This window comes from Qipengyuania aurantiaca (assembly GCF_019711375.1).
Lineage (GTDB): Bacteria > Pseudomonadota > Alphaproteobacteria > Sphingomonadales > Sphingomonadaceae > Qipengyuania > Qipengyuania aurantiaca.
In genome coordinates, this window is record NZ_CP081295.1 from 165,745 (window position 1) to 274,984 (window position 109,240).

The 109,240-nt window shown below is 64.2% G+C and carries 115 protein-coding genes, 1 other RNA gene and 2 pseudogenes (2 of these 118 running past the window's edge); 56 read left to right on the plus strand and 62 right to left on the minus strand.

Translation table 11 applies throughout. The features are described from left to right. The 3 genes from K3148_RS00825 to K3148_RS00830 all read left to right on the plus strand — a co-directional run. Window positions 1-337 carry the 3' portion of a DUF1489 family protein gene (locus K3148_RS00825; protein ID WP_006833620.1) on the plus strand. Its footprint begins 53 nt before the window's first position, so 337 of the gene's 390 nt are visible here — the last part of the coding sequence; its start codon lies off the left edge, out of view; its stop codon occupies window positions 335-337. Between the two features lie 102 nt (window positions 338-439). Further along, window positions 440-571, plus strand: coding sequence for a hypothetical protein (locus tag K3148_RS13930; protein ID WP_282099591.1), 132 nt, complete (start codon window positions 440-442; stop codon window positions 569-571). Between the two features lie 153 nt (window positions 572-724). Further along, window positions 725-970 carry a hypothetical protein gene (locus K3148_RS00830; RefSeq protein ID WP_221425469.1) on the plus strand — a complete coding sequence of 82 codons (246 nt, stop codon included), beginning with the start codon at window positions 725-727 and terminating at the stop codon, window positions 968-970. A gap of 117 nt (window positions 971-1,087) precedes the next feature. Here K3148_RS00830 and K3148_RS00835 read toward each other — a convergent pair whose 3' ends face one another. The 4 genes from K3148_RS00835 to K3148_RS00850 all read right to left on the minus strand — a co-directional run bounded on the left by K3148_RS00835 (window position 1,088) and on the right by K3148_RS00850 (window position 4,248). After that, complete coding sequence (locus K3148_RS00835; protein WP_221425470.1) at window positions 1,088-1,321, minus strand: hypothetical protein; 234 nt, start codon at window positions 1,319-1,321, stop codon at window positions 1,088-1,090. A 59-nt stretch (window positions 1,322-1,380) separates the two neighbouring features. Further along, a complete protein-coding gene (locus tag K3148_RS00840; RefSeq protein ID WP_221425471.1) occupies window positions 1,381-2,064 on the minus strand; it encodes a DsbA family oxidoreductase in 684 nt (227 codons plus the stop codon). Next, window positions 2,061-2,861, minus strand: a complete 801-nt coding sequence (gene nudC / locus K3148_RS00845; protein WP_247711697.1) for an NAD(+) diphosphatase — start codon at window positions 2,859-2,861, stop codon at window positions 2,061-2,063. The genes K3148_RS00840 and nudC overlap by 4 nt, the downstream gene beginning before the upstream one ends. Before the next feature lie 82 nt (window positions 2,862-2,943). Next, window positions 2,944-4,248 carry a serine hydrolase domain-containing protein gene (locus tag K3148_RS00850; RefSeq protein ID WP_221425472.1) on the minus strand — a complete coding sequence of 435 codons (1,305 nt, stop codon included), beginning with the start codon at window positions 4,246-4,248 and terminating at the stop codon, window positions 2,944-2,946. 118 nt (window positions 4,249-4,366) lie between these two features. Here K3148_RS00850 and K3148_RS00855 point away from each other — a divergent pair, with 118 nt between their 5' ends. After that, window positions 4,367-4,588, plus strand: a complete 222-nt coding sequence (locus K3148_RS00855) for a hypothetical protein (RefSeq protein WP_221425473.1) — start codon at window positions 4,367-4,369, stop codon at window positions 4,586-4,588. On the opposite strand, the gene mutY is transcribed toward K3148_RS00855, so the two are convergent. Beyond that, a complete protein-coding gene (gene mutY, locus K3148_RS00860; RefSeq protein WP_221425474.1) occupies window positions 4,585-5,607 on the minus strand; it encodes an A/G-specific adenine glycosylase in 1,023 nt (340 codons plus the stop codon). The two genes, K3148_RS00855 and mutY, sit on opposite strands and share 4 nt — an antisense overlap. A gap of 14 nt (window positions 5,608-5,621) precedes the next feature. Here mutY and K3148_RS00865 point away from each other — a divergent pair, with 14 nt between their 5' ends. The 4 genes from K3148_RS00865 to K3148_RS00880 all read left to right on the plus strand — a co-directional run bounded on the left by K3148_RS00865 (window position 5,622) and on the right by K3148_RS00880 (window position 11,273). Then, window positions 5,622-6,224, plus strand: coding sequence for a DUF721 domain-containing protein (locus tag K3148_RS00865; RefSeq protein WP_221425475.1), 603 nt, complete (start codon window positions 5,622-5,624; stop codon window positions 6,222-6,224). A gap of 34 nt (window positions 6,225-6,258) precedes the next feature. Beyond that, window positions 6,259-6,942, plus strand: a complete 684-nt coding sequence (locus K3148_RS00870; RefSeq protein WP_221425476.1) for a thioredoxin domain-containing protein — start codon at window positions 6,259-6,261, stop codon at window positions 6,940-6,942. Window positions 6,943-7,078: 136 nt separating this feature from the next. Continuing rightward, window positions 7,079-7,825 (plus strand): thioredoxin domain-containing protein, encoded by a 747-nt coding sequence (locus tag K3148_RS00875; protein WP_221425477.1) that lies wholly within the window; start codon window positions 7,079-7,081, stop codon window positions 7,823-7,825. A gap of 25 nt (window positions 7,826-7,850) precedes the next feature. Continuing rightward, complete coding sequence (locus K3148_RS00880) at window positions 7,851-11,273, plus strand: chromosome segregation SMC family protein (RefSeq protein ID WP_221425478.1); 3,423 nt, start codon at window positions 7,851-7,853, stop codon at window positions 11,271-11,273. On the opposite strand, the gene K3148_RS00885 is transcribed toward K3148_RS00880, so the two are convergent. After that, window positions 11,274-12,236 carry a S41 family peptidase gene (locus K3148_RS00885; RefSeq protein WP_221425479.1) on the minus strand — a complete coding sequence of 321 codons (963 nt, stop codon included), beginning with the start codon at window positions 12,234-12,236 and terminating at the stop codon, window positions 11,274-11,276. A gap of 62 nt (window positions 12,237-12,298) precedes the next feature. Here K3148_RS00885 and K3148_RS00890 point away from each other — a divergent pair, with 62 nt between their 5' ends. After that, the gene (locus K3148_RS00890) at window positions 12,299-12,793 is read left to right on the plus strand and encodes a MarR family winged helix-turn-helix transcriptional regulator (protein ID WP_221425480.1); all 495 of its coding nucleotides are present in this window, start codon (window positions 12,299-12,301) and stop codon (window positions 12,791-12,793) included. Here the strand turns inward: K3148_RS00890 and K3148_RS00895 are convergent, their stop codons facing one another. From K3148_RS00895 to rpmF, 5 genes are all read right to left on the minus strand, one after another. Further along, window positions 12,794-13,168, minus strand: coding sequence for a MerR family transcriptional regulator (locus tag K3148_RS00895; RefSeq protein ID WP_221425481.1), 375 nt, complete (start codon window positions 13,166-13,168; stop codon window positions 12,794-12,796). It lies immediately after the preceding gene. A 38-nt stretch (window positions 13,169-13,206) separates the two neighbouring features. Continuing rightward, window positions 13,207-13,506, minus strand: coding sequence for an integration host factor subunit alpha (locus tag K3148_RS00900; protein WP_221426567.1), 300 nt, complete (start codon window positions 13,504-13,506; stop codon window positions 13,207-13,209). A 108-nt stretch (window positions 13,507-13,614) separates the two neighbouring features. Beyond that, complete coding sequence (locus tag K3148_RS00905; protein ID WP_221425482.1) at window positions 13,615-14,580, minus strand: beta-ketoacyl-ACP synthase III; 966 nt, start codon at window positions 14,578-14,580, stop codon at window positions 13,615-13,617. Continuing rightward, window positions 14,577-15,614, minus strand: a complete 1,038-nt coding sequence (plsX, locus tag K3148_RS00910) for a phosphate acyltransferase PlsX (protein ID WP_221425483.1) — start codon at window positions 15,612-15,614, stop codon at window positions 14,577-14,579. The genes K3148_RS00905 and plsX overlap by 4 nt, the downstream gene beginning before the upstream one ends. Window positions 15,615-15,647: 33 nt before the next feature. Then, window positions 15,648-15,830, minus strand: coding sequence for a 50S ribosomal protein L32 (rpmF, locus tag K3148_RS00915; RefSeq protein WP_040965823.1), 183 nt, complete (start codon window positions 15,828-15,830; stop codon window positions 15,648-15,650). A 240-nt stretch (window positions 15,831-16,070) separates the two neighbouring features. Between rpmF and K3148_RS00920 the strand changes: the two genes are divergently transcribed. Beyond that, window positions 16,071-16,472 carry an MAPEG family protein gene (locus tag K3148_RS00920; RefSeq protein WP_221425484.1) on the plus strand — a complete coding sequence of 134 codons (402 nt, stop codon included), beginning with the start codon at window positions 16,071-16,073 and terminating at the stop codon, window positions 16,470-16,472. 183 nt (window positions 16,473-16,655) lie between these two features. Here K3148_RS00920 and K3148_RS13810 read toward each other — a convergent pair whose 3' ends face one another. The 3 genes and pseudogenes from K3148_RS13810 to K3148_RS00930 form a co-directional block, all read right to left on the minus strand. Beyond that, entirely contained in the window at window positions 16,656-16,982 is a 327-nt protein-coding gene (locus tag K3148_RS13810) for a hypothetical protein (RefSeq protein WP_247711602.1), read from the minus strand. Between the two features lie 63 nt (window positions 16,983-17,045). Next, window positions 17,046-17,363: pseudogene (locus tag K3148_RS14005) on the minus strand (DUF5818 domain-containing protein); the annotation flags it as partial. A gap of 166 nt (window positions 17,364-17,529) precedes the next feature. Continuing rightward, window positions 17,530-17,742 carry a hypothetical protein gene (locus K3148_RS00930; RefSeq protein WP_221425486.1) on the minus strand — a complete coding sequence of 71 codons (213 nt, stop codon included), beginning with the start codon at window positions 17,740-17,742 and terminating at the stop codon, window positions 17,530-17,532. Window positions 17,743-17,954: 212 nt separating this feature from the next. On the opposite strand from K3148_RS00930, the gene K3148_RS00935 reads away from it, so the two are divergent. Further along, window positions 17,955-18,332, plus strand: coding sequence for a CBS domain-containing protein (locus K3148_RS00935; protein WP_221425487.1), 378 nt, complete (start codon window positions 17,955-17,957; stop codon window positions 18,330-18,332). Between the two features lie 105 nt (window positions 18,333-18,437). On the opposite strand, the gene K3148_RS00940 is transcribed toward K3148_RS00935, so the two are convergent. The 3 genes from K3148_RS00940 to K3148_RS00950 all read right to left on the minus strand — a co-directional run bounded on the left by K3148_RS00940 (window position 18,438) and on the right by K3148_RS00950 (window position 20,635). Continuing rightward, entirely contained in the window at window positions 18,438-19,079 is a 642-nt protein-coding gene (locus tag K3148_RS00940; protein WP_006833642.1) for an MBL fold metallo-hydrolase, read from the minus strand. Between the two features lie 496 nt (window positions 19,080-19,575). Continuing rightward, entirely contained in the window at window positions 19,576-19,905 is a 330-nt protein-coding gene (locus K3148_RS00945; RefSeq protein ID WP_221425488.1) for a hypothetical protein, read from the minus strand. Window positions 19,906-19,996: 91 nt separating this feature from the next. Beyond that, window positions 19,997-20,635 (minus strand): S24 family peptidase, encoded by a 639-nt coding sequence (locus tag K3148_RS00950; protein WP_221425489.1) that lies wholly within the window; start codon window positions 20,633-20,635, stop codon window positions 19,997-19,999. Between the two features lie 178 nt (window positions 20,636-20,813). Here K3148_RS00950 and K3148_RS00955 point away from each other — a divergent pair, with 178 nt between their 5' ends. Then, window positions 20,814-21,026 (plus strand): hypothetical protein, encoded by a 213-nt coding sequence (locus K3148_RS00955; RefSeq protein WP_221425490.1) that lies wholly within the window; start codon window positions 20,814-20,816, stop codon window positions 21,024-21,026. Beyond that, window positions 21,016-21,369, plus strand: a complete 354-nt coding sequence (locus K3148_RS00960; protein ID WP_247711603.1) for a hypothetical protein — start codon at window positions 21,016-21,018, stop codon at window positions 21,367-21,369. The genes K3148_RS00955 and K3148_RS00960 overlap by 11 nt, the downstream gene beginning before the upstream one ends. A gap of 114 nt (window positions 21,370-21,483) precedes the next feature. Here K3148_RS00960 and K3148_RS00965 read toward each other — a convergent pair whose 3' ends face one another. The 6 genes from K3148_RS00965 to K3148_RS00990 form a co-directional block, all read right to left on the minus strand. Continuing rightward, window positions 21,484-22,422: a D-2-hydroxyacid dehydrogenase gene (locus K3148_RS00965; protein WP_221425491.1), complete on the minus strand. Its 939-nt coding sequence runs from the start codon at window positions 22,420-22,422 to the stop codon at window positions 21,484-21,486. A 122-nt stretch (window positions 22,423-22,544) separates the two neighbouring features. Further along, on the minus strand, window positions 22,545-24,023 hold the full coding sequence (gene cysS / locus K3148_RS00970) for a cysteine--tRNA ligase (RefSeq protein WP_221425492.1): 1,479 nt from the start codon (window positions 24,021-24,023) through the stop codon (window positions 22,545-22,547). 116 nt (window positions 24,024-24,139) lie between these two features. Continuing rightward, window positions 24,140-24,811 (minus strand): nitroreductase, encoded by a 672-nt coding sequence (locus K3148_RS00975; protein WP_221425493.1) that lies wholly within the window; start codon window positions 24,809-24,811, stop codon window positions 24,140-24,142. Window positions 24,812-24,981: 170 nt separating this feature from the next. Next, entirely contained in the window at window positions 24,982-26,808 is a 1,827-nt protein-coding gene (cobT, locus tag K3148_RS00980; RefSeq protein WP_221425494.1) for a cobaltochelatase subunit CobT, read from the minus strand. 10 nt (window positions 26,809-26,818) lie between these two features. Next, window positions 26,819-27,478 carry a fructose-6-phosphate aldolase gene (gene fsa / locus K3148_RS00985; RefSeq protein WP_221425495.1) on the minus strand — a complete coding sequence of 220 codons (660 nt, stop codon included), beginning with the start codon at window positions 27,476-27,478 and terminating at the stop codon, window positions 26,819-26,821. A gap of 65 nt (window positions 27,479-27,543) precedes the next feature. Next, window positions 27,544-28,239, minus strand: a complete 696-nt coding sequence (locus K3148_RS00990; RefSeq protein ID WP_221425496.1) for a DUF4197 domain-containing protein — start codon at window positions 28,237-28,239, stop codon at window positions 27,544-27,546. Between the two features lie 66 nt (window positions 28,240-28,305). Here K3148_RS00990 and K3148_RS00995 point away from each other — a divergent pair, with 66 nt between their 5' ends. Together K3148_RS00995 and K3148_RS01000 are read left to right on the plus strand one after the other, a co-directional pair. Next, window positions 28,306-30,471, plus strand: coding sequence for a primosomal protein N' (locus K3148_RS00995; protein WP_221426569.1), 2,166 nt, complete (start codon window positions 28,306-28,308; stop codon window positions 30,469-30,471). Between the two features lie 35 nt (window positions 30,472-30,506). Next, window positions 30,507-32,072 (plus strand): cryptochrome/photolyase family protein, encoded by a 1,566-nt coding sequence (locus K3148_RS01000; RefSeq protein WP_221425497.1) that lies wholly within the window; start codon window positions 30,507-30,509, stop codon window positions 32,070-32,072. On the opposite strand, the gene K3148_RS01005 is transcribed toward K3148_RS01000, so the two are convergent. Beyond that, window positions 32,069-32,407 carry a hypothetical protein gene (locus K3148_RS01005; RefSeq protein WP_221425498.1) on the minus strand — a complete coding sequence of 113 codons (339 nt, stop codon included), beginning with the start codon at window positions 32,405-32,407 and terminating at the stop codon, window positions 32,069-32,071. The genes K3148_RS01000 and K3148_RS01005 overlap by 4 nt on opposite strands. 188 nt (window positions 32,408-32,595) lie before the next feature. Between K3148_RS01005 and K3148_RS01010 the strand changes: the two genes are divergently transcribed. After that, complete coding sequence (locus K3148_RS01010; RefSeq protein WP_221425499.1) at window positions 32,596-33,972, plus strand: NAD-dependent succinate-semialdehyde dehydrogenase; 1,377 nt, start codon at window positions 32,596-32,598, stop codon at window positions 33,970-33,972. 6 nt (window positions 33,973-33,978) lie between these two features. Here K3148_RS01010 and K3148_RS01015 read toward each other — a convergent pair whose 3' ends face one another. Then, window positions 33,979-35,019: a bifunctional transcriptional activator/DNA repair enzyme AdaA gene (locus tag K3148_RS01015; protein ID WP_221425500.1), complete on the minus strand. Its 1,041-nt coding sequence runs from the start codon at window positions 35,017-35,019 to the stop codon at window positions 33,979-33,981. A gap of 118 nt (window positions 35,020-35,137) precedes the next feature. Between K3148_RS01015 and K3148_RS01020 the strand changes: the two genes are divergently transcribed. Next, on the plus strand, window positions 35,138-36,706 hold the full coding sequence (locus tag K3148_RS01020) for a trypsin-like peptidase domain-containing protein (RefSeq protein WP_247711604.1): 1,569 nt from the start codon (window positions 35,138-35,140) through the stop codon (window positions 36,704-36,706). Window positions 36,707-36,722: 16 nt separating this feature from the next. On the opposite strand, the gene K3148_RS01025 is transcribed toward K3148_RS01020, so the two are convergent. Continuing rightward, window positions 36,723-37,550: a TauD/TfdA dioxygenase family protein gene (locus K3148_RS01025; RefSeq protein ID WP_221425501.1), complete on the minus strand. Its 828-nt coding sequence runs from the start codon at window positions 37,548-37,550 to the stop codon at window positions 36,723-36,725. 421 nt (window positions 37,551-37,971) lie between these two features. Between K3148_RS01025 and K3148_RS01030 the strand changes: the two genes are divergently transcribed. From K3148_RS01030 to K3148_RS01060, 7 genes are all read left to right on the plus strand, one after another. Then, window positions 37,972-38,526, plus strand: coding sequence for a F0F1 ATP synthase subunit delta (locus K3148_RS01030; protein WP_221426571.1), 555 nt, complete (start codon window positions 37,972-37,974; stop codon window positions 38,524-38,526). A gap of 12 nt (window positions 38,527-38,538) precedes the next feature. Then, window positions 38,539-40,068 carry a F0F1 ATP synthase subunit alpha gene (gene atpA, locus K3148_RS01035; RefSeq protein WP_221425502.1) on the plus strand — a complete coding sequence of 510 codons (1,530 nt, stop codon included), beginning with the start codon at window positions 38,539-38,541 and terminating at the stop codon, window positions 40,066-40,068. A 27-nt stretch (window positions 40,069-40,095) separates the two neighbouring features. Then, window positions 40,096-40,968 (plus strand): F0F1 ATP synthase subunit gamma, encoded by an 873-nt coding sequence (locus K3148_RS01040; RefSeq protein WP_221425503.1) that lies wholly within the window; start codon window positions 40,096-40,098, stop codon window positions 40,966-40,968. A 14-nt stretch (window positions 40,969-40,982) separates the two neighbouring features. Beyond that, on the plus strand, window positions 40,983-41,345 hold the full coding sequence (locus K3148_RS01045; protein WP_221425504.1) for a hypothetical protein: 363 nt from the start codon (window positions 40,983-40,985) through the stop codon (window positions 41,343-41,345). A gap of 19 nt (window positions 41,346-41,364) precedes the next feature. Then, window positions 41,365-42,822 carry a F0F1 ATP synthase subunit beta gene (gene atpD / locus K3148_RS01050; protein ID WP_221425505.1) on the plus strand — a complete coding sequence of 486 codons (1,458 nt, stop codon included), beginning with the start codon at window positions 41,365-41,367 and terminating at the stop codon, window positions 42,820-42,822. A gap of 4 nt (window positions 42,823-42,826) precedes the next feature. Next, window positions 42,827-43,084 carry an ATP synthase F1 subunit epsilon gene (locus K3148_RS01055; protein ID WP_221425506.1) on the plus strand — a complete coding sequence of 86 codons (258 nt, stop codon included), beginning with the start codon at window positions 42,827-42,829 and terminating at the stop codon, window positions 43,082-43,084. Between the two features lie 153 nt (window positions 43,085-43,237). After that, a complete protein-coding gene (locus K3148_RS01060) occupies window positions 43,238-45,373 on the plus strand; it encodes a prolyl oligopeptidase family serine peptidase (protein WP_221425507.1) in 2,136 nt (711 codons plus the stop codon). 61 nt (window positions 45,374-45,434) lie between these two features. Here K3148_RS01060 and K3148_RS01065 read toward each other — a convergent pair whose 3' ends face one another. The 3 genes from K3148_RS01065 to glmU form a co-directional block, all read right to left on the minus strand. Next, the gene (locus tag K3148_RS01065; RefSeq protein WP_221425508.1) at window positions 45,435-46,064 is read right to left on the minus strand and encodes an SOUL family heme-binding protein; all 630 of its coding nucleotides are present in this window, start codon (window positions 46,062-46,064) and stop codon (window positions 45,435-45,437) included. Window positions 46,065-46,126: 62 nt separating this feature from the next. After that, on the minus strand, window positions 46,127-46,396 hold the full coding sequence (locus tag K3148_RS01070) for an HNH endonuclease (RefSeq protein WP_221426572.1): 270 nt from the start codon (window positions 46,394-46,396) through the stop codon (window positions 46,127-46,129). Then, on the minus strand, window positions 46,393-47,760 hold the full coding sequence (glmU, locus tag K3148_RS01075) for a bifunctional UDP-N-acetylglucosamine diphosphorylase/glucosamine-1-phosphate N-acetyltransferase GlmU (protein WP_221425509.1): 1,368 nt from the start codon (window positions 47,758-47,760) through the stop codon (window positions 46,393-46,395). Before glmU ends, K3148_RS01070 begins: the two co-directional genes overlap by 4 nt. Window positions 47,761-47,821: 61 nt before the next feature. Here glmU and K3148_RS01080 point away from each other — a divergent pair, with 61 nt between their 5' ends. The 4 genes from K3148_RS01080 to K3148_RS01095 all read left to right on the plus strand — a co-directional run bounded on the left by K3148_RS01080 (window position 47,822) and on the right by K3148_RS01095 (window position 51,602). Continuing rightward, the gene (locus tag K3148_RS01080) at window positions 47,822-48,505 is read left to right on the plus strand and encodes an HAD-IA family hydrolase (RefSeq protein WP_221425510.1); all 684 of its coding nucleotides are present in this window, start codon (window positions 47,822-47,824) and stop codon (window positions 48,503-48,505) included. Between the two features lie 132 nt (window positions 48,506-48,637). Continuing rightward, window positions 48,638-49,567, plus strand: coding sequence for an SDR family NAD(P)-dependent oxidoreductase (locus K3148_RS01085; protein ID WP_221425511.1), 930 nt, complete (start codon window positions 48,638-48,640; stop codon window positions 49,565-49,567). A 73-nt stretch (window positions 49,568-49,640) separates the two neighbouring features. Next, a complete protein-coding gene (locus K3148_RS01090; protein ID WP_221425512.1) occupies window positions 49,641-50,468 on the plus strand; it encodes a DUF4328 domain-containing protein in 828 nt (275 codons plus the stop codon). A gap of 72 nt (window positions 50,469-50,540) precedes the next feature. Continuing rightward, window positions 50,541-51,602 carry a hypothetical protein gene (locus K3148_RS01095; protein ID WP_221425513.1) on the plus strand — a complete coding sequence of 354 codons (1,062 nt, stop codon included), beginning with the start codon at window positions 50,541-50,543 and terminating at the stop codon, window positions 51,600-51,602. Window positions 51,603-51,676: 74 nt separating this feature from the next. Here K3148_RS01095 and K3148_RS01100 read toward each other — a convergent pair whose 3' ends face one another. The 4 genes from K3148_RS01100 to K3148_RS01115 are packed head-to-tail and all read right to left on the minus strand — an operon-like array spanning window position 51,677 to window position 54,654. Further along, window positions 51,677-52,030: a DUF2794 domain-containing protein gene (locus tag K3148_RS01100; RefSeq protein WP_221425514.1), complete on the minus strand. Its 354-nt coding sequence runs from the start codon at window positions 52,028-52,030 to the stop codon at window positions 51,677-51,679. Further along, on the minus strand, window positions 52,030-52,719 hold the full coding sequence (gene epsC / locus K3148_RS01105; RefSeq protein ID WP_221425515.1) for a serine O-acetyltransferase EpsC: 690 nt from the start codon (window positions 52,717-52,719) through the stop codon (window positions 52,030-52,032). Before epsC ends, K3148_RS01100 begins: the two co-directional genes overlap by 1 nt. Window positions 52,720-52,746: 27 nt before the next feature. Beyond that, window positions 52,747-53,358 carry an HdaA/DnaA family protein gene (locus K3148_RS01110; RefSeq protein WP_221425516.1) on the minus strand — a complete coding sequence of 204 codons (612 nt, stop codon included), beginning with the start codon at window positions 53,356-53,358 and terminating at the stop codon, window positions 52,747-52,749. 24 nt (window positions 53,359-53,382) lie between these two features. Beyond that, the gene (locus K3148_RS01115; RefSeq protein ID WP_221425517.1) at window positions 53,383-54,654 is read right to left on the minus strand and encodes a heavy-metal-associated domain-containing protein; all 1,272 of its coding nucleotides are present in this window, start codon (window positions 54,652-54,654) and stop codon (window positions 53,383-53,385) included. A 90-nt stretch (window positions 54,655-54,744) separates the two neighbouring features. Between K3148_RS01115 and purM the strand changes: the two genes are divergently transcribed. From purM to K3148_RS01135, 4 genes and pseudogenes are all read left to right on the plus strand, one after another. Then, on the plus strand, window positions 54,745-55,842 hold the full coding sequence (purM, locus tag K3148_RS01120) for a phosphoribosylformylglycinamidine cyclo-ligase (protein WP_221425518.1): 1,098 nt from the start codon (window positions 54,745-54,747) through the stop codon (window positions 55,840-55,842). Then, a pseudogene (purN, locus tag K3148_RS01125) lies at window positions 55,835-56,404 on the plus strand (phosphoribosylglycinamide formyltransferase); the annotation flags it as partial. The gene purM and the pseudogene purN, both read left to right, overlap by 8 nt. A gap of 5 nt (window positions 56,405-56,409) precedes the next feature. Further along, on the plus strand, window positions 56,410-56,619 hold the full coding sequence (locus K3148_RS01130) for a hypothetical protein (protein WP_221425519.1): 210 nt from the start codon (window positions 56,410-56,412) through the stop codon (window positions 56,617-56,619). Further along, the gene (locus tag K3148_RS01135; protein ID WP_221425520.1) at window positions 56,616-57,809 is read left to right on the plus strand and encodes a sulfotransferase; all 1,194 of its coding nucleotides are present in this window, start codon (window positions 56,616-56,618) and stop codon (window positions 57,807-57,809) included. The genes K3148_RS01130 and K3148_RS01135 overlap by 4 nt, the downstream gene beginning before the upstream one ends. On the opposite strand, the gene K3148_RS01140 is transcribed toward K3148_RS01135, so the two are convergent. The 6 genes from K3148_RS01140 to K3148_RS01165 form a co-directional block, all read right to left on the minus strand. Then, window positions 57,793-58,242 carry a nuclear transport factor 2 family protein gene (locus K3148_RS01140; protein WP_221425521.1) on the minus strand — a complete coding sequence of 150 codons (450 nt, stop codon included), beginning with the start codon at window positions 58,240-58,242 and terminating at the stop codon, window positions 57,793-57,795. The genes K3148_RS01135 and K3148_RS01140 overlap by 17 nt on opposite strands. Before the next feature lie 46 nt (window positions 58,243-58,288). Continuing rightward, on the minus strand, window positions 58,289-58,711 hold the full coding sequence (gene ndk, locus K3148_RS01145; RefSeq protein WP_221425522.1) for a nucleoside-diphosphate kinase: 423 nt from the start codon (window positions 58,709-58,711) through the stop codon (window positions 58,289-58,291). An 83-nt stretch (window positions 58,712-58,794) separates the two neighbouring features. Beyond that, entirely contained in the window at window positions 58,795-59,313 is a 519-nt protein-coding gene (locus K3148_RS01150) for a hypothetical protein (protein WP_221425523.1), read from the minus strand. Between the two features lie 40 nt (window positions 59,314-59,353). Then, window positions 59,354-59,794 carry a DNA polymerase III subunit chi gene (locus K3148_RS01155; protein ID WP_221426573.1) on the minus strand — a complete coding sequence of 147 codons (441 nt, stop codon included), beginning with the start codon at window positions 59,792-59,794 and terminating at the stop codon, window positions 59,354-59,356. A gap of 15 nt (window positions 59,795-59,809) precedes the next feature. Next, entirely contained in the window at window positions 59,810-59,965 is a 156-nt protein-coding gene (locus K3148_RS01160) for a DUF2256 domain-containing protein (RefSeq protein ID WP_221425524.1), read from the minus strand. A gap of 15 nt (window positions 59,966-59,980) precedes the next feature. After that, window positions 59,981-61,438 (minus strand): leucyl aminopeptidase, encoded by a 1,458-nt coding sequence (locus K3148_RS01165; protein ID WP_221425525.1) that lies wholly within the window; start codon window positions 61,436-61,438, stop codon window positions 59,981-59,983. 100 nt (window positions 61,439-61,538) lie between these two features. Between K3148_RS01165 and K3148_RS01170 the strand changes: the two genes are divergently transcribed. The 5 genes from K3148_RS01170 to K3148_RS01190 all read left to right on the plus strand — a co-directional run bounded on the left by K3148_RS01170 (window position 61,539) and on the right by K3148_RS01190 (window position 67,668). After that, window positions 61,539-63,911, plus strand: a complete 2,373-nt coding sequence (locus K3148_RS01170; RefSeq protein WP_221425526.1) for an LPS-assembly protein LptD — start codon at window positions 61,539-61,541, stop codon at window positions 63,909-63,911. A gap of 127 nt (window positions 63,912-64,038) precedes the next feature. Then, window positions 64,039-65,385, plus strand: a complete 1,347-nt coding sequence (locus K3148_RS01175; protein ID WP_221425527.1) for a peptidylprolyl isomerase — start codon at window positions 64,039-64,041, stop codon at window positions 65,383-65,385. After that, complete coding sequence (gene pdxA / locus K3148_RS01180) at window positions 65,382-66,392, plus strand: 4-hydroxythreonine-4-phosphate dehydrogenase PdxA (protein ID WP_221425528.1); 1,011 nt, start codon at window positions 65,382-65,384, stop codon at window positions 66,390-66,392. The genes K3148_RS01175 and pdxA overlap by 4 nt, the downstream gene beginning before the upstream one ends. After that, on the plus strand, window positions 66,385-67,209 hold the full coding sequence (gene rsmA / locus K3148_RS01185) for a 16S rRNA (adenine(1518)-N(6)/adenine(1519)-N(6))-dimethyltransferase RsmA (protein ID WP_221425529.1): 825 nt from the start codon (window positions 66,385-66,387) through the stop codon (window positions 67,207-67,209). The genes pdxA and rsmA overlap by 8 nt, the downstream gene beginning before the upstream one ends. Before the next feature lie 87 nt (window positions 67,210-67,296). Beyond that, window positions 67,297-67,668: a hypothetical protein gene (locus K3148_RS01190; RefSeq protein WP_221425530.1), complete on the plus strand. Its 372-nt coding sequence runs from the start codon at window positions 67,297-67,299 to the stop codon at window positions 67,666-67,668. A 47-nt stretch (window positions 67,669-67,715) separates the two neighbouring features. On the opposite strand, the gene K3148_RS01195 is transcribed toward K3148_RS01190, so the two are convergent. Further along, the gene (locus tag K3148_RS01195) at window positions 67,716-68,252 is read right to left on the minus strand and encodes a PilZ domain-containing protein (protein ID WP_221425531.1); all 537 of its coding nucleotides are present in this window, start codon (window positions 68,250-68,252) and stop codon (window positions 67,716-67,718) included. An 82-nt stretch (window positions 68,253-68,334) separates the two neighbouring features. After that, window positions 68,335-70,431: a malate synthase G gene (locus K3148_RS01200; RefSeq protein WP_221425532.1), complete on the minus strand. Its 2,097-nt coding sequence runs from the start codon at window positions 70,429-70,431 to the stop codon at window positions 68,335-68,337. A 133-nt stretch (window positions 70,432-70,564) separates the two neighbouring features. Here K3148_RS01200 and K3148_RS01205 point away from each other — a divergent pair, with 133 nt between their 5' ends. The 4 genes from K3148_RS01205 to K3148_RS01220 all read left to right on the plus strand — a co-directional run bounded on the left by K3148_RS01205 (window position 70,565) and on the right by K3148_RS01220 (window position 74,431). After that, a complete protein-coding gene (locus tag K3148_RS01205; RefSeq protein WP_221425533.1) occupies window positions 70,565-71,773 on the plus strand; it encodes a hydrolase in 1,209 nt (402 codons plus the stop codon). Then, window positions 71,770-72,786: an arginine N-succinyltransferase gene (locus K3148_RS01210; protein ID WP_221425534.1), complete on the plus strand. Its 1,017-nt coding sequence runs from the start codon at window positions 71,770-71,772 to the stop codon at window positions 72,784-72,786. The genes K3148_RS01205 and K3148_RS01210 overlap by 4 nt, the downstream gene beginning before the upstream one ends. After that, window positions 72,783-74,033, plus strand: coding sequence for an N-succinylarginine dihydrolase (locus K3148_RS01215; protein ID WP_221425535.1), 1,251 nt, complete (start codon window positions 72,783-72,785; stop codon window positions 74,031-74,033). Before K3148_RS01210 ends, K3148_RS01215 begins: the two co-directional genes overlap by 4 nt. A 143-nt stretch (window positions 74,034-74,176) precedes the next feature. Then, window positions 74,177-74,431: a hypothetical protein gene (locus K3148_RS01220; RefSeq protein WP_221425536.1), complete on the plus strand. Its 255-nt coding sequence runs from the start codon at window positions 74,177-74,179 to the stop codon at window positions 74,429-74,431. Window positions 74,432-74,579: 148 nt separating this feature from the next. Here K3148_RS01220 and ssrA read toward each other — a convergent pair. Then, window positions 74,580-74,924: a transfer-messenger RNA gene (ssrA, locus tag K3148_RS01225) on the minus strand. Between the two features lie 30 nt (window positions 74,925-74,954). Then, window positions 74,955-75,422, minus strand: coding sequence for a large conductance mechanosensitive channel protein MscL (gene mscL, locus K3148_RS01230; protein WP_221425537.1), 468 nt, complete (start codon window positions 75,420-75,422; stop codon window positions 74,955-74,957). Window positions 75,423-75,574: 152 nt separating this feature from the next. Between mscL and K3148_RS01235 the strand changes: the two genes are divergently transcribed. From K3148_RS01235 to K3148_RS01255, 5 genes are read left to right on the plus strand one after another with little or no spacing between them, the layout of a single operon-like run. After that, window positions 75,575-76,195, plus strand: a complete 621-nt coding sequence (locus K3148_RS01235; RefSeq protein WP_221425538.1) for a LemA family protein — start codon at window positions 75,575-75,577, stop codon at window positions 76,193-76,195. Between the two features lie 8 nt (window positions 76,196-76,203). Continuing rightward, a complete protein-coding gene (locus K3148_RS01240; protein ID WP_221425539.1) occupies window positions 76,204-77,055 on the plus strand; it encodes a TPM domain-containing protein in 852 nt (283 codons plus the stop codon). Continuing rightward, window positions 77,056-77,730 carry a TPM domain-containing protein gene (locus K3148_RS01245; protein ID WP_221425540.1) on the plus strand — a complete coding sequence of 225 codons (675 nt, stop codon included), beginning with the start codon at window positions 77,056-77,058 and terminating at the stop codon, window positions 77,728-77,730. A gap of 1 nt (window position 77,731) precedes the next feature. After that, on the plus strand, window positions 77,732-78,277 hold the full coding sequence (locus tag K3148_RS01250; protein ID WP_221425541.1) for an NUDIX hydrolase: 546 nt from the start codon (window positions 77,732-77,734) through the stop codon (window positions 78,275-78,277). Window positions 78,278-78,279: 2 nt separating this feature from the next. Next, entirely contained in the window at window positions 78,280-79,074 is a 795-nt protein-coding gene (locus K3148_RS01255) for an SDR family oxidoreductase (protein WP_221425542.1), read from the plus strand. 34 nt (window positions 79,075-79,108) lie between these two features. Here the strand turns inward: K3148_RS01255 and K3148_RS01260 are convergent, their stop codons facing one another. From K3148_RS01260 to K3148_RS01270, 3 genes are read right to left on the minus strand one after another with little or no spacing between them, the layout of a single operon-like run. Beyond that, window positions 79,109-79,330 (minus strand): PspC domain-containing protein, encoded by a 222-nt coding sequence (locus tag K3148_RS01260; RefSeq protein WP_221425543.1) that lies wholly within the window; start codon window positions 79,328-79,330, stop codon window positions 79,109-79,111. After that, window positions 79,327-79,446 carry a recombination protein F gene (locus tag K3148_RS01265; RefSeq protein WP_247711606.1) on the minus strand — a complete coding sequence of 40 codons (120 nt, stop codon included), beginning with the start codon at window positions 79,444-79,446 and terminating at the stop codon, window positions 79,327-79,329. The genes K3148_RS01260 and K3148_RS01265 overlap by 4 nt, the downstream gene beginning before the upstream one ends. A gap of 37 nt (window positions 79,447-79,483) precedes the next feature. After that, window positions 79,484-79,603, minus strand: coding sequence for a recombination protein F (locus tag K3148_RS01270; RefSeq protein ID WP_221425545.1), 120 nt, complete (start codon window positions 79,601-79,603; stop codon window positions 79,484-79,486). A gap of 230 nt (window positions 79,604-79,833) precedes the next feature. Between K3148_RS01270 and recF the strand changes: the two genes are divergently transcribed. After that, window positions 79,834-80,913: a DNA replication/repair protein RecF gene (gene recF, locus K3148_RS01275; RefSeq protein WP_221425546.1), complete on the plus strand. Its 1,080-nt coding sequence runs from the start codon at window positions 79,834-79,836 to the stop codon at window positions 80,911-80,913. On the opposite strand, the gene K3148_RS01280 is transcribed toward recF, so the two are convergent. Further along, window positions 80,914-81,612, minus strand: a complete 699-nt coding sequence (locus K3148_RS01280; protein WP_247711607.1) for an arylesterase — start codon at window positions 81,610-81,612, stop codon at window positions 80,914-80,916. A 14-nt stretch (window positions 81,613-81,626) separates the two neighbouring features. Between K3148_RS01280 and K3148_RS01285 the strand changes: the two genes are divergently transcribed. Next, window positions 81,627-82,361, plus strand: a complete 735-nt coding sequence (locus K3148_RS01285; RefSeq protein ID WP_425594645.1) for an ABC transporter ATP-binding protein — start codon at window positions 81,627-81,629, stop codon at window positions 82,359-82,361. Next, the gene (locus K3148_RS01290) at window positions 82,358-84,865 is read left to right on the plus strand and encodes an ABC transporter permease (protein ID WP_221425547.1); all 2,508 of its coding nucleotides are present in this window, start codon (window positions 82,358-82,360) and stop codon (window positions 84,863-84,865) included. Before K3148_RS01285 ends, K3148_RS01290 begins: the two co-directional genes overlap by 4 nt. 175 nt (window positions 84,866-85,040) lie before the next feature. On the opposite strand, the gene K3148_RS01295 is transcribed toward K3148_RS01290, so the two are convergent. After that, window positions 85,041-87,749 carry a TonB-dependent receptor gene (locus tag K3148_RS01295; protein WP_221425548.1) on the minus strand — a complete coding sequence of 903 codons (2,709 nt, stop codon included), beginning with the start codon at window positions 87,747-87,749 and terminating at the stop codon, window positions 85,041-85,043. 270 nt (window positions 87,750-88,019) lie between these two features. On the opposite strand from K3148_RS01295, the gene typA reads away from it, so the two are divergent. After that, on the plus strand, window positions 88,020-89,840 hold the full coding sequence (gene typA / locus K3148_RS01300) for a translational GTPase TypA (RefSeq protein ID WP_221425549.1): 1,821 nt from the start codon (window positions 88,020-88,022) through the stop codon (window positions 89,838-89,840). Between the two features lie 16 nt (window positions 89,841-89,856). Here typA and K3148_RS01305 read toward each other — a convergent pair whose 3' ends face one another. After that, entirely contained in the window at window positions 89,857-90,612 is a 756-nt protein-coding gene (locus tag K3148_RS01305; protein ID WP_221425550.1) for a hypothetical protein, read from the minus strand. A gap of 116 nt (window positions 90,613-90,728) precedes the next feature. Here K3148_RS01305 and K3148_RS01310 point away from each other — a divergent pair, with 116 nt between their 5' ends. After that, window positions 90,729-91,115, plus strand: a complete 387-nt coding sequence (locus K3148_RS01310; RefSeq protein ID WP_221425551.1) for a response regulator — start codon at window positions 90,729-90,731, stop codon at window positions 91,113-91,115. Here K3148_RS01310 and K3148_RS01315 read toward each other — a convergent pair. Together K3148_RS01315 and K3148_RS01320 are read right to left on the minus strand one after the other, a co-directional pair. Beyond that, the gene (locus tag K3148_RS01315) at window positions 91,102-94,536 is read right to left on the minus strand and encodes a CheR family methyltransferase (RefSeq protein WP_247711608.1); all 3,435 of its coding nucleotides are present in this window, start codon (window positions 94,534-94,536) and stop codon (window positions 91,102-91,104) included. The genes K3148_RS01310 and K3148_RS01315 overlap by 14 nt on opposite strands. After that, window positions 94,526-95,071 carry a PAS domain-containing protein gene (locus tag K3148_RS01320; RefSeq protein ID WP_221425552.1) on the minus strand — a complete coding sequence of 182 codons (546 nt, stop codon included), beginning with the start codon at window positions 95,069-95,071 and terminating at the stop codon, window positions 94,526-94,528. Before K3148_RS01320 ends, K3148_RS01315 begins: the two co-directional genes overlap by 11 nt. A 120-nt stretch (window positions 95,072-95,191) precedes the next feature. Here K3148_RS01320 and putP point away from each other — a divergent pair, with 120 nt between their 5' ends. Next, window positions 95,192-96,676, plus strand: coding sequence for a sodium/proline symporter PutP (putP, locus tag K3148_RS01325; RefSeq protein ID WP_221425553.1), 1,485 nt, complete (start codon window positions 95,192-95,194; stop codon window positions 96,674-96,676). On the opposite strand, the gene K3148_RS01330 is transcribed toward putP, so the two are convergent. After that, the gene (locus K3148_RS01330; RefSeq protein WP_221425554.1) at window positions 96,664-97,368 is read right to left on the minus strand and encodes a sulfotransferase family 2 domain-containing protein; all 705 of its coding nucleotides are present in this window, start codon (window positions 97,366-97,368) and stop codon (window positions 96,664-96,666) included. The genes putP and K3148_RS01330 overlap by 13 nt on opposite strands. 42 nt (window positions 97,369-97,410) lie before the next feature. Here K3148_RS01330 and K3148_RS01335 point away from each other — a divergent pair, with 42 nt between their 5' ends. Next, window positions 97,411-97,782: a VOC family protein gene (locus K3148_RS01335; RefSeq protein ID WP_221425555.1), complete on the plus strand. Its 372-nt coding sequence runs from the start codon at window positions 97,411-97,413 to the stop codon at window positions 97,780-97,782. On the opposite strand, the gene K3148_RS01340 is transcribed toward K3148_RS01335, so the two are convergent. Together K3148_RS01340 and K3148_RS01345 are read right to left on the minus strand one after the other, a co-directional pair. Continuing rightward, window positions 97,779-98,441: an SdpI family protein gene (locus tag K3148_RS01340; protein ID WP_221425556.1), complete on the minus strand. Its 663-nt coding sequence runs from the start codon at window positions 98,439-98,441 to the stop codon at window positions 97,779-97,781. The two genes, K3148_RS01335 and K3148_RS01340, sit on opposite strands and share 4 nt — an antisense overlap. Further along, window positions 98,438-98,743, minus strand: coding sequence for a metalloregulator ArsR/SmtB family transcription factor (locus K3148_RS01345; protein WP_425594646.1), 306 nt, complete (start codon window positions 98,741-98,743; stop codon window positions 98,438-98,440). Before K3148_RS01345 ends, K3148_RS01340 begins: the two co-directional genes overlap by 4 nt. 86 nt (window positions 98,744-98,829) lie before the next feature. Here K3148_RS01345 and K3148_RS01350 point away from each other — a divergent pair, with 86 nt between their 5' ends. Next, window positions 98,830-99,501: an extensin family protein gene (locus K3148_RS01350; protein ID WP_221425557.1), complete on the plus strand. Its 672-nt coding sequence runs from the start codon at window positions 98,830-98,832 to the stop codon at window positions 99,499-99,501. Between the two features lie 48 nt (window positions 99,502-99,549). Here K3148_RS01350 and K3148_RS01355 read toward each other — a convergent pair whose 3' ends face one another. The 7 genes from K3148_RS01355 to K3148_RS01385 form a co-directional block, all read right to left on the minus strand. Then, entirely contained in the window at window positions 99,550-100,059 is a 510-nt protein-coding gene (locus K3148_RS01355) for a response regulator transcription factor (RefSeq protein WP_345719535.1), read from the minus strand. A gap of 279 nt (window positions 100,060-100,338) precedes the next feature. Further along, window positions 100,339-101,088: a proteasome-type protease gene (locus K3148_RS01360; protein ID WP_221425559.1), complete on the minus strand. Its 750-nt coding sequence runs from the start codon at window positions 101,086-101,088 to the stop codon at window positions 100,339-100,341. Window positions 101,089-101,101: 13 nt separating this feature from the next. Then, on the minus strand, window positions 101,102-101,920 hold the full coding sequence (locus K3148_RS01365; RefSeq protein ID WP_221425560.1) for a transglutaminase family protein: 819 nt from the start codon (window positions 101,918-101,920) through the stop codon (window positions 101,102-101,104). Continuing rightward, window positions 101,920-102,864 (minus strand): alpha-E domain-containing protein, encoded by a 945-nt coding sequence (locus K3148_RS01370; protein ID WP_221425561.1) that lies wholly within the window; start codon window positions 102,862-102,864, stop codon window positions 101,920-101,922. The genes K3148_RS01365 and K3148_RS01370 overlap by 1 nt, the downstream gene beginning before the upstream one ends. Then, complete coding sequence (locus K3148_RS01375; RefSeq protein WP_221425562.1) at window positions 102,864-104,291, minus strand: circularly permuted type 2 ATP-grasp protein; 1,428 nt, start codon at window positions 104,289-104,291, stop codon at window positions 102,864-102,866. Before K3148_RS01375 ends, K3148_RS01370 begins: the two co-directional genes overlap by 1 nt. Before the next feature lie 61 nt (window positions 104,292-104,352). After that, window positions 104,353-105,105, minus strand: a complete 753-nt coding sequence (locus K3148_RS01380; protein ID WP_221425563.1) for an esterase/lipase family protein — start codon at window positions 105,103-105,105, stop codon at window positions 104,353-104,355. Between the two features lie 65 nt (window positions 105,106-105,170). Next, window positions 105,171-105,731, minus strand: a complete 561-nt coding sequence (locus tag K3148_RS01385) for a DUF3617 domain-containing protein (RefSeq protein ID WP_221425564.1) — start codon at window positions 105,729-105,731, stop codon at window positions 105,171-105,173. A 365-nt stretch (window positions 105,732-106,096) separates the two neighbouring features. Between K3148_RS01385 and uvrB the strand changes: the two genes are divergently transcribed. Both uvrB and K3148_RS01395 read left to right on the plus strand, forming a co-directional pair. Continuing rightward, window positions 106,097-108,295: an excinuclease ABC subunit UvrB gene (gene uvrB / locus K3148_RS01390; protein ID WP_221425565.1), complete on the plus strand. Its 2,199-nt coding sequence runs from the start codon at window positions 106,097-106,099 to the stop codon at window positions 108,293-108,295. Window positions 108,296-108,354: 59 nt separating this feature from the next. Then, window positions 108,355-108,897 carry a hypothetical protein gene (locus tag K3148_RS01395; RefSeq protein WP_221425566.1) on the plus strand — a complete coding sequence of 181 codons (543 nt, stop codon included), beginning with the start codon at window positions 108,355-108,357 and terminating at the stop codon, window positions 108,895-108,897. Here the strand turns inward: K3148_RS01395 and K3148_RS01400 are convergent. Further along, window positions 108,851-109,240 carry the 3' portion of a protein-disulfide reductase DsbD family protein gene (locus tag K3148_RS01400; RefSeq protein WP_221425567.1) on the minus strand. It continues 1,674 nt past the right edge of the window, so only the last 390 of its 2,064 coding nucleotides appear in the window; the start codon falls outside the window, past its right edge; it ends in the stop codon at window positions 108,851-108,853. The genes K3148_RS01395 and K3148_RS01400 overlap by 47 nt on opposite strands.

Here is a 109,240-nt window from a genome sequence, read left to right on the forward strand (position 1 = left end):
CGAGAGCTGGTACGCGCAGCGGCGCAGCCCCAACCTCACCACCCGCTATCGCCCCACAAAATGGGAGCAATGCATCGGCGGCTCGCTCTATTGGATACACCAGCACAGCATTGTGGCGCGCAGCGAGATCCTCGGTTTCAGCGAGACCGCGACCGGGCGCTGGTCCATCGACCTGAAGCCCGAACTGGTGCGCGTCCACCCCCGCCCCAAGCGCGCCCACCAGGGCTGGCGCTACCTCAAGGGCGAGCCTCCGCGCGATCTCGAGGAAGGCGAGGATATCGGCGATGTCCTGCCCGGCAAGCTGGCCGGCAAGCTGGAGCGCCTCGGCCTCATCTGACCTTTTGCGGCGGGCACTGCGGAACTCTTTGACCCCGCTCCCGTTTTTCCGCCACCGACCCAATCGCGGGAGGTCGTCGGCCCGCACTTCAGGAGAGTGATAATGAAAAAGCTTCTCATGGTGGCCCTCGGCAGCACCGCCTTCTTCCTTTCGGCTTGCAACACGGTCGAAGGTGCGGTGGAAGATGTTGAATCGGTCGGCGATTGTGTCGACGGCGTGGAAGGCAACTGCTGACCCGCAGACCGCGTAAACACGCAGGAAAAGGGCGCCGCTCCATCATGGATCGGCGCCCTTTTTCCTTGGCCGAGGGAAGGCGGGCCTCAGCCGGGACGAACTGCGGAACGGCGCCGATGCAACATCCGTTGATTGGGCAAAGGAGATATTTTCATGCCCGAACGCCAGTCCATGCACCCCGACAACGACCTCATCGACGAGATGACCGAATACCCCACCCCGTCGCAGCAGAGCGCTTCGGGCGGCGAGGTGAACCGGCAGGTCGGTACCCGCGGCGAACTCAACCGCGCCTTCGATCCCGACAACCGCGAACCGGAAGTCGGCTCGGACAACCCCGCGCAGGACGCCATGAAGGGCGAGAAGACCCGTCAAGCGATGCAGGATGATCGCTCGAGCTAAGCTTGCTCGTCAGAACTGACCCAATCAGCCCCGCCCTCACCAGCGGGGCTTTTTTGTAGTTCGGCACTAGTCGAGCTGGAAATTTACGAACGTCCGACAATGGGTGGGAATCCGACGCTAGTAGTTACTTTCTATGAAGCCAAAAATCCTCATACAAAAAAACCGGACAATATAGGCGAAGATTGCCATCGACGGTGCAAGCCACAAGATTTGCGGATCAGCATTCCAACCCAAATCGAAAGCCCCATCCAGGGCGGCCCACAGCCAGAACATAAAAAGACCAACGACCAACAAGCCGAATAAAAAATTGACCCCATTGCGCTGCTGGGAAACGAAATCTTCTTTGCTCATGAGGCAAAAGTGACAGGTAATGTAAGCGTCCGCAATCGGGTCGTTAGCAGACATTCGCTTCAGCCTTCCGAGGCAGTCCTCTCCGCCACCCGCCGCAGCGCGTTCACATAGGCCTCGGGCGGCTGGGCACCGGGGATCATGAAGCGGCCTTCCACGATCATGGCAGGCACACCGGTGATGTTCATTTCCATCGCGGCGCGTTCTTCGACGCGGGTCTTGCGGGCGAGTTCCTCGCTGTCGAGCGCGTCTGCAGCGGCTTCGTGGTCCAGGCCCGCCTCCTCCGCCACGGCGAGCAGCACGTCGCGTTCGCCGATCCGGCGGCGCTGGTTGAAGTGCGCCTCGAACAGCGCGAGCTTGAGCCGCGTCTGCGCCTCGGCCCCGTGCTCCTCCAGCGCCCAAGTCAGCAGCTTGTGCGCGTCGAAGGTGTTCCACATCATCGCCTCGGGCGCAGGCTCCGGCCCTTCGTAATCGAGAGAGACCCCCGCCGCCTCGGCCGCTTCGCGCATCCGGCCCTGCACCTCCTTCGACTGCTCTATCGTGCGGCCGTATTTGCGCGCGATATGCGCGGTGCGCTCCTCGCCTTCTTCCGGCATGTCGGGGTTGAGTTCGAAGGCGTGCCAGCGGATGTCCGCCGCGATTTCGCCATCCAGCTGCTCCAGCGCCTGGCCGAGATTGCCCCAGCCGACGAGGCACCAGGGACACATGACGTCGGACCAGATGTCGATGGTGAGCGTGCGGGTCATCGTGCGAGCCACCAGCGCATGAGATGGGTGGCGATCGCCTGCTCCACCGGCTTGTGGAAGGGCGCGGAGGGGGCGCCGGCGAAGGCCGCCTCGATATCCTCGCGCGTGAACCAGAGGATTTCGGCCATTTCGGTTTCGTCCATCGTCACTTCCTCGTCGTCGGCATAGGCGTGGCAGCCGATCATCAACTGGCTCGGGAAGGGCCAGGGCTGGCTGGCGACATAGCTCACGTCGCGGATGCGCACGCCGCTTTCCTCGAACACTTCGCGCGCGACGCCTTCCTCGATGCTTTCGCCCGGTTCCACAAAGCCGGCAAGCGCGGAAAAGCGGCCTTCTGGCCACCCCTTGCCCCGCCCGAGCATGAGCTTGCCGTCATGTTCGACCAGCGTGATCGCGACCGGATCGGTGCGCGGGAAATGGCTCGCTCCGCAGGAGGTGCAGTCGCGCTGCCAGCCGCCCTTGGCGAGTTTCGTGTCGCCGCCGCATTCGGCGCAGAACCGGTGCCGCGCGTGCCAGTCGACGATGCTGCGCGCGCCCCCGTAGACCGCAAGATCGTCGGGCGCGAGCGTGGCCATGAGCGACCACAATTGCGGGTTCGCCATGCGCGGGGTGGCATCGCCGCGCGGGGGGACGGCGGCGAAGCAGGCTTTCTCCCCGCCGTCCGTAAGGTCGAGGCCGAGGAAGACCAGTTCCGCCTCCTCCGGCGCGTCGGCCAGCGTGCCCCAGGCGAGCCGCCCAGAATCGTCCAGCGCGGGCATCAACCCGTCGAGGCGGAGCAGCCGCGCCTTCCAGTTCATGTAGCCTGCAAGCCGCTCCGGGTCCGCGCGGACATGATCGGCGCGGTCGATCTTCGATCCGGTGAAGGAAAGGGCGATGGCTCTAGGCTCCCTGCATGGCGGCAAGATCGGCGAGCACGGCGCGCGGGAAGCCTTCGTGGATCGGATAGGCTTCGGACGGCATGTACTGCGTCATCAGCGTGGCGCGCAGGCCTGCCTTGAAGCTGACGAAGCCGACCGTGCCGGCCGCCCCGCCCCAGCCATAGGCGCCGTCCTGCACGCGGCCGCCCGCACCAAAGCCCTGGCCTTCGACCCAGGTGCCCTTGGTCGTGGCCATCTCCGGCAACAGGTTCGATGTGCCGACGCGCACCGCGTTTTCCGCCAGCACGCGCTTGCCGTCGATCATGCCGTAGCCGAGCAGCATCTTGAGGAAGCGGTCGTAATCATGCGCGCTCGAGACAAGGCCTGCCCCGCCGAAGGGGAAGGCCGGATCGTCGAGATAGACCGAGGAGGCCGCCGGATCCATCGGCAGCGGCGTGCCATTGAGGATGCCGTAATTGGTGGTGAAGCGGCCCACTTCGCTTTCCGGCACGCGGAAATAGGTGCTGTTCATGCCCGCCGGCTCGAAGATCGCGGTCCGCAAATACTCGTCGAACTTCATCCCGCTGGCGACTTCGATCACGCGGCCGAGCAGGTCGAGACCGACCGAATAGCTCCACTTGGTACCCGGCTGGAGGACCAGCGGCAGCTGCGAGAGGTTGTTGGCGAACTTGTCGAGCCCGCGGATCGCTTCCTCGCGGCCCAGGCCCGGGATCGGCAGGCGGCTGACCTGCCCCGGCACCACGCCGTATTTCACATACTGATCGCGGATCGGGCCCTTCTGAACGATGGAATAGCCAAGGCCCGCCGTGTGGGTGAGCAGGTGGCGCACGGTGATCGGGCGCTCTGCCGGCACGAGATCGGTGACCGAGCCGTCGTAGGTTTTCTGCACCATCATCTTGCCGAACAGCGGCAAATGCTCGGCGATCGGCTGGTCGAGGCCCATCTTGCCGTCCTCGATCAGCTGCATCGCGGCCATGCCGGTGACCGGCTTGGTCATGGAATAGATGCGATAGAGGCTGTCGGCCCCGGCGCGCGTCTGGCTGCCCAGCGCCAAATTGCCGCGCGCGACATAGACCGGCTTCTTGTCGCCCCAACCAAGCGCGGCGACCATGTTGGCGACCTTGCGCTCGCCCACATATTTATCGACCATCGCGCCGACATTGTCCCAGCCGCCGGGCATGCCCTGCGCCAGAGCCGCGCGGCCCATCGGCATCGCGGAAAGCGCCGCCCCGGCGGTCAGCCATGCCCCGCCTCTCAGCAGCGAGCGGCGCGAGTACTGGGGAGCGTCGAATTCACGATAGGCCATGGGCGATCCTCTTGAAGATATATGCGTTAGGGCGATTGATGCGGATTTGAAACTGAACGGTCAATTGCGAAAGGCGTTTGGGCTTGCAAGCGGCAAGTGCCTTACCCATATAGGACACATGCTGAACCTTCTCTCTTTCCTCTTCGGAATCATCTCGCTGGTTATCGTGATCCCCGCCACCATCCCCTTGCTGGGCTGGGCAAACTGGATCGCGCTGCCTCTTATCGTGATCGGCGTCATCCTCGGCCAGCTGTCGTCGAGTAATTCGGGGCGGAACTTCAACCTCGTCGTGCTGCTGATAGCCGTAATCCGCCTAAGCCTCGGCGGCGGGATCATCTAACTCGCCAGCGCCAGCCGGGCCGCCTTCGCAAACAGCGTCGGCAGCCCCGCCTCTTCCAGCCGGTCGAGCGGCCACCATTCGCCTGCTCGTTCCGGCTGTTCGGGGGCGGCACTTCGCTGCACCGTCAGTTCGAGCGCGAAATGCGAGAAGGTGTGGCGCACCATTCCAAGCGCCTCCCAATGGCCTTCAATCGGCGGTTCGCCTGTGCCGTCACCCTTGGCCGACCACCCATCGTCGGGCAGCGCGCGCATGCCGCCGAGCATCCCTGTGCCCTCGCGCCGGACCAGCCACACCGCGCCATCGCGCTCGATCCACCAGGCGCGACCTTGTCGGACCGGCTTTTCCTTTTTCGGCGCCTTGACGGGCAGCAAGGCGGGATCGCCCTCCGCCCTGCCCCGGCAATCGCGTTCCAGCGGGCAGAGCAGGCACTTTGGATCGCGCGCGGTGCAGATCGAGGAGCCCAGATCCATCATCGCCTGAGCAAAATCGCCCGCGCGGCTATCCGGCGCGATCGCATCGGTCGCCGCCCGTATCGCCTTGCGCACACCCGGCAGCGGCTCCTTCAGCGCGAAGAGCCGCGCCACCACCCGCTCGACATTGGCGTCCACCACCACCGCCCGCTGCCCGAAAGCAATCGCCGCCACCGCCGCAGCGGTATAGGCGCCCAGCCCCGGCAATTCTCGTAGGTCTTCCTCGGTGTCGGGAAAACTTCCGAGATCGGCCACCGCCCGCGCCGCCTTCACCAGATTGCGGGCGCGCGAATAATAGCCGAGTCCCGCCCAGGCGGCCATGACGTCCTCTTCCGGCGCGGCGGCCAGCGCCTCCACCGTCGGCCAGCGCGTGGTGAAGGCTTCGAAATAGGGCTTCACCGCCGCGACGGTCGTCTGCTGGAGCATGACCTCCGACAGCCACACGCGATAGGGGTCGGGCAAAGGCTCGCCCGGACGCGCGCGCCACGGCAAGTCGCGCGCATGGGCATCGTACCAGTCGAGCAAATGTTCGGAAACTATGGCGGCCACGCCCCGCCTATGGCATGAGCGCGCCCGTAATGGGAAGCGACAAGCCGACATCGAAAACAGGTAGCAAGGGCAAGGAACCGGCCTCACGCAGCGCAGCGGCAGGCCGCAAGAAAGCTCCCAAGCCTTACGAACGCCCACGTGGGGGCGCTGCAAAGGCTATTAGCGACCTCATGCCGCAGATCGGCCGCCCGGCCTTCCGGCGTTTCGGCTTCGTGCAAAGCTCCGTTCTCAGCCGCTGGCCCGAAATCGTGGGCGAAACGCACGCGCGGGTCTGCATGCCGGAAATGATCCGCTTCCCGCCCGGCGAAAAGTCGGAAGGCATCCTCGAACTCGTCGTCAAACCCGCCCATGCGCCGCTGATCCAGCAGGTGCTGCCCGAGATCATCGACCGGGTGAATCGCTTCTTCGGCTACAAGGCGGTGGCGCGGATCAAGCTCCGGCAAGGTGCGGTTAAGCCGCCGGAGGACAGGAACAGGGCGAAAGCGCCGCCTTCGCTCAAGCCAATTCCGGTGGAACTGGGCGACAGTCTGCGCGATATCGGCGATCCCGAACTCCGCACCGTGCTCGAATCGCTCGCGCGCAGCTTCGGATCGGATAGTGAAGACAGGAACGATTGACGTGTCGCGACTTGCCCGTTTGACCAGGCCCCTCATGTTTGCTGCCGCCAGCGTGCTGGCCGTCGGCGCCACCGCGCAGGACAAGCCGCCTCTTCCCGGCTCGGAGAAGAAGGGCAATTGGGGCGCCATGGTCACCGAGACCGAAGGCGGCCATCTGATCGGCAATCCCAAGGCGCAGGGCCGGCTCGTGGAATTCATGAGCTACACCTGCTCGCATTGCGCCGAATTTGCGCGCACGGGCGATGGGGCGATCAAGCTGCTCTATGTGCCGACCGGCAAGGTCTCCTACGAGATCCGCCACCTCATCCGCGACCCGATCGACCTTACCGCTGCGCTGGCCGCACAATGCGGCGCTCCGGTCAAATTCCCCGCCAATCACGAGGCTCTGATCCTCAAACATGGCGAATGGATGGCCAAGGCGCGCAAGATGACGCAGGCGCAGATGGCGCGCTGGAATTTCGGCAGCTTCGCCAGCCGTGCGCAGGCCATCGCCAGCGACCTCGATTTCTACGAGATCATGGAAACCCGGGGCTACTCGCGCACTGCGCTCGACCAGTGTCTGACCGACGAGGCCAAGGCCCGCGCCATCGCCGAACAGAGCGCCGCCGATGTGAAGACCTTCGGCCTGCGCGGCACGCCGACCTTCATCATGGGCGGCAAGACGCTGGACGCGCACGACTGGCAGACGCTCCAGCCGATTCTCGACAAATTGTTCTGAAGGGCGGGACCGCGGCGCTCCGGAAGGCACAAATCGGCGCTTTTTTCGGGGACAGCCCTGTGGACACCGCTTGTCGCCTCCTTCACCAAGGGAAGGCCTTGTCATAGCCTTTCCGGCTCAAATCAGAGGATCCTGCATGAACCGCGCTACCCGTTTCGCCCTTGCTGCCCCCCTCGCCCTGGCGCTGGCCGCCTGCAGTGGCGGTGCAGAAGACGGCGATGCCGCCAGCCTCGACGGCGAAGCCATCGCCGCCATCCCCGCCCCCGACGGCGAAAGCTGGCTGGATGTCGCCAACACCACGGTCGAAGGCGGCTTCGTGGTCGGCAATCCCGACGCCCCGCTCAAGCTGGTCGAATTCGCCAGCCACACCTGCGGCGCCTGCGCCTATTTCGCCGAGAACGGTGTCGAACCGCTGATGGAAGACTATGTCTCCACCGGCCGCGTCAGCTTTGAAATCCGTCCGCTGCTGCGCGATCCGCTCGACGTGACGATTTCGACCCTCGCCCGCTGCGGTTCGCCCGCCAGCTTCCACCCACTGGCCGACCAGGCCTGGGCTTCGCTCTCGGACTTCAGCAACACGCTGTCCTCCAACGCCGGCGCCTACGAAGCCGCGATGAGCGCGCCGGAGAACGAGCGGTTCGTGCGCCTCGCCGAGGCGGCCGGCCTGATCGACTGGTTCGCCGCGCGCGGCCTCTCCGCCGATCAGGCGCGCAGCTGTCTTTCCGATGGCGCGGCGATCACCGCGATGGCTCAAAAGTCGAGCGAGGAAGCCACCGCCGCCAATGTCACCGGCACACCCACCTTCTTCCTCAACGGACAGCGGATCGATGCCAACCAATGGGCCGCGGTCGAGCCCATCCTCCAGCGCGCCGGCGCGAGGTAAGGTTTAGGGCGGGGGGCGACAGACGATGCTCATCAAACAGCTCAGATTGAGCGGTTTCAAGAGCTTCGTCGAGCCCTCCACCTTGCGCATCGAACCGGGGCTGACGGGCGTCGTCGGCCCTAACGGCTGCGGCAAGTCCAACCTGCTCGAAGCGATCCGCTGGGTGATGGGCGAGAACTCGCCCAAATCCATGCGCTCGGGCGGGATGGAGGACGTGATCTTCGCCGGCACGGCCAGCCGCCCGCCGCGTGACTTTGCCGAAGTGGTGCTGTCCGCCGAGGACGATGACGGCGACGAGCTGGAAGTCGTCCGCCGGATCGAACGCGGGGCGGGCTCCGCCTATCGCGTCAACGGCAAGGATGTCCGCGCCAAGGACGTCGCCCTGACCTTCGCCGACGCCGCCACAGGCGCGCATAGCCCGGCGCTAGTGAGCCAGGGCAAGATCGCGCAGGTCATTGCCGCGAAGCCCGTCGAACGCCGCATGATGCTGGAAGAGGCCGCCGGGATCGCGGGTCTCCATGTCCGCCGCCGCGATGCCGAAAGCAAGCTGAGGTCGACCGAGAAGAACCTGGAGCGGCTGGAAGATTTAATGGCGGGGCTCGACAGCCAGATCGCCTCGCTCAGGCGACAGGCCAAGCAGGCCGAACGCTATCGCAAGCTGTCCGACGAGATAAAGACCGCTGAGGCCCGACTCGTATTTGCCCGCTGGCGCGATGCCGCCGCCGCGGCGGACGCGGCGAAGAAAGCCGCCGCCGCCGCCGATGCGCGGGTGGCCGAGGCGCAGAAAGGCACCGACGCGGCGCAGAAGGCGCAGCGAGAGGCGGCCGAGAAGCTCGCCGAGGCGCGCGAACAGCAGGCCGACCGCCGCGACGATGCGAGCGCCCATGGCCACCGGATGGCGGCGCTCACCAGTCAGCTCGAAGCCGCGGAGCAGCGGCTCGCCGATCTCGAACGCCAGAAGGTCCGGCTGGAGGAAGATCGCGGCGATGCCGACCGCATGACCAAGGATGCGGCCGAGGCTCTGGCGCGGCTCGAGAAAGAACTCGCCGCAAGCGAAAAGACGCTGGCCGCCGACGAGGAGCGGCGTCCCAAGCTGGTCGCGCAGAGCGAAGATGCGGAGCGCGCCAGCCGCACGGCGGAACTCGCGCTGGCCAAGGCCACGGCGGACAACGCTGGGGTGGAAGCCGAATGGCGCGTGGTCGACGCCGAAGTCGCGCAAGCGAAGGCGCGGCTCGAGCGGGTCGAGGCCGAAGGGCGCCGCATGGCCGACCAGCGCGCTGCGCTGGCGGGGGAAGACCTCGATGGCGCGGTCGATCAGGCGCAGGACGCGGCGAAAGACGCGGCCTCCGAAGTCGAAGCGAAGCGCGCCGCGATCGAGGAAATGCAGGCGCGCAAGGCGGAGCTTCAGGCGGAACGTGACGAGGCCGCCAGCGCCTATTCCGCCGCCAAGGCCGAACTCTCCGGTGTCGCGCGCGAATACGACGCCCTCAAACGCGACCGCGAAGCGCGCGAACGCGCCGCTGCCAAGCGTTCGGGCCGCCAACAGGCGATCGATGGCGTGCGCGCGGAAAAGGGTTACGAACGCGCCGTTGCCGCAGCGCTGGGCCGCGACGGCAAGGCGTTGCTCGGCCTGCCCGACGAAGGCAGCGAGGGGCGCTACTGGACTGGCGCCGATGCGCCCAAACCGGTGGCGGACAGCCTGGCCGACCATGTGGCCGAATGCCCCGCGGAATTGCGCGCCAGGCTGGCGCTGGTCCATGTGGCGAGGGCGGACGACGGCCGCGCCCTCGCGCCGGGCGAAAACCTCGTCACCCTGGACGGCAGGCTGCGCCGCTGGGATGGGCTCGTCGTGCGCGGCGAAGGCGCAGCGGAAGCAGCGCGGCTGGAAGCGGAGAACCGCTTTGCCGAACTCGACGCGCTTGTCCCCGATCTCGAAGCCGCCGTCACGCGCGCCGAAGCGACTGAGGCTGAGGCCGCCGAGGCGCTGTCCACCCTCCAGCGCGACCTCGTCGCCGCCGAACGCGCGCTCTCCTCTGCCAGCGAGGCCGAGCGTCAGGCCCTGCGCGCGCTCGACCAGGCCGAAGCCGCGCGCGAACGCGTCGCCGCCCGCCTTGCCGAACTGGCCGAGGCGGAGAAGGACCACGCGGACCTCGTCAATTCCGCCAAGTCCGACCTTGCCGCAAGCGAGGCCAAGCGCGCCGCCCTGCCCGATCCGGCCGCCGGACGGGCTTCCCTCGAAGCCGCGCGCGCAAAAAACGAGGCCGCCCGTGCCGCGCTGCAGGCCCGCGCCGCCGAACTCGCCGCGCACGACCAGTCGCTCGCCGTCGCGCGCGAACGCACCGCCGCCCAGCGCAGCGACATGGCAAACTGGCAGGCCCGCTCGGGCGAGGCCGCACGCCGCCTCTCGGACATGGCCCGTCGCTTCGAGGAAATCGAGGAACAGCGCGCCATCTTCGCCGCCAAGCCCGAAGGCCTGATGTGCGAGATCGAACAGGGCGACACGGTGCGCGACCGCCTGGGCAAGGAACTCGCCGAAGCCGAAAAGGCGCTCGCCGCCGCGAACGAGGTCGCGCAAGGGGCCGACCGTGCTTTCACCGCCGCCAACGAGGCGCTGGCCGAAGCGCGCGAAAGCCGCGCCGGCCTCTCCGCCCGAGCCGAGAACGAGGACGCCCGCCGCGCGGAAATGGCGCGCGTGTCGGGCGAGCGGTTCCAGTCCCCGCCCCCGCTCCTGCCCGGCAAGTTCGACTTCGCCGAAGACAGCGTGAAATCCGCCGAGGCCGAGAGCGAGGAAATGGACCGCCTCACCGCCAGCCGCGAGCGGATCGGTCCGGTCAATCTCGTCGCCGCCGAGGAACTGGAAAAGATCGAAAGCGAGCACGGCACCAACGCCGCCGAGCAGGAGGAACTGCGCGAAGCGGTCAACCGGCTGCGCGGGTCGATCGGCAATCTCAACCGCGAAGGGCGCGAGCGGCTGCGCGAGGCGTTCGAGCAGGTCAACGAGCACTTCAAGCGCCTGTTCTCGCGCCTGTTCGAAGGCGGCGAAGCGCATCTCGCCCTCATCGACAGCGACGATCCGCTGGAAGCCGGCCTCGAAATCTTCGCCCAGCCACCGGGCAAGCGGCTCCAGTCGCTCACCCTGCTCTCAGGCGGCGAACAGGCGCTGACCGCCACCGCGCTGATCTTCGCGCTCTTCCTCACCAATCCCGCGCCGATCTGCGTGCTCGACGAAGTCGACGCGCCGCTGGACGACGCCAATATCGACCGCTTCTGCGATCTTCTGGAAGCGATGGTGAAGGAAACCGACACCCGCTACCTTATCGTCACCCATAACGCGGTGACGATGAGCCGCATGCACCGCCTGTTCGGCGTGACCATGATCGAACGCGGCGTCAGCCGCCTCGTGAGCGTGGACCTTGGCGGCGCGGAAGAGCTGCTGGCAGCGGAGTAATCATTCCTCGAGCTTGTCGCTCAGTAATTTCCAGGCGACCATCTTCGCTTCGGCGCTTCCAGCCCAGACATCCGGTTCCACCCCGCGGCCTTCCCAGGTCGATCCGGTACGGCGGCCTTTCACGTAATACTCCGGAATGTAGAGGGTGAAGCCACCCGGCAGCTCAGCTCCGTCGAGCACGGCGTGACCGGCGCCCATCGAACGGCTTCCCACGATCGTGGCTCTTTGCTCTTCCTTCATGCCGAAAGCGAAGGCTTCCGCCGCCGAGGCGCTATTTGCGTCGATCAAAACCGCAACGGGAAGTTCGGGATCGAAGCGCTCCCAAGTGGGCTCTCCCGACACCCATTCCATCGGCTTCCCGTTACGATCATATCCCTGTTGCGACGGTGGCGCGTCTTCAGGAAAAAAGGAGCGGAGCAGCAGATTCATCGTGTGGCCGTCTCCCCCGCCGTTGCCGCTCATGTCGACGATGATCGCGCGCGATCCGCGCAGCATTTCGACCGCATGGCCAAGCGGTTCGCGCGTCCATTCGATAGGTGCCCAGCCCGCAATACGGATGTAACCGATGCCGCCCGGCAGGCGCGAGACTTCGTGAATGCCGAAATTGTCCGCCAAAGCGTCTTCGGGCGGTTGTGCGGGCACCTCTTGCGGCGCCTGGGGTCCGGCGGCGATGCGCAAGTGATCGTCGGGCAGGATGAAGCGCGCGGCCACCGTCATTTCCCGCGCGATTTGGTGCTGCGTCCCACAAACATTGGCAAATTCGCCGCGATCCGCTGCCGCACGCATCCGTTGCGCCGCTTCCTCACCTTTGGCGATCAGCGCGTAACGCTTTTCCAGAACGTCGGCGGCCTTGCGCATGGCTGCGGAAACATCGCGGCATTCGGACTTCGTCGGCCCAGCGTCCTCGGCATGAGAGGCGGTAGCCAAGGCTGCGAACGCCGCCCCCAGAATGAATTTGTACACGGCACTTTCCTTTCAATCACTATTCGCGTAGGCACTTACGTATATTGAATGGAGCGGTCAAGTTGGACGGAGAAGATTACCTGCGAAGTGTTGGAGGAGAAGCTCTGGGCGGTAGGCTACGTCGTCTCTCGGAGCGGATCGATCGCGATGCAGCCAAGGCCTATCAAGCGCTGGGCATTCGGTTCGAACAACGCTGGTTCGGATTGATCAACCAGCTGCGCCTCAACGGCCCCATGACGGTAACCGATATCGCGCAGGCCATCGGCATCAGCCACGCGTCAGTCAGCCAGGCACGCCAGTCGCTCGAGCGGTCGGGCTATGTGACCGGCTACGCTGACGAGGCGGATGGCCGACGACGCCTGATTGCGCTGACGAACCAAGGCGAGAAGCTTGTCGCACGGCTCGCTGATGTGTGGGCGGCCGATGCGCGCGCGACCCGCAAACTGGCGGACAGCATCGAAGGGTTGATGGACGCCCTAGACGCGTTGGAAGACGCGCTTGCGGAAAAGCCGCTCAGCGAAAGGGCGCAGGACGAACTGAGCGCCATGCGAAAGTGATCAGGCGGAAAGTGCGTTCTGCAATTGTGCGCGGATCGCCTTGAGTTTTGCCACGAGCTCCGCGCTGGACGCTGCAGAAGGGGAAGGCCGTTGTGCATCCTGCGCCGCCGCCTGCTGGTCCGGCACTCCGCGCAGCGCCGCCTTGGCGCCCTTGAGCGTATAGCCTTCGCGGTTGACCAGCCGGTCGATCCGCTCGACCAGCGCGACGTCTTCGGCGCGGTAATAGCGGCGGCCGCCGCTGCGCTTCAAAGGTTTCAATTGCGGGAATTGCTGTTCCCAATAGCGCAGGACATGCGTCTTGATGCCGGTCGCGCTGGCAACTTCGCCAATGGTGCGCAGGGCACCGTCTTCCTTGTGGTCGCTAAAGTCAGCCATGCGGCACCCTAGGCACCATCATGAAGTCTTGGCAATCGTCAGCCCGCCGCTATCCGCTCTTTCAAGAGCTGGCTGGCACGGAAGGTCATCACGCGGCGCGGCGTGATCGGCACTTCGACGCCGGTCTTGGGATTGCGGCCGATGCGTTCCTTCTTATCGCGCAGGACGAAGCTGCCGAAGCCGGAAATCTTCACATTTTCGCCGCGGGCGAGCGCATCGCACATCTTGCCCAGGATTTCTTCCACGAGGTCGAGCGATTCCGCGCGGCTCAGGCCCATCTTGCGGTTGATCGTTTCGGCGAGGTCCGCGCGGGTCAGCGTGCCCACGCTGCGCATCATATCCATGTTCTATCCTTCCCCAGACGCGACCCTGGGTTCCAGCGATTTGCCAACCTACTGTATTTACCCGATTCCCGCAATGCGCGTACGGCACTTTTCTATCAAAGGTTATAGCCGCGCGAGGCTGGCACCCCAGGTAAATCCGCCGCCCATTGCCTCGAACATCACGAGGTCGCCGGGCTTGATCCTGCCATCCTTGCGCGCCACATCGAAAGCGAGCGGCACAGAGGCGGCCGAAGTGTTGGCATGCTGATCTACGGTGACGACGATTTTTTCCGGCGGAAGTTCCAGCTTGCGCGCGGTTGCGTCGAGAATGCGGGCGTTGGCTTGGTGCGGCACAATCCAGTCGATGTCGGCGGCGGCGACCGAAGCCTCGTCCAGCACTTCGCCGAGGACGGTGGCGAGGTTCACGACCGCGTGGCGGAAAACCTCGCGGCCTTTCATGCGCAGCTTGCCGACCTCTCCTGTGGTCGAGGGCCCGCCGTCGACATAGAGCAGGTCCTTGTGTTCGCCATCGGCGTGCAGCTTGGTGGCAAGAATGCCCGGGCCGTCCTCGGCCACGTCCCGCGCTTCCAGCACGACTGCGCCAGCTCCGTCTCCGAAGAGGACGCAGGTGGTGCGGTCTTCCCAGTCGAGGATGCGGCTGAAGGTCTCCGCGCCGATCACCAGCGCCTTGGTCGCCATGCCGGTGCGCAGCAGCGAATCAGCCGTGCCCAGCGCGTAAAGGAACCCCGAACACACGGCCGCCACGTCGAAGGCCACGCCGCCGCGACAGCCGAGCGCCTGCTGGACCTGCGTGGCGGTGGCCGGGAAGGTGTGGTCGGGCGTCGCAGTAGCCAGCACGATCAAGCCGATCTCGCTCGCGTCCACGCCCGCATCGTCCAGCGCCTTGCGCGCGGCTTCGGTGGCCAGAGTGGAGGTGGTCTCACCCTCGCCCGCGATATAGCGCTGGCGGATGCCGGTGCGCTCGACGATCCATTCGTCGCTCGTGTCGACGCGGGCTTCGAGGTCGGCGTTGGTGACGCAGTCCCTGGGCAGCGCGCTTCCGCTGCCGGTGATGACCGCGCGGATCATTTCGCGCCCAGGCTTTCGGTGTCGATCGCGCCGAGGTCGCTCTTGATGCGGTTGGTGATATCGTCTTCCAGCAGGCGCGCGGCAACTTCCACCGCATTGGCCACGCCCTTGGCGTTGGCGCTGCCGTGGCTCTTCACCACCACGCCGTTGAGGCCGAGGAAGACGGCGCCGTTGTGGTTGTTGGGGTCGAGGTGGTGCTTCAGCAGCTCGGTCGCTGGACGCGAGACGAGGAAGCCGACCTTGGACCGGATCGAGGAGGAGAAAGCGCGCTTCAGAAGGTCGGTCACGAAGCGTGCCGCGCCCTCGATGGCCTTCAGCGCGATGTTACCGGAAAAACCGTCGCACACGACCACGTCGCATTCGCCGCGGTTGATCTTGTCGGCTTCGACATAGCCTTCGAAGTCCATCGCCAGGCCATCGGCGGCGCGCAGGCGATCGGCGGCGGCCTGGATGTCCTCGGTACCCTTGGTTTCCTCGGTGCCGATGTTCAGCAGGCGCACACGCGGACGTTCGCGCCCGGTGACAATGCGCGAATAGGCCGCGCCCATGATCGCGAACTGCACGAGGTTGCGCGCGTCGCATTCGCGGTTCGCGCCGAGGTCGAGCATGATGACGTCGTTATCGCCGAGCGTCGGCAGCAGCGCGGCCAGCGCCGGCCGGTCGAGCCCGGGCATGGTACGCAGCGCGAGCTTGCTCATGGCCATCAGCGCGCCGGTGTTGCCGGCGGACACGGCTGCGCCCGCCTCGCCGCGCTTCACCGCATCGACCGCGAGGCCCATGCTGGTGGTCTTGGCACGGCGCAGGGCGCGCGAAGGCTTCTCGTCGCCAGCGACCACATCCTCGCAATGGAGGATCTCGCTGGCTTCCGCCATTCCGGGATGCGTTTCGAGCGCCGCACGAATGCGGGTCTCGTCGCCGACCAGCAGGAACTTGAATCGATCGTGGCGCCGACGCGCAAGCGCGGCGCCCTCGATCATCGTGCGAACGCCTTCGTCCCCGCCCATCGCATCAATGGCGATACGCGGCAAACTCATGACATTCTCCGATTCAACTCGCGTGGGCGCGCTTTAGAGACCTTCGGGCGCGAGCACTTCGCGGCCGTTGTAATAACCGCAGTGCGGGCACAGGTTGTGCGGACGCTTCAGTTCGCCGCAGTTCGAGCACTCGTGATGAGCTTCGACCTTGAGCGAATCATGTGCACGACGGTTGCCGCGACGGTGGGGCGATACTTTTCTCTTGGGGACGGCCATCTCGGCACCTGTTCCTCAAACAATTTCAGTCAATTTCGGTGGCCGCCCTAGGGGAAGGTCCGGCAACGCACAAGAGCGCGGTGACGACGAACTTCCCGACCGTGACGGTGAAGGCGCGCGCTATAGCGATTTTTCCGGGGGATGCAAGCCAAGCGGAGGATAATCGCCACGGCACGATTGCCGCGCCTTCCCCCTGCCCCTAGCGCTGTTTTCAAGGGTACGCAAAGGGAGAGAATGCACATGGGTATCATCCTGCCGGTCACGCTGACCGCCGCCGCAGCCGCCGCGATCATCAACCTGTGGCTGTCAATCCGAGTCGGCCAGATGCGCCTCAAGCACAAGGTCTCCATCGGTGACGATGGCGCAGGCGGCCCGCTGACCGCCCGCATGCGCGCGCAGCTCAACTTCGTCGAGAACACCGCTTTCGTGCTGATCCTGATCGCCGCCATCGAACTCACCGGCAAGGGCGAGCCGTGGCTGGCCTGGGTGGCAGGCATCTACATGCTGGGACGCGTGGCACACGGCTTCGGCATGGACGGCGGCGCACTCGCCAAGGGCCGCAGCATCGGCGTAATCATCACCATGCTGACCCAACTCGGCCTCGCCATCGCTGCGGTGCTGATTACGCTGGGAGTGCTTTAGACATTCAGGACGCGCGAGGCCGGATTGACGAGTTCGATCGTCCGGCTTCCGGCGTGCGGCAATGGTGACGGGACGCCCCAAAGTGGATGGGAAGCGGACCTAGCTTCACCCTTGTTTTCAATACAGGAGAAGTCGGCAATCGAAGCCGCGCCGGTCACCACGAACCTCGTGCTCGCCGCTGAGTCACTGCGCGCATTTCACGAAGACAATCCCGTCGTCCTCGATTGTAGCACTTCCTATCGAGATTGGGTCGTAGGCTGCGTCCGTTGCGGGGCGAAGCACAGCCAAGCCATCAGGCCCACGCCCCTCGATAGGGAGGTCATCCATCGGCTCATCTAGGTCGATCCGCGGATATGAGTCCAAAACAACCAGAGCGCTGTTGTCATGCCGGCTGATATTGCCGTTCAAAATCGTCCCCGCAGCGCTCGTTTTGATGCGAAAATCAGGATCGCTGCAATTCGCATCCAGGCCCTTCGCCACCCAAGCGCCAGAAACGTACTTGCGATCCAACACAATCCCGCCCGAGCGTGCAGGATCGCGGTCAGCTGCAGGAGGAGCAACGGCGTCTATTCGATCGGGAAGGATTGTCCCTCGACCTTGCATGCAGAAACTAGCGTCTGCAATCTTCCCGGAAATTCGGACATAGTCTCCCGCGCCAAAATCGGCCTCCCCGAAGTTAACGGACCAGACCTGGCCATCGGGCGTACGGACAAGAGGGCACTCGGCACCATTCTCGACTCGCCCTTCCACCGTTACGAGGTCAGCATTCGCGGATAAGTGGTTTGCAGATGAACTCTCTGTCTCGGTTTGCCGTGACTCTCCCGGCGCGCTTGCGTCTCCCGAGCAGGAAGCGAGAAGGGTCGCAGTCAGAATTAGGCCGGCATGTCTCATGCCAAACCAACGGTGGGCTCAGGGGAGGTTCCGAAGGTCTCCCGAACGTGGCGACCCGCGTTCTCGCCATTTGGTCGCTAGTTGACGGTCCGTCCTTGGCACTTCGCCAACTCTATTGGAGCGTCACTGTGTTTGTGAGCTCCGATCAATGGTAACCGACGAACAGCTAACCGAAAGTGTGTTCATCAATATGCCAAATGCCTTGTCGATCTCTCATGATATCTGCAATCAAAGTGTCGCCCTCCCAGACTTTGGCGTGTCTCAATGCAAGCTCATTTTCGAGTAGAGATAGGGCGCCAGCTGGGTTCTGCGCTTTGAACTCCACTCGTTTCGGCTCACCAAAGCCATCATCTTCAAACTCTAATGTATATTGCGGCATTCTCTGCTCTTTCCGGTGGGTATGCCTTCACCTACCCCTGTGACTAATGTGTTCCGTTAGTGACGCTGCAGCATGCCATCGGGAGCAACAAATCTCAAATCTCAGGGATATCCGCAGGTTCTCGTTGGTTTGAGATTGCGGACATTTTCTAGTAATGAGAGGACGTTGAGCAGGTAGCGCATAGCCAAAGATCGAGTATGATTTCGAGTGGATTGATCGAAGAGGATTTTCCTAACGTCTCACCAATAGCGTTAGTCGAGCAAGCCGCCCGCCTGATGCGCGATAACTCCCTCCACGCTCTCCCAGTCGTGGAGGGCAAGGGGCTGAGAGGCGTCATTGCTTGTGAGGATATCGTCTATCGGGGAATTGCTGATGGCGAGGATTGGTTTTTTGCTCACGTCGAAGATTATATGACCCGCAATCCGAACGTCGCTCTGAACACCGATGACAACTCGTCACTAATCGCGCTCATGAAGGCTGGGCGGCACAAATGGTTGCCCATCATTACTGCGAATAGGGAATATCTCGGCGTGATAAAGCTAGCTGTATTGGAAAGGTTTGCGCCCGACATGGAAAGCGCATTCCCTTAGCCACACTTCGGGTCAATTTTTAGGTCTGCTATCGGGTCGTTGGCTGACGGTTCGCCTTCGGACCGTACCCTCAACTTGCCGCCCTCCGGATTTTGCCCAAGCAGCCTAGGCCAGCGCCGCGTCGCTGACGAAGGCGTTGGTCTTGCGCTCCTGGCCGAAGGTGCTGGTGGGGCCGTGGCCGGGAATGAAGGTCACGTCGTCGCCGAGCGGCCAGAGCTTCTGCGTGATCGCGTCGATCAGGTCCTGGTGGTTGCCCATCGGGAAATCGGTGCGACCGATGCTGCCCTGGAAGAGAACATCGCCGACCACGGCAAACTTGCTCGGGCGGTGGAAGAACACCACGTGGCCGGGCGTATGGCCGGGGCAGTGGATCACTTCCAGCGTCAGTTCGCCCACGGTCACCGTGTCACCATCCTCCAGCCAGCGGTCGGGTTCGAACACCTGCCCGTTCACGCCGTAGCGCGCGCCGTCCTCGTCCAGCCGGCTGATCCAGAAGCGGTCGGCCTCGTGCGGGCCCTCGATCTTCAGGCCCAGTTCCTTGGCGAGGATGCCCGCCTCGCCGCAATGGTCGATATGGCCGTGGGTGATGAGGATCTTTTCCAGCTCGACCCCGGTCTGCGCGACGGCCGCCTTGAGCTTGTCGAGATCGCCGCCCGGATCGATGAGCGCGCCCTTGTTGGTGGCGGTGCACCAGACCAGCGAGCAGTTCTGCTGGAGCGGCGTCACCGGCACGATGCCGGCTTTCATCGGTGGGCCGGCTTTCATCGGGGGCTGGGTCGAAGTCTCGGTCATGGTGCGTAGATGGCGGCTGGCGCCCGCGATTGCAACGGCGGCGCGTCAGTCGGGAAGCTGGTCGAATTCAAGCCCGCAGCCGTGACAGACTTTCGGGGCCAAGAGAGGCGGCGCGACGGGCGAATAGCCAAGCGGACGGCCGCAGCGCGGGCATTTGACGCTCATCCTCGCCCAGATCGACCAGACGACCGCCAGAACGACCAAGGTCAGGAATATCAGGACACTTGCTTCCGTTCCCAAGCCTATAAGCCAGAGCACGTAAGGAAGGAGCAAGACAATGAAGAGGCATCCACCGCAAGAGGACACGCTGCGCCGGTTGTAGCCGGATCGGGGGTCGCGATAATCACCGTCCATGCCGCCAGAGTGCCACAACCGCCCGGCGAGGCCTAACGGAAAAGGGGCGACGAAGGGCTCGTGCGCCCCTTTGTCCGGTTAAGCCTATGCCGCCGAATTACCGCGTCTGGAAATCCACGATGCGGCCGTCGCTGCGATAGACGCAGGTAAACTCGTCGCGGTTGTAATCGCGCGTGTCGATGCGACCATAAACATAGAGATAGTCGCGGTCCTGCTGGTCGACACGGGTCACTTCGGCGCGCCCGAAACGCGAGGCTTCGCGGCCGCAGGCTTCCGCCGCGCGGCGTTCCAGATCGTTTCCGCCATTATAGCCATAAGTGTCGCCGCCGCCGAGGATATCGCCGAGCAAGCCGCCATTGCCATAAGTCGCGCAGCCGCCAAGCAACACGGTTCCGGCAAGGGCGACGGGAAGAAGGGCCTTGTTCATGGTGTCTCTCCTCTTGTCCCCGCCACGCATCCTCGTGCGGGGTTTGGAGAGAATACGACGGCGGCAAGCGATTGTTCCGCAAGGCGAAACGCTAGATGCGCCCGCCCTTCCACACCACGCGGCCGATGATCTCCACTTCCTCGCGCGCGAGTTCGATGGGGGCATAGGCCTCGTTGGCGCTGATCAGCGCGATGCGGCCCGGGGCGCTGGCCTGCACCTGCTTCACATGCAGCGTGTCGCCGATGCGCACGACGTGGACGCCCTCGCCCACGCGCTTGTTGCGGTCGACGAAGATCTCGTCCCCGCTGCGCAGGGTCGGCTCCATGCTGTCCCCCTCGACACGGATGGCGGAGAGGTCCGCGCCGTCGAGGCCCATTTCGCGCAGCCACCGGCGCGAGAAACGGAAAGAATCGAAGGAAATTTCCTCCGCCGAGAACGAGCCGGGGCCTGCCGAAGCGTCGAGCGCCAGCCGTGGGACGGCGACGAAATCCTCCGATTCGCGAAGGGTCGGGCGAGCGGGAACGGCGCCCAGCTCGACCTCGTCCACGCCGAAGAATTCGGCCAGGCGGCGGCGGTCGGCCTCTTCCAGCTTGCGCGGGGACCCCTTGCGCACGAATTGCTGCAAGTAACTGGGATTGCGGCCCAACATGGATGAGAGCGAGGCAAGGCTCGTGCGGCTTTTCTCGGTCAGTTCGACCAGCCGTGCGCGTTCCGGGCTCATGTCAGCCATGCTTCGATCCTTCCTCGGGCCTGTCCCTGCCACCCGCAAATCGCGTCGCAAAAGAGGACCTGTGTGAGAAAATTCCTATAGCATAGGATTTTTCCTAGACAAGTAGGATTTCGAGTGGAACAAAAAGAGAACACGGCGAGCGATTCGCCATCCGGACATGCCATGGGGAGCCCGAACAATGCTGATCCGATCCATCGAGAAATTCCTGAGCGCGTACGATATGCCGCCGACCAAGTTCGGCCGCCTTGCCGCGCACGATCCGCGCTTCGTCCTCGACCTGCGCATGGGCCGCGAGCCGCGCAGCCAGACCGAGGCGCGCATTCGCGGCTTCATGTCGGGTTTCGAAGCGGCGCGCAGCGACAGCGCGCGGGAGATCGCCCATGTCCAGTGAAGGAAAGCCCCCGCGCCCACCCCGCAGCCGTCGTTCCACCGGCGACCGCTTGCGCACCGCGCTGATGGTGCTGTCGGAGCATCAGGGGCAGGTTATAACGCACTCGGAAAAGGCCTGGGCGAGCATCACCTTCGCAGGCACGCGCCATAGCCTCTCGCTGCTCTTTTCGGGCGAAGAGGCGGTCGAAGCGGGCGAACGCTTCATCGCCGCCCTGCCCGATCACGAATTCGCCATTCCCGGCCAGCTGGTGGCCGACGCCGGGATCGTGGAAGTCGAGCATCGCCTGTCGCCAAGCCAGCGTCTCGTGGTGCAGTGCGACCTGCTGTTGCTGGAGGATGCGTAGACACCCATAACCACGTCACCCCGGCCACCGAGCCGGGGTCCCGCTTGTTTTTAAGACGAAGCGCCAAGCCCGAAGAAAAGCGGGACCCCGGATCACGTCCGGGGTGACGAAAGTTCAGTAACCGGCTTGCAAATCCATCTGCGGGCTCACCGGTTCGCCCCTGCTCCAGCGTTCGAGGTTCTCGATGAAGCGATCGGCAGAGCGCTGGAACATCTTCGTCTGCGCGCGGCCCGACAGGTGCATGGTGACCTGCGCGTTGTCGAGGCTCCACAAGGGATGATCCTCGGGCAAAGGTTCGGGGTCGGTGACGTCGAGCAGCGCGGCCTCGATGGTCTTGGCTTCCAGCGCGGCGACGAGGTCATCCTGCTTCACCACGTCCCCGCGCGCGATGTTCACCAGCACGGCGTTGGGGCGCATGGCGGCGAGCTCTATTTCGCCAATCATGTGGCGGGTCTCGTCGGTCGAGGGCACGGCGAGGATGACCCAGTCGAACTCGCCCAGCTTCTCGCGCCATTCGCCGGGCCGAAGGGCACCTTCGCCGCCTGAACGACGCACCGGGATGACCTTCATGTCGAAGGCTTCGAGCCGGGTCTTGATGAGGCTGCCTATAGCGCCGAGGCCGAGGAGAAGCACTCGTTCACCCGCCAATTCCCGCTTGCCGGGGCTGTCGAGCAACCATTCCTTGCGCTCCTGCGCCCGCACCACCTCGCGATAGCCTTTGGCGTGCGCAAGCATCAGCATCACTACATATTCGGCGATGGTGACGGCGTTGATGCCGACGCCATTCGTGACCGTCACACCGCGCTCCGCCAGCAGGTCTAGCGGCATGAAGTCCAGCCCCGCGTAAATGGAATTGAGCCATTTGAGATTGGTCGCGGCAGTCGCGATTTCGGCCATCGGCTCTTTCTCGTTGAGGTCGAACCAGCCGATCTCCGCCTCCGGAGCGAACTCCAGCGCCTGTTCCTTGGCCATGAACCACATGGGCTCGACCCAATCGGGCAGGCGCGGCTCCACCAGCGGACGGATCAGGGCAGACATCACGGCTATGGTCATTTCGGGCGAGCCTTCCAGACAGAATTCCACGTCACCCCGGACTTGATCCGGGGTCCCGCTATTCTTCTGTTGGACGGAAAAGGCAAGCGGGACCCCGGCTCGTAGGCCGGGGTGACGGCCTGCTAGAGCTTCCACTCCCAGCCGAGCGGGTCGCCGTCCATAATCTTGATCCCATTGTCCATCAGATTGTCGCGAATGGCATCGGACAAAGCGTAGTCCTTATCTGCACGCGCTTCTTTACGTCGGACGAGTTCCGCTTCCACTTCGTCGGCGCCAAAGTGCGCATCTTTCGGCCGGACGCGCAAATCCTCTCGCGTTAAATTCATCAGGTCGAACCCGAGAACGTCGTCCATATATTCGATTAGGGAACGAAGCGCCGCAAGGTCGACCTTCTTGAGCGCCAAGGCATTTTCCAATGCGGTCAAGGCGAGTGGCGTGTTGAGGTCGTCATTGATCGCAAAATCGAAAGTCTCGCGAAAGCTCATACCGACAATCGCGTCTGTAGATCGCGACCCACTTCCGGACGGCTGATCCTTGAGCCGTTCGACCTGCATCACGATGCGCTTCAACCGGGTGAGCGCGGCCTGCAAACCGTCCCAGCTGAACTCAAGCTCGCTGCGGTAATGCGCCTGCAGACACATCATGCGGTAGGCGAGCGGGTGATAGCCCTTGTCGATCAGCAGTTGCAGGCGCAGGAATTCGCCCGCGCTCTTGCTCATCTTGCCGCTGCGCTCGACGAGGAAGTTGTTGTGCATCCAGATGCGCGCGCCGCTGTTCTCGGCCTCGCCCAGCCCACCGGTGCAGCAATACGCCTGGTTCTGCGCGATCTCGTTCGGGTGGTGGATTTCGCGGTGGTCGATCCCGCCTGTGTGGATGTCGAAAGGAAAGCCAAGCAGCTTGCCGCCCATGACCGAGCATTCGAGATGCCAGCCGGGCGCGCCCTTCCCCCAAGGCGAATCCCATTCCATCTGCCGCGTCTCGCCCGCCGGGGTCTTGCGCCAGATGGCGAAGTCTGCGGCGTTGCGCTTGCCAGAAACCTTGTCAATTCGAATGTAGGCTTCTTCGTTTTCCCGAATTTGATCGAGTTTTGTTGGACCCGCCAGTTTCGCGTAGTCTTGGATCGTCGTCACATCGAAGTAGAGACCTTCATCGATCTCGTAGCAGTGCTTGTCCGCTATGCCCTTCGCGAACTCGATCATCTCATCGATGTAATCGGTGGCGACCGACCATTTGGCAGGCTGGCGAATGTTCAGCGCCTTCACATCGGCCCAGTATGCCTCGGTATAGTGCTTCGCGATGTCCCAGATCGACTGCGCGCGTTCCGCAGCCATCTTCTCCATCTTGTCCTCGCCCTCGTCCGCATCGTCGGTCAGGTGGCCGACATCGGTGATGTTGATGATGTGGGTGAGGTCGTAGCCCTTCCAGCTCAGCGTCCGGCCCAGAACGTCCGCGAAGACATAGGCACGCATATTGCCGATATGGGGGTAATTGTAGACCGTCGGCCCGCAGGTATAGACGCGCGCCTCGCCCGGGTGGACGGGGGTAAAGGTCTCGATCTCGCGGGTGAGCGAGTTGAACAGCTTGAGCGGCGTTTCGGTCATGGTTGGCGCATAGGTTGGTGGCTGCACTTCGACAAGCTCAGTGCGAACGGATGTAGTGATTGCCTCCTAGTGCCAGACCCGTTCGGCCTGAGCCTGTCGAAGGCCAGCTCCAGGACTCACCACCCCTCCCAGCGCACGGATTCGTCCAGCCCTGCACGTTTCACATCGAACTGGTTCACCGGAGCCTCTGCATCACGATACCCGATAGCCATGCCGCAGAAGAAGATATGGTCCTCGGGAATGTCGACCATCTCGCGCACCTGCGGGCTGTAGGCGGCCCAGGCTTCCTGCGCGCAGCTATCGAGCCCTTCCTCGCGCAGCAGCAGCATGATGGTCTGCAGCCACATGCCGATATCGCTCCACTGCGGCGGACCCATGTATCTGGGCGTGTGGACCAGCATCAGCACCGGCGCACCGAAAGCGCGGAAGTTGTTGGCGAACCACATGAGGCGCTTGGCCTTGTCCTCGCGGGTGATGCCGAGCGAGGCATACATATCCTCGCCCACACCGAAGCGGCGCTCCTCGTAAACGCCGTCGAGGTCCTTGGGATAGATATCGTATTCGGGCTTCAGCGCCGCGCGCCCCTTGGGAAATTCCTGCGCCACCCGGTCGAACAGCGCCTGCATCGGCTTGCCCGTGAGGATGACGGCGTTCCACGGCTGCACATTGCCCCCCGAAGGCGAACGCTGCGCCTTTTCGAGTACACGGGTGAGTGTGTCGCGGTCGACCGGCTGGTCGGTGAAAGCGCGCACGGAGCGACGGGATTGGACGGCTTCGGTGGGGGTCATCGTAGAGCTGCCTGAAGGATCATGATCGACCCGACGACAAGACCGACATATCCCACCCAGCGGGGCAATTTCACGGCGGGCGGTGCCAACGGAGCGGGGGCAGGTTCCAAGACCTTACGTACGGACAGGATGAATATGGGAAGTCCCACGATCAGCATTCCCCAATCCATTTAACCCTCCACCTCGAACAATCCCGCAAGCTGCTCGATAATCGTCCCGCCCAGTTGCTCCACGTCCATGATCGTAACCGAGCGCTTGTAGTAGCGGGTCACGTCATGGCCGATGCCGATGGCGGCGAGCTGGACGGGGCTTTGCTTCTCGATCCACTCGATCACCTTCCTAAGGTGTCCTTCGAGATAGCCCGCCTGGTTCACGCTCAGCGTGCTGTCATCGACCGGTGCGCCGTCCGAAATCACCAACAGGATGCGGCGGTCTTCGGGGCGGGCGAGCAGGCGGGTGTGCGCCCAGAGCAGCGCCTCGCCGTCGATGTTTTCCTTCAGCAGCCCCTCGCGCATCATCAGGCCGAGATTGCGGCGCGCGCGGCGCCAGGGCTCGTCGGCCTTTTTGTAGACGATGTGGCGCAGATCGTTGAGGCGGCCCGGATCGGCGGGGCGACCATCGGCGAGCCATGCCTCGCGGCTCTGTCCGCCCTTCCACGCGCGGGTCGTAAAGCCGAGGATTTCGGTCTTCACGCCGCAACGTTCGAGCGTGCGCGCCATGATGTCGGCGCTGATCGCGGCGATGGAAATCGGCCTTCCGCGCATCGAGCCGGAATTGTCGATCAGCAGGGTGACGACCGTGTCCTTGAACTCGGTATCGCGCTCCATCTTGTAGGACAGCGCATGGCCGGGGCTGACGACCACGCGGGTCAGGCGCGCCGCATCCAGCAGCCCCTCTTCCTGGTCGAAATCCCAGCTCCGGTTCTGCTGCGCCATGAGGCGGCGCTGGAGACGGTTGGCGAGCCGGGTGACGATGCCCTGCAGGCCCGCCAGCTGGCTGTCGAGATAGGCGCGCAGCCGGTCGAGTTCCTCGTGATCGCACAGCTCGGGCGCTTCCACGATCTCGTCGAACTTGTCGGTATAGGCGCGGTAATCGAAGTCTTCGGGTAGGTCGGTCCACGGGCGGTTCGGGCGGACGGGCTGCATGCCTTCCCCGTCCTCGTCCGACGGATCGCCATCGGACATTTCCTGCTCGCCCTCGACGTCCTGCTCGGCATCGCCATCGGCCTCGCCGTCGACGACCTCGCCGCGCGCATCGCTTTCCTGCGGCTGGGCCTCGCCCTCGTCTTCCTCGTCGGAATCCTTGTCCTCTTCGGGCGCCTCGCCGTCCTCGTCCTCGCCATCGTCGCGGCCCTCGTCTTCGGGCTTGTCGGGCAGCGTAAGTTCGAGATGCCGCAGCATGTCGAGCGTGAGGTTCTGGAAGGCGCGCTGGTCGTCCAATGCGCCCGCAAGATCTTCCATGTCGCTGCCGATCCGCGCGCTGATTTCGTCGCGCACCAGGTCGACCGCCTGCCTTGCGCGCTCGGGCACGGCCTCGCCCGTCAACGCCTCGCGCAGCATGAGCGAGAGGGCCGTCGGCAGCGGCACTTCCTTCGCCTCGGTCGCGCGGGCAATCGGATCGCTCGCCGTGCGCAGTTCCACCGCCGCGTCGAGATTGCCCTTCATCCCTGAGAAATTGTTCGAGCCGAGCGCTTCGTAGCGCGTGCGCTCGATCGCGTCGTAGCAGGCGCGCGCGATGGGCTCGGGCGGCGCGGCCTTGGCGTGCATCGCCTCATTATGGTGGCGCAGCTTGAGCGCGAAACTGTCGGCAAAGCCGCGCGCCTCGCGGGCCTGGTCCTGCGGCAGGGTGCGGCCCGGCAGGGGCACGCGGAAGTTCTTGCCGCTCTGCGTCGGACTATCCGCGCTCCACGCGACCTCGACCTCCGGCTCGCGCGCGATGGCGCGGGCCGTGCCGGTCAGGGCCTGCTTGAAGAGGTCGAGAGGGGTCTGGTCTGCCATGGCTCCCTAATTAGGAAGTCGGGATGGTCTGGCCAGTCTTTTCCCAATCGGCAATGAACCCTTCGATGCCCTTGTCGGTCAGGACGTGCTTGAAGAGACCCTTGATCACGGCCGGCGGCATGGTGGCGACGTCGGCGCCGATGCGCGCGCTCTGGAGGACGTGGACCGGGTTGCGGATCGAAGCGACGAGGATTTCCGTACCGAAATCGTAATTGTCGTAGATACGGCGGATATCGGCGATGAGCTCCATGCCGTCGAAGCCGTTATCGTCATGGCGGCCCACGAAAGGCGAGACGAAGGTCGCGCCCGCCTTGGCGGCGAGCAGCGCCTGGTTGGCCGAGAAGCACAGCGTGACGTTCACCTGCGTGCCATCCGAAGTCAGCTTCTTGCAGGTCTTCAGGCCGTCGATCGTCAGCGGAACCTTGATGCAGACATTGTCCGCGATCTTCCGCAGCGTTTCGGCTTCCTTCATCATCGTCTCGTGATCGAGCGCGACGACTTCGGCGCTGACCGGACCATCGACGAGATCGCAGATTTCCTTCGTCACTTCCATGAAGTCGCGCCCCGACTTGGCGATCAGCGACGGGTTGGTGGTGACGCCGTCGAGCAGGCCGGTGTCGGCCATTTCCTTGATGTCGGCGATGTCGGCGGTGTCGACGAAGAATTTCATGTCATGAGGCTCCGGGGAAGCGGTTTCGATTCCCCGGCAGCCTTAGCGGTGATGGCAGGGCGCGGCTAGAGGCGGCTGCCGGCTCCAAACACGCCGATGATCAACGGGTCGCGGGTGGACTGCGGATCGCGGCGGATGGCGGCTTCTTCCACGCCGATCTCGCGCCAGATCGTGTCGTCGAGATTGGTGGCGAAGCGGGTGGTGGCGTTGGTGAAGTTCACGCCCGTCAGCGCGGAGACCAGCTGGCCGACCAGCGGATCGCTCGCCACGCGCATGGCGTCGCCCAGTTCGGGGACCATGGCCTCCACCAGCGTGCTGCCCATCGAATTGCGCAGGAAGCCGGTGGCCGCCGTCGGGCCGCCGTTGACGAGGTCGATGGCGTTCTGGATGCCGATAGTGCGCACCGCATCGGTCACGAGCGGCGCGGCGCGTTCGGCGCCTTCGTAAGCGATATCGCCCATCGCATCCTGCAGCCGGTTCTTGAACAGCGCCGAGGTCAGGATGGTCGACAGGACATCGCCGCGCGTGCCCAGCAGATTGTTGAGGCCGAGCGTCGCGACCTGCTGGTCCCAGAAGCCGCCCGAACTCAGCATGCGCTGGAAGGCGCGGTCGCTGGAAAGGAACAGGATGCGCTGGACGGCATCGACCATGCTGAAGCCGGGGATCCCGGCGCAGCCCGACAGGGCAAGGCCAGCAGTGCCAAGGCCTATTCCGCCGAGAAAGGCCCTGCGGCCGGTGGGTTTCACGAGAATATCGGTCATTATTGCACTCCTCACAAAGTCCCACCCTTGTTTCGTCATAGGTAGCGGCTCCATATGAGCCGCCAGATGAACCGCGTCCGCTGCCTCGTCCTCAACGCCGCTCTCGGCCCGCTCGATTACAAACTGCCGGACGGCATGGCGGTCGAGCTGGGCCAGGTGGTCGAATGTCCGCTGGGCCCGCGCACCGTCATCGGTATCGTCTGGGAGGCTGAACGGCTGCCGGGGACAGACGTTCCGGCGGAGAAACTGCGTCCGCTCAGGGGCTTGTACCCGATCCCGCCGCTGCCCGCCCCGCTGCGCCGCCTGATCGAGTGGACCGCAGACTACTATGTAGCCTCGCTCGCCAGCGTGGCGCGGATGGCGCTTTCCTCGGGCGGTGCGCTGAAAGGCCCGGCGAGCATCACCGAATATCGCCTCACCGGCGGGATGCCAGAACGCATGACCCCGCAGCGGCTGGCGGCGATGGAAGCGCTCGAGGGGGAACAGGCGACGATCCGCGAGCTGGCGGGCATCGCTGGCGCATCGGAAGGCGTGCTGCGCGGCCTCGTCAACCAGGGCGTGCTGGAACCGGTCGAGGTCGATTGCGACCGACCTTACGAAGCCGCGCGACCGGACTTTGCGCACGTCGAATTGAGCGAGCAGCAGCGCGAGGTTTCGGACATCTTCTCTGCCGCCGTGCGCAAGGGGCAATTCGCGCCTTTCCTGCTCGATGGGGTGACCGGGTCAGGCAAGACCGAAACCTATTTCGAGCCCGTCGCCGAAGCGCTGCGGATGGGGCGGCAAGTGCTCGTGCTCCTCCCCGAAATCGCGCTGACCGAGAATTTCCTCCATCGCTTCGAAGAGCGCTTCGGCGCATCGCCCGTGCTCTGGCACTCCTCGCTCAAATCGACCGAACGCCGCCGCGCGTGGCGGGCCGTGGCGAGCGGCAGCGCGCAGGTGGTGGTGGGGGCACGCTCGGCGCTGTTCCTGCCCTTTGCCAAGCTCGGCCTCATCGTCGTCGACGAGGCGCATGAGACCAGCTTCAAACAGGAAGACGGCGTGCGCTACAACGCCCGGGACGTGGCAGTCATGCGCGCCCATTTCGAACGCTTTCCGATCATCCTCGCCAGCGCTACGCCTGCGCTCGAAAGCTTGCAGATGGCCGAAAGCGGGATTTACGAGAAGGTCGATTTGCCCAGCCGCTTCGGCGGCGCGCAATTGCCTGCGATCGACACGATCGACCTCACGGAAGAGAAGCCGCCGCATGGCATGTGGCTCGCCCAGCGGCTGGTCGATGGCATTGCCGAGCGGCTGGAGCGCGGCGAGCAATCGCTGCTGTTCCTCAACCGGCGCGGTTATGCCCCGCTGACGCTCTGCCGCAATTGCGGCTTCCGCTACCAGTGCCCCAATTGCAGCGCCTGGCTGGTCGAACACCGGTTCACCCGGCGCCTTGCTTGCCACCATTGCGGCCACGAAGCGCCCAGCCCGGCCCAGTGCAAGGAATGCGGCGAGCCCGACTGCCTTGTCGCCTGCGGGCCCGGCGTGGAGCGCATCGCCGACGAGGTGGCCGAGCGCCTGCCCGAGGCGCGCGTCTTCGTGGCGACGTCCGATACGCTCAACTCGCCCGGCCGCGCGGCAGAATTCATCGCTGCGGTCGATGCAGGCGAGATCGACGTGATCGTCGGCACGCAGCTCGTCACCAAGGGCTTCCACTTTCCCGAACTCACGCTGGTCGGCGTGGTCGATGCCGATCTCGGCCTCGAAGGCGGGGATTTGCGCGCGGGCGAGCGCACCTACCAGCAGGTCGCGCAAGTTGCAGGCCGTGCGGGGCGCGGCGCGAAACCGGGCGAGGTGCTGATCCAGACCCGCCACCCCGAGGCCAGCGTCATCGCCGCTCTCGCCGCCGGGGATCGCGATGCCTTCTATACCGCCGAAACCGAGATGCGCCGCGATGCGGGTGCCCCGCCCTTCGGCCGCTGGGCCTCGATCATCGTGTCCTCCGAGGACGAGAGCGAAGCGCGCGAGGCCGCCCGCCGGATCGGCGACACCCGCCCCGACGTGGCCGACTGCATGATCCTCGGCCCCGCCCCTGCCCCCATGGCGCAATTGCGTGGCCGCTACCGCTACCGCCTGCTCATCAACGCGCGGCGCAGCGTGCAATTGCAGGACGTCATTCGCCGCTGGCTCGGGCGGCTGGACCACCCTCCCGGCGTGCGCGTGGCCGTGGATATCGACCCTTATTCCTTCGTGTGAGGCACTCTTCGCGAGCTTGGGCATTTTGAGAGGCAATGCCCGACGACCCCAGCGCGCCCGTCCTCGTTCCAATCCTCGGCGACCAGCTGACCCGCAGCCTCGCCAGCCTTCGCGGGCGAACAAAGGACGATACCGTCATCCTGATGATGGAGGTGTGGGACGAGGCGACCTACGTCAAACACCACAAGCAGAAGATCGTCCTGATTTTCTCGGCCATGCGCCATTTCGCGCTAGAACTGCGCGATGCAGGCTGGACGGTCGATTATGTGAAGCTCGATGACGAGAACAACGCGGGCAGCTTCACCGGCGAGGTGGCGCGGGCGATCGAGGACCATGACCCGCGCCTCGTCAGCGTGGTCGAAGCCGGCGAGTGGCGCGTGCGCGAGGACATGGACCAATGGGCGGACAAGTTCGCCTGCGAGGTCGAGATCCTGCGCGACGACCGCTTTATCTGCACCCAGTCCGAATTCGACGAGTGGGCGGAGGACCGCGACACGCTCCGCATGGAATATTTCTATCGCGAGATGCGCCGCAAGACCGGCTTCCTCATGGATGGCGACAAGCCCGAAGGCGGAGAGTGGAATTACGACAGCGAGAACCGCAAACCGCCCAAGGACGGCCTCTCCGCTCCCGAACGCCCGAAGTTCGAGCCGGACGAGATCACGCAAGACGTAATTGATCTCGTCGAGGACCGCTTCGACGATCACTTCGGCAGCCTCGAAAATTTCCGCTGGCCGGTCACGCGAGAGGAAGCGGAAGAAGCCGCCGACGCTTTCTTCGCCGAGCGGATCGAATGTTTCGGCCCCTACCAGGACGCGATGGTGGCGGGCGAAGACGACCTCTTTCACTCCATGCTCTCGACCAGCATCAACCTCGGCCTGCTCGACCCGCTCGAACTCTGCCAGCGCGCAGAGAAGGCCTATAAGGACGGCAAGGCACCGCTGAACTCGGTCGAGGGCTTCATCCGCCAGATCATCGGCTGGCGCGAATATGTGCGCGGCTTCTACTGGCACCAGATGCCGCATTTGCAAAAGGCCAACGCGCTCAACGCCCAGCGCGGCCTGCCCGAGTTTTACTGGACCGGCGAGACCGACATGGCCTGCCTTGCCGACTGCATCCGCTCGACCCGCGAGAACGCCCACGCCCACCATATCCAGCGGCTGATGGTGCTGGGCAATTTCGCGCTGCTGGCGGGCGTGAACCCGCGCGAGGTGCAGGACTGGTACCTCGTCGTCTACGCCGATGCCTATGAGTGGGTCGAACTGCCCAACGTCGCCGCGATGATCCTTTATGCCGACGGCGGCAAGCTCGCTTCAAAACCCTATGCTGCCTCCGGCAATTACATCAACAAGATGAGCAATTACTGCTCCGGCTGCACCTACTCACCCAACAAGAAAACCGGCGAAGGTGCTTGTCCCTTCAACCCGCTCTACTGGCTTTTCATGGATCGTCACCGCGAGCGGCTGGAGAAGAACCATCGCATCGGGCGCATCTATTCGACCTGGGACCGGATGGACGAAGAACGCCGACAGGAATATCTCGACAGCGCCGAAGCGTTTCTGGACACGCTTGAACCTGCAAGCAAAGGCTGGGCTCGCTAGGCGTCCCTAGCCGAGGACGACGCGTCGAGATCGGAATCCCACACAGCCCAGATCACCAACGCCAGCAGCGAGCCGTAAATCCCACTTGGCAGTACCGAGACGACCATTGCGAGGCCCAGAAAGCCCAGAAATCCGGCAAGGGTCGCGCCGATCACCACCCAGCCCAGCCACGAAACGGCGACGGCGCAGAGCTTGATAAGGAAGTGGGTTCGGGGACGCCCGCGGGTCAACGCCCAAGCACCGAGCCAGACCAACCCGCCTTGCAACGCCATGAGTGCCAGCGTCCCGAAATAGCCATACACTGCAAGCGTTCCGCCGAGATCAAAGGCAATCATGCCTCCCGATCCACCATGCCTTCGCCCAGTCGTCAACTCCATGTGTTTCCTAATTCCGGAGCGAGACGCGACCTGGCCGACGTAAGCTGCTTTCCGTCGCAGCACCGCGCCTGAACCGGTTGCTTTTAGGAACGCATCGCTCCTCCGCGCCCTTTTAATGGTGAACAGCAATCGAAAAAGGCGCACCCATGAGCATTACCACTGTCAATCCCGCTACCGGCGAAGACATCGAAACCTACGAAACCCTGTCGCCGGTCGATGCTTTCGCGAAGGTGGATGCCTGTCACGAAGCGTTCACCAAGTGGAAGCTGCAAAGCCTCGAAGACCGCGCCAGCGTCATCAAGGGCATCGGCAAGGCGCTGCGCGATAACAAGGAAGAGCTCGCACAGCTGATGACTCGCGAAGTCGGCAAGCTGATCGGCGACAGCCGCGACGAGGTCGAGCTATGCGCAGGCATCTGCGATTACACAGCAGCCAAGGGCCCCACCGACCTGGCCGACGAGAAACGCGATCCCAGCAACGCGGGCCGCGGCATCGTGACCTATTCGCCCATCGGGGTGATCTACGGCATCCAGCCTTGGAACTTCCCCGCCTACCAGGTTATCCGCTACGCGATCGCCAGCCTGATGGCGGGCAACGGCGTGCTGCTGAAGCATTCCTCGCTGTGCACCGGCAGCGGGCTGATGATCGAGAAGATCTTCGGGGAAGGCGGCCTTCCCGAAAACCTCTTCACCGTACTCGTCATTGATCACGACACTTCGGACGCGATCATCGAGCACGACAAGGTGCGCGGCGTGACGCTGACCGGATCGGATGGCGCGGGACGCCACGTGGCCCAGAAGGCGGCTGCTGTCATCAAGAAGACGGTGATGGAGCTCGGCTCGAACGACGCCTATCTCGTCCTGGAAGACGCCGATCTCGACGTGGCGGTGAAGGTCTGCGCGCAGGCCCGTCTCTACAACAACGGCCAGACCTGCATCAACGGCAAGCGCTTTATCGTGACCGACAAGGTCTACGACGAATTCGTCGAAAAATACGTCGCCCGGTTCGAAGGTGTGAAAACCGGCGATCCAACCGACGAAGACAGCGGCATGGGTCCGATGTCGTCCTCCGACCTGCGCGACGAACTGCACGAGCAGGTGGAGGAGTCGGTAAAGAAGGGCGCCAAGATCGCGTGCGGCGGCAGCGTTCCCGACAAGAAGGGCGCGTGGTATCCTGCAACGGTCCTCACCGATGTCGCGCCCGGCCAGCCCGCCTATGACGACGAATTGTTTGGCCCCGTCGCCAGCGTCATCCGCGCCAAGGACGACGAGGACGCGATGCGCCTCGCCAATGAGAGCCGCTATGGCCTCGGCGGCGGGATCCTGAGCGGCGATACCGACCGCGCCATCGAACTGGCATCGAAGCATTTCGACACCGGCATGGTCTATATCAATACTTATGGCGTGGCCGACCCCGCCATGCCCTTCGGCGGCGTGAAGGATTCCGGCTACGGGCGCGAACACGGCGGCTTCGGCATGAAGGAATTCGTCAACGCCAAGTCGATCTTCATCGGCGCGGCCTAAGCGCGATCATTCGCCCCGTTCGCGCCTCAGCAGTTCGGCCTTGATGTCCGTCCCGTAGGCGTAGCCTCCAAGTCCCCCGTCAGCCGCGATCACGCGGTGGCAGGGGATGAGGACGGCGATGTTGTTGGCCCCGTTGGCGCTTCCGACTGCGCGGCTGGCCTTGGGATTGCCGAGCATGGCGGCCTGTTCGCCATAGCTGCGGGTCTCTCCTGCGGGTATCCGGCGCAGCGCTTCCCAGCAGCGTTGCTGGAAGGCGGTGCCTTTCACATCGAGCGGAATATTGGACGTCGTCGCCATGGACGGATGCTCGACCACGGCAGCGACCCGGTCGAACAGGGCGCGGAAATCTTCATCTGCTTCGACCAGTTCGGCCCTCGGAAAACGAGCGCGCAAATCTTCCTCACCCTCACCGAAGGACAGGCAGCACACGCCCGTCTCCGTCGCGGCGACCAGCATGGAGCCGAGCGTCGTATCGATTTCCGCCCAATGGATCGTGCGGCCCTTCCCGCCGTCCTTCCAGTCGCTCGCGCTGATGCCGCTGTCCTTCCTGTGCTCGTAAAAGCGCGAGGGCGCGCCATACCCTCCCGTGTAGATCGCCTGAGTGACGCTGCCGCCCTCCCCCAGCGCCTGTTCGGCCCGCTCGCGTTTGAGAGCACGCTGGTAGGCGGCAGGAGAAAGGCCGACCGCGCGGGTGAAGATGCGCTGGAAGTGCGTGGGCGAATAATCGGTTAAATGGCCAAGCTGTTCCAGTGACACTGTTTCTTCCGCCTCGCGCAGCGTTCTGAGCGCCAGCATCACCGCCCCCTCTTCGCGGCTCTGCTGGTCGGGCGCGCAGCGCTTGCAGGCGCGCAGACCTGCAGCCTCGGCCGAGGCGCAGTCGGCGTAGAACCGCACATTCTCGCGTTTGGGTGCGCGCGCCGGGCAGGACGGGCGGCAATAGATTCCGGTCGAATGTACACCCGTGACGAAGACGCCGTCGAACCGCCGGTCCTTCGTCAGGGCGATCTGCCAGCGATCCTCGTCGGTCAGGGTCTGCTTGTCGGTCATCGCACCTTCCTTCTTATGCGCATCGGCCTGCTTGCAACAGGCGGAATGACAAAAGCTGCGGGAGCGCGCATCCCGAAGCTTGCGGTCAATGTCGGGCCTTCGCTAAGGAGCAAGGTGGATGGGACGTATTCTCGCAGTTTTCGCCGCGCTCATGGCGCTTGTGGCCCCCGGCATCGCGCTGGCCGACCCTGCCGATATCGACGCGGCGGCTCGCGGCGTCGTGCGCGTCGTGATTATCGGGGCTGACGACGACGAGATCTACCCCGTCAGCCACGGCACGGGCTTCGCCGTCGCGCCCGACCTCATCGTGACCAACGCCCATGTCGTGCGCGACGCGATGAGCGACGAGGATTTGCGCATCGGTATCGTGCCGAGCGGCGGCGGCAACGCCGTCTATGGCCGGCTGGTCTCCGTCAACGCGCGCACCGATCTGGCGTTGGTGCGCGTGACCGGATCGCTGCGCCTGCCCGCTCTCGCGCTCGCCGGATTGCCTGTCGAAAGCGCCGCGCAGGTGATCAGCGTGGGCTACCCGATGAATGTCGACCGCGCGCAGGGGCTGGATTTGGCCGATATCTTCCAGTCGATGTCGCCGGTCAAAAGCCTTGGCTATGTCTCGGGCGAGCGGCCGAGCCGCCAGTTCGACACGATCCTCCACACCGCCCCCATCGCGCGCGGCAATTCGGGCGGTCCGCTGCTCGATCCGTGCGGTCGCGTGGTTGGCGTGAACAGCTTCGGCGCGGATAACGAAGGCGGCGATGCGGAGTTCTTCTTCGCCGTTTCCAACCGCGAACTGGTGCCTTTCCTGCGCAGCAACGATGTGCAGCCGAACATCAACGACACCGCCTGCCGCAGCCTGCAAGACCTCGACGATGCGGAAAAGGAACGGCTCGAGCGCGAGCAGATGGAGGCGCTGCAGGCGTTGGCCCAGCGTGCCGAGGAAACGCGCGAGAAGCGCGAGCGGGCGCTGTTGAAAGCGCAGCTGAGCGTGGCGCAGGACCGCGAGGACCGCATGGCGCTCGCCTTCGTGCTGCTCCTCGCCGCTTTCGGCATCGCGCTCTGGGCCTGGAGCCGCCACGAGCGTTTCGACCCGGACGCCGAGGATGCCGAGCTGAAGCGGCGCAAGATCAACATCGCCTTCGGGATCGCGGGCTTCTTCGTGGTGGTCGCGTTGATCGCCTTCCTCACCCGCCCCGGCCTCGACGAGATCGACCGGCGCGTGGCGGCCGAGATGCAGGATGCGGTCCCCGGCACGTCGGGTGGCGGCGAGGTCTCAGGCGGCAGCGGCGATGTCGCGTTGATCTGCCGTCTTGATCCCGACCGCAGCCGCATCACCAGCGCCGAAGCGCCCGACATCGAATTCGACTGGACCGCCGAAGGCTGCGTCAACGAGCGCACCCAATACGGCTACGCCTCGGGCGACTGGAGCCGGGTCTTCGTGCCCAATCAGGAAGACGCCGTTTCGGTCAACAGCTACGATCCCGACCGCCGTATCTTCCGTTCCGAACGCTACCTCCTCTCGCGCAGCGCCATGAACGATGCGCGCGAGGCACGCGGCAAGTATTCCGCCCCCAAATGCGGCGAGGACGGCGCGGCCACCAGGCTCGGCGATCTGCAAGGCGAAGTCCTCTCGCAGCTGCCCGGCCGCCCTAACGAGCGGCTGGTCTACCGCTGCGAGGCGCGCGACTAGTTCGTCGCAAGCGGCACTAGGCCGCCAGCGCTTCTCCGCTTAGGGTGATGCGGTGCATCTCGCGCGCGTAGCCCTGGTAATCGTTCATCGCATAATGCCAGGTCGTGCGGTTGTCCCAGATCGCCACCGTGCCCGGCGCCCATTCGAGGCGGCACTGGTGCTCCGCTTTCATGGCGTGGGCGAAGAGTTCTTGCAGCAGGGGCAGGCTTTCCTCGCGGCTCATACCTGCAAAGTGGATCGTGAAGCCGGGATTGACGTAGAGCAGCTTTTGCCCGGTCCTGGGATGGCGCACCACGACCGGATGGGTTGCCCCGGTTTTCAGCTCCTGCCCCCGCAGAGCCTCGCCCTGATCGGTCTTCGCATAGACACCGTCGGGCGCGTAGATGTGGTCGGCGGTGTGATAGGCCTCCAGCCCTTCGATCCGCTTCTTCGTTTTTTCGGACAGGCTGTCATAGGCCGCGCCCATATGCGCCCACAGCGTGTCTCCGCCTTTGGGCGGCAGAGTGCGCGCGACGAGGATGGAGCCCATCGCCGGCACTTGGTCGTAGGAGTGGTCGGTGTGCCAGCCCCCGCCGATATTGGTCTGCTGGTCCTTGGTCTTGCGGACCACGGCGATCTCGGGATGTTCGTCGGTCAGCGGGAAGTAGTTGTTGATGTCGATCCCGCCCCAGCGCCGCGCGAAAGCGATGTGCTCTTCGGGACTGAAGGACTGGTCGCGAAACACCGCCACGCCGTGCCTATATATAAGGTCGCGGATCGCATCGAGCGTCTCGCCTTCGGCCGTGGCCAGTGCCACGCCTTGCACGTCGACCCCGCAATTGGGGGCCAGGGGCTGTGTCTTCATCGCGTCTCTCCCGCTTTTCGCAACGGTAAAGTATCGGACAGGCGGCGGGGAGTCTTTTGTTTGCGCCCTCAAACGCCGGGCGGCGGACGTCCGTCCGCCTTGGCTTCGCGGCATAGGCCGCGACGCGCACTCGCGCTTTGACTGCCGTGACCAAGGTTCAAGGATGGCAAAAACGCGAGCCGGAGGCGAGTGCAAGGGCGACCGCCCGCCCGCAGCGATGCGGTCGTCAGGCCGCGTGAGCGAGGACAGCCAAGTGAGCGGACGCGAACGCCGGCGCCTGAGGCAAAACCAAAACACTCGGGTTGCCTTGCTGCACCCCCTTTGCTAGGCGCGCGCCAACCTTGCCGGAGCGACTCATTTTCGCTCGCTCAACGGCGTGGCCGCAAAGACCAATTTTCCGACCCTAGAGGACGAGAGACGCGTGGAAATTTCCGCCGGTATCAAGGCTAGCCTTGCTGGACGTTATGCTTCGGCCCTGTTCGATCTGGCCAGTGAGGCCGGGACCGTGACCGCGGTCGAATCGGACATGGACAAGCTCGAAGCAGGCCTGTCCGAATCAGCTGAGCTGAAGCAGCTCACCACCAATCCGCGCGTGACGCGTTCGCAGGCCGAAAAGGCGCTGTGGGGCGTTTCGGCCATCATGGGCCTGTCGGACCTGACCCAGAAGTTCCTCGGAACGCTGGCGCAGAACCGCCGTCTCGGCCAGCTTCCCGGCATCATCCGCGCCTTCCGCGCGATTGCCGCGGCCCAGCGCGGCGAAGTCGCCGCCGAAGTCACCAGCGCCCACGCGCTGACCGACGCGCAGCTGGCCGATCTCAAGACCAAGCTGACGGCCCGCGAAGGCCGCACTGTCAAACTTTCCACGAAGGTCGACCCCGATTTGCTCGGCGGCCTCGTCGTCACCATCGGATCGAAGCGCATTGATGGCTCGATCCGCACCCGTCTCAATTCGCTCTCCCAGGCCATGAAGGCTTAAAGGACAAACATCATGGATATCCGCGCCGCAGAAATCTCCAAGGTCATCAAGGACCAGATCGCCAATTTCGGCAGCGAAGCCGAAGTCAGCGAAGTCGGCTCCGTTCTCTCGGTGGGTGACGGCATCGCCCGCATCCACGGCCTCGACAAGGTCCAGGCCGGCGAGATGATCGAATTCGCCAACGGCACGCAGGGCATGGCCCTGAACCTCGAAGCCGACAACGTGGGTGCGGTTATCTTCGGCGCCGACACCGACATCGCCGAAGGCGACACGGTGAAGCGTACCGGCACCATCGTGGACGTTCCCGTCGGCAAGGGCCTGCTCGGCCGCGTGGTCGACGCTCTGGGCAACCCGATCGACGGCAAGGGCCCGATCGAAGCGACCGAGCGCAAGCGCGTCGAAGTGAAGGCGCCGGGCATCATCCCGCGTGAATCGGTCAGCGAGCCGGTGCAGTCGGGCCTCAAGGCCATCGACGCCCTCGTTCCCGTCGGCCGCGGCCAGCGCGAACTGATCATCGGCGACCGTCAGACCGGCAAGTCGGCCGTCGCGATCGACACCTTCATCAACCAGAAGGAAGCGCATCAGGGCGACGACGAGAAGAAGAAGCTTTACTGCATCTACGTCGCCGTCGGCCAGAAGCGTTCGACCGTCGCGCAGATCGTCAAGAGCCTCGAAGAAAACGGCGCCATGGAATACTCCATCGTCGTCGCCGCAACCGCTTCGGAGCCCGCTCCGCTGCAGTACCTCGCACCGTATACCGGCTGCGCGATGGGCGAATTCTTCCGCGACAACGGCATGCACGCCGTAATCGTGTACGACGACCTTTCGAAGCAGGCCGTTGCCTATCGTCAGATGTCGCTCCTGCTGCGTCGCCCTCCGGGCCGCGAAGCCTATCCGGGTGACGTTTTCTACCTCCACAGCCGCCTCCTCGAGCGCGCGGCAAAGATGAATGGCGACAATGGCGGCGGCTCGCTGACCGCGCTTCCGATCATCGAAACGCAGGCAGGCGACGTGTCGGCCTACATCCCGACCAACGTGATCTCGATCACCGACGGCCAGATCTTCCTCGAAACCGACCTGTTCTACCAGGGCATCCGTCCGGCCATTAACGTCGGCCTTTCGGTTAGCCGTGTGGGCGGTGCCGCCCAGACCAAGGCGATGAAGAAGGTCTCGGGCTCGATGAAGCTCGACCTTGCACAGTATCGCGAAATGGCTGCCTTCGCGCAGTTCGGCTCGGACCTCGATGCTGCGACGCAGAAACTGCTCAACCGCGGTGCACGCCTGACCGAGCTGCTCAAGCAGCCGCAGTTCTCGCCGATGCCGTTCGAAGAGCAGACCGTTTCGATCTTCGCCGGCACCAACGGCTATCTCGACGATATCGCCGTCGACCGCGTGAACGATTACGAAGACCAGATGCTGAGCTACATGCGCTCGGAGCATGCCGACGTGCTGGAAACCATCCGCACCACCGGCAAGTTCGAAGACGACACCAAGAACAAGGTCGTCGACGCGCTGAAGACCTTCGCCAAGCAGTTCGCCTAAGTCCCACGAGCCTAACAGGGAGCCGTCATGGCCTCGCTTAAAGAACTCAAGGGCCGGATCAACTCGGTCAAGTCGACCCAGAAGATCACCAAGGCCAAGCAGATGGTCGCTGCGGCCAAGCTGCGCCGTGCGCAGGCGGCCGCCGAAGCCGCACGCCCCTATGCCGAACGGCTTTCGGGCGTGATGGCCAGCCTCGCCAGCAAGGTGAGCGGCGACAGCGCGCCCAAGCTGCTGCGCGGCACGGGCGCCGACAAGCGCCACCTGCTGGTGGTGGTCAATACCGACAAGGGCCTGTGCGGCGGTCTCAACGCCAACATCGTCAAGGCCGCCAAGGCTAAGGCGAAGGCGCTGACCGCGGAAGGCAAGGACGTTTCCTTCTACCTCGTCGGGAAGAAGGGCCGCGCGCCGATCAAGCGCGACTACGCCGATTGCATCGCCAAGCACTTCGACACCTCGGACGTCCGCAATCCGGGCTTCACCGAAGCCGAAGCGATTGCCGACGATCTGATCGAGCGGTTCGAGAACGGCGAATTCGACATCGCCCACCTCGTCTACCCCGTGTTCAAGTCGGCCCTGGCGCAGGATCCGACCGTCGACCAGCTGATCCCCGTCCCCTCGCCCGAAGGCGAAGGCGATAGCGGTGATGCCGTCGTCGAGTACGAGCCGGGCGAAGAGGAAATCCTCGAAGACCTGCTGCCGCGCTATGTGAAGACCCAGGTCTTCGGCGCGCTGCTCGAACGCGAGGCTTCCGAACAGGGTGCGTCGATGACCGCGATGGACAACGCGACGCGCAACGCCGGCGATCTCATCAACAAGCTGACGATCCAGTACAACCGCAGTCGCCAAGCCGCGATCACGACCGAACTGATCGAAATCATCGCAGGTGCGGAAGCGCTCTGAAGGACGCTAAAGACATGAAGAAAATTGCTCTCCTCCTTCCCCTCGCTCTCGTCGCAGCCTGCGGCGAAGAACCCGCGCCCGAGCCGACCCCGACCGAAGTCGCGACGCCGGAGCCGGTGAGCACGCTGCCCGCGCCTGACCAGGACCTGTTCAAGACCACCTTCGCCGAAACCTGCGAAGGCGCCGAACCGGTCAACCAGGCCGTGTGCCGTCGCGCCATGGGCGCCGAGACCGTCGCCTGCGAATTCGGCCTCGGCGAAGACGAATACCTGCGTCACAAGGCAACGCTGGCGGTCAACGAAGACAAGACCGGCTGGATGCTTGCCGACGCCGAAGCCCTTTGCGCCGAACATGGCGCCCATCACTTAGACTCCTGAGCCAGTAGGAACACAGATCATGGCCACCGCACCCAAGCTTAACCAGAGCCCCAACGGCACCATCGCCCAGGTCATCGGCGCCGTCGTCGACGTCGCCTTTGAAGGCGAACTGCCCCCGATCCTCACCGCGCTCGAAACGAAGAACGGCGACAATACGCTGGTCCTCGAAGTAGCGCAGCACCTCGGTGAAAGCACTGTCCGCACCATCGCGATGGACGGCACCGACGGCCTGACCCGTGGTCAGGAAGTCGTCAACACCGGCGCGCAGATCTCGGTCCCGGTCGGTCCGAAGACCCTCGGCCGCATCATGAACGTCGTCGGCGCGCCGATCGACGAGCGCGGCCCCATCGGCGCCGACAGCACCAGCCCGATCCACGCGGAAGCCCCGCTCTTCGTCGACCAGTCGACCGAAGCGGCCATCCTCGTCACCGGCATCAAGGTCATCGACCTTCTCGCTCCCTACGCAAAGGGCGGTAAGATCGGCCTGTTCGGCGGCGCCGGCGTGGGCAAGACCGTGCTGATCCAGGAACTCATCAACAACATCGCGAAGGGCCACGGTGGTGTGTCCGTCTTCGCCGGTGTGGGTGAGCGTACCCGCGAAGGTAACGACCTTTACCACGAATTCCTCGACGCCGGCGTTATCGCCAAGAACGAGAACGGCGAAGCCATCTCTGAAGGTTCGAAGGTTGCCCTCGTCTTCGGCCAGATGAACGAGCCTCCGGGTGCGCGTGCTCGCGTTGCTCTCTCGGGCCTGACCATGGCGGAATACTTCCGCGACGTCGAAGGCCAGGACGTGCTGTTCTTCGTCGACAACATTTTCCGCTTCACCCAGGCGGGTTCGGAAGTGTCGGCACTGCTCGGCCGTATTCCTTCGGCCGTGGGCTACCAGCCGACCCTGTCGACCGACATGGGTAACCTGCAGGAACGCATCACCTCGACGACCAAGGGTTCGATTACCTCGGTCCAGGCCATCTACGTTCCCGCCGACGACCTTACCGACCCGGCTCCGGCAACCTCGTTCGCCCACCTGGACGCAACGACCACGCTGAACCGCGCGATTTCGGAACTGGGCATCTACCCGGCCGTCGACCCGCTCGACTCCACCAGCCGCGTTCTCGAACCGCGCGTTGTCGGTGAAGAGCACTACAACACCGCCCGCCGCGTCCAGGAAACCCTGCAGAAGTACAAGAGCCTGCAGGACATCATCGCCATTCTCGGCATGGACGAGCTTTCGGAAGAAGATAAGCTCACCGTGGCGCGCGCCCGCAAGATCCAGAAGTTCCTCAGCCAGCCGTTCCACGTGGCCGAGGTCTTCACCAATATCCCGGGCCAGTTCGTCCAGCTCGAAGACACCGTGAAGTCGTTCAAGGCTGTTGTCGACGGCGAGTACGACCACCTGCCGGAAGCGGCCTTCTACATGGTTGGCGGCATCGACCAGGTCGTCGAAAAGGCCAAGAAGCTGGCCGAGGACGCGTAAGGACATGGCCCTCCACTTCGAACTCGTCACGCCGGCCAAGCTGGTCCGCTCCGAAGACGTCCACATGGTCGTCGTGCCCGGTGCGGAAGGCGAATTCGGCGTGCTCGAGGGCCACGCGCCCTTCATGTCGACCATCCGCGACGGCGAAGTCCAGGTCTACAAGACCGAAGGCGCTGCGCCGGAAACCATCGAGGTCCGCGGCGGCTTTGCCGAGGTCGGCGAGAAGGGGCTGACGGTCCTGGCGGAACACGTCGAAGGCTGATCGCCCGACACCAACCGATTGAACGAGGGCGGCCCCGTGGGGTCGCCCTTTTTCGTTCTACCAACTGCACGGCCTGCTAGGCGAAGGGCCTTGTAATCCCCTCCCCTCTCCCGCAACACTTTCGGAAAGTTGGGATAGAGGGACTGCAATTTCATGAAACTCGTATCGACCGCGGCGCTCGGCGCTGCTCTGGCATTGGGCATGACGACTATGGCAACGGCACAGGACGGCGTTCCCGGCCCGGACGAAGATCCGTATATCTGGCTGGAAGAGGCGCGCAGCGAAGAGGCGCTCGATTGGGTGCGGGCGGAAAACAACCGCACCATGGCGCATATGGCGCAGGATCCCCGTTTCGACGAGCTGACCGCCGAAGCGCTGGCGATCCTCGATGCGGAAGACCGCGTGCCTTACGTGTCGATCCGCAAGGATGGCCTCTATAATTTCTGGCAGGACAAGGAAAACCCCAAGGGTGTCCTGCGCCGTACCAGCCTTGAAAGCTACAGGACCGACACTCCCGAATGGGAGACCATCCTCGACGTCGACGCGCTTGCCGCGGCCGAGGGCAAGGAATGGGTCTACAAGGGCAGCACCTGCCTGCCGCCCGACCAGCGCCTGTGCATGATCGCGCTGTCCGACGGGGGCGAGGACGCTACGATCCTGCGCGAATTCGACATGACCACCAAGCAGTTCGTCGACGGCGGCTTCGTGATCGAGGAAAAGAGCCAGGGCGGCGTGCAGTGGCTCGATGAAGACACGCTGCTCGTCAGCCGCGATTTTGGCGGCGGCACCATCACCGAAAGCGAATATCCCTTCACCACGCGCGTATGGAAGCGCGGCACGCCGCTGGCCGACGCGACCGAGCTGTTTCGCGGTCAGGAAAGCGATGTCTGGGCCGGAGCCGGCCTCATCCGCGACAACAAGGGCGTGGTCCACGGCCGCACCGCGTTTCGCGCCATCAGCTTCCACGAAAGCATCAATTATGTCTGGCACAATGGCGAGTGGCTGGAACTCGACATGCCGAAGAAGGCGAGCATCGGCGGCATCGTCGATGGCCACCTGACCTTCTCCACCGATGTGGATTGGGAAACGCAGGGGCAGGTCTTCCCCGCCGACTCGCTCATCGCCGTCGACCTTGAAGAGTTCAAGCGGGATCCCAACGGCGCGACCAAAACGCTCGTCTGGGCGCCTGCCGAACGTCAGACCAAGCAGGGCGGCGGCGCAACCGCCAACAGCGCCTATATGTCGATCCTCGACAATGTCGTGGGCAAAGTCGTGAAGATCGACTTCGAAGACGGCCAATGGGTCCAGCGCGCGGTCGCCCTGCCCGACAACGCCACGCTGAGCGTGCAGACCACCTCGTCGCAAACCGACGAGATAATGTTCACCTCGACCGACTTCCTCACGCCGAGCACGCTGTGGTATTCGGACGGGACGGGCGATCCGCAGGTTCTCAAGACCTCGCCGAGCTATTTCGACAGCACCGGCATGGAAGTCGAACAGCTGGAGGCAACCAGCCCCGACGGAGCGAAAATCCCATACTTCCTCGTCAAGCCCAAGGGCATGGAGATGGACGGCACCACGCCGACGCTGCTCTATGGCTATGGCGGCTTCCAGATCTCGCAGCTGCCGAGCTATCGCTCGCTGACCGGCAAGATGTGGCTCGAAAAGGGCGGCGCCTTCATCCTCGCCAACCTGCGCGGTGGCGGCGAGTTCGGCCCCGGCTGGCACCAGATGGCCATCCGCGAGAACAAGCAACGCACCTGGGACGACTTTATTGCCGTGGGGAAGGACGCGGTGGCGCGCGGCATCACCAATCCGGGCCAGATCGGCGTGCAGGGCGGATCGCAAGGCGGGCTTCTCGTCGGTACGGCCTTCACGCAGGCGCCCGAGGCGTTCGACGCAGCCATCGTGGCCATCCCGCTGTTCGATATGCTGCGCTATCACCTGATCGGACGCGGTGCTTCGTGGATCGGCGAATATGGCGACCCGCGCATCCCCGAGCAGCGTGCATGGATCGAAGGCTATTCGCCCTACCAGAAGATCGTTGCGGGCGTGGATTACCCCGCCCCCTTCCTCTGGGCCTCGACCGCCGACGACCGCACGCACCCGGCCCACGCCCGCAAGGCTGCGGCCAAGCTCAAGGAACTCGGCCAGGACTACTGGTATTACGAGGACATGACCGGCGGCCACTCGGGCGGTGTCGACAACGAACAGCGCGCCAAGCTGCAGGCCTTGCAGATGGTCTATTTGATGCAGCGCCTCATGGACGACAACGAGAGCGGCGAATAAGCGCCACCTCGCAGAAACACGAAAGGGCGGTCCGCGAGGGCCGCCCTTTTCGTATGCCGGGTCATTCGACCGGGATCAGCACCTCGTTGCGGCGCAGTGGCGGGGGCACCATGGGCGCGTCGTAGAAGGCAAACTCCGCCGGGCCCGCGGCGACCAGATCGTTCTCATCCATCCACCGGCGCAGGAACCCCTCCATATCGGCAAGGTCCTCGCCCGAGCCGTTTCCGTTGAAGCGCACGCTAGCCATCCGCCGCGCAGGCACCTGCGTCAGCGTGATATCCTCGGGCGCCTCCGGCAGCGTTTCGAGCGTGTATTGGGAAGGCATGACGAAGCGGGTGCGCCAGCTGCCGGTTTCGCCCCCCTCGCCCAAGGTTACCGGCGAGGTCATGGCGATTTTTTCGGGCGGGTCCTGCATCACCGGGCTGGTCATGGCGATCTTGTCGCCCGGACGATCCTCGGCAAAGATATAGGCGGCGAGGCGGCGAAAACCCGCCGTAAGCGCGCGGCGACGGTCACCGGTATGGGTGACCTCGGCAACGATCATCGGCGCGTATTCGCGCAGCTCGAAAGCGCCTTCCTGGGCCAGCGATTGATAGGCAGGCTGCTCGATATCGCGATACTGCGCATAGGCCGCGCCTGCTGCCACTCCGGCAAGCGCTATTCCCGCTGCGATCCAACCCTTCTTACCCATCGACAATGCTCCTTGACGTTCAGGGTAAGAGCCGCCCAGCGCCGCCAAGGTTCCCGCGCGGATCAACGGGTCGGGGCGTGAAAGTCTGGCGGTTTCGATGCGACCCATGCGACGAACTTCGCAATAGCTTCGTTCTCCCGCACTTTTTCCCGATCATCCCCGATCCGCGCAAGTTCGGCGTTGGTGAAGTTGGCGTGGATTGCCTTGTGGCAGATCGGATGGACGGGGACGGTTTCCCGCCCCTTCTTGGATTTCGGCACCGGATGATGCTGCTGCACGCGCCGCCCCAGCGGACGTTCGCACAACCAGCAGGTGGGCGGCTCTACGCTCAGCCCTTTTTCTCCGCCGCCTTCTTCTTCTTCATCGTGTCGTGGAAGCGGTCGGCCCAGCCGGGTTTGACCATCTGTTCGGCGCGGACCATGCGCAGTTCGCCCGCCGCGACGTCGCGGCTTACGGCGCTACCCGCAGCGACAATGGCGTCGGCACCGATGGTGACCGGAGCGATCAGGGCCGAGTTCGAGCCGATGAAGGCGCGCTCGCCGATCGTGGTCTTGTGCTTGAAATAGCCATCGTAATTGCAGGTGATCGTGCCGGCGCCGATGTTCGCGCCCGCGCCGATGGTGGCATCGCCGAGATAGGTCAGGTGGTTGGCCTTGGCGCCCTCACCGAGTGTGGCCTTCTTCATCTCGACGAAATTGCCGACCTTGCTGCCCTTCTCCATCACCGCACCGGGGCGCAGGCGGGCGTAGGGGCCGACTTCGCAATCCTCGCCGACATGGGCGCCTTCGAGATGGCTGAAGGCGCGGATCCGCGTGCCGCGCTTCACCGTGGTTCCGGGGCCGAAAACGACATTGGGCTCGATCACCACGTCGGCTTCCAGCTCGGTGTCGTAGCTGAAGAAGACCGTTTCGGGGGCTTTCAACGTCACCCCGTTCTCCAGCGCTTCCTCGCGGCGCAAATCCTGCCACTGGCGCTCTGCCGCGGCAAGTTCCTTGCGCGAGTTGATGCCAAGCACTTCCTCCGGCTTGTCGGCGACCACGGCGGCGCAGGTCCGCCCTTCTTTCACCGCCACGTTGACGATGTCGGGGAGGTAGTATTCGCCCTGCGCGTTGTCGTTGTCGACACGCTCGAGCAGGTCGAACAGGTCGCCGCTCTTGGCCGCCATGAGGCCCGAATTGCACAGGCGGGTGGCGCGTTCGGCCTCATTCGCATCCTTGAACTCGACCATTTTCTCGATGGTCATGTCGGCATGGGTGATGACCCGGCCGTATTGCAGCGCATCCTCGGGCTCGAAGCCAAGAACCACGACGGCGGGTTCATCGCCCGCGCGCAGCCGTTCGAGCATTTCGACCATGGTCGCGGCGGTAATGAAGGGCGCATCGCCCAACAGCATGATCACGTCGCCGTCGAAATCGGCCAGCGCGTCCTTCGCCTGCGCGACCGCGTGGCCCGTGCCCAACTGCGGTTCCTGCACCACGCAGGTCGCGCGGTCGGAGACCTGGTTTTCGACCTGCTCGCGCTCGTCACCCACGATCACGATGGTCCGCGCGGGCTCGATGATGGCGACCTGGGCCATCAGGTGCTCGATGATCGGCCGCCCGGCGATATTGTGGAGGACCTTGTGGACCCCGCTCTTGAGGCGCGAGCCCTTTCCTGCAGCGAGGATGACAACGGCGAAATCTCTGCGTGTGTTCATGGCAAGGGGCCATGCCACCAATCGCTTGCAGTTTGAAGAACCATCCTGCACTCGGGCGCAGATGGCTGATTTTCCCTTCGATATCGTCGCCTTCGACCTCGACGGCACCCTGCTCGAAACGCACCGCGACCTTGGCACTGCGGTCAACCACGCGCTGGCGCTGGGCGGCTTTGCCACCGTGCCCATCGAAAGCGCGACCGACCTCATCGGCGGCGGAGCGAAGATAATGCTCAAGCAGGCCGTCGACGCACAAGGAGGGCTGGAGCACGAGGAATTCCGCAAGCTCTACAAGGCGATGCTCACCTATTACGGCGAAAATTATGCGGTCCACACACGCCCCTACCCCCATGCGGTGGAAGTGCTGGACGAGCTCAGCGCGCGCGGCGTGACCGTGGGCGTGGTGACCAACAAATTCGAACAATTTGCGCGCGGCATCCTCGGCGAGCTGGAGCTGATCGACCGCCTCGCCTTCGTGATCGGCGGTGACAGCCTCGGCAAGGCGCCGGACGGCAAGCACATCGCCAAGCCCGCCCCCGACCCGATCCTGAAAGCGCGTGAGCTCGGCGGCGGCGGCCGGACGGTGTTCGTGGGCGACAGCAGCTACGACGTGAAGGCGGCCCGCGCGGCGCAAATCCCGGTCGTCGCGGCCTGCTACGGCTACTGCGACGGCACGGCGGAGGAACTTGGCGCGGACGCATCCATTGATTCGCTGAGCGGCCTGATTTCCGCCCTCGAAGGCCTTTAAAGCCACGTCCTGACCTTACGGCATCGCGCTTCGCCGCGCCCCCTGTTGCAAGTGCGAAGGGAAAGTGGCAGTCCGCTGCGGCAATTGACCTTTACGTAAACGACAAACAACAACTACTAGCAGGAGCCCCCCATGACCATCGACTTCAAGGACAAGGTAGCCATCGTCACCGGCGCAGGCGGCGGTCTGGGCCGCGAATACGCGCTCGAACTCGCCCGCCGGGGCGCGAAGGTCGTCGTCAACGATCTCGGCGGTGCGCGCGACGGCACCGGCCACTCCGACATGGCTCTCCAGGTCGTCGAGGAAATCGAGAAAATGGGCGGCGAAGCCATGTCGAACGGCGGCAGCGTCACCGAATACGAGCAGATGGAAAAGATGGTCGCCGACGCCAAGCAGAAGTTCGGCGGCATACACATCGTCATCAACAACGCGGGCGTGCTGCGCGACAAGACCTTCGCCAAGATGACGATGGACGACTTCGAATTCGTCGTCGACGTCCACCTCAATGGCTCGGCCAACGTCAGCAAGGCCGTGTGGGAAACCATGCGCGAGCAGGCCTATGGCCGCATCCTCATGACCGCTTCGTCGACCGGCCTGTTCGGCAACTTCGGCCAGGCGAACTACGGCGCAGCCAAGCTCGGCCTTGCAGGCCTCACCAAGACTCTGCAGCTCGAAGGCGCGAAATACGGCATCAAGGTCAACACGCTTTCGCCGGTCGCCGGCACGCGCATGACCGAAGACCTCTTCCCCGAAGAAGCCTTCAAGCTGTTCGATCCGGTGAACGTGGTCCCGGCTGCGCTCTTCCTCGTCAGCGAAGACGCGCCGACCAACGCCATCGTCGGCGCCGGTGCAGGCGGCTTCCACTCGGCGTGGACCGTCATGAACGACGCCGTCTGGCTGCCCGATGGCGAGCGCACGGTCGAAGGCTTTGCCGCCAACTGGGACAAGATCAGCGACTTCTCGAACCTCAAGGCCCCGCAGTCGGGCTCCGAGCAGTCGGGCGCGATCCTCACGGCGATGCAGAAGGTCACCGGCACCGGCCCGAGCAGCGCTCGCGGATAAACCGCTCCCAAGATAATTGCGAAATGCCCCGCGCCGTTGCATAACGGCGCGGGGTTTTTCTTTGGGGGTCTGCATGAATACGGAAAAGAAGCTGCGCTCGCTGCGCACACGTTCGCTGGTGGTAACGGTTTTCGCGCTGCTGCTCGTCGCGTCCGGACTGACGCAGCTCGGCTTCGGCGGTGTCGCGATCGGCGAGGAGTACGAGCGGATCGAGAAGCTGGAAGAGCTTACCCGCCAGCGCACCTTTTACGGATACCAGTCGCAGCAAGCCGCCTTCCAGAACGAGTATAACCGTTCGAGCAGCGCTTTCTTCCTGCAGGGCCGCTTCCTTTCTGCCACACAAAATACTTCATGGACCGATCCGGGCGTGATCGCCTTCGGCGCTAACCTGCTTTCCGGCCTCGGGTTCCTCGTCGCGGCGATGATGTGGGTCTGGCGCGCCCATGCCAACCTTACCGAGGCAGGCGTGCGGGCGAAGTTCACGCCGGGCAGGGCTCTCGCCGCCTATCTCCTCCCGGTGGCGAACCTAATCCTGCCCTTCGAGGCGATGCGTGAACTCTACAATCGCAGCCACCACGAGCCCGAAGACTTCGTCGATTCCACCGTTGAAGACGTCACGGCTTGGTTCACTGCGCTTGTGGTCGGCCTGCTCATCTTCAGCGCAATGCTGGTGAAATTCATCCTCGATGCGGGTACTGCGCTCATCATCATGACGCCGCTGTGGATGGAATTTGCCATCCTTGCTTTCGCGATGATCCTGATCCTTGGCGCGGCGTGGCTCTTCGCTGGCCTCGCCCGCAAGATCACAGCGGCACAGGAAGAATTCCTGCCCGAGATCGTCGTTACAGCGCCCGAGCAGGAGGCGCCGCAGCGCATGAGCGTCAACGTGCTGTCGGCCTGACCCGCCGACCGTATTGACGTATTAATACACTAGACCTATACCTGTCTCTTCCTTCAACGGGGAGAGATGGCCATGTATAGCCAGAAAGACCTGAATTCGGCTGTTGCGGCGGGGGCAATCAGCTCCGACGCCGCCAACGCCTTGCGCGCCCATGTCGCCGCCCAGCGCGACGCGGTGCCCGCCGATGCGGAGCATTTCCGCCTCATCACCGGTTTCAACGATATTTTCGTCAGCATCGGGGCCGTGATCCTGCTGATTTCCATGGCGGCCATCGGTGACGCGATCTGGACCAACAAAAACGGTCCCTCGCCCGTTAGCGCGGCGCTGGTCGCAGGTACGGCGTGGATGCTGGCCGAATTCTTCACCGCCAAGCGCCGGATGGCCCTGCCCAGCATTATCCTCCTGCTCGCCTTCGTGGGCGGCACTCTGATGACCTTCGTCGGCCTCATCATCGCGACGATGGAAGGCTCGGTTAAGCCGAACGAAACGCTCGGCGTGCTGCTGCTCGGCGGTTCCTCGCTGCTCACGGCGGGCGCTGCCTGGCTGCACTGGCGCCGCTTCATGGTGCCGATCACCATCGCGGCGGGCACGGCGGCCATTGCCGGAACCGTCATCGCGGTGATCGTCGCGGGGATCGGACCCAGGACGCCCAATCTCGAGACCATCATCCTCGGCCTCGTCTTCGTGGCCGGTCTCGTGATCTTCGCCTTCGCCATGCGCTGGGACATGAGCGACCCGCGCCGCGAAACGCGCCGCAGCGACGTGGCCTTCTGGCTCCACCTGCTGGCCGCGCCGATGATCGCGCATCCGATCTTCGCGATGCTCGGCGTGACGCAGGGCGACAACATCGGCGCCGGCGCCGCCGTTGCCGTACTTGCAGTCTACATCGTGTTCGGCCTCGTGGCGCTGGCAGTCGACCGTCGCGCGCTGCTGGTCTCGGCCCTCGCCTACGTGCTGATCGCGCTGACCTTCCTGTTCCGCGAATTCGGCGCCGTGGAACTGAACTTTGCCCTTACCGCACTTGTTATCGGCTCCGCACTCCTCACGCTGAGCGCGCTGTGGACCCCGATCCGCCGCGCCGTGGTCAAGGGGCTTCCAGGAGACATGCAGGCACGGCTTCCCGCCACCGCCTGATCATCGGACCACCGAGGGGAAAGGGGCTCGCCAGCGTGGCGGGCCCCTTTTTTCATGGCGAAACGGGAAAGGAGCTAGTCTTCGACCGCCTTCAGCAGGCGGCGTTCGATCGGCGCCATGACATTGGGCAATTCATGGCCGCGCTTGAGGACCTGCCCATGCTCGCCGAACAGCGTCCAAATCCCCTGCTTGGCTCGCAGCGAAGGGCGCTTTTCGAGCCGCGCTTGCGGGCGTTCGGCGTGACGCACAAAGGCGGCAAAGGTGGCGACGTCCTTGGTGAAGTCCATGGCGTAATCGCGCCACTGGCCCGCCGCAACCATGCGACCGTAAACGTCGAGAATTTTCGTCAGCTCATCGCGCGTGAAGCCGACCTGATTGGGCTGCCGGCCCGGGAACGCAACGACATTCATGCCGCCCTGCACGGCCATCAGTCACCCGTACCGCTTCTCTGCCGCGGCGCGCTGTCACCGCGCAGCTGCTCGATCTCGCCGCGCAGCGCCTTGAGCTCGTTCTCCAGCTTTTCGATGCAATCGCGGCTGGGCGCGCAGGGATCGTCGCACGGCGTGCCGTAGGGGACGAAGTCCTTTTTCCACTCCTCCGCCGCGATCAAATGGCTGCGCGCCTTGAGCGCGATCATGGTCGCGCCTTCAGGCACTTCGTCGAGCACCAGCGCGTTGGCGCCGATACGCGCCCGCTTTCCGACGGTAATGGGGCCGATGACCTGCGCGCCCGAACCGATGATGACGCCATCCTCGATCGTCGGGTGCCGCTTGCCGCCCTTGCCGTTGGTAGGGTTGGTCCCGCCTAGGGTGACGCATTGGTAGATGGTCACATCATTCCCGATCTCGGCTGTCTCGCCGATGACGGTAAAACCGTGGTCGATGAAGAAATTACGGCCGATCCTGGCACCGGGATGGATGTCGATCCCCGTCACCATGCGGCTCCAGTGGTTCACGAGCCGGGCGAGGAAAAACAGGTCCGCTTCGAACAACCAGTGCGCGATGCGATGATAGGCGAGCGCCCAGACACCGGGATAGAGCAGCACTTCCCAGCGGGTACGGGGCGCGGGATCGCGCGCCTTGATCGAGTCCAGATAGGCGATCAGCCGTTCGAACATGGCCTCAATCCTTCCACTTTCGGCATTTCAAAGCAAGCGCGCCTGCTCGGGGCCCTGCACCGCATCGAGTGCGTCGCGCCAGATGGACATGGTGGCCGGCGCCTTGCGTTCAAGGCTGAGCCGGTCGATTTCGGCGACGATCCGCTCGATCGCGGCATGGCTGCGCTCCATCCGCGGGATGAGATAGGCGGGCGCGCCGTCGCCTAGCGCCAGCCCGCGTTGCGCAGCGTGGCTGAGCATAAGCTCGGCCGCCAGATCATCGTCCGGCGCGCCGATTTCGAGCTGGAGCGCAGCACCCATACGGCTGCGCAGGTCCGGCAATTCGATCTCCCATCCACTGGCGTCTACGGTCAGGAGCAGCGGATAGCCATCCTCGCGCGCACGGTTCCAGGCGTGGAATATCTCGATCTCGTCTTTCTGGTCTGCATCGTCGATCGCGCCGCCGCCCGTGTGCGAGGCGAACCACCGCGAGAACAGCGACTTGCCTGAACGCGCAGGGCCGGCGAGGATTGCCGTACCGAAAGGCCAGTCCGCGCTGGCGCCCAGCGCTTCGGCGATATGGGCGTTGCCTTCGCCCAGCACGATGCTGGAAGGCTGCTTCGGACCCGAATGCAAAAGGGGAAGCGCGATCTGCGTCATTTTCCGGCCGATCCGCGAGGCCGCTCAGCGACTGATCAGGATGGCCGTTGCCCCTTGCTGCACGGTGAAGCTCCGTGCGCGCAAGGCTTCGGCCAGTTGGCCGATGGAACCCGAATAGCTGACCGTCACCACCGAAGTGCCGCCGATCGCGGTCGAACGGACACCCGTCGAGCGAACACCGGGAGTGCCGCGCACATCGGCAAGGATCGCGCCGAAGGCGGCGGCGTCGGGCGAGGCGAACTGGACGGTGTAGAGCGCGACCGAACCTTCGGGCGGCGGACGGTTGATCGGCGCGGCACTGATCGCGCCATCGCTTTCCGCAGTGGGTGCCAGCGCGGCTTGTTCGCGCTGTTCGTCCTGCACCAGCAAACGGCGCCCGAGGTCGACCAGCCGCTGGATGGCGGGGTTGAGATCGCCCGTCTTCACGTTAAGCGTGGGATCGGGCTGGATGGTGCCATCGGCAAGCGCCACCTGGAACGTCGCATCGAAGCGGCGCACAGCCTGCTCGAGCATTGCGGGCAATTGCTCGGGGCTGTCGGCGGTCAGCGTGAAACTGTCGAGAAACACGCTATCCGGGCCATGACGCGCGGTGAAAGTGCCTTTGATCGGCCCGCCGGGATAGCTGTAGCGCAGGTTGGCAATCGGGATCAGCACATCGGCCGCGCCGAATTCGTCGAGGATGTTGCTCCACCACACGCGGCTTCGGCGAGTCGTCTGGCCGAAGGTCAGCAGGAGCGATTCGCCGCCCGATCCTTGCGGACGAACATAGTTCACCCGGCTCTGCCCGGCCTGGAATTCGGCCCAGGCGCGCTGCCAAGGATTGCGCTGCTCATACATGAGCTGCGTACCGCCCGAGACGGTGACGGGAAGCACCAGCATCGGCGCGCTGCGCATGGCGCGACCCTCGTCCCCGAGGAAGGGCGCGGCGCGCTGGCGGTCGAAAATCACGCCGAGGGTGGCTACATAACGCTTCGGCCCCAGCCGTTCGCGCTGGACCACGATGGCCGAGACGAGGCCGGAGATCCGCGAAGCGGGAAGGCTTGGCCCGTCTAGCTTTTCCCATGCCTTGACCTGCGCTTCGGCCCAGGCTTCTTCGCGGGCTTCGACGCCCGTGTCGGCTTTCACGTCGACTTCGATGTCGGAAACCTGGATGTCCCGCGAGGCGGCAACGGCGGCGATCCCGCGCTCCCCGCCCACTTGCGCGCTCGCCAGCCAGCCGGCTCCGCCAGCCAGGGCAAGGCCGGAAGCGACAAGGGCGATACGCGAGCGCCGGGGAAGGGAGGAAAGGGTCCGCATGGGGGTGTTCGAGCGCCTTTTGCCCAAAGCATTCGGGAAATCCAAGCAGGAATACTGGATATTGCGGTGGAATTGCGCGAAAGGCGGCGCATGAGCAGCGACACGCCTTCCTACACCTACGAACAGGCCGGAGTTTCGATCGATGCGGGCAACGCCCTCGTCAAGGCGATCGGACCGCTGGTAAAAGCGACCATGCGCCCCGGCGCGGACGGGGAAATCGGCGGTTTCGGTGGGTTTTTCGACCCCCGTGCCGCGGGTTACAAGGATCCGCTGCTTGTCGCAGGAAACGACGGCGTCGGCACAAAGCTGAAGCTCGCCATCGACACCGACCGGCACGATACGGTGGGAATCGACCTCGTCGCGATGTGCGTCAATGACCTCATCGTGCAGGGCGCGGAACCGCTGTTCTTCCTCGACTACTTCGCCACCGGCAAGCTTGAGAACGGCGTCGCAGAGCGCGTGATCGCGGGAATTGCGGAGGGCTGCAAACAGGCCGGCTGCGCGCTGATCGGCGGCGAGACGGCGGAAATGCCCGGCATGTACGCCAGCGGCGACTACGATCTGGCCGGCTTCTGCGTCGGCGCGGTGGAGCGCGGCGAACAGCTGACCGGAGAGCGTGTGGCCCCCGGTCATGTGCTGCTGGGCCTCGCGAGTTCGGGGGTGCATTCGAACGGCTTTTCGCTCGTACGCCGCCTTGCCGCAGACAAGGGCTGGAAGCTCGACCGCCCGGCCCTCTTCGACCAGGATCGCCTGCTGGTCGAGACGCTGATCGAGCCCACCCGCATTTATGTGAAGACGTTGTTGCCTTTGGTCCGCGATGGCCTGATCGACGCCATGGCGCATATCACCGGTGGCGGCCTGCTCGAAAACATTCCGCGTGTCCTCCCCGCAGGCGCGCATGCCGAGGTGGAGGCGGACGGCTGGGAGCAGCCCGGGCTGATGGCGTTCCTGCAGGCGCAGGGGAATATCGTGCCGGCCGAAATGGCGCGCACCTTCAATTGCGGCGTCGGCATGGTACTCGCCGTCGATCCGTCGAAGGCCGAGCTGGTCCGCAGCCGCCTCGAAGATGCGGGCGAGCAAGTCCTTGCCGTCGGCCGCATCGTCGAAGGCGAAAAGGGCTGCACCGTGCGCGGTTCGCAGGGCACCTGGTCCGCCCAATCCGACTGGGAGGCGGTCCACCTTGGCTGATAAGGCGAAGGTCGCGATTTTCCTTTCCGGGCGTGGCAGCAACATGGCCGCGCTGCTCTATGCCGCCAATTTGCCGAGTGCCGCCTATGAGGTGGTTCTCGTAGCCGCCAACGATCCTGACGCCGAGGGTCTGGCCCTCGCCCAGGCCGAAGGTGTCGCGACCTTCGCCCTTTCGCACAAGGGAATGACCCGCGTCGATCACGATGCGGCCATGGAACAGGCTGCGCGCGATGCGGGGGCCGATTACATCGTCCTCGCTGGATACATGCGCATCCTGACCGACGCGTTTGCTGAGCGCTGGGAAGGCCGCATGCTGAACATCCACCCATCGCTGCTACCGAAATACCCCGGCCTCGACACCCACCGGCGCGCGATCGACGCGGGCGACAGCCATGGCGGCGTCTCGGTCCATCTCGTCACGCCCGAACTCGATGCGGGCGAGGTGCTCGGTCAAATGCAGGTCGCCATTCGCGAGGGCGAGACGGCCGACAGCCTCGCCGAGCGCGTGCGCTTTGCCGAACACCAGCTCTACCCGAGCGTGCTAAACGATTACGTGGAGCGTCGCCGGTGAAGGGCCGGATCACCCCCTACCTCTTCTTTCTCATCGCGGTGATTGCGTTCGCGATGATCGCCTTCCAGCCGGACGACAGCTGGCAGAGCGAGCAAGTCGACATGCTCGACGCGGTGCTGATTACCGCCGGCGTGCTCATCGGCGCGCATCTCCTGCGCAAACTTGCCGAGGCGCTCTACCGCCGCTGGAAATCGCGCGGCGAATGACCCCGCCCCGCCCGCACCCCTTCACTCGCTCGTCCCTGGCCGAGCGGCTGGACCGCTGGATCGCCGCAATCTGGCGCAAGGGATGGGACGAGAAACCCCCGCTCGAACCGGACTACCTCTGGCAGATTGGCAGCAGAGGGTACGAAGAAGCCGACGAGATTTCGGTCCGCAGCGAGGAGGACGTTGCCGATTTCCGCTTACGGCTGGAGCAGCTTTGCCAGGCGCTGCGCGACGAGGCGGACCTCAACGCGCTTGGCCACACCATGGCCTATGGGCAGCTGACCTCTGCCATTCGAAAGCGCCACGCGCTGGGCCGCCTCTGGCGCCAAGAGCCGGAGCTTGCGCACACCACCATCGCGCCCCCGATCGTCGTGCTCGGCCAGATGCGCAGCGGGACGACGCGAGTGCAGCGACTCCTCGCCGCCGATCCGGCCCATGCGGGAACGCGCTTTTGCGACAGCCACGACCCCGTGCCCTCGACCCCCGACCTGCGCGCAGTCAAATCGCGCGCGGCGCTGGTGCTGGCGCATTGGGTCAATCCCTGGCTCGAAACCATGCACCCCATCGGCGCCACGCGCACCGACGAGGAGATCGGCTGGCTGTCCGCTGCTCTCTCACCCGTGGCCTTCGAAGCCCAGTGGCGCATCCCCTCCTACGTGGCCTTCAGCGAGGCGCGCGACCCCGCCCCTGTCTATCGCGAGTTCGCCCGCATCCTGCGCACCGATGCAGCCCACCATGGCAACGCTCTGCGCCCTCGTGTGCTCAAATGCCCCCAGTTTGCGCAGGATGCGCCTGCGCTTCTCAGCCAGTTTCCCGATGCCCGGATCGTCGCCTGCCACCGCGTGCAGGAGGATGTGCTCGCCAGCAGCGTCTCGATGGTCGCTAGCCAGATGGCATTCCAGAGCGACAGTCACGAGCTTGCCGAATTGCAGGATTACTGGCGGGCTCGGATTGCGCAGCGCAGTGGGCGCATGCGCACGTTTCTCGATGCCTTCAGCGGCCCTGTCGCCCGGATGGAGTTTGCAGAGCTCAACCATAACTGGCGCGCAGCTATGACGAGCGCCTATGGCGATCTGGGAATAGGACTGGGCAACCGCGCGCTTGCTGCGATGGAGCTTGAAGTCGATCGGGCGGACAGCGACCGCCACCGCGAACACCGCCGCCAGATCGGCGCTATACTTTCGTCCTAGAGGCGAAGACCGGCATGGTGATACGGCCATCGGCGCGGGTGACGTCCGCGCGCCGAATTCTGTCTCCATCGAAAGAGATCCGCCAGAAAGTCTGGCCGCGCACCTCTTGCGCCCCACCCGTAAGCTGTCCGCGAACGAGAACCTCGTCACCATGGTGATCAAGCGTGTCGATCTGAATATGGGGATTGCCGGCAGCTTGGCGGAATTCGCGGTCCATCCGGAGGAATTCTTCGCGCGAGTTCGTGCGGTGTCCGCTCACATCAACATAGGCGAAGTCTTCGGTGAGATAATGCGCCATTCGTTCATGGCGGCCAGCGTTGATGGCCGCGACGAATTCGCGAATGCAACGCTCCCGCCGCTTGAGGCTTCGGCGCGGAAAGAAGACCCCCGAAAGCATGACGGGCGCATTCCTAGCAGGAAATGCGCCCGTCACCTAACATATTGATTGGAGAGCGAATTAAATCGCACTCCTGACCGGATCAGCCGACGATTTCGTTCTCGTCGAAGAAGAAGTCGATCTCGGTCTTGGCGTTTTCGTCGCTGTCCGAACCGTGGACCGAGTTGGCTTCGATCGATTCGGCATAGGTCTTGCGGATCGTACCTTCGTCGGCATCGGCCGGATTGGTGGCGCCCATCACGTCACGGTTGGCCTTTACGGCGTTTTCGCCTTCGAGGACCTGCACGACGACCGGACCCGAGATCATGAAGTCGACCAGTTCGCCGAAGAAGGGGCGTTCCTTGTGGACCGCGTAGAAGCCTTCAGCCTGCTCGCGGGTCATGTGGATGCGCTTCGAAGCGACGACGCGCAGGCCGGCGTCTTCGAGCATCTTGGTGACGGCGCCGGTCAGGTTGCGGCGGGTGGCATCGGGCTTGATGATCGAAAAGGTGCGGGTAACCGCCATGATGTGTGTTCCTTGCGAATATATACTTGGGGGAGAGAGTTCTCGCGCGCGCCCCTAGCGCCGCGCGCGCGAAGGCACAAGATTTAGTCGAAGCCGCGCGCGACGGACAATTGCCCCTCGGTCGTCTCCCCTACGCGCGTGACCTGCAAGGCGAAGCTGGCCCGCTCCACCATGTTCTCGCCGCCGAGCGTGGTGGTCTCGCCGCCGCTCACCTCGATATCGGGGGTGATCCCCGCCTCCTCGGCCTGCGCACGGTAGAAGGCGACAACCTTGTCGCGGGCATCGGGCGTGGTGAACTCCACCGTCACGAAGACGCCCTCGCCGCGATCGACCTGCGTCGTGTTGGTGATCGTCGCGCCGGGATAGGCTGTGAACGGCTCCGGAAAACGCGCCACGACATTCTCGCCCGCACGCATCTCGGTCACGATGCCTGCGGCATCCCGGTGGCTGGCGCTGACTTCGCCGCTCTCGGGGTCGATATCGTAGCTGCCGACCGGCTCGGCCGTTTCGGCAGCCTCGGCGGTTTCGCCGTCTTCATCGGCGTTCTGGCATGCGGACAGGACAAGTACGGGCAGTAGGAGGCAGGCAAGCGTGGATCTCATGCCCAACCGACGGGCGAACGCGGTCCAAGTTCCTGAAAATTCAACGCCCTTCGCGCCAGCCGCCTTCGGGGGTCTGCTTGAAGATGCGGTTGTCGATGTCTTCGCGCGGATCGAGCTTGCGCCACAGGCCACGCGCGGCTTCGGTCGCCTCGGCGTCAAACAGGAGCATGGCACGATCGAACCGGGCCGCGTCCTCGCGCCATTGCCCATCGGCGAGGATCGCCATGCGCGCCTCGTTCGGCGCGGCGCAGGTATCGGAAATGAGGATGGGCTGGCGGGCGGCATGGGGGCCATCGGCCGGACCATGGGCTAGGAAGCTGCCCCCCCCTTGCTCCCACAAAGTCTTCGACAGACGCTCGCGAAGGCCCTCGTCGGCGGCCACCACCACCAGCCGCTCTCCGGCCTGCAGGACCTTGCGCGCCAGTTTCGCCACGGTGATGTCCACCGGGTCCTTGCTCAACTGATAGAAATCGACGCGGATTTGAGACTCTCCCGACTAGTCCTGCTCACCGGACTTATTCCGCCGGCACCGTTCGGAGCAATAGCGAACGTTGTCCCAGTCCCGCGCCCATTTCTTGCGCCAGGCGAAGCTGAGGCCGCAGGTTGCGCAGACCTTTGCTGGAAGGTCTGCCTTGCGCCTCATCTTCGCCATGACGCTGTAGTCCGGTCAGCCTTCCGCCGTGTCGGAGACGAGGCGGTCGATCAGGCGCACGCCGTAGCCCGTGGCGCCCTTGCCCCAGGTCCGCCCCGGCTTGTCCGACCAGGCCATGCCCGCGATGTCGACATGCGCCCAGGGCGTGCCGTCAGCAATGAAGCGTTGCAGGAACTGGGCCGCGGTGATCGAGCCGGCTGCCTTGCCGCCGATGTTCTTCATGTCGGCGATAGGGCTGTCGATCAGCTTGTCGTAAGCCTTGCCGATCGGCATCCGCCAGACCTTGTCGCCCACGGCTTCGCCCGCGTCGGCAAGATCCTTGGACAGCTGGTCGTCGTTTGAGAACAAGCCAGCATATTCATGGCCGAGCGAAATAATGATCGCGCCGGTCAGCGTGGCGAAATCGACGATCCGCTTCGGTTGGAATTCTTCCTGCGTCCAGTGAAGCGCATCGGCGAGGACGAGGCGGCCTTCGGCATCGGTGTTGAGGATTTCGATGGTCTGCCCGCTCATGGAGGTCACCACATCGCCGGGACGCTGCGCGTTGCCGTCGGGCATGTTCTCGACGAGACCCATCACGCCCACGACATTGGCCTTGGCCTTGCGTTTCACCAGCGCGAGCATGCCGCCCGCCACGGCGCCGGCGCCGCCCATGTCCCACTTCATGTCTTCCATGCCGGGCCCCGGCTTGATCGAGATGCCGCCGGTGTCGAAGGTCACGCCCTTGCCCACGAAAGCGGTCGGCGCTTCGCTGCCGCCCCCGTTCCAGCGGATGGCGAGGATGCGCGATTCGCGCGCAGAGCCCTGTCCGACGCCGAGCAGCGAGCCCATGCCGAGCTTTTCCATTTCGGCTTCGTCGAGCACGATCAGTTCGGCGCCCGTATCCTCGAAGCGTTCCTTGCAACGCGCCACGAAGCTTTCGGGGTAGATGATGTTGGCCGGTTCGGTGATCAGTTCGCGGGTGAACTCCACGCCCTCGGCAAGCGCGGCGGCATCGGCCCATGCGCCTTCGATACCTTCGGGCGCGCCGACGACAGTGATGCTTTCCAGCGTGACCTTCTGCTCGTCCTTCAGCTTGGTGCGATAGATGTCATAGCGCCAGTTGCGCAGGCGCAGACCGAGAAGGAGGTGGCTGGCTTCCTCTGCGGACAGGCTGCTTTCCGACAGATCGAGCACCATGTCCTTGTCGCCGGTCGACTGGAACTTGCCCGCGAGCGCGGCGCCTGCCTTTTCAAGGTTGGCAAGGCGCGCTTCGTCGTTGCGATCGCCCGCGCCTGCAATGGCCAGACGCGCGACCTGGCCGCCGTCTTCAACGAAGCCATCGAAGGTCTGGCCGGCGCTGCCCTTGAAGCGGGCGGCTTCGGCGCCTGCACGCATTGCGGCGTTGGTGGCGGCAGGAAGCTTGCCCTTGTCGACCACATGCGCAATGAGGCGCGCGCCTTGCGGGCGGGACTGGCTGAACTGGATGTGCATGGATTCTCCCGAATTTCTCGATGACCGGAGCGCGCCCAAATCGTGGGCAGGCCGGATGAACGCGATTGCGATTAGGCGTGGCCGGTGCGATAGGCAAGCCATGCACCCGGGACGGGCCAGATATGCCAGCACCATAGCGCAGCTCCTCGGCACGGGGTGTGCGGCGCTTGCCTTGGTCTGCGCCGCACCCGCTTGGGCACAGGATGGCGCGGCAACCGGGGCCGGAACAACCGAGCAGCCCGAGGGCGAAGACCCGAGCGACCTGCCCGCTCCCAGCGAAGCGGTGATGGAGCAGCGCGAGGACGAGGTTCTCGTCTCCGACGAAACCGACATTCCCCCGCCGCCACCCGAATTTAACGAGGCGGGCGAGAGGCAAATCGCCTTTGCCGCCGACATTTTGAGTTACGATTCCGAAGCCGAGGTCACCACCGCCGAAGGCAATGTCGTCCTGCGCTCGGGCGACCGGTCGCTGCGCGCCGATTCGGTCAGCTGGAGCGAGCGGACCGGCGTTATCGTCGCCAGCGGCAACGTCCGCTTCGTCGACGAGGACGGCAACCAGCTCTACACCGAACGTGTCGAACTGACTGACCAGTTCGAGGCCGGTGCGATGGAAGACCTGCTGCTTGCCTTGCGGCAGGGCGGCCGCCTCGCCGCCAATCGCGGCGTGCGAGAGAGCGACGGCACGATCCTGCTCGAACAGGCCGCCTACAGCGCCTGCGCGGTGACCACGCCCGCTGGCTGCGACAAGGACCCGAGCTGGCGCATCACCGCCGACCGCGTGACCTACGATCCTGCCGAAGCCAAGGTGAAGTTCCAGGGCGCCTATCTCGAGCTGTTCGGCGCGCGCATCGTTCCGTTGCCCGGCCTCTCTGTCCGCACCGATGACGGCGGCGTTTCCGGCTTTCTCGTGCCGGACATCCGCGTCTCGGAAAGCAACGGGCTCGAAGTATCGGGCAGCTATTACCTGCGCATGGCGGACAACAAGGACCTGACGCTGTCCGCCTATCTGTTCTCCAAGACCACGCCGATGGTTTCGGGGCAGTGGCGACACCTGACCGACAAGGGCGCGTACCAAATTACGGGCTACGCCACCCACAGCCGCCGCATTTCCGATTTCACCGGCCTTACGAACAATTCCGAAGCCGATCCACGCGGCTATCTGTTCGCCAACGGCCGCTTCCAGTTCACACCCGAATGGAGCCTGACGGGATCGGTCCGGCTCGCGAGCGACAAGACCTTCCTGCGGCGCTACGACATCAGCCGCGACGACCGCCTGCGTTCGATGGTCGACCTCGAACGCATCGACCGCACGTCCTACCTTTCCATCGCCGGCTGGGCGACGCAGACGCTGCGGCTCAACCAGGACCAGAACCAGGTTCCGGTTGCGCTGCCGGTGGTTGACTGGCGGCGAAGGCTCGACGATCCGCTGGCCGGCGGACAGGTCGAACTGCAGCTCAACAGTCTCGCCATCATCCGCAAGCTTGGGCAGGAAACCGAGCGCGCCTTCGCCAAGGCGGAATGGAGCCGTCGCACCATCACCGGCCTTGGCCAAATGGTTACGCTGACCGGCCTGTTGCGCGGCGACATCTACCACTCGGACGGCAACGAGTTCAACGAAACCGCCGCCTATCGCGGCAATCCGGGGTGGGAAACGCGCGGCGTGGCGCTGGGCGCGATCGATGTCGAATGGCCACTGGTCGGCGAAATCTTCGGGGGCGAGCAGGTCCTGACCCCGCGTGCGCAACTGGTGGTGACGCCGGATATAAAGAACCTCGCCATTCCCAACGAGGACGCTCGGGCCATCGACCTCGAGGATTCCAACCTCTTCGCGCTGAACCGCTTCCCCGGCTACGACCGGATCGAGGACGGGGCGCGGGTGACCTACGGCTTCGATTACAAGCTGCGCCGCCCGGGCTGGGAATTCTTCACCACGCTCGGCCAGTCCTACCGGCTCGACAACGACCGCGACATCCTGCCCGACGGCACGGGCCTGTCCGAAAAGGTGAGCGATTTCGTCGGTCGTACCGAAATCCGTTATCGCGATTTCCTCAAGCTCGCGCACCGTTACCGGCTCGACAAGGACAACTTTGCCGTGCGCCGCAACGAGTTCGATGCGACCATCGGGTCCAGCCGCACCTATGCCGAAATCGGCTATCTGCGGCTCAACCGAAACATCACGAGCGTCGAAGATCTCCAGGACCGCGAAGAATTGCGCGCTGCTGTCCGCGTGGCCTTTGCCGATTACTGGTCGGTTTTCGGCTCTGGCGTCTTCAACCTCACCGACCGCGAGGAAGACCCCACCCTGTCGAGCGACGGCTTCCAGCCGATCCGCACGCGGCTTGGCGTTGCCTATCAGGACGACTGCCTCGAAATGGGCGCGACCTGGCGGCGCGATTACCTCTCCGCAGGCGACGCGAGGCGGGGCGACACCTTCCAGCTGTACTTCAGCCTGAAGAATCTGGGATTTCGCTAAGGGGGGCGTGTTGGCAGCGCGGTCCAAACGCGCTATCCGCCCCGGCGCAATCAGCTACGGTTAAGCCTGAGGGGGCCACACCGCAGCCTATCCGGGCGCCACAAGCGCGCCGCAAGGGAATACAAGCGTGAACGCACATATCGCATCGAAATTGCTGGGACTTTCCGCGGCCATCGGTCTTGCCGCCGCCGCTCACACCGGCGCGCTGGCGCAAGGCGCCGCTCCGGCTGCCAACCCGCTCGGCCTCCCCGAAGCGCCCACCATGCTCGCCAAGCCCGACCCCAACGTGCGCAAGGCAACAGCGGTGGTGAACGGCTACGTCATTACCGGTACCGATCTCGACCAGCGCGTTGCGCTCATCGTCAGCGCGAACCAGACCGAGCTGTCTGCCGAGGAAATGCAGCGCGTGCGCGCGCAGGTCCTGCGCAATCTGATCGACGAAACCCTGCAGATCCAAGCGGCCGAAGCCGAGGAAATCGTCATTGAGGATGCCGAGGTAAACCAGACCTTTGCCCGCGTCGCGGCGCAGAACAACCAGCGCCCCGAAGACATGGAAGCGTTCCTTGGCCAGATCGGTTCGTCTTCGGCTTCGCTCAAGCGCCAGATCCGGGGCGAACTCGCGTGGCAGCGCCTGCTGCGCCAGAAGGTCTCCTTTTTCGTCAACGTGAGCGCCGAAGAAGTGAACGAGCTGATGGAGCGTCTCGAGGCGTCCAAGGGCACTGACGAATACTGGCTGTGGGAAATCTTCCTCTCGGCCACCTCCGAGAACGAAGCGGCGGTCGAGGCGAACGCCGCCAAGATCATGGAACAGCTGCGCCAGGGCGGCAGCTTCCAGGCCTACGCGCGCCAATTCTCCGAAGCGTCCACCGCGGCTGTCGGCGGTGACCTCGACTGGATCTACCTTGCCCAGCTCGGCGATCCGCAGCTCGAAACCGTGGTCGGCCAGATGGAAGCCGGTCAGCTGGTCGGTCCGATCAAAATTCCGGGCGGCTATTGGATCGTCTACCTGCGCGACAAACGGCAGGTGCTGATGGCCGATCCGCGTGACGCCATGCTGAGCCTCAAGCAAATCCAGATTGGGTTTGATCCGGCCGCTTCGAACGAGGAAAACCAGGCGAAGCTCCAGGCTTTCCTCGAAGGCGTTCAGTCCATGCGCGGCTGCGGCAGCGCCAACGACATTGCATCCACGCTTGGCGCGAACGTGGTCGACAACGACCAGATCCGCGCGCGCGCGCTTCCCGAGGCCCTTCAGAACACCATCCTGCAGCTGCAGGTCGGCGAGGCCACCCCGCCCTTCGGTTCGCTGGAAGAAGGCGTTCGGGTTCTCATGCTCTGCGGTCGTGACGATCCGGAAAGCAGCGAGGGCCCGAACTTCGACGAGCTGATGGCGCAGATCGAGGACGAGCGCATCAACAAGGCCGCCCAGCGTTACCTGCGCGACCTGCGCAACGACGCCTACATCGAATACAATTGAGCACCCCGCTTCCCCTCGCCGTCTCGCTTGGCGATCCGGCGGGAATCGGGCCGGAACTGATTGCGGAAAGTTGGGCGCAGCGCGAAGAGCGCGCTGTGCCCGCTTTCTTCGTGGTCGGCGGTGCACAGGTGCTGGCCGCAGCCGTCCTGACGCGCGCCTTGCGGGTCCCTGTCGAACGGATCGACCGACCGGAGCAGGCGCTCGAGGTTTGGGACCACGCCCTTCCCGTGCTCGGCGCGGACGATGCAGATTACACGCCCGGCAAGCCTGAAGAAAGCGGAGCGCGGCTGGCGCTCTATTCGCTGGTCGAGGCTACCAGCCGCGCCGCCATGGGCGAGGCTCGCGGCCTCGTCACCGCGCCCATCGCCAAGAGCCACCTTGCGCAGGCCGGATTCACCCAGCCCGGCCAGACCGAATTCCTCGCCGACGCCTTCGGGCGCCCGCGCGAGGATGCGGTCATGATGTTGGCTGGTCCGAACCTGCGCGCGGTCCCGCTCACCGTGCATTGCGCGCTTTCGGAAGTGCCCGAGCTGATCACCAAGGACCTCATCCTCCATCGCGCCCGGATCGTGCACGAGGCGCTGAGGCAGGATTTCGGCATCGAGAAGCCCCGCATCGCGGTCTGCGGCCTCAACCCCCATGCGGGCGAGGACGGCCGCTTCGGCGACGAAGAGCAATTCGTGATCGGCCCTGCCGTCGCCGAGCTGGAAAAGGAAGGCCTCGACATCACGGGCCCGCATCCCGGCGATGCACTGTTCACCCCGCGCGCGCGCAAGGCCTATGACGCGGCCATCGCCATGTATCACGATCAGGCGCTGATCCCGCTCAAGGCGCTGGATTTCGACGAAGGTGTAAACGTCACGCTGGGCCTGCCCATCGTGCGTACCAGCCCCGACCACGGGACTGCCTTCGATATTGCCGGCAAGGGCAAGGCCGATCCCGGTGCTATGATCGCCGCACTCAAACTTGCCAGCGAGATGGCCGACCGGCGCGCCGCCAATGGCTGACCTTCCCCCCTTACGCGAAGTCATCGCACGCCACGGACTTTCCGCCAGCAAGGCGCTGGGGCAGAACTTCCTCTTCGACCAGCAATTGCTCGACCGGATCGCGGCGCTGCCCGGTCCGTTCGCCGGAAGGCGCGTGCTCGAAATAGGGCCGGGCCCGGGAGGCCTGACCCGCGCGCTCCTGAAGGCGGGCGCCGAAGTCACCGCCATCGAAATGGACGAGCGCTGCCTGCCTGCCCTCGCCGAACTGGGCGAGGCCTTTCCCGGCAAGCTCGAAGTGATCCGCGGCGACGCGCTCAAACTGGACCATAACGCGATCATGGGCGGCGAGCCTTACGCCATCCTCTCCAACCTTCCCTACAACGTCGGGACGGCACTGTTCACGCGCTGGATGGGGGGCGAGGAATGGCCGCCGCTCTGGACCTCGCTCACGCTGATGTTCCAGCAGGAAGTCGCCCAGCGGATCGTCGCCAAGCCCGGCACCTCGGCTTACGGACGGCTGGCCGTGCTTGCTCAGTGGCGCGCGCAGTCGAAGCTGGCGATGAAGGTCCATCGCAGCGCCTTCACCCCGCCGCCCAAGGTGATGAGCGCCATCGTCCATGTCGAACCGGCCGCAATGCCGGAAGGCGTGTCGGCCAAGGTCCTCGAGCGCCTCACCGAAGCCGCCTTCGGTCAGCGCCGCAAGATGCTGCGCCAGAGTTTGAAGGGCGTGGCCGGCGCGGTCGACACGCTCGAAAGCCTCGGCATCGATTCGCAACGGCGTGCAGAGACGCTTTCGGTCGAGGAATTCGAGAATGTCGCGAGGGCGCTAAGCCAGTAAGTTCTCGGTCGGAAAGCATCTGGGGGGGATGAGGTCATGGGAGCAACTGTAGGAAAAACTCGGACAATCGCAGCAATCGCTATCGCGGTGGCTTTGCTATCGGCTTGCAGCCAGCCCGACGACGACTTCCATTCCTTCACGCCCGACCCGGAGCGCATGCATCCCCCGGTGTCCGATACAAACGCCCCCACCATCTCCGAACTGGAAGCGCAAGGCTTCAAGCGGACCCTTTGGGATGCCGATCACTACGCCTGCGCCGCCGATTGCGATGCAATCCATTACTACGCCTTCTATCTAGGCCGGGCGACTCCCGACGAGCTGTGTCCCCAGTGGCGAGACGAGAGGCTGGGCGGCTTGGCCGCTTGCCGTGAGATGCTGATGGACGCATCGCAATATGTCTGTCCGGCTACGCGCGATCAGTTCGACGATGACAATTGGACGTGCCGACCGCTGGACTAGGCTTGCCCAGCTCCGAAGCTCTTTAAATGAGGGACGTCACCCGCGCGCTAACCTAGTCGGGCGCGCTCCTGCTGGGCCAGTTTGCGTAGCAGCTGGGCCGCGATATCGAGGGTCTGCAACTCCTCGGTGAGGCGCATCACGAGGTCCATATCCTCCGACAGCGTATCGGCGAGATCGTCAAGTGATCCGGCCACGCGGTGCATATCGTCGGCGGTGATGTAGCTGTTGTGCAGCGGCGCGTTGCTTTCGCGCACCGGGCCGCGCTCGCGCATCTCCTCCATCAGGCGCTGGAACGCGTTGTCGACCGATTGCTGCGGCTCGGCATCGGGGAACCAGTCCTCGACCACCGTACGCTGGGAGAAGGACACCCCTGCCTGGTCGGCGCTGCGCCACACGATCTTGCCCGGCACGCACAGCGCGCCGCGACGCAATTCGACCTCATAGCCCACCAGCGGCAGGGTCTCGCCCTCGATCAGCGCGCCGATCGGCGACATATTGCACAGGCGCACCACGCCCGATCCGGGCTGCGAATGGACGCTGGCGCGCACGAACAGGTCGATCCGTTCTTCGCGGCGTTGTTTCAATTGGGCGGCGGACAAGTTGCGCGATCCTTTTCTTATCCCGCCTGCCTACCGCCCAAGGTTTACGATATGCTTTACGCTTTCTTCAGCATGATGCCTTTTTGCGAAGCCGCCACTGGTGAAGCAGCGGCTCGGTATAGCCGCTGGGCTGCTCGACACCCTTGAATATCAGATCCTTGGCGGCGCTGAAGGCCGGGCCGTCCTCGTTCTCGAGCAGCGGTTCGTAGAACGGATCGCCCGCGTTCTGCTGGTCGACCTTGGCCGCCATCCGGCGCAGCGAATCCATCACCTGGTCCTCGGTGATCACCCCGTGGAACAACCAGTTGGCGATATGCTGGCTGGAAATGCGCAGCGTGGCGCGGTCTTCCATCAGGCCGACATCGTTTAGGTCGGGCACCTTGGAGCAGCCGACTCCCTGGTCGATCCAGCGCACGACATAGCCGAGCAGGCCCTGGCAATTGTTGTCGAGCTCTGCGCGGATCTCGTCTTCGGACCAGTTCGTGCCTTCTGCGAGCGGGATGGTGAGGAGGTCGTCGAGGCCCGGTACATCGCCGAGACCCTTTTGGACCTCGAACACGTCTTCGCGGTGATAGTGGATGGCGTGGAGCGTGGCCGCCGTCGGGCTCGGCACCCAGGCCGTGTTGGCGCCCGCGCGCAAGTGGCCGATCTTCTCCAGCATCATCTGCCCCATCAGATCGGGCGCCGCCCACATGCCCTTGCCGATCTGCGCGCGGCCCGAAAGGCCATGGCGCAGGCCGATACCGACATTGCGCGCTTCATAGGCCTTAAGCCAGGCGGAGTTCTTCATCTCGCCCTTGCGCATCATCGGGCCGGCCCGCATCGAGGTGTGGATCTCGTCGCCCGTGCGGTCGAGGAAGCCGGTGTTGATGAAGACGATCCGGTCCTTCACCGCGTGGATACAGGCGGCAAGATTGGCGGATGTGCGGCGTTCCTCGTCCATCACCCCGACCTTGATCGTATGACGCGGCAGCTCGAGCAGGTCTTCCACCGCGTTGAACAGGTCGTCGGTGAAGCCGCATTCCTCCGGCCCGTGCATCTTGGGTTTCACGATATAGATCGAGCCCTTGCGGCTGTTGCCGTAGGTCCCCAGCCCCGCGATGTCCTGCGCCGAGATGGCCGACGTCATCACCGCATCGAGGATGCCTTCCGGAATCTCCGCGCCATCCCACCGCATGGCCGGATTGGTCATCAGATGTCCGACGTTGCGCACGAACATCAGGCTGCGGCCCGGAAGCGCACGCTGCGTGTCCGAAGCGTCGGTATAGGTCTTGTCGGCGGCCAGTTCACGCGTGACCGTTTTGCCGCCCTTTTCGAAGCTGTCCGACAGATCGCCCCGGATGATGCCGAGCCAGTTGCGATAGGCGGTGAGCTTGTCCTCGGCATCGACCGCCGCCACCGAATCCTCGCAATCGGCAATGGTGGTCAGCGCGGCCTCCAGCACGATGTCGGAAATGCCCGCTTTGTCGGACTTGCCGATCGGGCTGTCGGCATCGAACTGTACCTCGATATGGAGGCCATTGTTGTGGAAGAGGAGTCCCTTGTCGGTCGTCCCGACGCGCTGCCCCTCGTCCTGCAACCCGATATTGTCGCGCCCTTCGATGTCGGCCCAGCTCTGATCCACCAGCGGCAGCGCCTCGTCGAGGAAGCGCCGCCCCTCGGCGATCACCGCCGCACCGCGATCCTCGTCATAGCCGCCGGGCCGCGCGGGCGGCGCGTCGAGCGTATCGGTGCCGTAGAACGCATCGTAAAGGCTTCCCCAGCGCGCGTTGGCCGCGTTGAGCAGGAAGCGCGCGTTGAGGATCGGCACCACCAGCTGCGGACCCGCCATGGTCGCGATTTCGGGATCGACATTCTGGGTGCCAATGGTGAAATCGCCCGGCTCGGGCACAAGGTAGCCGATGTCCTCGATGAAGGCGCGATAGGCCTCGGCATCATGCGGCTGGCCGGCGCGCTCCCGGTGCCAGGCGTCGATTTGGGCCTGGAGGGCCTCGCGCTTTTCTAGCAGAGCCGCGTTGCGTGGGGCGAATTCGCCCAGCAGGCGTGCGAAGCCCTGCCAGAAGGTTTCCGGATCGCGGCCGAGCGGGGCCAGCACCTCTTCCTCGACGAAGGTCGCCAAAGCGGGATCGGTTTCGATACCGGCGCGCGTTACGTATTGGGTCATGGAACTCCTTGAGGGTTATCGAGCGACTAGCGATGTGGACCCGGGGAGGAGTGGCACGACCTATGCCGCCAGCCGTTGACGAATGCAAGGCGCGGGGTGGACTTGCCCCGCGCGAGCCTTAAGGAAGTTGCCGATGAAACCGGATAGCGCCCCCCAAACCCTTCTCGACGCGATCGACGCGGACACCATGCTGTCGCAAGTGCAGGACTGGGCGGCGATCAACACCGGCACGGCGAATATCGAAGGCCTTGCGAGAATGGCCGGCGTGCTGGCCGATGCCTTCTCGGCCCTGCCCGGCGACGTCGAGCTGGTCGACCCTGCGCAAGTAACCGCGATTTCCGCCGAGGGGCGCGAATTCGAAAAACCGCATGGCCAGCACATGGTTCTGCGCGTGCGACCCGAGGCCGAACGCCGCTTCGTGCTGACCGGCCACATGGACACGGTCTTCCCCGTGGACCATCCGTTCCAGGACGTGACATGGCTCGACGACGAAACGATCAACGGCCCCGGCACTGCCGACATGAAGGGCGGTCTCAACATCATCCTCCACACGCTCAAGACCTTCGAGACGATGAAGGGATCGGATCGCGTCGGCTACGATGTGATGATCAACTCCGACGAGGAAACCGGCAGCCTCGCCAGCCGCGGCCTGATCGAGGAGTTGGCGCGCGAGAAATACGCGGCGCTAACCTATGAGCCCTCTGCGCTGCCCGACGGCACGCTTGCCCATGCGCGCGGCGGAACGGGCAATTACTCGATCACCATTACCGGGCGCAGCGCCCATGCAGGCCGCAACCCGCACGAAGGCCGCAACGCCATCGTCGCCGCCAGCGATCTCGTGCTGCGGATCAAGGCGCTGGAGGCCGAAGACATCACGGTGAACCCCGCCAAGATCGAAGGCGGCGCGGCCAACAATGTCGTGCCCGACCTTGCCATCCTGCGGTTCAACATCCGTCCCAAGTCGACCGACGCGATGAACCGCTTCGACGGCGAACTCGATGCCATACTGCGCCACATCGAGGCCGGGCATGAGGTCGGCATCCATCGCCACGGCGGCGTGACCCGTCCGCCCAAGCCGGTTGACGAGAAAGCCCAGCGCCTGTTCGACCTCGTCAAGGCATGCGGCGCGGAGCTCGGCCAGACCATTGGCTGGAAACCGACCGGCGGCGTTTGCGACGGCAACAACATCGCCGCCACCGGCGTGCCCGTGGTCGACACCATGGGCGTGCGCGGCGGCGCCATCCATTCGCCCGACGAATTCATGATTGTCCCTTCGCTGCGGGAACGCGCTGCCTTGAGCGCGCTGGTCCTGACGAAGCTTTCCACCGGAGACCATTTGTGACCTTCCGCCTGCGCGCCGCGCATATTTCCGATCTCGAACATCTCTACGAAATGGCCAAGCTTACCGGCGGCGGGTTCACCAACCTGCCCGCCGACAAGGCCGCGCTGACCAAGAAGCTCGAGCGCGCCGATGCCGCTTTCTCGCGCACCGAGGACACGCTGGGCGACGATGTTTTCACGCTGGTGCTGGAAAATACCGAGACCGGTCAGGTTCGCGGCACCTGCCAGCTATTCAGCCAGGTCGGCCAGCAGTGGCCCTTCTACAGCTACCGCCTCAACACGCTGACGCAGCACAGCCAGGAACTCGACCGCACGGTGCGCGCCGAACTGCTGAGCCTCGTCACCGATCTGGAAGGTTCGTCCGAAGTCGGCGGGCTGTTCCTGCACCCCGGCGAGCGGGCGGGCGGCCTCGGCCTGCTCTTGGCGCGCAGCCGCTATCTCTTCATCGCCATGCACCGCGCGCGCTTTGCCGACCGCATCCTTGCCGAACTGCGCGGGGTGATCGACGATCGCGGCGGCTCGCCCTTCTGGGATGGTGTTGCAGGCCGCTTCTTCGGCATGACCTTCCAGGAAGCGGATTATTTCAACGCCACCAACGGCAACCAATTCATCGCCGATTTGATGCCCAAGCACCCGGTCTATGTCGAAATGCTTAGTGAGGAAGCGCGCAAGGTCATCGGCGTGCCCCACCCCAGCGGCCGCGCGGCCATGCGGATGCTCGAGAACGAAGGCTTCGCCTATGAAGGCTATGTCGACATTTTCGACGGCGGCCCCTCGATGACGGCACGCACCGACAATGTGAAGAGCGTGAAGGAAGCGAAGCCTGCAAAGGTAACCGCCATCGACCTCGACATCGGCGAGCGCGCGCTCATCGCAACCGGCGAGTTGGGCGGCTTCAAATCGGCCTATGGCATGCGCGAATTCGGCGAGGACGGCAGCGTCAGCATCGACGAGATCAGCGCGAAAGCGCTGGAAGTGAGCGTGGGCGATACGGTCTGGAGTGTTGCGCGATGAGCTTAGTAGAAATCAATTTCGACGGCATCGTCGGCCCCAGCCACAATTACGCGGGGCTCAGCCTCGGCAATATCGCCAGCGCGAGCCACAAGGGGGACACGTCCTACCCCCGCGCGGCGGCGCTTCAGGGCATTGCCAAGATGCGCTCAAACATGGCGCTGGGCCTTGCGCAGGGCTTCCTCCTGCCGCTTCCACGCCCCAATGGCGACCTCATCCGCGGCCTCGCGATCGACGAAGACACACCCCGCCAGCTGCTCGCCGCCGCATGGTCCGCCTCGAGCATGTGGACGGCCAACGCCGCCACCGTCAGCCCCGCGCCCGACACTTCGGACGGGCGCTGCCACCTGACACCGGCCAACCTTGTCACCATGCCGCACCGCGCGCAGGAATGGCAGGACACGCAGGCACAGCTCGCCATCGCTTTCGGCGACGAAGAGCATTTCACGATCCACGACGCCATCCTCCCCGCCTTCGGCGACGAAGGTGCGGCCAACCACATGCGCTTTTGCGAGGGCCATGACGCGACGGGGGTCGAGGTCTTCGTCTGGGGCAGGCAGGGCGGCAAGTTCCCCGCGCGCCAGCACGAACAGGCCAGCCGCGCCATTGCCCGCCTCCACGGACTCGATCCGGCGAAATGCGTCTTCATCGAACAGAACCCGCAAGCCATCGAAGCGGGCGCGTTCCACAACGACGTAGTCTCCGTGGCGAACGAGCGCGTGCTCTTCACCCACGAACGCGCCTTTGCCAACCAGCAGGGCGCTTACGAGGCCATCCGCGCAGCCTTTCCTGCTCTCGAAGTCGTCGAAGTGCCGGAAAGCGCGGTCAGTCTCGAAGAAGCGATCCGCACCTACCTCTTCAACGCCCAGCTTCTCACCCTGCCCAGCGGCGAGATGGCGCTGGTCGTGCCGAGCGAATGCCAGGAAAGCGCCAGCGTCTGGGCCTGGTGCGAGAGCATGCTCGCCAGCAACGGACCGATCCGCAAGGTCATCCCCGTCGATGTGCGCCAGTCCATGGCCAATGGCGGCGGCCCCGCCTGCCTGCGCCTGCGCGTGGTGGCCGACCCGGCGACGGTCGACCAGCGCTTCATGCTGGACGAAGCCAAGGCCGACCGGATCGAAGCGGTGATCGCCGAAATGTGGCCCGAAACCATCGACCCGCAGGACATCGGCAGCGAAGCGCTGGCCGTCCGCGTGATCGAGGCGCGCGAGGCCCTGTTGAGTGTCCTATCCTTGGACAGTCTCGCCTAATACCGGTGCACGAGAGTTAACCGCCTCGACTCTCCTGTCCCCCTTCGACACACTCTTTCTTAACCCTCCGATTCGGCAGGAACGCGTGCATACGCGGCCCGTTGGTCGGTTGAAGGTTAGGAAAGAGGAGCTCTGCGCCACCCATGTGGACCAAGGTAAAACGGCTGTTTGTGATCAAGACGCGCTTCGAGGCGTATCTGATCATCTACGGCCTTGCCCTTGGCGCCATGACCCGCGGGGCCCATTACACGGTCGAATATCCTGGAGTGGGCGGCTGGCTGCTGATGGCGGCTACTGCAGGCGCGGTCTTCCTTGGCGGCGCGAAGATCCTTGACGCGATCCGCTACGAGCAGGAGGCGAAGAAAGCGGCCGAGGCGGACGAGCAAGCCGCGCAATAGCCGAATTTCGATGCTGAAGGTGGGGGTTGCAGTTGCTAGCTACCCCGAGTTCTCGTTTCAGGGGGGATGACCGTCGCGCCTTGGCGAGGTCAGCTCTTTCATTCGGATGAAGGTGGGGGTTTCTGTTGCTAGCTACCCCCGGAGCCCCGGAATCCGCTTCTGTTGCCCGGTGGGTCCAACCGCGCTTTAGCTTTGTAAGATCAGGGCGTTAGCCCGTCAGATTACGCTGCGAGAGCGAGTGCTTCGTTATCGTTGGCACTTGTGTGTTGTGAACAGTTTTACGGGTTACTCAGCCCGGACGAAAACACTGTCTTTCAGCACACGTCGATCCTAGTTCGGCCCCGTCAAAAACCGCTTTAAATCAGCGGGTCATGGTGGAGCCGCCGGGTACTGCCCCCGGGTCCGTTGTACCTATTGCACAGCGAAGTTTATCGCCATAGCCGGTCGAAACCGGCAGCTCCCATATAGCGATCAATCGCTTAATGTGAAGTGTATCCCCTCGCGAAACCGCGAGGGGACGTCCTCAGCCCATGGGGCCTTCTTCAGGCGCATAGTCCGGGCGCGCCGCGCGCAATTCGTCGCGGATTTCCTTGAGGATATCGAGCTCGGTCGGACCGGTCGGCGCGGCCTCTTCCTTCTCTTCGAACTCCGCCATGACCTTCTTGGCGTAGCGCACCAGCAGGAACACAATGAAAGCCAGGATCACGAAGTTGATTACGGCGGTGATGAAGCTGCCATAGCCGATCATCGCGGCGCCCGCTTCCTGCAGGGCGGCGTAGTCGTCGAGCGGGCCGTCATAGCCTTCGGGCGTATCGAGCAGGATGAAATAGCGGCTGAAATCCGCCCCGCCGAAAATCGCGCCGACGACCGGCATGATGATCTCGTCGGTCAGCGATTTGACGATCGCGCCGAAAGCCGCGCCGATGATGACCGCGACCGCGAGGTCCATGACATTGCCCTTCGCGATGAAGGCCTTGAAATCCTTGAGCACGTGCAATTCTCCCGGCAACCCTGTTGTCCCTCGTGCATTCCTGACACGAGAGGTGCGGGGGCTCAAGCCCGGCATAGCTTGAAAGCATGCGCGAGCGTGCTATCTCGATAAGACAGTCTGACGCTTTGGCATCTGCAAGGGGAATTGCCGCCATGAACCGTATCCACGCCTTTCGTATGTTCCTGCTCGGCGCCTTCGCGCTCGGCCTTTCGGCTTGCGGCATCAACTCCGTGCCGACCAAGGAAGAAGCGGCCAAGGCCCAGTGGGGGAATGTGGAATCGGCCATGCAACGGCGCCATGACCTCATCCCCAACCTAGTCCGGGTCGCCGAAGCGGCGGCTGTATCGGAACGCGACATCCTGACCGGCGTGATCGAAGCACGTAGCAAGGCCATGGGGGTCAACATCACGACCGACGACCTGTCCGACCCCGATGAATTTCAAAAGATCCAGCAAGCTGAGAATCAGCTGACGCAAGCGATCGGTCAGTTCCGCACCGTCGTCGAGCAATATCCGGATCTCAAAAGTAATGAGAATTTCCGAGACCTCATGGTATCTCTCGATGAAAGCGAAAATCTGATCAATACGGAGCGGATGCGCTACAACGAGGCTGCTCAGGTCTACAACACGGCCATTCGTACCTTCCCCGAAACCATCGGAGCAAACATCATCCACGGCGCAGAACCGCTGGAATATTTCGATGCGGAAGACGGAGCCGCCGACGCTCCGAACGTCGAGTTCGACAGTATCACAGGTGATCGCGCAGAAAGCTGAGGCGCGTCGTGCAGTTCTGGTTTCGGCATTTCTCGCTGCTGTTGTCTGCGCTGGTAGCGCTGGACGCGGTTCCGGGCGCAGCACAAGCCGAATTACCTCCCAGACCCGATGGCCCTGTCTATGATGGGGCAGAAATGCTTTCGGCTACGACCGAACAGCAACTCGACGAGAGGTTGCGAGCGTATAACGCGCAAACCGGTCACGCCATAATTGTTGCGACGGTGCCATCGCTTGGCGGAGAGCCCATCGAGCCATATGCGACACGCCTTTTCTCGACCTGGGGAATCGGCGGTGCAAAGCGCGACACGGGGTTGCTCCTCCTCATAAGTCGCGACGATCGCAAGGTGCGTATCGAGGTTGGCTATGGCCTTCATCCCTACTTTGGAGGGATAATGGCCGGTAGGGTGATTCGTGAAACGATTACACCTGCCTTCAAGCAAGGCGACTTCGATGGAGGTGTAATTCGCGGTGTCGATGCAATCCTCTCCCATTTGGCGAACAGCCCGGAGGATGCCATCGCAATCGAAGAGGCTGCGCAAGCTGCCGAAGCACAGCGTTCATCCGAAGGCGGATTCCCCATTGGCGGCTTGATCTGGTTCGCCTTCATTTTTTTCTTCTTTATCCTGCCGATGCTACGAGGCGGACGTCGTCGCAAACGGCGCTATCGCCGTGGTCCTTGGGGCGACACCGCGCGTGACATCATCCTGTGGGAGGCCGGCAAGGCCATAGCGCGAGGTATCGATGACCGATCCGGCGGTGGATGGGGCGGCGGAGGTTTTGGAGGCGGAGGCGGAGGCGGGGGCTTCGGAGGCTTCGGCGGCGGGATGTCCGGTGGCGGCGGCGCTTCGGGGGGCTGGTAAATGGCATATCTAAGCGAAAAAGAGCACGCCATCGTCTCGCAGGCGGTGGCCAATGCGGAAGAGCATACCAGCGGCGAGATCGTCACCGTTCTGGCCGACCGGTCCGACGGCTACACCGATGTCGCCCTGTGGTGGGCCATCGGGGTGAGCTTCACCGCCATGAGCGTGCTGGCCGCCTTTCCCGACTTCTTCCTCGCCAAGATCGACGCTCTGCGCGGCGGGTGGGCGAGCGAGTGGACGCAAGGCGAGTTCGTCACGCTGGTGTTGCTGGTCGGCCTGGTCAAATTCCTCGCCATGCTGGCGATCCAGCTGTGGCAGCCTCTCAAGTTCCGCATGATCCCCTCGCCCGTCACAGAACTTCGCGTGCGGGAAGAGGCCGTGCGCCACTTCAAGGTAGGCGCCGAAGGGCGCACGCACGGGCGAACCGGCGTGCTTCTCTATCTCTCCATGCGCGAACACCGCGCCGAGATCGTAGCCGACGATTCCATCGCGGGGCTCGTCCATGCCGAAATCTGGGGCGAGGCGATGGTTGACATGCTCGCCCATGTCAGCCGAGGGCGTATCGCCGAGGGCCTTGCGGCCGGGGTCGAGGATGTCGGCAAGGTCCTGGCCGAGCATTTCCCGCGCGGCGACCATGACGACAACGAACTTCCCGACCGCCTTATCGAGGTCTGACATGAGCGCATCCGACCACGAGCTGCCCGAAGAGATCGTCTGGCAGGGCAAGTTCGTCACCGCGAAGAAGCGGGGCCGCTGGGAATATGTTTCGCGCAGCCGCGGCATCCGCGCTGCCGTGATCCTCGCCGTGGACGAGGACGACCACGTGCTGCTGGTCGAGCAATACCGCATCCCGCTGGGCCGCACTTGCATCGAGCTACCCGCAGGCCTTGTCGGCGATGACGACGGCGGCGAAGACGAGGACCCGCTTGTCGCGGCGGGCCGCGAGCTGGAAGAAGAGACCGGCTACCGCGCTGCGCAGCTCGAGGACATGGGGCATTTCTATTCCTCACCCGGCATGGTCAGCGAAAGCTTTACCCTCGTGCGGGCGCGCGGCCTGACACGCGTCGGCGACGGCGGCGGGGTGGAGGGCGAAAACATCACGGTCCACCATGTGGCCCGCTCCGCCCTGCCCGCTTTCCTCGACGCCAAGCGCAAGGAAGGTTGCGGCGTGGACGTGCGTATGCTCCTGCTGCTGGGACAGGATATGATCGAAGGAGAGTGAGCATGGCCGAGGCACGCACGGGGCGCTGCGAGGGGAAATTGGCGCTGGTCACAGGCGCAGCGCAGGGGCTCGGGAGGGCGCACGCACGGCGGCTCGCCGAAGAGGGTGCGCGCGTTCTTTGCACCGATGTGAACGGAGACGGCGCGGCCGAGAGCGCGGCCCTCATCAACGAGGCGCTGGGCGACGGGACAGCCTATGCGATCGCGCACGATGTGACCGATCCGCAAGCCTGGGAAGCCGCTGTCGACGCCGCGCGCGAGCATCTGGGCGGCCTCAACGTGCTGGTCAACAACGCCGGCATCGGCGTCGCCGGCAATATCGAGACCTGCGATTTCGACGACTGGAAGCGCTGCTTCTCGGTCAATGTGGATTCGATCTTCCACGGCTGCCAGAAGGCCCTGCCGCTGATGCGCGAGCACGCGCCCGGATCGATCGTCAACATTTCCAGCATTGCGGGACTGATCGCTTCCGACACCATGCCCGCCTACAATTCCAGCAAGGCGGCGGTGTGGATGCTGTCGAAATCCATCGCGCTGCACTGCGCGAAGAACAACATGGATATCCGCTGCAATTCGGTGCACCCGACCTTCGTAGACACGCCGATCCTCGATGGGACCGCGCGGGCGCATAATCTCGACAAGGATGTGCTGATGGGCAAACTCGCCCGGCAGATCCCCCTTCGCAAGGTCGGGGAGCCGGACGATATCGCCAACGCTGTGGTTTATCTCGCCAGCGACGAGAGCAAGTTCATGACCGGTGCGGAGCTGAAGCTCGACGGCGGTATCTCGGCCATGTGAAATTTGGGACGCGGTATTGCCCCCGCGTCCCGGGTCAATCGGCGATCAGCGCGATGCCGAGATAGACAAGGATGAAGCTGCCGAAGCCGAGCAGAGTGCCGAGGACGAAGCCGACGCGAACCAGCGTGGTGTCGATCCCGAAGTAGCGGCCGATCCCGGAGCATACCCCAGCCAATTTGCCGTTCTGCCGGTCGAGGCGAAACTTGCGGCTGGGGCTGACAGCGTGGTCGCTGTCGCGATACTTCAACTGGCTCATGCGAGAACTCCATTGGGCGAGGCCGGGACGATGGCCGTGGCGAAGAAGACCGCCGAGACGGCGAGCGAGAAGACGGCAGCGAGAAGCTTTCCGCCGGATTTGTCGATGTCGAACATGATTGCGTTACCTTTCGAATACATGGGGTGTCTGGCTTCAGGCGATGAGGCCAGCAGGCGAAGCGGGGACGATAGCCATGGCCATCAGCAGAGCCGAAGCGCCGATGGCGAAGACCGAAGCGAGAGCCTTGTTGTTGGCGAAGTCGAAAGCGAACATTGTCGTAAATCCCTTAGTTTCTAATCACTCCGCCAAACCATCCAGCGGACACCAACCACATTGCAACGGGTGTGCCAAACTCGAGAAATGGCGGAAACCCGCCAGTTTTTGATTAACGGCACTGCCCGAGATTGTTCATCAATCCGAAAGGTTGGGAAATTTCACCACATTTTAGACTCAGCGTTTCGACTGGTGGGCTGCGCGGCTCCGCGCTAGGGCTGCAGCACCCCATGCTCGACCGCATTTCCCTCACCCGTTTCCGCAATCACGAGGCGACCGAACTGGGCGCAACGGCCCGCTTCAACCTGCTGGTGGGGGAGAACGGCGCGGGCAAGACCAATGTGCTCGAGGCGCTCTCGCTGCTTGCGCCCGGACGCGGCCTGCGCCGCGCCAATCTTGCCGATATCGTGCAGCACGGCGTGGACGAAGGGTTCGGCGTCGGCGCCAGCCTTCTGGTCGACGAGGGAGAGCCGGTCCGGCTCGCGACCTATTCCGAAAGCGCCCAGCCCTCGCGCCGCCGTGTGCGCATCAACGGCGCGGACGCTTCCGCCTCGGCGCTGGGCGAATGGATTGCGCTGACTTGGCTCACCCCGGCGATGGACGGGCTCTTCACCGGCCCTGCCGCCGACCGCCGCCGTTTTATCGACCGCATGGCGCTGGCGCTCGATCCTGCCCATGCCCAGCACGCGGCGCGTTACGAGGGTGCCTTGCGCGAGCGCAACCGCCTGCTGTCGGACGATCGCCCGCCCGAAAGCGCCTGGCTCGATGCGATCGAGGCGCAAATGGTGGAGCATGGCGGACGCCTCATCGCGGGACGCGCCGCGTTGGTGGATACGTTAATGGCGCGCATCGCCCATATGCCGAGCGAGCCCTTCGCCCGCCCTGCCCTCACCTATGCGCCCGGTGGCGCCGACAGCGCCGAGGCCCTGTCGCAGGCGCTGTTCGAAGGGCGGCAGCGAGACCGGGCGGCGCAGCGCACGCTGGTCGGTCCCCATCGCGACGAGTTGGAAGTCATCCACGCGGCCAAGCGCGTGCCCGCCGCCCAAAGCTCGACTGGCGAGCAGAAGGCCATGCTGGTGGCGATTACCCTCGCCCACGCCGGGCTGGCCGCACAGGGCCGCGCTGGCATCCTCCTGCTGGATGAGGTGGCCGCGCATCTCGATCCGGTGCGCCGCGCCGCGCTGTTCGACCAGCTGGCCGCCAGCGGTGCGCAGGTCTGGATGACGGGCACCGAAATCGCCCCCTTCGACAGCATCGCGGACCAGGCGGCGGTATGGAAAGTTAACGGCGGACGCGCGATCCGCGCCTGATCACCCTTCCGGCAGCGCGGCCTGCACCTCGTCCAGCGTATCGGCCACGAGGATATCGACCCCCTCGGCGGTAGGGTGAATGCGATCCTCGAGGAAGAGCTCGGGCGACTGGTAGATGCTCTCGAGCCAGAACGGGATTAGCCCGACGCCGTATTCCTTGGCCAGATCGCCGTAGATCGCATCGAAGCTCTGCTGGTAATCGGGCCCGTAATTGGGCGGCGCGCGCATGCCCATCAGCAACACGGGAAGCTCCCGGCGCTGCAATTCGTCCAGCATGGCCTCGAAATTGGCGCGCGTTTCTTCCGGCGACAGGCCGCGCAGCATGTCGTTTCCGCCCAGTTCGAGCAGGACGAGGTCGGGCTTGGTGGGCAGGCGGTCGAGCACGAAGCCGAGCCGCTGGCGGCCCGCCGCGCTGGTGTCGCCCGAAACCCCCGCATCGATCACCCGGGCGTTGATGCCCTCCTGCCGCAAGGCCCGCTCCAGCCGCTCGGGATAGCCCTCGTGCTCGGCAAGGTTGTAGCCTGCAAAGAGGCTGTCGCCCACCGCGAGGATACGCCGTTCGACGCCTTCGACCTCGATATCGGCCGGAGCGGCGGCCTCGCTGGCCTCGGCTTGCGGGGGCGACGCCTCCTGCGCCTCGTTGCCGCAAGCGGCGAGGCTGAGGGCGAGCAGCGGCATCGACAAACTACTTAGGCGCATCGGCGGACTTCCTTGTGCGTTTTTCCGCCTTCTGCCATCGCAGCCGCGTGACGACTTCTCAAGACGCGATTTCCGCAACCGACCTGCGCCTCACGCTGGGTTCCGCCGAAGCACCGGTGGAAATCCTAAAGGGCCTCGACCTCACCATCGGCAAGGGCGAGACGGTCGCCCTGCTCGGCCCTTCGGGATCCGGCAAGAGCTCGCTCATGGCGGTGCTCTCCGGCCTCGAACGCGCCACCGGCGGCAGCCTTCGCGTGGCGGGACAGGATTTTGCCGCGCTGAATGAGGACGAACTCGCTCGCGCGCGCCGTGGCCGCATCGGCATCGTCCTTCAAGCCTTCCACCTGCTGCCCACCATGACCGCGCTCGAGAACGTGGCCACCCCGATGGAATTGGCAGGCGAGGAAGATGCGCAGGTGCGCGCCAAGGCCGAACTGGAGGCCGTCGGCCTCGGCCACCGGCTGGACCATTACCCGCAGCAGCTTTCGGGAGGCGAGCAGCAACGCGTGGCCATCGCCCGCGCCATCGCGCCGCGCCCCGACCTCATCTTCGCCGACGAGCCGACCGGCAATCTCGACGCCGCAACCGGGCACGAGATCGTGGAATTGCTCTTCAACCGGCGCGCGGAAACCGGCGCGACGCTGCTTGTCATCACTCATGATCCCGAACTCGCCGAGCATTGCGAGCGCGTGCTGACGCTTGGCGACGGACGCATCGCCAGCGACACCGCGCAAGCGCCCGCCGCATGAGCTGGGCCACCGCCTGGCGGATCGCGCGGCGCGATCTCAACGCGCGCTTCAAGGGGCTGCGGCTCCTCCTCGTGTGCATCTTCCTCGGCACGGCGGCGCTGGCGGCGATCGGTTCGCTGACCGCCGCGATCGAGCGCGAACTGGCCGCCAACGGGCAGGCTTTTCTCGGCGGCGACGTACAGATCGAACTCTGGCAGCGCTCGCTGAACGACGATGAGCGCGCGGCGCTGGAGGAACTCGGCACGGTGTCCGCTGGAACGCGTCTTCAGGCGATGGCGCGCAAGGACGATATTGCCGCGCCCATCGAATTGAAGGCGGTCGACGGGGCCTACCCGCTCTATGGCACGCTGGTGCTCGAGGGCGGTCGTGAAGCTGACGCACCGCAGGACAACGAGGCCTATCTCGCCCCCGGAGCGGCCGACCGGCTCGGTGTAGCCGTAGGCGACAGCATCGCCATCGGTACCGAAACGCTGCAAGTGGCCGGGATTATCGAAGACGAGCCCGACCGGCTCGGTGAAGGCTTCCAGCTCGGCCCGACGATCATCGTCGCCGAAGACCTTCCGGAACGCGCCGGCCTTTTGGCCCCGGGCGCAATGTATCAGAGCAAGACGCGCGTAGCTCTTTCTACGCCGCGTAATCTGGAGGCGGTGGAGGAAGACCTTGAAGCCCGCTTCCCCGATGCAGGCTTCGATATCGACACCGCCGAACGCGCCGCGCCGGGGACCGACCGCTTTGTCGAACGGATGAGCGAATTCCTCACCCTGGTCGGCCTTGCCGCGCTCGTTATCGCCGGGATCGGCATCGGCGGCGGCGTGTCCTCCTATCTCGATGCGCGGCGCCAGTCGGTGGCCACGCTCAAGGTCCTGGGCGCTGACAGCCGCGATATCGCGCGCGTCTATGCCCTGCAGATCTTCGCCGCTTCCGCCGTCGGAAGCCTCGCCGGGCTTGCGGTGGGCGTGGCGGTCGTCCCGATCCTCGCCAGTGCGCTGAAGGGGCTGCTGCCCGTCGACGCAGGCTTCGTGTTCGACCCGGGCGCGCTGCTGCTGGCCGCCGCCTATGGCCTGCTGGTGGCGCTCGTCTTTGCCGCGCCGCCGCTGATGCGCGCGCGGCACTTCCCGGCCATGGCGCTGATGCGCGCCCGCGTAGCCCCGCTGGCGCGCGACAAGGCGGCGATCCTCATCGTCATCGCGGGCCTCGCAGCCATTGTCGGGCTCGCGCTCGTCACCTCGAGCCGCCCGATGCTGGCGGGCGGCTTTCTCGCCGGGGCCGCCGTGGTGCTGGGCCTGCTCGCGCTGCTCGGCTGGCTCATCCGAAAGGGCGCAGGTGCCCTGCCCCGCCCGAAAAGTCCCATTGCGCGCGCCGCGCTCGCCAATATCCATCGGCCCGGATCGAGCACCGGAGCGCTGGTGACCGCCTTGGGTTTCGGCCTTGCCGCCTTCGTCCTCCTCGCCGCCATCCAGAGCAGCATCGACGGCAATATCCAGAGCCGCGTGCCGGAACGCGCGCCCGACTATTTCGTGCTCGACGTACCCCGCGACCGGCAGGCCGATTTCGAGGCGCTGGTCGCGCAAACGGATGCCGAAGCACAGGTGCGCGCCGTCCCGGCCTTGCGTGGTTCGGTGCTCGCCTTCGGTCCCGAGGGCGCGATGACCCGCACCTCCTCGCTGGAGGAGATCCCCGACGGCGCCTGGGCCCTGCGCGGCGAACGTGGTCTGACCTATGCCGACGAAGTTCCTCCCGGCAACGAACTCACCGGCGGCCAGTGGTGGGGGCCGATGTATCAGGGCGAACCGCTCGTCTCGGTGGACGAGGAATTTGCGCGCGCGGCCGGGCTGGAAATCGGCGACAAACTGTCTTTTGGCGTGCTCGGCGCGGAGGTCGAGACACGCATCGCCAACACCCGCCGCATCGACTGGGAAAGCATGGGCTTCAACTATGTGTTCGTGCTCAGCCCCAACGCGCTGGCGGACACGCCGCACAATCTTGCGGCCACCATCGAGCTGACCGAAGGCACGCCGACCAGGCCGCTTCTCCAGGCGCTAGTCCGTGAATTTCCCTCGACCTCGGTGATCGAGGTGGGCGGCGTGCTGCAGCAGGCACGCACCATCCTCGAACAGGTCGGTCTCGCCACTCTCGCCGCGGCAAGCGTTGCCGTGCTGGCGGGTCTTGCCGTCCTCTTGGGAGCAATCGCCGCAGCCCGCGCCTCGCGGACCTATGACACCGTGGTGCTGCGCGTTCTGGGCGCAGACCGGCGGCAGGTGCTGACCATGCAGCTGGCGGAATACGCGCTGCTGGCCGGTGCGCTGGCGATCGTCGCCCTCGGACTCGGCTCGCTCACCGCGTGGCTGGTGGTGACGCAACTGTTCGAATTCGACTGGTTGCCCGACTGGGGCGAGGTTTTCGCCGTGCTCGGCCTCGGGGTGGCCGTGGTGCTGGTCTTTGCCGTGGGCGGCTCCCTGCCGCTGCTGCATGCGAAACCCGCCCAGGCATTGAGAGCGCTTTAAGGCAGCAAACCGCACTTGGCAGAAGGCGGTCGCGAGGCCTGCCTTGGCCTTCCTCCAATGAAGCCTAGCCTGTTCATTTGCCAAGCATGGCGCATGCCCATAGCGCGCAGCACGCAGGCAAAAGAAAAGGGGACCCAGAGGCCCCCTTTCCCACATCCTAGCTATTGCGAAGCGGTCAGAACTTGAACTTCGCGGCGACGCCGTAGGTGCGCGGCTGGTTCGGATAGCCCGAGATCGATTCGCCCTGCGCCACCGACGGGAAGAAGGTGGTGATGTAGCGATCGTCGAGCAAATTGCGACCCCAGACCGTCAGTTCGAGGCCCATGGCCATCGCATAGGTCGCCGAAGCGTTCATGCTGTTGACTTCGCGCGTGTAGAACTGCGCGATGTCGCGAGCCGGGCCGAAGTCGGGGTTGGCCGGATCGGTTTCATCGTCGATGAAGTTCGGGAACCCGTCGAGTGCCGGAACCTGCGACTGGTAGGAGAAATCGCCGCGCAGGATGAAGCGATCGCCCGCGTCGTTGATTTCCTTGTTCCAGCTCGCACCGAAGACAGCCGACAGTTCCGGAACGCCGGCGCGCTGCAGACCCGAAAGATCGCCAACAGCCGAACCGGTGAACTCGTCGTAGACAGCGTCGAGATAGGTCATGGCGACATTCAGCGTCAGCGAGTCGGTCGGGCGGACATTGCCGTCGAACTCGATACCGAAGGTTTCCTGCTTACCTGCGTTGCTGAGCACGAAGGACGAGCCCACGAAGGTGTTGGCCTGGAAATCGTCGATGTTCTGCTGGAAGATCGTCAGGTTCGCTGCCGCATAGTCCCAGTTACCCTTGATGCCGATCTCGAAGACTTCCGAAGTCTCGGCGGCCGCGAAACGAGTGCCGGGGCGAAGGTTGGTGACGGCAAGACCCTGCGCCTGCAGCGCGAGGAAATCGGCCTCAAGCGGACGGCTGTCGCGCGAGAGGTTGAAGCTCGGCGCCTTGTAACCGGTTGCCCAGCTTGCATAGACGTTGAGCGTCGGCGAGATCTCGTAGGCGAGACGGACGTTGTAGCTCCACTGATCGTCGTCGGTGGCGCAATCTTCCACGGCGTTCGGGCAGTTCTGCAACGGCGGCAGGAACTGCAGCTGGGTCAGGCCGAGCAGCGGGTTAACCGCAGGGTTGGTGTCGTTCGCGTCGGCGAAAGCCTGAACCCCCTGCTGGATTGCTGCAACGATCGGGGCGGTGGTCGGATCGGCAAGCAATGCGCCGATCTGTGCCGGGGTAGCCGGGCCACCGAATCCGAAGGCATCGCCGACCTGCGCCGGGAACGCGGTCGCGAAGATCGCGCGGTTGCCCGAAGCCACCAGGTCGATGTTCGAGAAAACATCGGTGCTGACCGAATCGGTCACGATCTGCTTCTTGTCCTTGGTGTAATTGGCACCAAGCGTCAGCACGAGAGCGTCGGTGATCTCGAAATCGACATTGCCGAAGATCGAGAGCGCTTCGTTTTCCTGCGAGATGCTGTTGAAGAAGCCCTGACCCTCGGCGAAGAATTGGCCGGTGAAGTCGGTGGCGTTCAGCGCGCCCAGGGTCGCTTCAAGCGAAGGAATGCTCTGCGTGCCCTGGGTCAGGCCCTGCACCAGCAGGTCGGCGTAGTTGCGGAAGTCGCTGCCGTAAACGATCTGGTCGGCGGTATCGACGCTCTCGTCGAAGTAATAGCCGCCCAGCAGGAAGTTGAACGGACCGTCGAAGTCGGAGGCGAAGCGCAGTTCCTGCGTGAAGGTGTCGATGTCGGCATCGCCGATGTTCGCACCGGTCGCGAGGCTGGCGCTGGTGAAGTCGACGTCCTGGTCGGCCGCAAGGCTGGTTTCGCGATATGCGGTGATCGACGTCGCGGTGATCGCGCCGAACTCGTAATCGAGCTGGCCCGAAATGCCGTAGTTCTGCACTTCGTTGATCGGGTCGACATCGGTAAAGATGACATCGCCATCAGGGTTATTGTTGAAGTCGTTCACCTGGCCGCCGATGAGGCGGATGACCGAGGTTTCGAGCGACGGACGGACGTTGACGACGCCGCAGCAACGCTCTTCGATTTCGTCGTAATCGGCGATGATGCGGGCCTGCAGCGGACCGCCGTTGTCGAACAGCAGCTGGCCGCGGGTGAACCAGCGGTTACGGTCGTTCACGTCTTCGCCGTTGAAGCCATTGGTGAGATAGCCGTCACGGTTGTTCCAGCCGGCACCTGCGCTGAACGCGATCGAATCGCTGATCGGGCCGGTGACGTAGCCCTTCACGACCTTGGCATCGAAATTGCCGTAGCTGGCTTCCACGCTGCCGCTGAAGTCGAATTCAGGGCGCTTGGTGACCAGCGAGATCACGCCGGCGCTGGCGTTCTTGCCGAAAAGGGTCGACTGCGGGCCGCGCAGGACCTCGACGCGCTGGATGTCGGGAAGGTCCGAAATCTGGGCGATCGCACGGCTGCGGTAGACGCCGTCCACGAACATGGCGACCGACGGTTCGAGACCGATGTTGTTGCCGTCCGTACCGAAGCCGCGGACCGAGTAGCTGGTTGCGAAAGCGCTCTGCAGCGTGCTGACGCGGAGCGAGGGAACCACGGTGGCCAGATCGGCGATGTCGCGGATCTGCGCCTGTTCGATGGTTTCGGCGGTGGTCACGCTGACGGCGACGGGGACTTCCTGGAGCGTCTGTTCACGCTTGGTCGCAGTCACGACGATGATGTTGGGATCCGGGCTCTCGGCCTGCTCTTCGGCGTCGTCATAGACGGCGGCCTGGTCTTCGCCTTCATCCTGCGCGAGCGCCGCGGTGGGCATGGCAAGTGCGGCAGTGCCGACCAGAAGGGCGGAGCGAACGGTCGCACCGCGACCGAAACGGGTAAATTTCATGTTGTAGCGTCCTCTCAAACGTTCACGTGTCTTGGCCTGCAATCAGTCCCCAAACCACGCAGACGTATGCGGAATTATGGGGAGAGTGCCGCCCACTCAAGTGTTTAGCGCGACTATTACACAGGGCGGCCTGTAGTGTGCTTTTCGAGTCACACACTTGAACAGCGCACCGCACGGCTTGCCGCATTGCACCATTTACGCTAGGGGCGCGCACGAATTGGCAGCGCCGGAATCGCGCGCCGCTACGGCATCCTTACGAAAGCACATATTATGTCCCGCGACCTTCGCAACGTGGCGATCATCGCCCACGTCGACCATGGCAAGACAACGCTCGTCGACCAGCTCTTCCGCCAGTCGGGCACTTTCCGCGAAAACCAGCGCGTCGAAGAACGCGCCATGGATTCGAACGACCTGGAAAAGGAACGCGGGATCACGATTCTCGCCAAGTGCACCAGCGTCGAGTGGAACGGTACGCGCATTAACATCGTCGACACGCCCGGCCACGCCGACTTCGGCGCCGAGGTGGAGCGTATCCTCTCCATGGTCGACGGTGTCATCCTGCTGGTCGACAGCGCCGAAGGCCCGATGCCGCAGACCAAGTTCGTCACCGGCAAGGCGCTCGGCCTCGGCCTGCGCCCGATCGTGGTCGTCAACAAGATCGACCGTGGTGACGCACGTCCGCAGGAAGTGCTCGACGAAGTATTCGACCTGTTCGCTTCGCTCGACGCGAACGACGAGCAGCTCGACTTCCCGAGCCTCTGGGCCTCGGGCCGTGACGGCTACGCCAGCGACGACGAGACCGCACGTGACGGTAATCTCGAGCCGCTGTTCAAGCTCATCGTCGACCACGTTCCCGCTCCGGGTCTCGACACCGAGGCACCGTTCAGCTTCCTCGCCACCCTGCTCGACCGCGACAACTTCATGGGCCGCGTGCTTACGGGTCGCGTCCAGTCGGGCAAGATCAATCTCAACGATCCGATCCACGCGCTGGACGCGGATGGCAAGGTCATCGAAGTCGGCCGCGCAACCAAGCTCATGTCGTTCGACGGCCTCGACCGCGTTCCGGTGGAAAGCGCCGTTGCAGGCGACATCATCGCGCTTGCCGGACTTGAAAAGGCCACCGTGTCGAACACCATCGCCGATCCGAGCGTGAAGACGCCGATCGAAGCGCAGCCGATCGACCCGCCGACGCTCGCGATGCAGTTCTCGGTCAACGACAGCCCGCTGGCAGGCCGCGAAGGCACCAAGGTGACGAGCCGCATGATCCGCGACCGCCTTTACCGTGAAGCCGAAACCAACGTGGCCATTCGCATTACCGAAAGCGCCGACAAGGACAGCTTCGAAGTCGCGGGCCGCGGCGAATTGCAACTGGGCGTGCTGATTGAAACGATGCGCCGCGAAGGCTTCGAGCTCGGCATCAGCCGCCCGCGCGTGCTGTTCCGTGAAGAGAATGGCCAGCGCATGGAGCCGTTCGAAACGGTCGTCATCGACGTCGACGACGAGCATTCGGGCACGGTTGTCGAGAAGATGCAGCGCCGCAAGGCCGAGCTGACCGAAATGCGCCCGTCGGGCCAGGGCAAGACCCGCATCACCTTCTCCGCCCCCTCGCGCGGCCTCATCGGCTACCACGGCGAATTCCTCTCCGACACGCGCGGTACGGGCATCATGAACCGCCTGTTCGAGAAGTACGACACCTATCGCGGCCCGATCGAAGGCCGCCAGAACGGCGTACTTATCTCGATGGTCCCGGGTGAAGCCGTGCCCTACGCGCTCAACGCTCTCGAAGAGCGTGGTGAACTGTTCATCGGCGGCGGCGCGAAGATCTACGAAGGTATGGTGATCGGCGAGAACGCCAAGCCCGACGATCTCGAAGTGAACCCGATGAAGTCGAAGCAGCTGACGAACTTCCGTTCGACCGGCAAGGACGACGCCATCCGCCTCACCCCGCCGCGCGTGATGACGCTGGAACAGGCCATCGCCTATATCGACGACGACGAGATGGTCGAAGTGACGCCAGAGAACATCCGTCTGCGCAAGGCCATCCTCGACCCGCACGAGCGCAAGCGCGCCAAGCGCGCCGCGCAGGGCTGACCTTTCCTATCCCGCGCTATCCTGCGGCGAGCCAGCTCTCGCCCAGCACTAGCGCGGCATAGAGCAGCGCCCCCCCCAGGAAAGGCAGGAAAAAGCTTTTCCGGTCTTCCGGCAGCTCTTCCTTGAGCACCAGCAGGACGATACCGCCTGCCACGAAGGCGAAGATGCAGCCGATGGCCATCTCGGACAGTTCCACCACCAGTCCGAGGGCCCAACCTCCCAGAGTGGCGGCGGCCAGCACCCAGCGACCGCGCGCGTCGTAAATCTCGGGGTGATCCGCGCGCGTGCCGAAGTCTGCCGTCACCAGGTGAAGCACCATGGCTGCGAAATAGAGCATGAGGCCCGCAGCGCTCGGGTCCTCCCGATGATTGAGCAGGTATGCAATGAGGCCGACGAGCAGCGCACTCGCGCCGATGTGAAGCCAGAACACCGGGTGATGCGGCCGGTCCCTGCCCTCCCGCTCCATCCGCTCGTCACGCGACAAGGCAAGAGCCCGCTCCAACCCGTAGAACAGCGCCAATCCCACCAGCGAGAGCGTGTAGACCAGCCCTTCGGCCAGCTGCGCATCGAGGCCGGTCGCCTCCTCGAATGTCCCGGCATGGGCGCCCAGTTCGGGCAGAATGTGCAGAAACACGTAGCCGACAGCCACACCGCCAGCGAAGGATAGCCAGCGACTACGCGGGTTCCGGTCGAGAAAGCGCAATTGGCCGACAAAGATATGCACCGCCGAAAAGGCAACGGCCATGGCGAAAGTCACAAGCGTGATATTCATGGACCACTCATGACCGCGTGGCCGCAGTGAAACAAGGGCAGCAATTATTACGATTTTGCGGCCAAATGCGGGAACCCGCTCTAGTTTAGCGGGTTTCGAGCCTCAGGAGGCAATCAATGCAACGCATCATGGTCGTCGACGACGAGGCTCTCGTCCTGTTCGATCTCGTCATGACCGTCGAGGATCTTGGCTACGCGGTGTTCTGCGACAGCATCAGCGTGCCCGAAGCGCTCGAATGTCTTGGCGACGATTGCCCCGACGCTGCCCTGCTCGACATCGACGTGGGCGGAACGCTCGTATGGCCGCTTGCGCGCGTTCTAAAGGAACGCGGCTGTCCCATTTCCTTCGTCAGCGCCAACAGCGCGCATCAGGAATTGCAGGACGAATTTGCCGAAGCTGCATTCATCGACAAACCTGCCTCAAGCCAGCAGATTGCCAAAACGCTTGAAACGCTGCTGAGCACCACTCCAACAGAGCAGAAGGTCGTCGCTAGTCGAGCGTGAACTTCAGCTGGCGGATATAGCCCTCCCCATCGGGTTCACCTTCTATCTCACCCTTTAGCTGACGCGCCGCGGTCTTCACCAGACGCGTCCCGAAGCCTTCTTCGCCGCCCTGGCCCTGATCCGATTGGCCGCGCTCGCGCCAATCGATCGTGAGGCTATCCTTGTCTTTTTTCCACTCCACCCGGAGCGTTCCGTCCGCTACCGAAAGCGCGCCGTATTTCGCCGCGTTGGTCGCCCATTCGTGCAGGATCAGGGCGAGCGAGGTGATCTGGCTGTTGGGAATGTCGACATCTTCGCCCTCGACAACCAGCTTCTGATCGGATGCGCTGGGATCGATGACCGTGTCGATCAGACCGCGCAGCGGCACCGAACCCGAGCCGCCAATCGCGGAATCGTTGGTCAGCGAGTGGGAACGGCCCAGCGCATGGATCCGCGCACGCAGGGCCTCGGCAAACTCGTCGATATCGTCTGCGCCCTTGGCGGCGATGGTGACCATGGCGCTGATGACCGAGAAGAGGTTCTTTACCCGGTGGTTCATCTCGCGGATCATCAGTTCGCGCTGTTCGAGCAGCGAGCGTTCGGCGGTGATGTCGAAGGTCACGCCGATAAATTTGCCCGAACCTTCTCCGTCTCCCTTCATTCGGCGGCCAAGGCCATGCAGCCAGCGATATTCGCCATTCTCCAGCGGGATGCGGAACGTTTCGTCGAACGCACGGTCGCCGTCCATCGCCTGCCGGAGCGATTGGTTCACCCTGTCGCGATCCTCGTCGGGAAGCGAATCGAGGATTGGCCCCAATTCGTCGCCCGCATCGTCGTCGCCTATACCGAGCAGTGCGCGTTCGGTTTCGTCGAGCACGGTGCGATCGGTCGCGGGCTCATATTCCCAAATGCCGATCCGGGCCACTTGGAGCGCGAGCTTGAGTCGCTCCCGCTCCTCGCGCAGGTCGCGCTCCATCGCCAACGCGTCGGTCACATCGTTGAAAATGATCGTCGCGCCGTCCACCTCGCCGTCCATCCGGCGATAGGGAATGGCGCGCAGGATATATTCCGCCCCATTTGCATCGAGGCGTTCCTCGTGCATTTCGCTGCCTTGTGCAGCGCGGCGCGCGAGTTCGATATATCGCTTCGACGGCAGCTTTGTCGGCAGCATTTCGAGCGGCATGCCGATATGCTTGGGTTCCAGCGGGAAGAGGTTCAGCGCCTCGTCGGTATGGCTGCGAAGGTGGAGGTGCTCGTCCACCACCAGCGCCATAAGCTGCGTGCTGTCGAAGAAGTTCTTGAGATCGGAATTGGCGACCATCACCTGGTCGACCTTGTTCTTCAGCTCGTCGTTGACGGTCGTCAGCTCCTCGTTGGTGGACTGGAGCTCCTCGTTCATCGACATCATTTCTTCGTTGGAGCTCTTCAGCTCCTCATTCGTCGTCTCCAGTTCTTCGACCGTGCTGCGCAGGCGATGGCGCGTTGCCTGCAGCTCTTCTTCGAGGAATTGCTGCTGGCTATGCTCGACATCGAAATCGTCAAAATCGTCGAGCCCGAAACCGTCGCGTACGCGAAGTTCGCCGGTTTCTTCGATAACGAAGAGAAAGCTGTCCTCATCCACCTTCTCGCACACGACGGTGGCCTGGATAACACCGAAATCGGTGCTGATGTCGATTTCCTTGGCGCCTGCACGGCGCCCCTTGTCGATCACCTGGCGGATCAGCGGGCCGATCAGTTCGCGCAGGCCCGGACGGGCGAGCGAGGTGACGAGGATGTTGCGCTCCAGCCGTTCAGGAAAATCGAGATAGCGGCCTGCCGCGCCCCAGCGTTCCAGCAGGACACCCTCCCGATCGACCAGCAGGCTGACCGGGGCATAGCGTTCGGCAAGCGCTTTCAGCGCGCGCACTTCGTTCCCAGTCTCACGCGGACGATCCTCGCTGGGCAGCGACGAAAGGCGGCGGCGCGGCCCGAGCGGCTTTTCACCAGCCAGCTGGAGCGTGTACTTGCCCTTGGCCGGCTTGCGGCGGAAAATCCGTGCGTTCTGGTCGATCGTATCGAACAGGTCCTCGTAACGACCGATAGCCTCCGAAGAACCGAGAAAAAGCTTGCCGTTATCGGTGAGCGCGAAGTGGAACAGTGGCACCACGGAGCGCTGGAGCGTATCACTGAAATAGATCAGGAGGTTGCGGCAGGACACGAGGTCGATCTTGGAGAACGGCGGGTCGCGCACCACGTTGTGGAGGCTGAAGCGCACCATGTCGCGAATGGCGCTGGACACATGGAACTTGTCACTCCCGCCGATGATATAGCGGTCCTGCAGCGGCTCGGGAATGTCGACGATGGCGGACAGCGGATAAGCGCCGTTGCGCGCGATATCGAGCATCTTGTCGTCGATATCGGTGGCGAAAATCTGCACATAGGGCCGCCTGTCGTGACGCCTTGCAGACTCGGCGAAGAGCATGGCGATGGTGTACGCTTCCTCGCCGCTTGAGCAGCCGGGCACCCAGACGCGGATTTCTTCCCCGTTGCGCGCTTCCTTCACCAGCGGGTCAATGACCCGCGTGTTAAGTGCCTCGAAATGCTCCTTGTCGCGAAAGAAGCGGGTGACGTTGATCAGGAGGTCACGGAAGAGCGCTGTGCACTCGTTGGTGTCGCCCTTGATGCGGCTCAGGTACTCTTTCGCGTTCTCGACACCCAGCAACTGCATCCGGCGGGAGATGCGGCGGGTCAGTGTCGAGCGTTTGTAGCGCGAGAAATCGTGCCCCATCCGCTCGCGAAGGATGTCGCACAGATCATCTATATGATCGGTGACTTCGGCCGCTTCCTCGACGACCCCGTCATTATTCGCGACCCGGTCGAAGAATTCCTGCAACTCGCCGACGATTTCCTTCGGATCGGCAACGATGTCGACGAGGCCCGTCTGGATGGCGGAGGACGGCATCCCGTCATAGCTGGCCGTTTCGGGCTCCTGCACGAGGCACACACCGCCGTGTTCCTTGATTGCGCGCAAGCCGCGGCTGCCGTCGCCGCCGGTCCCCGACAGGATAACGCAGGCGGCGTTCTCACCCCGGTCGCGCGCCAGGCTTTCGAAGAAGTCGTCGATCGGGCGGCGCATTCCGCGTGGATCGGTAAATTCCGTCAGCTTGAGGCACCCGTCCTCCAGCGCAAGTCCGTGTCCGGGCGGGATGACGTAGATATGATCCTGTTCGACGATCTCGTCGCCAACCGCCTGCGACACCGCGAGGCTGGTGTAGCGTTCGATCAACTGCGCCATGAGCGATTCATGCGTGGGGTCGAGATGCTGGACGACCACGAAGGCCATGCCTGTCGATCCGTCAACGGCACCGAACAAGGAGCGCAGCGCCTCGAGGCCGCCCGCCGACGCTCCGATCCCGACAACGGGAAACGCCCCACCAGTCATCTCGCCGATCTCACTCCTCAAGACGCGCTTGCGCGATAATCGAATTGCTCGAAGCAAGCGCCTCGAAGGTGCCGAGAACAGCCCAATTGCTGTCGTCAGTCAACAGGTTAAGCCGGCGCAAATCCTGCGCTAGGGCCTCATCGTATAAATCCGCGTCTCCACCCGCCCCGCGATTGATGCGGAACTGCGATCCGAGGATCATGCGGCACTCACCGCGCTTCATCAGGCGCGCCATGTAGATGAGATTTACAAAGGGCGTCCCGTCTTTCGTAACATTGGGCACAAGGAACCGTTCGCTCTCGCTCTTGGAATCTTCCAGGAAGCTCCGCATTCTCTCCCGAACGGGGCCCGGTCCCCCTTCCGGTTGCAGGAAGCGGCAGTTGTGGCCGATGACTTCGCTTGCAGAATAGCCGCTTAAATCGATAAACGCTTGATTCGCAGCGATCAGTGGAAAGTCAGCGCGCCCGCAATCGGCGAGTGTGAGCGACACGGTGCTCTTCTTGAACAAAGCAGCAAACCCGTCCGGGAGCTGCTTCTCATCCTCGAAATACGCCATGCCCATCGCTTGGACCTAGGCGCGATCAGCTTGGGAAGAAAGCAGAGTTTTTGGGACGCGCAGGGGCGGAATGACGACCAGCGGTGGCCATCGCCGGTTTCATTTGTTACCAGCCCGCTCATGCAGACGGGAACCCTCATTTCACTCGCCCTCTATTTCATCGCGATGATCGGCATCGGCCTGTGGGCCTGGAAGCGGTCGACGGATACCTCTGAAGGTTATTTGCTGGCTGGGCGGAACCTCCCCCCGGCGGTCGCTGCGCTGTCGGCTGGCGCTTCGGACATGAGCGGCTGGCTGCTGCTCGGCCTGCCCGGCGCGCTTTACGCGGCAGGGCTGGTCGAGGCGTGGATCGGCATCGGCCTTTTCCTCGGCGCGCTCGCCAACTGGATCCTCGTCGCGCCGCGGCTGCGCAAGCAGACCGAGGAGCGCGGCAACGCGCTGACCATCCCCGAATTTCTCGCCAACCGCTTCCCCGACAAGGCGGTGGCGCTGCGCGTCATATCCGCCCTGATCGTGGTCGTGTTCTTCGCCGTCTACACCGCAGCCGGCCTCGTGGGCGGCGGCAAGCTGTTCGAGACCAGCTTTGCCGGCCTGCTGCCCGATGTGGGCATAAGCGACTACATGCTCGGCATCTGGATCACCTGCCTCGTGGTGCTGGCCTACACCATGGTCGGCGGCTTCCTTGCGGTCAGCCTTACCGACTTCGTGCAAGGCTGCATCATGGTGGTCGCGCTGGTGCTGATGCCGCTGGTGGTGATGTTCGGCGCGGGCGGCGAAGGCGGCGGATCGCTTACTGACGTGCCGGTCGAGGGCTTCCTCAGCCTCACGCAGGGCCTCACCCTGCTCGGCTTTATCAGCGCGGTGACCTGGGGTCTGGGCTATTTTGGCCAGCCGCATATCATCGTGCGCTTCATGGCCATCGACACGGTCGAGAAGGTGCGCCCTGCGCGCAATATCGGCATGACCTGGATGGGCGTCGCGCTGCTCGGCTCGATCGGCATAGGTATCGCGGGCCGCGCCTATGTGGAGCGGAACGGCCTCGTCGTCGAAGACCCCGAGACGATCTTCATCGTGCTGGCGAACCTGCTGTTCCACCCGCTCATCACCGGCTTCCTGCTGGCGGCATTGCTGGCGGCGATCATGTCGACGATCAGTTCGCAGCTGCTGGTCGCTTCCAGTTCGCTGACGGAAGACTTCTACAAGCTCTTCTTCCGCAAGCAGGCGAGCGAGCGGGAGAGCGTGAACGTGGGCCGCGTTTGCGTAGCTCTGGTCGCGCTGGCGGCGATCTGGATCGCGAGCGATCCCGACAGCCAGGTACTCGGCCTCGTGTCGAACGCCTGGGCGGGCTTCGGCGCCGCATTCGGGCCGCTGATCCTGCTCTCGCTGATGTGGGACAAGATGACCGGCGCCGGCGCGGTTGCGGGCCTCGTGGTCGGCGCAGGGACGGTGGCGGCATGGATCGCGCTCGGCTGGAACGCGCAGCTACCCGGCATGGATGGCGGTCTCTACGAGATCGTGCCCGGCTTCATCGCCGCCTGGCTGGCCATCGTTCTGGTGAGCAAGGCAACCGCCGGATCGGCCCAGCCCGCCGTTCAGAACGCGTAGCCGAAACTTTCCGCATCGGCGGCGTAGATGTCGCCGATAATTCCGGCGAGGCGCGCGTCGTAATGCGCGCGCCAGTCTGTCGTGTTGCTGCGATTATGCCGCCCGATGGCGATCTCGCGGCCCAGCGTGTCGGACAGCCAGCGTTGGGTGTCCTCCAGCGCCTCGAGCCGACCGACATGGTCGAACGCGGCGAAAGGCTCGGTGCCGACATACCAGCTTTGCCGCCGGAAAACGGGGTCGAGCCGGTCGACTTCGGCAGGTAGCAGGAATTCCTCCACGAAGCGGGCGAAGCTGGCAAAACGCTCGTCCTTGTAGAGCCCGGGGTTGGCGATGGCCGCCTCCTGCCCACCCATCCCGCTGCCTGCGCGGGCAAATTGCCATGCGGACACCGCGCGCTCCCACGGATCGCGCACCACGGTGAAGCGCGGCAGGGCCAGGACTTCGTCGGAGCTTTCGGAGAGCAGGTCGCGCACAGGGAAGTGGCCGATGTGGCCGCCGTAAAGCGCGTTCGCGACGCTTGTGCCTCCGGCGCGAGGCACATGGATGAAGGCTACGCCAGCGCAGCCGAACAGCTCGCCCTTGCGCGCAGCCCGGCGTTGTTCGAGCAGGCGTTCGGGCACGAGGCGCTTGGCCACGGCGCGCCCGGCCCGCCAGGCGGCGCTTTCTGCGGGACGGGGCTTGTCGTCGCTCATGGGACGCGCCTAGCATCGTGCGAACACCAGCGGGAGAGACTAATGGCGAAGATCACCGGCCTTGGCGGCGTTTTCTACGTGGCAAGCGATCCCGAAGCGACCCGCGCCTGGTATCGCGACACCCTTGGCATCGATGGGCCCTACGGCCCGCAGCTCGATTGGGCCGAAGAGAAGGGCGAGAAGCCCTACTCCCTCATCAGCCATTTCAAGGACGAGGAATACATCAAGCCCGGCAAGGGCGGTTTCATGATCAACCTGCGGGTCGACGATCTCGACACCTTCGTCACCCAGTTGAAGGACAAGGGCGTGGACGTGCTCGACAGCGTCGACGAGGGCTATGGCAAGTTCGCCTGGCTGCTCGATCCCGACGGGGTCAAGATCGAGCTTTGGGAGCAGGTTCTTGCGCCCGATTAGGCCTTGCTGCCCCGCCCCTTCTGCCACAGCCACCAGCTGTACCCGAACGGCACCAGAGCGGCACCGAACACCGACACAAGGACCACGATTGCGGTCACTTCCGGGCTGACCGGCGCTAGGCTAGTGACGATGATGACGAGACCGGCCAGCATCATCAGCTTGCCGCCGAGGCGGTGGGTCGCAATCCAATTGTCGGCATCCATGATTGCCCAAGGCGTGCGGATGCCGACGAAGAAGCCCGGGCGGCTCTTGGGCAGCGCGTTGCCGAGCATGACCAGCATCACGCCGATCCCCAGCATGATCGCGTTGACCGGCATGTCGATTCCGTAGGCGGGCAGGCCGATGGTCGCCTGGATGATGACGAACAGCAGCATGATCCCGATCCAGGCTGCGCGCAGCAGCGGCGCGGAGCCTTCCAGCTTGTCCTGCAGCGGCTCGATCCGCGGGATGATCGCGAGGATGAGCGAAGTGATGGCGGCAAGCCCGGCGGGCATGAGCAGCGCCCAGAGCGCCGGGCTGAAAGCATCGGGCGTGCCGCTCGCGTCCCAGTGGGTGGGCAGGACGGCGTCGGCCGGCACGCGTGCCGCCGTGACGAAGGCGAACACAGCCATAGCCGCCGCCAGGGCGAGGCTGGCCAGCAGGGGACGCGTAACTTTCATGCTGTCTTTCCTTTCCGGTTATCGGCGGTTTCGGGCCCCGCGATGTCCATCCGCGCCATGAAGCCGTGCAACGCCTCTTCCAGCGTCGACATGTTGAGCGTGTAGATGATGCTCCCCGCCCGGTTCTCACCGAGAATGAGACCGGCGGATTTCAACTTGGCGAAGTGGCCCGACATGGTCGGCTTGGAGACCGGGAAGTGGTCGGCGAGATCGCCGGCCGACTTGCCGCCGTGCTTGAGCAGCTCCAGCACCTCGCGGCGGATAGGATGGGACAGGGCGTCGAACACGGTTGTCATAGTCATTTAGCTAATAGGCTAAATGCCGCGCGTGCGCAAGTGCGGTTCGGCGACTCCTGTTAGCGCGATGTTAACCATACAAGGCCTACCTCATGGATATGCGCCGCTATCCCGCTCTTGCGTTACTTCCCCTTGCGCTGGCGGGATGCGGCGTTTCTCCCGACAATCGCGAACCTGTCGCACGGCCCGCTGCGACCACCTCCACCGGCGCCAATTGGGAAAAGCCACAGGCGCGCCAATGCGTGGCGGAGCTGGGCAGTTCAGGCGCGGACTTCGCGCCGCTCGCCGATCGCTATTACGGTGCGGGCTGCACGGCGCTCGACAGCGTCCAGCTCGAACGGGTCGGCGGCGATCTCGGGCCACTGACCGTGACCAATCTCGGGCCCCTTGCCTGCCCGCTCGCGAACACCTTCGCCGCCTGGGCGCGCTACGGTGTGGACCGCGCCGCGCGCCAGATTCTCGGCAGTCCGCTGGTCCGGATCGAGACCATGGGCAGCTATTCCTGCCGCAATGTCGCCGGCACGGGCCGCCTGTCCGCCCATTCCCGCGCCGAAGCGATCGATGTCAGCGCCTTTGTGCTCGCTGACGGTCGGCGCATCAGCCTGGTTTCTGGCTGGAACGGCAGCGAGCAGGAGCGCGCCTTCCTGCGCACCATCCACCGCAGCGCCTGCAAGCGTTTCGGCACCGTACTCGGCCCCGATTACAACGCTGCGCATCGCGACCACCTCCACCTGGAGCACGGTTCGGGCAGCTTCTGCCGTTAGGGCGTTCTGGACAGGTATCCGGTTGCGATCCCGAAGGGGCGGCGGGTTTCAGCCCACCTGCACTCTCTGCCTGTTGTCCAGATGCGCCTCGATGCGGAGCCGAACGGCTTCGGCTGCATGATGCGCGCCGAGCTTGGTCATCATGTTGGCGCGATGGATTTCCACAGTGCGCGGGCTGATATGGAGTTCGCGCGCGATCATCTTGTTGCTGCGCCCTTCGGCGAGCCAGTCCAGCACCTCGCGCTCGCGGGGAGAGAGGCTGGCGATGCGGTTGCGCGCTTCGACCATCTTGCGCCGCGCCTCGCCATAAGCGCGCGCTTCGATGGCGATCCGTTCGATCGTCTCCTGCACACGCTCTTCGCGCAAGGGAAGTCGCAGATAATCGAGCGCGCCGGCCTTGATCGCCGTCACCACTTGGCCGGGACGCGGTTCCTGCGAGGTCCCCACGACCGGGACCCAGACCCCGGCATCGGAGAGGACGCGCAGAACATCGGAGGCGTTGCCGAACCCTTCGTCATCCCGGGCAAGGACCACCCCGCCATCGGGCGGACAGAGCATCAGCTCGTCGAGATCCGAATAAATTTCGCAATGATGACCCAATTCGAACCCGAGCCGCGCTTGTTCGGCCCGGGAACGGCAAGACCCATCGACGATGTGAAGTGTTAGTCGCTGTTCCATGGCGACTATTCTTTCCACAATAGGGGGTAGTGCGCATTCCGTAACACTACGGATGTGGTTCTAAACGCTCGCGTTCTTGGGGAACACCCTCAGTATTGTGCGTCACAGCGATAGCTTCAATTTGGATGTATTCTTTTCGCGAGCCCCACAGCTGCCCGGTCAATCGTCCGGACGATAGAAACTGTAGTCCGGCAGCGAGTGGAAGGCGTTCTTCAAAGCATCGCCCCAGCCGTCCGAAATCGCTGCGAAATAGCTGTCGTCATGCCCGATCCGGTGCTGGTGCCCTGCCTCGTAAGTGTCGCGTTCGATCACCTGCAGGTCGAGCGGGAGGCCCACCGACAGATTGGCCTTCAGGGTGGAATCGAAACTGACCATCAGCAGCTTGGCCGCATCTTCGAGGCTCATCTGGCGGTCATAGCCGCGAAGGATGATGGGGCGCCCGTATTTGGTCTCGCCGATCTGGAAAAAGGGCGTGTCGAGGCTGGCCTCGATGAAATTGCCTTCGGGATAGACCATGAACAGGCGCGGTTCCATGCCCTTGATCTGGCCGGCGACGATGATCGAGGCGGTGAACCGCCCCCTGCCCTTCACGCCGTTGGCGTCCTGCCGTTCGGAAATGATGCCGCGCATCAACCGCCCGATCTCGGTGGCGACCTGGAACATGGTCGGCGATTTCAGGAGGATGTTGTCGCGTTCGTCCGGCTCCTTGGTGCGTTCTTCGAGCTGGCTGATCACCGCCTGCGTGGTGGCGAGATTGCCCGCCGTCATCAGCGTGATGATCCGCTCTCCCGGCACCTGCCAGGTAAACATCTTGCGAAAGACCGAGATGTTGTCGACACCCGAATTCGTCCTCGTGTCGCTCATCAGCACAAGGCCCTTCTCAAGCACCATTCCCACGCAATATGTCATATGTCTCTTTCGCTTACTGCTGCACTTGCTGCTGCTGTTCGACCTCGACGTCGACTTCGGTCACCTGCGATGTGTTGCCGAAACTTATTCCCGTGACGGGCGAAGCATCGCGATAGTCGCGCCCCGTCGCCACGCGGACATAGCGTTCGTCCGGGCTGATCCCGTTGGAGATGTCGAAGCCGACCCAGCCCAGCCCCTCGACGAATGCCTCGGCCCAGGCATGCGTGGCCTCCTGTTCGATCCGGTCGTTCATCATGAGGTAGCCCGACACATAGCGCGCCGGGACCTCCAGCGCGCGCGCGGCGCCGATGAAGATATGCGCGTGGTCCTGGCACACGCCCGACTGCGCGGCGTAGCTTTCCTCCGCCGTCGTACCGGTGTTGGTCGTGCCGATCTTGTATTTAACCCGCTCCAGCGTGCGGCGGGAGAGTTCGTGCAGCATGTCTAGCCGTTCGCCGCCAAGGCTGCGAACTTCCTCGACCAGCCTGGAAATGCCCTTGCCCGGCCGCGTAAGCTTCGTCTGCGCCAGAAAGCTCCAGAGCGGCAGGTGGCCGGCATGGCGGCCGATGACACCGGCGTGATCATGCGTGTCGACCTTGCCGCGGCAAGTAATCGTCACCTCCCGCGTGCCAGGCTCCACGCCGACCAGCACGGTGGTGTTGTGATGCTGGTCTTCATAGACCAGCTCTTCATGCGCGTTATCGTATTCCATCGACCATTCGAGGATTTCCTGCCCCTGCGTTTCCTTGGGCGTCAGTCGCAGGCGCTGGAGCGCGTGGACAACCGGATTGTCGAAGCGATAGCGGGTGGTGTGGCGGATGGAGAGGCGCATCAGCTGAGGAACCTGTAATCGGTGGCGATGGCCTCGGCGATGGAGGCGTTGGTGGCGGTGAAATCGATCAGGAATTCGTGCAGGCCCTGCTCGAAAATCTCGTCGATGCTGAGCTCGCTCAGCCGCGTGTCGGCGTCGCGCATCAGCGCGTTGCTTTCGCCCTCCGTCCCGTGCAGCCGGGCGAGCGCGGCAAGGTTCTCGCGCAGCTGCGAATGGCAGAAGGCGAGGCTGCGGGGGAAGCGGTCGTCGAGGATCAGGAATTCGCAGATATTGCGCGCGTCGATATGGCCCGCGTTAAGCCAGCGATAGGCGCGGTCGCCCGAAACGGAGCGCAGGACCGTGTCCCACTGTCCCGTATCGAGGCTGGACCCCACATAGGATAGCGAGGGCAGCAGCAGGTAATATTTGATGTCGAGGATGCGGGCGATGGCATCGGCGCGCTCGATGAACATGCCGGCCAGCGAGAAGTGATAGCCTTCTTCGCGCAGCATCGAACCCTGCAGCGCCCCGCGCGCCATGGTACCTGCGCGGCGGATGGTCTTGACCGTGTCCATGACCTTGTTCTCGCCGACGGGCTTGGCGAGTTGCTCGTCGATGATCAGCCAGTTCTCGTTGATCGCCTCCCACAATTCGCCGCTGATCGCGTTGCGGGCAAGGCGCGCGTTCTGGCGGACGAGCTTGTACATGCACAGGATGCTGGCTGCATTGTCCTTCTCGCGCAGCATGAAATTCCACGCCTGGTGCCCGGTGTAGCTTGCGTGCCTCATCTCGTAGGCGCTTTGCTGGCCGGCGGTGGAGATGACCGAACGCCATTCCTCTTCGGCTGTGACGAGATCGCGTGTGAGTGCCATGCGCAGCCCCGCATCGAGCAGGCGTGCGGTGTTTTCCGCCCGCTCGAGATAGCGGAACATCCAGAACAGGCCGTTTGCGGTTCTTCCCAGCATCAGTCTTTGAGCACCCAGGTATCTTTCGTGCCGCCGCCCTGGCTGGAGTTCACCACCAGCGACCCTTCCTTCAGCGCCACGCGGGTCAGGCCGCCGGGCGTGATGTCGATCTTGTCGGGCGAGACGAGGACGAAGGGGCGCAGGTCCACGTGGCGCGGTGCGAGGCCCTTCTTGGTGAAGATCGGACAGGTCGACAGCGAAAGTGTCGGCTGCGCGATGTAATTGTCGGGGTTCTCCACGATCTTGTGGCGAAACTCCTCGATCTCTTTCTTGGTCGAGGCCGGGCCGACGAGCATGCCGTAGCCGCCCGATCCGTGCACTTCCTTGACCACCAGCTCGGCCAAATTGTCGAGCACGTATTTGAGGCTGTCCTCATCCGCGCAGCGCCACGTTTCCACGTTCGGCAGCAGCGGTTTCTCGCCGGTGTAGAACTCGACGATTTCGGGCATGAAGGAATAGATCGCCTTGTCGTCGCACACGCCCGTGCCCGGAGCGTTGGCAATGGTGACGCCGCCCGAACGGTAAACGTCCATGATCCCCGGCACGCCCAGCACGCTGTCGGGATTGAAGGTCAGGGGATCGAGAAATTCGTCGTCCACCCGCCGATAGATCACGTCCACCGCTTTATATCCGCTGGTGGTACGCATCGCGACGCGGCCGTCGACGACGCGCAGGTCGCTGCCCTCGACAAGCTCCGCGCCCATCTGGTCGGCGAGAAAGGCGTGTTCGAAATAGGCGGAGTTGAAGATGCCCGGCGTCAGCACGGCGACAACGGGGCGATCCCCGGCGCAATCGGGCGCGCAGGCGGCGAGGCTCTTGGCGAGGCGGCGCGGATAGTCCGACACCTGTTCCACCGGGCAGCGCAGGAACAGCTCGGGGAACATCTGCATCATCGTCTCGCGGTTCTCGAGCATGTAGCTCACGCCGGAGGGCGTGCGCGCGTTGTCCTCGAGCACGAAGAATTCATCCGGCCCCGTGCGCACGAGGTCGATGCCGACGATATGCGTGTAGACCCCGCCCGGCGGGGTGAAGCCGACCATGTTCGGCAGCCACGCCTCGTTGTGGCGCAGGAGGCGTTCGGGCAGGCGTCCGGCGCGCACGATTTCCTGGCGGTGGTAGAGATCGTGCATGAAGGCGTTGAGCGCCGACACACGCTGCTCGATCCCGCGGGTCAGCCGCCGCCACTCGCCCGCGTCGATGATGCGCGGCACCATGTCGAAGGGGATGAGGCGTTCTTCGGCTTCGTCCTCGCCATAGACATTGAAGGTGATGCCGGTCTTGCGGAAGTTGGTCTCGGCCTCGCCGTGCTTGCGGCGCAGGAGCTTCTGGTCCTGGTCGTCGAACCATTTGCAATAGTCGGAATAGGCGGGACGCACCGTGCCGTCGGCACCGCGCATCTCGTTGAAAAACTCGGCGTTGCCGCTCATGGATCCCCTTGAAGTCCGATCCCGCCTGGCAGGACGCCCGCGGTGTTACAGGACTAAAGGTTCAGGCGCGGTCCAGTTCCGAAAGAAGCGCGGCAACGCCCTCATTCGAAAGGACGAAGCCCATGTGGGTGCAGCGCAGGGCCACCGCGCGGTCGCGCTCGCCCGGCTTGCCGCAGGCGCATTTGGGAGCGACCACGCCATCGCGCGGGCTCCAGAAGGCGACCGTTTCCACGGGGGGCTTCTCCTTCACATCGGTCTCGATTTCGGGCTCGTCGACGCGGTGACCGGCAATCGCCTGATAGGCGCGCCAGCCGTTGTTCGCCCGCGGGCTGCCCGAGAAAGGCGAGCCCATTGTCACGACCTTGGCGACCTTGTCCGGATGCTTTTTCGCCAGTTCACGAGCCATCACACCTCCGAGACTCCAGCCGACCAGCACGATCGGCTCGCCCTTGTTTTCGTAAAGAGCGAGCAGGCGCTTCTCGACCTTGGCAAACCGGTCGGCAGTGGCGCCGAGATTGTAGCCCAGCCCCCACTTCTTCGCCGTGTGCCCCGCCTTTTCCAGCTGCCGCGCCATCCAGCGCATGCGGATCGGATGCGCGCCGAAACCGGGCAGCAGCATGACATGCTTCGGATGCCGTGCAGGAGAGACCTCCAGCGTAGAGAACCGCCGCTTCAGCGGCTCGAACGGCCAGAGGAATTCGCCTGCAAGCAGCAGCGCACGGGGGCCGCGCGCGTCATCCGGGCACGGCTCAGCCGCCAGCGCCAGCCGGCGGCCCCATTCAGCCCGTGTTTCCTGGAAGGGTAATGTAGCCATCGTTCGGCAATAATGCGCCGCAACGATGGCCGGTTCCTGAATGCGCCTTCAGGCGTAGGTGCGACTTACGGCGCCGTCGCGCCCTGCGTGCAGTCGCCCGTGCGGGTCATGCCGACCTTCATCGTCACGGTGCGGTCGCCATCGGCGGTCGGCTCGACCACGTTCATGGTCATTTCCGATTCCGTGCCGGTCGAAGTGGTCGTCATGTTGACCTTGGCGTCGTTGCCGTTCTCGCCCTTGCAGGTCATCGCGCCTTCCATGCCGTCCTCGCTCGAGGTCAGGCTGTCGATGGTGCAATCACCGTTCTGGATCGTCTCGGCGACGCCCATCATGCCTTCCTTGGCTTCTTCCTCGCTAAGGCAGCGCGGCGGGGCCATGCCGCTCATGGCGGAGAAGAACTGCTTGGCCTGCGCCACCTCTTCCTCGCTCATGGTCGGGTCGGTCAGTTCGACGATTTCCATGCTCATCGTGTATTCGCCCGGCTCCAGCGGACGGACCTTGGCCATGGCGGCTTCGGCTTCTTCCGCCGAGACCTTGCCATCGCCATCGGCGTCGACATCTTCGCTGCCCGAGGAGCACGCGGCAAGCGTCAGCGCGGCGCAGGCAGTGGTTACGAAACGAAACATGGAAATCTTCCCCTAAAAGTGCGGCTTCGACGCTAGCAGTATCGCGCGCCCACGCAACACACGTTGCGCCGATCATCCACGTTCCCCATATGTGCGCGCATGGCAGAACCAGACCTTGGCTCATGGGTTCGGACACCCTCTGACGGAGTCAATTTGGCTTTCTCAATAGGCGCGAGGAAAGAGCTATGGAGACCCATCGTGATTGACGAGCAACGAAGTGAGGAAGCCAAATTGACCCGCCGCTTCGCGGTCGCGGTATGGGAGCCCTCGAACAGCGTCACTTCGCTTGTTCGGGCAACCAGCCCGACCGGCGCGGCGTTCCTTGTCGAGAACTCCCATACCGCGATCAGAGGATGCCCGAACCCATGAGCCAAGGTCTAGTAATCCGTCGCGGCCTCGAAGAACCCGACACAACCGGCGAATTCGTCCCGCACAAGCCGGCGCGACCCGAGAAGTCGATGCCGGGCAAGAAGTTCAAGCTCGTCAGCGATTATACGCCGAGCGGCGACCAGCCGACCGCGATTGCCGAACTGGTCGGCTCCGCGCGCGAGGACGAACAGACTCAAGTGCTGCTCGGCGTGACCGGTTCGGGCAAGACCTTCACCATGGCCAAGGTGATCGAGGAACTGCAGCGCCCCGCCCTGATCCTCGCCCCTAACAAGATCCTCGCCGCGCAGCTCTATGGCGAATTCAAGAGCTTCTTCCCGGAAAACGCGGTCGAGTATTTCGTCAGCTATTACGACTACTACCAGCCCGAAGCCTATGTGCCGCGGTCGGACACCTACATCGAGAAGGAAAGCTCGGTGAATGAGGCGATCGACCGGATGCGCCACTCGGCCACGCGCGCGCTGCTGGAACGGGACGATGTCATCATCGTCGCCTCGGTGTCCTGCCTCTACGGTATCGGGTCGGTCGAGACGTACTCCGCGATGATCTTCGACATCGTGAAGGACAGCACGGTCGACCAGCGCGAGTTGATCCGCAAGCTGGTTGCCCTCCAGTACAAGCGCAACGATGCCGGTTTCGCGCGCGGCAATTTCCGCGTGCGCGGCGACAGCCTCGAAATCTTCCCCTCGCATTACGAGGACATGGCCTGGCGGATCAGCTTCTTCGGCGACGAGATCGAGGAAATCAGCGAGTTCGACCCGCTCACAGGCAAGAAAGGCGCGAGCCTCGACAAGGTGCGCGTCTACGCCAATTCGCACTACGTCACGCCCGGCCCGACGATGAAACAGGCGTCCGAGGCCATCAAGTTCGAGCTGACCGAACGGCTCAAGGAACTGCACGAGGATGGCCGCCTGCTCGAAGCCCAACGCCTCGAACAGCGCACCAATTTCGATCTCGAGATGATTGCCGCTACCGGCTCCTGCGCGGGGATCGAGAACTACAGCCGCTTCCTTACCGGGCGGCTCCCCGGCGAACCGCCGCCGACGCTGTTCGAATACCTGCCCGAAAACGCGCTGCTTTTCGTCGATGAAAGCCACCAGACCGTGCCGCAGATCGGCGCGATGGCCAAGGGCGACCACCGGCGCAAGATCACGCTGGCCGAATACGGCTTCCGCCTGCCCAGCTGCATCGACAACCGCCCGCTTCGCTTCAATGAATGGGACGCGATGCGCCCGCAGACCTTCTGTGTCTCGGCAACGCCCGGCACGTGGGAGATGGAGCAGACCGGCGGGGTCTTTGCCGAACAGGTTATCCGCCCCACCGGCCTCATCGACCCGCCGGTCGAGATCAAGCCGGTCGAGGACCAGGTCCAGGACTGTATCGAGGAATGCAAGAAGACCGCGAAACTGGGCTATCGCACGCTCGTCACCACGCTGACCAAGCGCATGGCGGAGGACCTTACCGAATTCATGCACGAGGCGGGCGTGAAGGTCCGCTACATGCACTCCGACGTGGAGACGCTGGAGCGTATCGAGCTCATCCGCGACCTGCGTCTTGGAGTCTATGACGTGCTGGTGGGCATCAACCTGCTGCGCGAAGGTCTCGACATTCCCGAATGCGGGCTCGTCTGCATTCTCGATGCCGACAAGGAGGGCTTCCTGCGCAGCGAAACCAGCCTCGTCCAGACCATCGGCCGCGCGGCGCGCAATGTGGAAGGCCGCGTCATCCTCTACGCCGACCGCATCACCGGCAGCATGGAACGCGCTATGGCGGAAACCGACCGCCGCCGCGAAAAGCAAAAGGCCTATAACGAAGAACACGGCATCACGCCCAAGACGATCAAGCGCAATATCGCCGACATCGTCGCGCATACGGCCGCGCAGGACGGGGTTACGGTCGAAACCGGCGACGACGAGCGCAACAATCTCGTCGGCCACAACCTTCGCGCCTATATCGAAGACCTCGAAAAGCGCATGCGCAAGGCCGCCGCCGATCTGGAGTTCGAGGAAGCCGGGCGCTTGCGCGACGAGATCCGCCGTCTCGAGAACGACGAACTCGGCCTTGGCGACGAGGAGAAGAAGGCCCCGCGCGTCGGCCGCAGCGATGCCGGACGGCCCGGCACACGCAAGACACGTTACGGCAAGACGCGGTACAAGCGGATGGGCGGAAAGCCCTGACCGGTGAAACGCGCGGTCGCCCTCTTGCGGTGGCCGTGCCGCGTGGCATAGCTGCGCGCATGCTTCGCCCTGCCATCCTCGCCCCCCTGATGATCCTCGCCGCGTGCAAACCGCCGGCCTCGGACGATTACCTCGCGCGGGACGAGGTCTCGGATGAACGGACGCGTCCGATCGATCCGATCGCCTCGCCCGAGACTGAAGGGGCCACATGGGCGCGCGGGCAATCGGGGCGGCTCCTCTACGGCAAGCCGGGCGAGACGCCGCTGCTCTCGCTCGCCTGCGAGGACGGGACGATCGCTTACACGCGCTATGTCCGCGCCGATGCGGAAGCCAAGGCGGTTCTTGCGCTGATCGGCAACGGCCACGTCGAGCGCCTTTGGATTGATGCCGAGCAGGAGGACGAAGGCGTCTGGCTCTGGCGCGGAAGGGTTACGGCCGACGACCCGCGGCTCGAAGTTCTCACTGGCCCCCGCCAGGTCGAGGCGACGGTGCCGGGCGCCGGCTCGGTAAAGCTCAACCCCAGCCGCGCACCGGGCGAGTTCATCACCGCTTGCGCTAGCGCGATGGCTTTGCCGCAAGATCCACTAGCAGATCCGGCGTAAGCACCTGCGGCAATTGCTGCGCGTCGCCCCCCGGCGGATACCACAGATAGAGCGGCACACCGGCGGCCCCTTGCCGGGCGAGGAAAGCGGAAATTTCCGGGTCGGTCCGCGTCCAGTCGCCGCGCAGGGCAATCACACCTCCCTTCTCGAATGCAGCGCGCGTATCCTCGCGCTCGATCGCCACGCTTTCGTTGACCTTGCAGGTGACGCACCAGTCGGCGGTAAACCACACGAAGACGGGCTTGCCCGAGGTGCGCGCCTCGGCCAGCGCGGCTTCCGAGAAGGGCTGCGGCTCGAGCAGGCTTTCGGCGGCCATCTCCACGGGCACGGGCTCTTCGCGCAC

What these genes read in the sequence shown, in the direction of transcription:
- rpmF (WP_040965823.1), bottom strand. Translation starts at nt 15,830, where the DNA reads ATGGCCGTCCCCAAGAGAAAAGTATCGCCCCACCGTCGCGGCAACCGT.
- K3148_RS01280 (WP_247711607.1), bottom strand. Translation starts at nt 81,612, where the DNA reads ATGCGCCTAAGTAGTTTGTCGATGCCGCTGCTCGCCCTCAGCCTCGCC.
- nudC (WP_247711697.1), bottom strand. Translation starts at nt 2,861, where the DNA reads ATGAACTGGAAGGCGCGGCTGCTCCGCCTCGACGGGTTGATGCCCGCG.
- K3148_RS00995 (WP_221426569.1), top strand. Translation starts at nt 28,306, where the DNA reads ATGAACCGCGTCCGCTGCCTCGTCCTCAACGCCGCTCTCGGCCCGCTC.
- K3148_RS00830 (WP_221425469.1), top strand. Translation starts at nt 725, where the DNA reads ATGCCCGAACGCCAGTCCATGCACCCCGACAACGACCTCATCGACGAG.
- K3148_RS01000 (WP_221425497.1), top strand. Translation starts at nt 30,507, where the DNA reads ATGCCCGACGACCCCAGCGCGCCCGTCCTCGTTCCAATCCTCGGCGAC.
- K3148_RS00960 (WP_247711603.1), top strand. Translation starts at nt 21,016, where the DNA reads ATGTCCAGTGAAGGAAAGCCCCCGCGCCCACCCCGCAGCCGTCGTTCC.
- K3148_RS01080 (WP_221425510.1), top strand. Translation starts at nt 47,822, where the DNA reads ATGGCTGATTTTCCCTTCGATATCGTCGCCTTCGACCTCGACGGCACC.
- K3148_RS01150 (WP_221425523.1), bottom strand. Translation starts at nt 59,313, where the DNA reads ATGAGATCCACGCTTGCCTGCCTCCTACTGCCCGTACTTGTCCTGTCC.
- K3148_RS01395 (WP_221425566.1), top strand. Translation starts at nt 108,355, where the DNA reads ATGCTTCGCCCTGCCATCCTCGCCCCCCTGATGATCCTCGCCGCGTGC.
- K3148_RS01380 (WP_221425563.1), bottom strand. Translation starts at nt 105,105, where the DNA reads ATGGCTACATTACCCTTCCAGGAAACACGGGCTGAATGGGGCCGCCGG.
- K3148_RS01305 (WP_221425550.1), bottom strand. Translation starts at nt 90,612, where the DNA reads ATGAATATCACGCTTGTGACTTTCGCCATGGCCGTTGCCTTTTCGGCG.
- K3148_RS00850 (WP_221425472.1), bottom strand. Translation starts at nt 4,248, where the DNA reads ATGGCCTATCGTGAATTCGACGCTCCCCAGTACTCGCGCCGCTCGCTG.
- K3148_RS00920 (WP_221425484.1), top strand. Translation starts at nt 16,071, where the DNA reads ATGGGTATCATCCTGCCGGTCACGCTGACCGCCGCCGCAGCCGCCGCG.
- K3148_RS01245 (WP_221425540.1), top strand. Translation starts at nt 77,056, where the DNA reads ATGGCATATCTAAGCGAAAAAGAGCACGCCATCGTCTCGCAGGCGGTG.
- cysS (WP_221425492.1), bottom strand. Translation starts at nt 24,023, where the DNA reads ATGACCGAAACGCCGCTCAAGCTGTTCAACTCGCTCACCCGCGAGATC.
- K3148_RS01360 (WP_221425559.1), bottom strand. Translation starts at nt 101,088, where the DNA reads ATGACATATTGCGTGGGAATGGTGCTTGAGAAGGGCCTTGTGCTGATG.
- K3148_RS01355 (WP_345719535.1), bottom strand. Translation starts at nt 100,059, where the DNA reads ATGCTCTGTCCGCCCGATGGCGGGGTGGTCCTTGCCCGGGATGACGAA.
- K3148_RS01020 (WP_247711604.1), top strand. Translation starts at nt 35,138, where the DNA reads ATGGGACGTATTCTCGCAGTTTTCGCCGCGCTCATGGCGCTTGTGGCC.
- K3148_RS00865 (WP_221425475.1), top strand. Translation starts at nt 5,622, where the DNA reads ATGAGCGCGCCCGTAATGGGAAGCGACAAGCCGACATCGAAAACAGGT.
- K3148_RS00975 (WP_221425493.1), bottom strand. Translation starts at nt 24,811, where the DNA reads ATGACCCCCACCGAAGCCGTCCAATCCCGTCGCTCCGTGCGCGCTTTC.
- K3148_RS01385 (WP_221425564.1), bottom strand. Translation starts at nt 105,731, where the DNA reads ATGTTTCGTTTCGTAACCACTGCCTGCGCCGCGCTGACGCTTGCCGCG.
- K3148_RS01335 (WP_221425555.1), top strand. Translation starts at nt 97,411, where the DNA reads ATGGCGAAGATCACCGGCCTTGGCGGCGTTTTCTACGTGGCAAGCGAT.
- K3148_RS01015 (WP_221425500.1), bottom strand. Translation starts at nt 35,019, where the DNA reads ATGACCGACAAGCAGACCCTGACCGACGAGGATCGCTGGCAGATCGCC.
- K3148_RS00855 (WP_221425473.1), top strand. Translation starts at nt 4,367, where the DNA reads ATGCTGAACCTTCTCTCTTTCCTCTTCGGAATCATCTCGCTGGTTATC.
- K3148_RS01270 (WP_221425545.1), bottom strand. Translation starts at nt 79,603, where the DNA reads ATGTTCGCTTTCGACTTCGCCAACAACAAGGCTCTCGCTTCGGTCTTC.
- fsa (WP_221425495.1), bottom strand. Translation starts at nt 27,478, where the DNA reads ATGAAATTCTTCGTCGACACCGCCGACATCGCCGACATCAAGGAAATG.
- K3148_RS01260 (WP_221425543.1), bottom strand. Translation starts at nt 79,330, where the DNA reads ATGAGCCAGTTGAAGTATCGCGACAGCGACCACGCTGTCAGCCCCAGC.
- K3148_RS00990 (WP_221425496.1), bottom strand. Translation starts at nt 28,239, where the DNA reads ATGACCGATATTCTCGTGAAACCCACCGGCCGCAGGGCCTTTCTCGGC.
- K3148_RS13930 (WP_282099591.1), top strand. Translation starts at nt 440, where the DNA reads ATGAAAAAGCTTCTCATGGTGGCCCTCGGCAGCACCGCCTTCTTCCTT.
- K3148_RS00880 (WP_221425478.1), top strand. Translation starts at nt 7,851, where the DNA reads ATGCTCATCAAACAGCTCAGATTGAGCGGTTTCAAGAGCTTCGTCGAG.
- K3148_RS00900 (WP_221426567.1), bottom strand. Translation starts at nt 13,506, where the DNA reads ATGATGCGCAGCGTGGGCACGCTGACCCGCGCGGACCTCGCCGAAACG.
- K3148_RS01320 (WP_221425552.1), bottom strand. Translation starts at nt 95,071, where the DNA reads ATGGCGTATTTCGAGGATGAGAAGCAGCTCCCGGACGGGTTTGCTGCT.
- uvrB (WP_221425565.1), top strand. Translation starts at nt 106,097, where the DNA reads ATGAGCCAAGGTCTAGTAATCCGTCGCGGCCTCGAAGAACCCGACACA.
- K3148_RS00945 (WP_221425488.1), bottom strand. Translation starts at nt 19,905, where the DNA reads ATGAACAAGGCCCTTCTTCCCGTCGCCCTTGCCGGAACCGTGTTGCTT.
- K3148_RS00905 (WP_221425482.1), bottom strand. Translation starts at nt 14,580, where the DNA reads ATGATCCGCGCGGTCATCACCGGCAGCGGAAGCGCGCTGCCCAGGGAC.
- K3148_RS00875 (WP_221425477.1), top strand. Translation starts at nt 7,079, where the DNA reads ATGAACCGCGCTACCCGTTTCGCCCTTGCTGCCCCCCTCGCCCTGGCG.
- K3148_RS01115 (WP_221425517.1), bottom strand. Translation starts at nt 54,654, where the DNA reads ATGCGGACCCTTTCCTCCCTTCCCCGGCGCTCGCGTATCGCCCTTGTC.
- K3148_RS01345 (WP_425594646.1), bottom strand. Translation starts at nt 98,743, where the DNA reads ATGACTATGACAACCGTGTTCGACGCCCTGTCCCATCCTATCCGCCGC.
- putP (WP_221425553.1), top strand. Translation starts at nt 95,192, where the DNA reads ATGCAGACGGGAACCCTCATTTCACTCGCCCTCTATTTCATCGCGATG.
- atpA (WP_221425502.1), top strand. Translation starts at nt 38,539, where the DNA reads ATGGATATCCGCGCCGCAGAAATCTCCAAGGTCATCAAGGACCAGATC.
- K3148_RS01205 (WP_221425533.1), top strand. Translation starts at nt 70,565, where the DNA reads ATGAAACCGGATAGCGCCCCCCAAACCCTTCTCGACGCGATCGACGCG.
- K3148_RS00895 (WP_221425481.1), bottom strand. Translation starts at nt 13,168, where the DNA reads ATGGCTGACTTTAGCGACCACAAGGAAGACGGTGCCCTGCGCACCATT.
- K3148_RS01200 (WP_221425532.1), bottom strand. Translation starts at nt 70,431, where the DNA reads ATGACCCAATACGTAACGCGCGCCGGTATCGAAACCGATCCCGCTTTG.
- atpD (WP_221425505.1), top strand. Translation starts at nt 41,365, where the DNA reads ATGGCCACCGCACCCAAGCTTAACCAGAGCCCCAACGGCACCATCGCC.
- K3148_RS00870 (WP_221425476.1), top strand. Translation starts at nt 6,259, where the DNA reads ATGTTTGCTGCCGCCAGCGTGCTGGCCGTCGGCGCCACCGCGCAGGAC.
- K3148_RS00940 (WP_006833642.1), bottom strand. Translation starts at nt 19,079, where the DNA reads ATGAAAGCCGGCATCGTGCCGGTGACGCCGCTCCAGCAGAACTGCTCG.
- K3148_RS01310 (WP_221425551.1), top strand. Translation starts at nt 90,729, where the DNA reads ATGCAACGCATCATGGTCGTCGACGACGAGGCTCTCGTCCTGTTCGAT.
- K3148_RS01065 (WP_221425508.1), bottom strand. Translation starts at nt 46,064, where the DNA reads ATGGGTAAGAAGGGTTGGATCGCAGCGGGAATAGCGCTTGCCGGAGTG.
- K3148_RS00965 (WP_221425491.1), bottom strand. Translation starts at nt 22,422, where the DNA reads ATGACCATAGCCGTGATGTCTGCCCTGATCCGTCCGCTGGTGGAGCCG.
- K3148_RS01330 (WP_221425554.1), bottom strand. Translation starts at nt 97,368, where the DNA reads ATGAGCGACGACAAGCCCCGTCCCGCAGAAAGCGCCGCCTGGCGGGCC.
- recF (WP_221425546.1), top strand. Translation starts at nt 79,834, where the DNA reads ATGCTCGACCGCATTTCCCTCACCCGTTTCCGCAATCACGAGGCGACC.
- K3148_RS01060 (WP_221425507.1), top strand. Translation starts at nt 43,238, where the DNA reads ATGAAACTCGTATCGACCGCGGCGCTCGGCGCTGCTCTGGCATTGGGC.
- K3148_RS00955 (WP_221425490.1), top strand. Translation starts at nt 20,814, where the DNA reads ATGCTGATCCGATCCATCGAGAAATTCCTGAGCGCGTACGATATGCCG.
- K3148_RS01095 (WP_221425513.1), top strand. Translation starts at nt 50,541, where the DNA reads ATGTATAGCCAGAAAGACCTGAATTCGGCTGTTGCGGCGGGGGCAATC.
- K3148_RS01005 (WP_221425498.1), bottom strand. Translation starts at nt 32,407, where the DNA reads ATGATTGCCTTTGATCTCGGCGGAACGCTTGCAGTGTATGGCTATTTC.
- K3148_RS01110 (WP_221425516.1), bottom strand. Translation starts at nt 53,358, where the DNA reads ATGACGCAGATCGCGCTTCCCCTTTTGCATTCGGGTCCGAAGCAGCCT.
- K3148_RS01135 (WP_221425520.1), top strand. Translation starts at nt 56,616, where the DNA reads ATGACCCCGCCCCGCCCGCACCCCTTCACTCGCTCGTCCCTGGCCGAG.
- typA (WP_221425549.1), top strand. Translation starts at nt 88,020, where the DNA reads ATGTCCCGCGACCTTCGCAACGTGGCGATCATCGCCCACGTCGACCAT.
- K3148_RS01350 (WP_221425557.1), top strand. Translation starts at nt 98,830, where the DNA reads ATGGATATGCGCCGCTATCCCGCTCTTGCGTTACTTCCCCTTGCGCTG.
- K3148_RS01365 (WP_221425560.1), bottom strand. Translation starts at nt 101,920, where the DNA reads ATGCGCCTCTCCATCCGCCACACCACCCGCTATCGCTTCGACAATCCG.
- K3148_RS01370 (WP_221425561.1), bottom strand. Translation starts at nt 102,864, where the DNA reads ATGCTGGGAAGAACCGCAAACGGCCTGTTCTGGATGTTCCGCTATCTC.
- K3148_RS01160 (WP_221425524.1), bottom strand. Translation starts at nt 59,965, where the DNA reads ATGGCGAAGATGAGGCGCAAGGCAGACCTTCCAGCAAAGGTCTGCGCA.
- glmU (WP_221425509.1), bottom strand. Translation starts at nt 47,760, where the DNA reads ATGAACACACGCAGAGATTTCGCCGTTGTCATCCTCGCTGCAGGAAAG.
- K3148_RS01045 (WP_221425504.1), top strand. Translation starts at nt 40,983, where the DNA reads ATGAAGAAAATTGCTCTCCTCCTTCCCCTCGCTCTCGTCGCAGCCTGC.
- epsC (WP_221425515.1), bottom strand. Translation starts at nt 52,719, where the DNA reads ATGTTCGAACGGCTGATCGCCTATCTGGACTCGATCAAGGCGCGCGAT.
- purM (WP_221425518.1), top strand. Translation starts at nt 54,745, where the DNA reads ATGAGCAGCGACACGCCTTCCTACACCTACGAACAGGCCGGAGTTTCG.
- K3148_RS01340 (WP_221425556.1), bottom strand. Translation starts at nt 98,441, where the DNA reads ATGAAAGTTACGCGTCCCCTGCTGGCCAGCCTCGCCCTGGCGGCGGCT.
- K3148_RS01165 (WP_221425525.1), bottom strand. Translation starts at nt 61,438, where the DNA reads ATGCACATCCAGTTCAGCCAGTCCCGCCCGCAAGGCGCGCGCCTCATT.
- cobT (WP_221425494.1), bottom strand. Translation starts at nt 26,808, where the DNA reads ATGGCAGACCAGACCCCTCTCGACCTCTTCAAGCAGGCCCTGACCGGC.
- K3148_RS01010 (WP_221425499.1), top strand. Translation starts at nt 32,596, where the DNA reads ATGAGCATTACCACTGTCAATCCCGCTACCGGCGAAGACATCGAAACC.
- K3148_RS01235 (WP_221425538.1), top strand. Translation starts at nt 75,575, where the DNA reads ATGAACCGTATCCACGCCTTTCGTATGTTCCTGCTCGGCGCCTTCGCG.
- plsX (WP_221425483.1), bottom strand. Translation starts at nt 15,614, where the DNA reads ATGAGTTTGCCGCGTATCGCCATTGATGCGATGGGCGGGGACGAAGGC.
- K3148_RS01025 (WP_221425501.1), bottom strand. Translation starts at nt 37,550, where the DNA reads ATGAAGACACAGCCCCTGGCCCCCAATTGCGGGGTCGACGTGCAAGGC.
- ndk (WP_221425522.1), bottom strand. Translation starts at nt 58,711, where the DNA reads ATGGCGGTTACCCGCACCTTTTCGATCATCAAGCCCGATGCCACCCGC.
- K3148_RS01055 (WP_221425506.1), top strand. Translation starts at nt 42,827, where the DNA reads ATGGCCCTCCACTTCGAACTCGTCACGCCGGCCAAGCTGGTCCGCTCC.
- K3148_RS01220 (WP_221425536.1), top strand. Translation starts at nt 74,177, where the DNA reads ATGTGGACCAAGGTAAAACGGCTGTTTGTGATCAAGACGCGCTTCGAG.
- K3148_RS01170 (WP_221425526.1), top strand. Translation starts at nt 61,539, where the DNA reads ATGCACCCGGGACGGGCCAGATATGCCAGCACCATAGCGCAGCTCCTC.
- K3148_RS01250 (WP_221425541.1), top strand. Translation starts at nt 77,732, where the DNA reads ATGAGCGCATCCGACCACGAGCTGCCCGAAGAGATCGTCTGGCAGGGC.
- K3148_RS01215 (WP_221425535.1), top strand. Translation starts at nt 72,783, where the DNA reads ATGAGCTTAGTAGAAATCAATTTCGACGGCATCGTCGGCCCCAGCCAC.
- rsmA (WP_221425529.1), top strand. Translation starts at nt 66,385, where the DNA reads ATGGCTGACCTTCCCCCCTTACGCGAAGTCATCGCACGCCACGGACTT.
- K3148_RS01100 (WP_221425514.1), bottom strand. Translation starts at nt 52,030, where the DNA reads ATGGCCGTGCAGGGCGGCATGAATGTCGTTGCGTTCCCGGGCCGGCAG.
- K3148_RS00950 (WP_221425489.1), bottom strand. Translation starts at nt 20,635, where the DNA reads ATGGCTGACATGAGCCCGGAACGCGCACGGCTGGTCGAACTGACCGAG.
- K3148_RS01290 (WP_221425547.1), top strand. Translation starts at nt 82,358, where the DNA reads ATGAGCTGGGCCACCGCCTGGCGGATCGCGCGGCGCGATCTCAACGCG.
- K3148_RS00930 (WP_221425486.1), bottom strand. Translation starts at nt 17,742, where the DNA reads ATGCCGCAATATACATTAGAGTTTGAAGATGATGGCTTTGGTGAGCCG.
- K3148_RS01040 (WP_221425503.1), top strand. Translation starts at nt 40,096, where the DNA reads ATGGCCTCGCTTAAAGAACTCAAGGGCCGGATCAACTCGGTCAAGTCG.
- K3148_RS01295 (WP_221425548.1), bottom strand. Translation starts at nt 87,749, where the DNA reads ATGAAATTTACCCGTTTCGGTCGCGGTGCGACCGTTCGCTCCGCCCTT.
- K3148_RS01085 (WP_221425511.1), top strand. Translation starts at nt 48,638, where the DNA reads ATGACCATCGACTTCAAGGACAAGGTAGCCATCGTCACCGGCGCAGGC.
- K3148_RS01265 (WP_247711606.1), bottom strand. Translation starts at nt 79,446, where the DNA reads ATGTTCGACATCGACAAATCCGGCGGAAAGCTTCTCGCTGCCGTCTTC.
- K3148_RS01375 (WP_221425562.1), bottom strand. Translation starts at nt 104,291, where the DNA reads ATGAGCGGCAACGCCGAGTTTTTCAACGAGATGCGCGGTGCCGACGGC.
- K3148_RS00835 (WP_221425470.1), bottom strand. Translation starts at nt 1,321, where the DNA reads ATGAGCAAAGAAGATTTCGTTTCCCAGCAGCGCAATGGGGTCAATTTT.
- K3148_RS01090 (WP_221425512.1), top strand. Translation starts at nt 49,641, where the DNA reads ATGAATACGGAAAAGAAGCTGCGCTCGCTGCGCACACGTTCGCTGGTG.
- K3148_RS01255 (WP_221425542.1), top strand. Translation starts at nt 78,280, where the DNA reads ATGGCCGAGGCACGCACGGGGCGCTGCGAGGGGAAATTGGCGCTGGTC.
- K3148_RS00840 (WP_221425471.1), bottom strand. Translation starts at nt 2,064, where the DNA reads ATGACCCGCACGCTCACCATCGACATCTGGTCCGACGTCATGTGTCCC.